The organism is Kitasatospora sp. NPDC101447 (genome assembly GCF_044767225.1).
Classification (GTDB): Bacteria; Actinomycetota; Actinomycetes; order Streptomycetales; family Streptomycetaceae; genus Kitasatospora.
Window position 1 is genome coordinate 11995 of sequence record NZ_JBIWNL010000033.1, and the last position, 89131, is coordinate 101125.

85 protein-coding genes and 2 pseudogenes are annotated in these 89131 nt (G+C 73.8%); 37 read left to right on the plus strand and 50 right to left on the minus strand.

The window, feature by feature from the left end; translation table 11 throughout:
- Positions 1 to 143: 143 nt before the first annotated feature.
- Entirely contained in the window at positions 144 to 1364 is a 1221-nt protein-coding gene (locus ACIRST_RS32585) for a trypsin-like serine peptidase (RefSeq protein ID WP_402806786.1), read from the minus strand.
- Between the two features lie 515 nt (positions 1365 to 1879).
- On the opposite strand from ACIRST_RS32585, the gene ACIRST_RS32590 reads away from it, so the two are divergent.
- Positions 1880 to 3487 (plus strand): ABC-F family ATP-binding cassette domain-containing protein, encoded by a 1608-nt coding sequence (locus ACIRST_RS32590; RefSeq protein WP_402806788.1) that lies wholly within the window; start codon positions 1880 to 1882, stop codon positions 3485 to 3487.
- A 302-nt stretch (positions 3488 to 3789) separates the two neighbouring features.
- Here ACIRST_RS32590 and ACIRST_RS32595 read toward each other — a convergent pair whose 3' ends face one another.
- From ACIRST_RS32595 to ACIRST_RS32615, 5 genes are all read right to left on the minus strand, one after another.
- Positions 3790 to 4440 carry a Pr6Pr family membrane protein gene (locus ACIRST_RS32595; protein WP_402806791.1) on the minus strand — a complete coding sequence of 217 codons (651 nt, stop codon included), beginning with the start codon at positions 4438 to 4440 and terminating at the stop codon, positions 3790 to 3792.
- Between the two features lie 145 nt (positions 4441 to 4585).
- Positions 4586 to 5299 carry a response regulator transcription factor gene (locus ACIRST_RS32600; protein WP_350524389.1) on the minus strand — a complete coding sequence of 238 codons (714 nt, stop codon included), beginning with the start codon at positions 5297 to 5299 and terminating at the stop codon, positions 4586 to 4588.
- A gap of 17 nt (positions 5300 to 5316) precedes the next feature.
- Entirely contained in the window at positions 5317 to 6585 is a 1269-nt protein-coding gene (locus tag ACIRST_RS32605; protein WP_350524356.1) for a histidine kinase, read from the minus strand.
- Entirely contained in the window at positions 6582 to 7562 is a 981-nt protein-coding gene (locus tag ACIRST_RS32610; RefSeq protein WP_350524355.1) for a hypothetical protein, read from the minus strand. Before ACIRST_RS32610 ends, ACIRST_RS32605 begins: the two co-directional genes overlap by 4 nt.
- Positions 7563 to 7685: 123 nt before the next feature.
- Positions 7686 to 8270, minus strand: a complete 585-nt coding sequence (locus tag ACIRST_RS32615; RefSeq protein WP_402806795.1) for a GNAT family N-acetyltransferase — start codon at positions 8268 to 8270, stop codon at positions 7686 to 7688.
- A 195-nt stretch (positions 8271 to 8465) separates the two neighbouring features.
- On the opposite strand from ACIRST_RS32615, the gene ACIRST_RS32620 reads away from it, so the two are divergent.
- The 4 genes from ACIRST_RS32620 to ACIRST_RS32635 are packed head-to-tail and all read left to right on the plus strand — an operon-like array spanning position 8466 to position 14308.
- Positions 8466 to 9650: a CaiB/BaiF CoA transferase family protein gene (locus ACIRST_RS32620; protein WP_402806930.1), complete on the plus strand. Its 1185-nt coding sequence runs from the start codon at positions 8466 to 8468 to the stop codon at positions 9648 to 9650.
- Positions 9651 to 9652: 2 nt separating this feature from the next.
- Positions 9653 to 10795, plus strand: a complete 1143-nt coding sequence (locus tag ACIRST_RS32625) for an acyl-CoA dehydrogenase family protein (protein ID WP_402806797.1) — start codon at positions 9653 to 9655, stop codon at positions 10793 to 10795.
- Positions 10796 to 10832: 37 nt separating this feature from the next.
- Positions 10833 to 12047 carry an acetyl-CoA C-acetyltransferase gene (locus ACIRST_RS32630; RefSeq protein ID WP_350524352.1) on the plus strand — a complete coding sequence of 405 codons (1215 nt, stop codon included), beginning with the start codon at positions 10833 to 10835 and terminating at the stop codon, positions 12045 to 12047.
- Between the two features lie 38 nt (positions 12048 to 12085).
- On the plus strand, positions 12086 to 14308 hold the full coding sequence (locus tag ACIRST_RS32635) for a 3-hydroxyacyl-CoA dehydrogenase NAD-binding domain-containing protein (protein WP_350524351.1): 2223 nt from the start codon (positions 12086 to 12088) through the stop codon (positions 14306 to 14308).
- A 96-nt stretch (positions 14309 to 14404) separates the two neighbouring features.
- Here the strand turns inward: ACIRST_RS32635 and ACIRST_RS32640 are convergent, their stop codons facing one another.
- From ACIRST_RS32640 to ACIRST_RS32655, 4 genes are all read right to left on the minus strand, one after another.
- A complete protein-coding gene (locus ACIRST_RS32640; protein WP_402806802.1) occupies positions 14405 to 15202 on the minus strand; it encodes a MerR family transcriptional regulator in 798 nt (265 codons plus the stop codon).
- A 457-nt stretch (positions 15203 to 15659) separates the two neighbouring features.
- Positions 15660 to 16703 (minus strand): 2-oxoglutarate and iron-dependent oxygenase domain-containing protein, encoded by a 1044-nt coding sequence (locus tag ACIRST_RS32645; RefSeq protein WP_350524349.1) that lies wholly within the window; start codon positions 16701 to 16703, stop codon positions 15660 to 15662.
- A 393-nt stretch (positions 16704 to 17096) separates the two neighbouring features.
- Positions 17097 to 17744 (minus strand): response regulator transcription factor, encoded by a 648-nt coding sequence (locus ACIRST_RS32650; protein WP_350524348.1) that lies wholly within the window; start codon positions 17742 to 17744, stop codon positions 17097 to 17099.
- On the minus strand, positions 17696 to 19147 hold the full coding sequence (locus ACIRST_RS32655; RefSeq protein ID WP_350524347.1) for a histidine kinase: 1452 nt from the start codon (positions 19145 to 19147) through the stop codon (positions 17696 to 17698). The genes ACIRST_RS32650 and ACIRST_RS32655 overlap by 49 nt, the downstream gene beginning before the upstream one ends.
- Before the next feature lie 286 nt (positions 19148 to 19433).
- On the opposite strand from ACIRST_RS32655, the gene ACIRST_RS32660 reads away from it, so the two are divergent.
- Complete coding sequence (locus ACIRST_RS32660; protein WP_402806807.1) at positions 19434 to 20159, plus strand: ABC transporter ATP-binding protein; 726 nt, start codon at positions 19434 to 19436, stop codon at positions 20157 to 20159.
- On the plus strand, positions 20156 to 22558 hold the full coding sequence (locus ACIRST_RS32665) for an FtsX-like permease family protein (protein WP_402806810.1): 2403 nt from the start codon (positions 20156 to 20158) through the stop codon (positions 22556 to 22558). The genes ACIRST_RS32660 and ACIRST_RS32665 overlap by 4 nt, the downstream gene beginning before the upstream one ends.
- Positions 22559 to 22690: 132 nt before the next feature.
- On the opposite strand, the gene ACIRST_RS32670 is transcribed toward ACIRST_RS32665, so the two are convergent.
- The 9 genes from ACIRST_RS32670 to ACIRST_RS32710 all read right to left on the minus strand — a co-directional run bounded on the left by ACIRST_RS32670 (position 22691) and on the right by ACIRST_RS32710 (position 30559).
- Complete coding sequence (locus ACIRST_RS32670) at positions 22691 to 23449, minus strand: MerR family transcriptional regulator (RefSeq protein WP_402806813.1); 759 nt, start codon at positions 23447 to 23449, stop codon at positions 22691 to 22693.
- Positions 23450 to 23691: 242 nt separating this feature from the next.
- Positions 23692 to 24699, minus strand: a complete 1008-nt coding sequence (locus ACIRST_RS32675) for a DUF2332 domain-containing protein (protein ID WP_402806816.1) — start codon at positions 24697 to 24699, stop codon at positions 23692 to 23694.
- Positions 24700 to 24782: 83 nt separating this feature from the next.
- Positions 24783 to 25904, minus strand: coding sequence for an SUKH-4 family immunity protein (locus ACIRST_RS32680; RefSeq protein ID WP_402806818.1), 1122 nt, complete (start codon positions 25902 to 25904; stop codon positions 24783 to 24785).
- A 161-nt stretch (positions 25905 to 26065) separates the two neighbouring features.
- On the minus strand, positions 26066 to 27007 hold the full coding sequence (locus tag ACIRST_RS32685; RefSeq protein WP_402806821.1) for a hypothetical protein: 942 nt from the start codon (positions 27005 to 27007) through the stop codon (positions 26066 to 26068).
- Positions 27008 to 27177: 170 nt separating this feature from the next.
- On the minus strand, positions 27178 to 27666 hold the full coding sequence (locus tag ACIRST_RS32690; RefSeq protein WP_402806823.1) for an Imm21 family immunity protein: 489 nt from the start codon (positions 27664 to 27666) through the stop codon (positions 27178 to 27180).
- Between the two features lie 34 nt (positions 27667 to 27700).
- Entirely contained in the window at positions 27701 to 28291 is a 591-nt protein-coding gene (locus ACIRST_RS32695; protein WP_402806825.1) for a DinB family protein, read from the minus strand.
- A 196-nt stretch (positions 28292 to 28487) separates the two neighbouring features.
- Entirely contained in the window at positions 28488 to 29060 is a 573-nt protein-coding gene (locus ACIRST_RS32700; RefSeq protein ID WP_350524339.1) for a dihydrofolate reductase family protein, read from the minus strand.
- A gap of 108 nt (positions 29061 to 29168) precedes the next feature.
- A complete protein-coding gene (locus ACIRST_RS32705; protein ID WP_350524338.1) occupies positions 29169 to 29906 on the minus strand; it encodes an SRPBCC domain-containing protein in 738 nt (245 codons plus the stop codon).
- Positions 29903 to 30559 carry a helix-turn-helix domain-containing protein gene (locus ACIRST_RS32710; RefSeq protein ID WP_350524337.1) on the minus strand — a complete coding sequence of 219 codons (657 nt, stop codon included), beginning with the start codon at positions 30557 to 30559 and terminating at the stop codon, positions 29903 to 29905. The genes ACIRST_RS32705 and ACIRST_RS32710 overlap by 4 nt, the downstream gene beginning before the upstream one ends.
- A gap of 221 nt (positions 30560 to 30780) precedes the next feature.
- Between ACIRST_RS32710 and ACIRST_RS32715 the strand changes: the two genes are divergently transcribed.
- Positions 30781 to 31905, plus strand: coding sequence for a hypothetical protein (locus ACIRST_RS32715; protein WP_402806829.1), 1125 nt, complete (start codon positions 30781 to 30783; stop codon positions 31903 to 31905).
- 106 nt (positions 31906 to 32011) lie between these two features.
- On the opposite strand, the gene ACIRST_RS32720 is transcribed toward ACIRST_RS32715, so the two are convergent.
- Entirely contained in the window at positions 32012 to 33265 is a 1254-nt protein-coding gene (locus ACIRST_RS32720; RefSeq protein WP_402806832.1) for a sensor histidine kinase, read from the minus strand.
- The gene (locus ACIRST_RS32725) at positions 33262 to 33936 is read right to left on the minus strand and encodes a winged helix-turn-helix domain-containing protein (RefSeq protein WP_402806835.1); all 675 of its coding nucleotides are present in this window, start codon (positions 33934 to 33936) and stop codon (positions 33262 to 33264) included. Before ACIRST_RS32725 ends, ACIRST_RS32720 begins: the two co-directional genes overlap by 4 nt.
- A 248-nt stretch (positions 33937 to 34184) precedes the next feature.
- On the opposite strand from ACIRST_RS32725, the gene ACIRST_RS32730 reads away from it, so the two are divergent.
- Positions 34185 to 36140, plus strand: coding sequence for a glycoside hydrolase family 9 protein (locus ACIRST_RS32730; protein WP_402806838.1), 1956 nt, complete (start codon positions 34185 to 34187; stop codon positions 36138 to 36140).
- Positions 36141 to 36623: 483 nt separating this feature from the next.
- On the opposite strand, the gene ACIRST_RS32735 is transcribed toward ACIRST_RS32730, so the two are convergent.
- Positions 36624 to 37046: a MerR family transcriptional regulator gene (locus ACIRST_RS32735; RefSeq protein WP_402806840.1), complete on the minus strand. Its 423-nt coding sequence runs from the start codon at positions 37044 to 37046 to the stop codon at positions 36624 to 36626.
- Between the two features lie 83 nt (positions 37047 to 37129).
- Between ACIRST_RS32735 and ACIRST_RS32740 the strand changes: the two genes are divergently transcribed.
- Positions 37130 to 37957, plus strand: coding sequence for an oxidoreductase (locus tag ACIRST_RS32740; protein WP_350524334.1), 828 nt, complete (start codon positions 37130 to 37132; stop codon positions 37955 to 37957).
- Positions 37958 to 38382: 425 nt separating this feature from the next.
- Here ACIRST_RS32740 and ACIRST_RS32745 read toward each other — a convergent pair whose 3' ends face one another.
- Positions 38383 to 39000, minus strand: a complete 618-nt coding sequence (locus ACIRST_RS32745; protein ID WP_350524333.1) for a HEAT repeat domain-containing protein — start codon at positions 38998 to 39000, stop codon at positions 38383 to 38385.
- A gap of 305 nt (positions 39001 to 39305) precedes the next feature.
- On the opposite strand from ACIRST_RS32745, the gene ACIRST_RS32750 reads away from it, so the two are divergent.
- From ACIRST_RS32750 to ACIRST_RS32760, 3 genes are all read left to right on the plus strand, one after another.
- Complete coding sequence (locus ACIRST_RS32750; protein ID WP_402806843.1) at positions 39306 to 40133, plus strand: hypothetical protein; 828 nt, start codon at positions 39306 to 39308, stop codon at positions 40131 to 40133.
- Position 40134: 1 nt separating this feature from the next.
- Positions 40135 to 41853, plus strand: a complete 1719-nt coding sequence (locus ACIRST_RS32755; RefSeq protein ID WP_402806845.1) for a DNA polymerase Y family protein — start codon at positions 40135 to 40137, stop codon at positions 41851 to 41853.
- Between the two features lie 155 nt (positions 41854 to 42008).
- Positions 42009 to 45257, plus strand: coding sequence for an error-prone DNA polymerase (locus ACIRST_RS32760; protein WP_402806847.1), 3249 nt, complete (start codon positions 42009 to 42011; stop codon positions 45255 to 45257).
- A gap of 36 nt (positions 45258 to 45293) precedes the next feature.
- Here ACIRST_RS32760 and ACIRST_RS32765 read toward each other — a convergent pair whose 3' ends face one another.
- From ACIRST_RS32765 to ACIRST_RS32775, 3 genes are all read right to left on the minus strand, one after another.
- The gene (locus tag ACIRST_RS32765; RefSeq protein ID WP_402806850.1) at positions 45294 to 45800 is read right to left on the minus strand and encodes a hypothetical protein; all 507 of its coding nucleotides are present in this window, start codon (positions 45798 to 45800) and stop codon (positions 45294 to 45296) included.
- Between the two features lie 106 nt (positions 45801 to 45906).
- Positions 45907 to 46521, minus strand: a complete 615-nt coding sequence (locus tag ACIRST_RS32770; protein WP_350524328.1) for a hypothetical protein — start codon at positions 46519 to 46521, stop codon at positions 45907 to 45909.
- Between the two features lie 111 nt (positions 46522 to 46632).
- Positions 46633 to 47463, minus strand: a complete 831-nt coding sequence (locus ACIRST_RS32775; protein ID WP_402806852.1) for a TIGR03084 family metal-binding protein — start codon at positions 47461 to 47463, stop codon at positions 46633 to 46635.
- A 293-nt stretch (positions 47464 to 47756) separates the two neighbouring features.
- Between ACIRST_RS32775 and ACIRST_RS32780 the strand changes: the two genes are divergently transcribed.
- Positions 47757 to 48530, plus strand: a complete 774-nt coding sequence (locus ACIRST_RS32780) for a LuxR C-terminal-related transcriptional regulator (protein ID WP_402806855.1) — start codon at positions 47757 to 47759, stop codon at positions 48528 to 48530.
- 82 nt (positions 48531 to 48612) lie between these two features.
- Here the strand turns inward: ACIRST_RS32780 and ACIRST_RS32785 are convergent, their stop codons facing one another.
- From ACIRST_RS32785 to ACIRST_RS32795, 3 genes are read right to left on the minus strand one after another with little or no spacing between them, the layout of a single operon-like run.
- Positions 48613 to 50148: an AMP-binding protein gene (locus ACIRST_RS32785; RefSeq protein ID WP_402806857.1), complete on the minus strand. Its 1536-nt coding sequence runs from the start codon at positions 50146 to 50148 to the stop codon at positions 48613 to 48615.
- A 51-nt stretch (positions 50149 to 50199) separates the two neighbouring features.
- Positions 50200 to 50694, minus strand: coding sequence for a MerR family transcriptional regulator (locus tag ACIRST_RS32790; RefSeq protein WP_402806860.1), 495 nt, complete (start codon positions 50692 to 50694; stop codon positions 50200 to 50202).
- 3 nt (positions 50695 to 50697) lie between these two features.
- Positions 50698 to 51462: an SDR family NAD(P)-dependent oxidoreductase gene (locus ACIRST_RS32795; protein WP_402806863.1), complete on the minus strand. Its 765-nt coding sequence runs from the start codon at positions 51460 to 51462 to the stop codon at positions 50698 to 50700.
- 215 nt (positions 51463 to 51677) lie between these two features.
- On the opposite strand from ACIRST_RS32795, the gene ACIRST_RS32800 reads away from it, so the two are divergent.
- Genes ACIRST_RS32800 through ACIRST_RS32810 form a run of 3 tightly spaced genes read left to right on the plus strand, consistent with a single transcriptional unit; the run spans position 51678 to position 53078 of the window.
- Positions 51678 to 52139 carry a group II truncated hemoglobin gene (locus tag ACIRST_RS32800; protein WP_402806865.1) on the plus strand — a complete coding sequence of 154 codons (462 nt, stop codon included), beginning with the start codon at positions 51678 to 51680 and terminating at the stop codon, positions 52137 to 52139.
- The gene (locus ACIRST_RS32805) at positions 52136 to 52687 is read left to right on the plus strand and encodes a GNAT family N-acetyltransferase (RefSeq protein ID WP_402806867.1); all 552 of its coding nucleotides are present in this window, start codon (positions 52136 to 52138) and stop codon (positions 52685 to 52687) included. Before ACIRST_RS32800 ends, ACIRST_RS32805 begins: the two co-directional genes overlap by 4 nt.
- A gap of 4 nt (positions 52688 to 52691) precedes the next feature.
- Positions 52692 to 53078, plus strand: coding sequence for a VOC family protein (locus ACIRST_RS32810; RefSeq protein WP_350524321.1), 387 nt, complete (start codon positions 52692 to 52694; stop codon positions 53076 to 53078).
- A gap of 66 nt (positions 53079 to 53144) precedes the next feature.
- Here ACIRST_RS32810 and ACIRST_RS32815 read toward each other — a convergent pair whose 3' ends face one another.
- Positions 53145 to 53927, minus strand: coding sequence for a class III extradiol ring-cleavage dioxygenase (locus ACIRST_RS32815; protein WP_350524320.1), 783 nt, complete (start codon positions 53925 to 53927; stop codon positions 53145 to 53147).
- Between the two features lie 117 nt (positions 53928 to 54044).
- Between ACIRST_RS32815 and ACIRST_RS32820 the strand changes: the two genes are divergently transcribed.
- Entirely contained in the window at positions 54045 to 54512 is a 468-nt protein-coding gene (locus ACIRST_RS32820) for a MarR family winged helix-turn-helix transcriptional regulator (protein WP_402806932.1), read from the plus strand.
- Between the two features lie 58 nt (positions 54513 to 54570).
- Here the strand turns inward: ACIRST_RS32820 and ACIRST_RS32825 are convergent, their stop codons facing one another.
- Positions 54571 to 55827 (minus strand): RNA polymerase sigma factor, encoded by a 1257-nt coding sequence (locus tag ACIRST_RS32825; protein WP_402806869.1) that lies wholly within the window; start codon positions 55825 to 55827, stop codon positions 54571 to 54573.
- Positions 55828 to 55894: 67 nt separating this feature from the next.
- Positions 55895 to 56260, minus strand: a complete 366-nt coding sequence (locus ACIRST_RS32830) for a YciI family protein (protein WP_350524318.1) — start codon at positions 56258 to 56260, stop codon at positions 55895 to 55897.
- A gap of 362 nt (positions 56261 to 56622) precedes the next feature.
- Between ACIRST_RS32830 and ACIRST_RS32835 the strand changes: the two genes are divergently transcribed.
- Positions 56623 to 57084, plus strand: a complete 462-nt coding sequence (locus ACIRST_RS32835; RefSeq protein ID WP_350524317.1) for a molybdopterin-dependent oxidoreductase — start codon at positions 56623 to 56625, stop codon at positions 57082 to 57084.
- A gap of 101 nt (positions 57085 to 57185) precedes the next feature.
- Here the strand turns inward: ACIRST_RS32835 and ACIRST_RS32840 are convergent, their stop codons facing one another.
- The gene (locus ACIRST_RS32840) at positions 57186 to 58298 is read right to left on the minus strand and encodes a hypothetical protein (RefSeq protein WP_402806872.1); all 1113 of its coding nucleotides are present in this window, start codon (positions 58296 to 58298) and stop codon (positions 57186 to 57188) included.
- Between the two features lie 88 nt (positions 58299 to 58386).
- Here ACIRST_RS32840 and ACIRST_RS32845 point away from each other — a divergent pair, with 88 nt between their 5' ends.
- Together ACIRST_RS32845 and ACIRST_RS32850 are read left to right on the plus strand one after the other, a co-directional pair.
- Complete coding sequence (locus tag ACIRST_RS32845) at positions 58387 to 58905, plus strand: GNAT family protein (protein ID WP_350524315.1); 519 nt, start codon at positions 58387 to 58389, stop codon at positions 58903 to 58905.
- Between the two features lie 235 nt (positions 58906 to 59140).
- Positions 59141 to 60178 (plus strand): sphingomyelin phosphodiesterase, encoded by a 1038-nt coding sequence (locus ACIRST_RS32850; RefSeq protein WP_350524314.1) that lies wholly within the window; start codon positions 59141 to 59143, stop codon positions 60176 to 60178.
- A 70-nt stretch (positions 60179 to 60248) separates the two neighbouring features.
- On the opposite strand, the gene ACIRST_RS32855 is transcribed toward ACIRST_RS32850, so the two are convergent.
- Positions 60249 to 61295, minus strand: a complete 1047-nt coding sequence (locus ACIRST_RS32855; RefSeq protein ID WP_402806876.1) for a LacI family DNA-binding transcriptional regulator — start codon at positions 61293 to 61295, stop codon at positions 60249 to 60251.
- Positions 61296 to 61450: 155 nt separating this feature from the next.
- Between ACIRST_RS32855 and ACIRST_RS32860 the strand changes: the two genes are divergently transcribed.
- Positions 61451 to 62401, plus strand: coding sequence for a DUF4436 family protein (locus ACIRST_RS32860; protein WP_402806878.1), 951 nt, complete (start codon positions 61451 to 61453; stop codon positions 62399 to 62401).
- A 109-nt stretch (positions 62402 to 62510) separates the two neighbouring features.
- Here the strand turns inward: ACIRST_RS32860 and ACIRST_RS32865 are convergent, their stop codons facing one another.
- From ACIRST_RS32865 to ACIRST_RS32890, 6 genes are all read right to left on the minus strand, one after another.
- Positions 62511 to 63266, minus strand: coding sequence for a GNAT family N-acetyltransferase (locus tag ACIRST_RS32865; protein WP_350524311.1), 756 nt, complete (start codon positions 63264 to 63266; stop codon positions 62511 to 62513).
- A 173-nt stretch (positions 63267 to 63439) separates the two neighbouring features.
- On the minus strand, positions 63440 to 64534 hold the full coding sequence (locus ACIRST_RS32870; RefSeq protein ID WP_402806880.1) for a WD40/YVTN/BNR-like repeat-containing protein: 1095 nt from the start codon (positions 64532 to 64534) through the stop codon (positions 63440 to 63442).
- Between the two features lie 179 nt (positions 64535 to 64713).
- Positions 64714 to 66156: an NAD(P)/FAD-dependent oxidoreductase gene (locus ACIRST_RS32875; RefSeq protein WP_350524309.1), complete on the minus strand. Its 1443-nt coding sequence runs from the start codon at positions 66154 to 66156 to the stop codon at positions 64714 to 64716.
- On the minus strand, positions 66153 to 66608 hold the full coding sequence (locus ACIRST_RS32880) for an OsmC family protein (RefSeq protein WP_402806883.1): 456 nt from the start codon (positions 66606 to 66608) through the stop codon (positions 66153 to 66155). Before ACIRST_RS32880 ends, ACIRST_RS32875 begins: the two co-directional genes overlap by 4 nt.
- Before the next feature lie 149 nt (positions 66609 to 66757).
- Entirely contained in the window at positions 66758 to 67492 is a 735-nt protein-coding gene (locus ACIRST_RS32885) for an alpha/beta fold hydrolase (protein WP_402806885.1), read from the minus strand.
- A gap of 184 nt (positions 67493 to 67676) precedes the next feature.
- On the minus strand, positions 67677 to 68066 hold the full coding sequence (locus ACIRST_RS32890; protein ID WP_350524306.1) for a thioredoxin domain-containing protein: 390 nt from the start codon (positions 68064 to 68066) through the stop codon (positions 67677 to 67679).
- A gap of 197 nt (positions 68067 to 68263) precedes the next feature.
- Here ACIRST_RS32890 and ACIRST_RS32895 point away from each other — a divergent pair, with 197 nt between their 5' ends.
- From ACIRST_RS32895 to ACIRST_RS32905, 3 genes are read left to right on the plus strand one after another with little or no spacing between them, the layout of a single operon-like run.
- Positions 68264 to 68824, plus strand: coding sequence for a hypothetical protein (locus ACIRST_RS32895; RefSeq protein ID WP_350524305.1), 561 nt, complete (start codon positions 68264 to 68266; stop codon positions 68822 to 68824).
- Between the two features lie 33 nt (positions 68825 to 68857).
- The gene (locus ACIRST_RS32900) at positions 68858 to 69430 is read left to right on the plus strand and encodes a sigma-70 family RNA polymerase sigma factor (RefSeq protein WP_402806890.1); all 573 of its coding nucleotides are present in this window, start codon (positions 68858 to 68860) and stop codon (positions 69428 to 69430) included.
- On the plus strand, positions 69427 to 70236 hold the full coding sequence (locus ACIRST_RS32905; protein ID WP_402806893.1) for an anti-sigma factor family protein: 810 nt from the start codon (positions 69427 to 69429) through the stop codon (positions 70234 to 70236). The genes ACIRST_RS32900 and ACIRST_RS32905 overlap by 4 nt, the downstream gene beginning before the upstream one ends.
- A gap of 1 nt (position 70237) precedes the next feature.
- On the opposite strand, the gene ACIRST_RS32910 is transcribed toward ACIRST_RS32905, so the two are convergent.
- The 4 genes from ACIRST_RS32910 to ACIRST_RS32925 form a co-directional block, all read right to left on the minus strand.
- Complete coding sequence (locus ACIRST_RS32910; protein WP_402806896.1) at positions 70238 to 70945, minus strand: hypothetical protein; 708 nt, start codon at positions 70943 to 70945, stop codon at positions 70238 to 70240.
- Positions 70942 to 71571: a hypothetical protein gene (locus ACIRST_RS32915; protein ID WP_402806898.1), complete on the minus strand. Its 630-nt coding sequence runs from the start codon at positions 71569 to 71571 to the stop codon at positions 70942 to 70944. Before ACIRST_RS32915 ends, ACIRST_RS32910 begins: the two co-directional genes overlap by 4 nt.
- 134 nt (positions 71572 to 71705) lie before the next feature.
- Positions 71706 to 72218 carry a DUF1990 family protein gene (locus tag ACIRST_RS32920; RefSeq protein ID WP_402806901.1) on the minus strand — a complete coding sequence of 171 codons (513 nt, stop codon included), beginning with the start codon at positions 72216 to 72218 and terminating at the stop codon, positions 71706 to 71708.
- Positions 72215 to 73057 carry a YndJ family protein gene (locus ACIRST_RS32925; protein ID WP_402806904.1) on the minus strand — a complete coding sequence of 281 codons (843 nt, stop codon included), beginning with the start codon at positions 73055 to 73057 and terminating at the stop codon, positions 72215 to 72217. The genes ACIRST_RS32920 and ACIRST_RS32925 overlap by 4 nt, the downstream gene beginning before the upstream one ends.
- A gap of 168 nt (positions 73058 to 73225) precedes the next feature.
- Here ACIRST_RS32925 and ACIRST_RS32930 point away from each other — a divergent pair, with 168 nt between their 5' ends.
- Both ACIRST_RS32930 and ACIRST_RS32935 read left to right on the plus strand, forming a co-directional pair.
- On the plus strand, positions 73226 to 73495 hold the full coding sequence (locus tag ACIRST_RS32930; RefSeq protein WP_350524300.1) for a DUF1876 domain-containing protein: 270 nt from the start codon (positions 73226 to 73228) through the stop codon (positions 73493 to 73495).
- Positions 73492 to 73695 (plus strand): hypothetical protein, encoded by a 204-nt coding sequence (locus ACIRST_RS32935; RefSeq protein WP_402806909.1) that lies wholly within the window; start codon positions 73492 to 73494, stop codon positions 73693 to 73695. The genes ACIRST_RS32930 and ACIRST_RS32935 overlap by 4 nt, the downstream gene beginning before the upstream one ends.
- Positions 73696 to 73787: 92 nt before the next feature.
- On the opposite strand, the gene ACIRST_RS32940 is transcribed toward ACIRST_RS32935, so the two are convergent.
- The 3 genes from ACIRST_RS32940 to ACIRST_RS32950 all read right to left on the minus strand — a co-directional run bounded on the left by ACIRST_RS32940 (position 73788) and on the right by ACIRST_RS32950 (position 76993).
- The gene (locus ACIRST_RS32940; protein WP_396551345.1) at positions 73788 to 74228 is read right to left on the minus strand and encodes a PPOX class F420-dependent oxidoreductase; all 441 of its coding nucleotides are present in this window, start codon (positions 74226 to 74228) and stop codon (positions 73788 to 73790) included.
- Positions 74229 to 74581: 353 nt separating this feature from the next.
- Positions 74582 to 76117: an MFS transporter gene (locus ACIRST_RS32945; protein ID WP_402806912.1), complete on the minus strand. Its 1536-nt coding sequence runs from the start codon at positions 76115 to 76117 to the stop codon at positions 74582 to 74584.
- Positions 76118 to 76312: 195 nt separating this feature from the next.
- Positions 76313 to 76993, minus strand: a complete 681-nt coding sequence (locus ACIRST_RS32950; RefSeq protein ID WP_350524296.1) for a TetR/AcrR family transcriptional regulator — start codon at positions 76991 to 76993, stop codon at positions 76313 to 76315.
- 137 nt (positions 76994 to 77130) lie between these two features.
- Between ACIRST_RS32950 and ACIRST_RS32955 the strand changes: the two are divergent.
- Both ACIRST_RS32955 and ACIRST_RS32960 read left to right on the plus strand, forming a co-directional pair.
- Positions 77131 to 77259, plus strand: a pseudogene (locus ACIRST_RS32955) (Uma2 family endonuclease); the annotation flags it as partial.
- Positions 77260 to 77380: 121 nt separating this feature from the next.
- Entirely contained in the window at positions 77381 to 78166 is a 786-nt protein-coding gene (locus tag ACIRST_RS32960; protein WP_350524295.1) for a VOC family protein, read from the plus strand.
- 55 nt (positions 78167 to 78221) lie between these two features.
- Here ACIRST_RS32960 and ACIRST_RS32965 read toward each other — a convergent pair whose 3' ends face one another.
- Together ACIRST_RS32965 and ACIRST_RS32970 are read right to left on the minus strand one after the other, a co-directional pair.
- The gene (locus ACIRST_RS32965) at positions 78222 to 78674 is read right to left on the minus strand and encodes a hemerythrin domain-containing protein (protein WP_350524294.1); all 453 of its coding nucleotides are present in this window, start codon (positions 78672 to 78674) and stop codon (positions 78222 to 78224) included.
- Between the two features lie 198 nt (positions 78675 to 78872).
- Positions 78873 to 79493: a TIGR03086 family metal-binding protein gene (locus ACIRST_RS32970; RefSeq protein ID WP_350524293.1), complete on the minus strand. Its 621-nt coding sequence runs from the start codon at positions 79491 to 79493 to the stop codon at positions 78873 to 78875.
- Between the two features lie 211 nt (positions 79494 to 79704).
- Between ACIRST_RS32970 and ACIRST_RS32975 the strand changes: the two genes are divergently transcribed.
- The gene (locus ACIRST_RS32975; RefSeq protein ID WP_402806916.1) at positions 79705 to 80277 is read left to right on the plus strand and encodes a DoxX family protein; all 573 of its coding nucleotides are present in this window, start codon (positions 79705 to 79707) and stop codon (positions 80275 to 80277) included.
- Between the two features lie 247 nt (positions 80278 to 80524).
- Complete coding sequence (locus tag ACIRST_RS32980; protein WP_402806918.1) at positions 80525 to 82819, plus strand: collagenase; 2295 nt, start codon at positions 80525 to 80527, stop codon at positions 82817 to 82819.
- Positions 82820 to 82973: 154 nt separating this feature from the next.
- On the opposite strand, the gene ACIRST_RS32985 is transcribed toward ACIRST_RS32980, so the two are convergent.
- Positions 82974 to 83735, minus strand: coding sequence for a protein phosphatase 2C domain-containing protein (locus tag ACIRST_RS32985; protein WP_350524290.1), 762 nt, complete (start codon positions 83733 to 83735; stop codon positions 82974 to 82976).
- Between the two features lie 133 nt (positions 83736 to 83868).
- On the opposite strand from ACIRST_RS32985, the gene ACIRST_RS32990 reads away from it, so the two are divergent.
- From ACIRST_RS32990 to ACIRST_RS33015, 6 genes and pseudogenes are all read left to right on the plus strand, one after another.
- Positions 83869 to 85029, plus strand: a complete 1161-nt coding sequence (locus ACIRST_RS32990) for an LLM class flavin-dependent oxidoreductase (RefSeq protein ID WP_402806920.1) — start codon at positions 83869 to 83871, stop codon at positions 85027 to 85029.
- On the plus strand, positions 85026 to 85649 hold the full coding sequence (locus ACIRST_RS32995) for an FMN reductase (protein WP_402806922.1): 624 nt from the start codon (positions 85026 to 85028) through the stop codon (positions 85647 to 85649). The genes ACIRST_RS32990 and ACIRST_RS32995 overlap by 4 nt, the downstream gene beginning before the upstream one ends.
- Before the next feature lie 220 nt (positions 85650 to 85869).
- Complete coding sequence (locus ACIRST_RS33000) at positions 85870 to 86931, plus strand: Dyp-type peroxidase (RefSeq protein ID WP_402806924.1); 1062 nt, start codon at positions 85870 to 85872, stop codon at positions 86929 to 86931.
- Positions 86928 to 87773 (plus strand): family 1 encapsulin nanocompartment shell protein, encoded by an 846-nt coding sequence (locus tag ACIRST_RS33005; RefSeq protein ID WP_350524286.1) that lies wholly within the window; start codon positions 86928 to 86930, stop codon positions 87771 to 87773. Before ACIRST_RS33000 ends, ACIRST_RS33005 begins: the two co-directional genes overlap by 4 nt.
- Positions 87774 to 87977: 204 nt before the next feature.
- The gene (locus ACIRST_RS33010) at positions 87978 to 88763 is read left to right on the plus strand and encodes an electron transfer flavoprotein subunit beta/FixA family protein (RefSeq protein ID WP_402806928.1); all 786 of its coding nucleotides are present in this window, start codon (positions 87978 to 87980) and stop codon (positions 88761 to 88763) included.
- 72 nt (positions 88764 to 88835) lie between these two features.
- Positions 88836 to 89131: pseudogene (locus ACIRST_RS33015) on the plus strand (electron transfer flavoprotein subunit alpha/FixB family protein); the annotation flags it as partial.

An 89131-nucleotide genomic window follows, 5' to 3' on the forward strand; every position in this document is an offset into this window, starting at 1 on the left:
GGGGGGTGTGGTCTTTAACTCGGGGTGGCGCGCTCTTGTGGGGGCGTTTTTTAAGCGGGGGGGGGCCCACCGGGAAAACCCCGGGGGGCCCGGGGGGGGGCCCCCCGCGCCCCCCGGGACCGGTGGGGATCATCCCCCGTGGATCACTTGGCCTTCTTCGAGAAGTACTCGAACATGTGCTGGGCCACGTCCTCCAGGTACGGACCGGCCTCGTAGGTGTTCGCGCCGTTGCCGATGGAGGTGTCGCTGACCAGAGCCGGCTTGCCGTCCTTGGTCGCGAACCAGCCGCCGCCGCTGCTGCCGCCGGTCATGTTGCAGCCGATCAGCAGCATCGCGGGACGGCTCGGGTCGCCGGTCTTCTTGGACGGCTTGCCGCCGTCGCAGTGCTCCAGCTCGACGCCGTCGAAGGGCTTGCCCTCCGGGAAGCCGTAGTTGGCGACGGAGGCGATCTGGTCGCGCGGGGCGTTGAACCACAGCGGCACCGAGCCGCCGACGGTCTCCTCCAGCGACTTGCCGTTCGGGTCGGGGTTGGCGACCTTGATGATGCCGAAGTCGTACTGGCTCCACGGGCCGCCGTGCTCCGGGTCGGCCTCGCCGGTCCACTGCGGGGAGACCATGCCGGCGGTCGCGCCCCACTCGCCGTACGGCTCGGCGTCGTCCAGCTTGGACTTCTGCTTGTTGCCGTTGCTCAGCACGCCGTTGCTGTTGAAGGCCGGGGCGAAGGTGATGTCGGTGTAGTACTTGTTGCCCTTGCCGCCGTGCAGGCAGTGGCTCGCGGTCCACACCAGGTTGCTCTTGCCCGGGTTGGCCGGGTCGGAGACGACGGTGCCGGAGCACACGTAGTCCTCGTTGCCGTCCTTGAAGAAGATCTTGCCGTTGACGTGCATGTTCTTCGGGAACGGGTGCGCGACGGGCTTCGCCGGGACCACGGCGGGCATCTGGTCCGGGCCGGTCGGCGGCTGCGCGGCGGTGGGCTGGGCCGGGGCGGCACTGGTGGGCTGCGCGGTCGGCTGGGCGGGCGCCTGCGTCGGGTCCTGGCCGGGGGCCTGCGGCAGCGGCTTCGGCTTGGCGTCCAGCAGCTTCTGCAGGGTCCAGTAGCCCTTGACCGCCGGGGTGATGACGTTCGCCTGGGCCCACTTGTCCCAGTCCTCAAGCTTCCAGGTCTTCAGCTCGTCGAGCGTCGGGAGCTTGATCGGCGCCGCGCCCGGCTTGCCGGAGGCGCTGGCCGCGACCGAGGGAGCCGTGGTCTGGGCTCCGGTCACCGGGTCGCTGTTGTCCGGTCCGCACGCGGTCGCGACCACCATGGTCAGCGCGGCGACGGAGGCACCCAGGACGGCACGGCTCGGCCGGGATATCGGTGACATGAGTTCAAATCCCCCTGTTGACTTCCGCCATACGGCCCTTCTCCTCGGGCGCGGCCCGGGGCCGCGTGTATGGCAGGTGAGGAGTCTGCCATGCGGATGAGGATCTCCTTACACCCACCCCCGACCGGGACGAAGCTGTCACCGGATCGCTACGGGATCGGCACGGAGCCTCCGTCGGGACCGGAAAACCGGTTGCACGCCTCCCGTGGCGTGCCTAGCGTGGTCCGGGTCGCCAACCAGACAAGGAGTAGGCCGTTGATCTACTGAGGCTCCGGGACACCGCCCCGCCGCGCAGGCACTGTTGCCGCGTGGTGCGCGAGTGTGCGACCTCAGTCACGGCCCGGTGGCGATCCGCGATCCCCCACGATCGATGCTCCGTGATCCTCTGTGATCCGCGGCGATCGTCGGTGTGACGCCACCCCTTCTCGTCCCCGCCGGCCGTACCGGTCCCCGCACCCGCGGTGTCTCCCCGTGTTGCTCATCACCCCTTCGGCAACCACCTTCGGGAGGCCTCCATGGCACAACCCACCACCGCCGTCCTCTGCACCGACCTCGCGTTCGACTGGCCCGACGGCAAGCCCGTCCTGAGCGGCTTCCACCTCGCCGTCGGCCCCGGCCGCACCGGCCTGATCGGGCTCAACGGCGCCGGCAAGTCCACCCTGCTGCGGCTGATCGCCGGCGACCTCACCCCGACCGGCGGCACCGTCCGGGTCGACGGCGAACTCGGCTACCTGCCCCAGGGCCTGACGCTCGACACCTCCCTGCGGGTGGACGAGGCGCTCGGCATCCGGGCCGCCCGCGAGGCCCTGCACGCCATCGAGTCCGGTGACACCGACCAGCGGCACTTCGACGCCGTCGGCGACGACTGGGACGTCGAGGAGCGCGCCCGCGCCACGCTCGACCGGCTCGGCCTGCGCCGCCTCGGCCTCGACCGCACCACCGGCGAACTCTCCGGCGGCGAGGCGGTGCTGCTGCGACTGGCCGCCCTGCTGATGGCCCGCCCCGACGTCCTGCTGCTGGACGAGCCCACCAACAACCTCGACCGGGCCGCCCGCGAGCGGCTCTACGAGACGGTGGCCGGCTGGCACGGCGTGATGCTGATCGTCAGCCACGACCGCGAGCTGCTGCAGCACGTCGACCAGATCGCCGACCTCCGGGGCGGCGAAGTCACCTGGTACGGCGGCAACTTCGACGCCTACGAGCGCACCCTCGCCGCCCAGCAGGAGACGGCGGAGCGGCTGCTGCGCAGCGCCGAGGCCGACGTCCAGCGTCAGAAGCGGGACCTGGTCGACGCCCGGTCCCGGCTGGACCGCAGCGTCGCGTACGGCAAGAAGCGCTCGGTCACCCGCAACGACCCGCACATCTTCCGGGGCATGCTCAAGCGCAAGGGCCAGGAGACGGCGGGCCGGCTCCAGGGCATGCACACCGAGCGGCTGGAGGAGGCCAAGGCGCGGCTCACCGAGGCCGAGGAGGCCGTCCGGGACGACGCCGAGATCCGGATCGACCTGCCGCGCACCGAAGTCCCGGCCGGGCGCACGGTGCTCACCCTGCAGAAGGTCCGGCTGCCGCACGGCATCACCGCCGAGCTCGACCTGCGCGGGCCGGAGCGGATCGCCCTGGTCGGCCGCAACGGGGCCGGCAAGTCCACCCTGCTGCGCACCATCGCGGGCGAACTCGCCCCGCTGGAAGGGCAGATCACCGCTCCGGTGTCGCTGCGGCACCTCCCGCAGCGGCTCGACCTGCTGGACGAGAAACTCAGCGTGGTGGAGAACGTCAAGCTGTTCGCCCCCGCCGCGGGGGACAACGCGATCCGCGCCCGGCTCGCCCGGTTCCTGTTCCGCGGAGCCAGGGCCGACCAGCCGGCCGCCACCCTCTCCGGTGGCGAGCGGTTCCGCGCGACCCTGGCCGCCCTGCTGCTGGCCGACCCGCCGCCGCAGCTGCTGCTGCTCGACGAGCCGACCAACAACCTGGACCTCGCCAGCGTCCGCCAGCTCACCCAGGCGCTGGCCGCCTACCGGGGCGCGCTGATCGTGGCCAGCCACGACCTGCCGTTCCTGCGCGGCCTGGGCGTGACCAGGTGGCTGGAGCTGGACGGCGACCTGCGGGCGGTGGATCCGATGTAGCGGGGACGGTTGCGGCCGCCAACGCTGCTGCTGGGCGTCCTGGTCGGCCCGGGCGTCCTGGGCGTCCTGGGCGTCCTGGTCGGCCCGGGCGTCCCCGGCGAGCACCCGGCGGGCTGTGCTCAGCGCGGAGCCCCGAGCGCGGCCGGCTCGTCGGGAGTGAACACCGGGGTGCGGAGCCGGCTCCGACGCCCCGCTCCCGGAGGACGCGCCCGCGGCGTGAGACGCGCGGGCGGTCGCTCCGGGTGCCGGTCCCGGCACCGCCCCCGGTGCCGGGACCCGGCGCTGCGGCTGCGGCTGCGGCGCTACGGCTGCGGCGCGGGGCGCAGTCTGCCCGCGACCAGTGTCCCGAGCCGGTCCAGCCCGACGACGAGGGCGGCGAGCACGACGAACTCGACGGTCAGCTGGGCGATCTGCCCCCAGACGTAGCCGTAGCCCTTGGTGGTCGGGTCGAAGAAGAAGTACGGGTAGGGCAGCGGGTAGTCGTCGAACAGCGCGTTGCGGGTGAGCACGATCGCCGCGTAGCCGAGCGGGAAGGCCAGCCAGAGCGGTATGTCCTTCCAGGCCGCCGCGTTGCGCGGCTTCAGGACCAGCCAGTCGACGATCACCATCACCGGCGTCACGTAGTGCAGGAAGAAGGACGACCAGTTCGCCAGCCGGTCCGGCCCGCTGACCAGGCCGGGCAGCGGGTTGGCGCCGTGCTGCAGCAGGACGTGCGAGACCAGCCCGGTGATCAGGATGTACAGCGTGGCTGCGCCGCGCAGCCGGGGCGCGGGCGCGTCCACGGTGCCGCGCCGGTCCATCCAGTACACCGCTCCGATGAAGTAGCCGAGCACGATCACGTTGCTCTGCACGGTGAAGTACACCAGCGGTGCCGTTCCGAGGGTCAGGCCGAGGCCTGCCGAGAGCACGATTCCCATGCGCCACCACAGCGCGGGTCGGGTCCGGACTGTCATGCGGCCACCAGTTCGTTTCAGGCGATACGGGAGGTATCGGACGGCTGAGGGGAAGGTCGCACTCTACTCGCCGGTACCGGCGGGGTGGAACCCGTGTGCGATGCCCGCGGACCTCCGGTGGGCTCCCGCGCCCGCCTGCGGGTGTTCAGCCCGGCAGCACGAACCCCGACTCGTACGCCGCGATGACCGCCTGGGTGCGGTCCCGCGCACCGAGCTTGGCGAGCACGCTGCCGACGTGCGTCTTCACCGTCTCCTGGCTCACCACCAGCCGGGCGGCGATCTCGCCGTTGTTGAGCCCGGTGGCCATCAGCCGCAGCACCTGCCCCTCCCGTTCGGTCAGCCGCCCGATCGGCCCCCGGTCGGCGCCGGCCTCCCGCCGGCGGTCGTTGCCGTGCCGCACCGCGAGTTCGCGGACGGCCGCCGGGAAGAGCAGCGAGTCCCCGCGTGCGACCAGCCGTACCGCCTGCACCATCTCCTCGGCCCGGGCCCGCTTCAGCAGGAACCCGGCCGCGCCCGCGCGCAGCGCGTCGTACACGTGGTCGTCGTGCTCGAAGGTGGTGACCACCAGGATCCTCGGCGGCTCGGCCATCCCGCCGACCAGCTGCTCGGTGGCCCGGATCCCGTTGATGCCGGGCATCCGGACGTCCATCAGCACGACGTCCGGCCGCAGCTCGCGCACCAGCGGGACGACCTCCGCGCCGTCGGCTGCCTCGCCGACCACGGTGAGGTCCGGCTCGGCGTCGATCACCACCCGCAGACCCATCCGGACCAGCCGTTCGTCGTCGGCGATCACCACCCGGATGCCGTCGGTGCCGCCGTTCGTCAGGCCGTCCGTGCCGCTCCCCATTCCGCTGCCCATGCCGTTCCCGTCGTTCGTCATGCGGTCCCTCCCACCGGCAGCCACACGGCCAGCCGCCACGTCGTGCCGTCCGCGCTCGGCCCCACCGTGCTGCCGCCCCGCAGGGCGGCTGCGCGCTCCCCGATTCCGCGCAGCCCGCGCCCGCCGCCGGGTCGGCTCGGACGGGCGGGGCCCAGCGGGTTGGTCAGTTCGATCTCCAGTCGGCCGGCGGCCAGCCCGACCCGCAGCCCGGCCGGGGCCGGTCCGGCGTGCCGCAGCACGTTGGTCAGGCCCTCCTGCACGATCCGGTAGGCCTCGCGGGAGACCGGGGCCGGCAGGGCGGCCAGGCCGGGGGCCAGGTCGGCGTCCACCGTCACCCCGGTGCGGGCGAGTTGGCGCAGCAGGTCGTCCAGCCCGGCGAGGGTGGGCCCGGCCGGTCCGGCGGCCTCCGGGTCCTCCTCGCGCAGCAGGCCGAGCACGGTGTCGAGTTCGCTGACGGCCGCCCGCGCGGTCTCCTCGATCGCCTGCAAGGCCTCGGCGGCGAAGTCGGGGTTGGTCCGCAGCACCCGGGCGGCCGCCGAGGCCTGGATGCCGACGGCGCTCAGCGCGTGCCCGACCGAGTCGTGCAACTCGCGGGCCAGCCGGTTTCGTTGGGCGAGCACGGTGGCCCGGCGCTCGACGGCGGCGAGCCGCTCCTCCGGGGTCGGGCCGAGCAGGGCGGGCGCCCAGCGGGCGAGCAGGGCTCCGCAGCCGGCGTTGGCGAGCAGCACCAGCAACAGGACGGCGAGGCCGAGGGTGGGGCCGGTGAACATCCAGCCCGGGAAGCGGTCCTCCCAGAAGCGGACGAGGTCCTCGGCCCCGCCGAAGGAGAACATCAGCACCACGGCGAACGGCACCCCGGCCAGCGTCATCCCGGCGACCACCCCGCCGAAGAACACGTGCAGCACGTACCAGACCGCGGTGCGCCACCGGGCCGGCCAGGTGCGGGCCGGGCCGGTGGCCAGCTCCTCGGACCGTTCGGCTGTGCACAGCGCCCGGGCGGCCGCGCCCTCCAGCCCCCGGACCGTGGGCACCAGCGCGGTGACGGCGGCCATCGGCAGCGAGGTGAACAGGGAGAGGAACTGCAGCAGCGCCTGCCGGGCGTTGCCCTGCTCGGGGTTGAGCGCCCCGAGCAGCACCACCGACAGCAGCCAGTACGGCATCAGCAGCGCGCCGCCCAGCACCAGGTGCACCCAGCGCAGCCGGGCCCGCCGCCCGACCACCGCCCCCGCCGCACGCCGCAACCGCGTGCCCGCCCCCGTGATCACCTGGGTGACTCTACGTCAGGGGTGCTCGCCCGGGCTCCCCGTTCGGTCAGCGCGACCGCCCCGACGGCCAGCATCAGCACCGCGGTCACCACCTGGCCGGCCTGCACCAGCGGCATCAGCCCGGGCACCGCCATCCGCAGCTCGGTCACCCGGGTCGTCGTCGCCCCGAAGGCCACCAGTTGCCAGCTGCCCCAGCCGAACAGCGAGCCGGCCGCCGTCCAGGCCACCAGCAGCGGACCGAGCAGCCGCCGCCGCGGCCGGACCCGGAAGACCACCACCAGCAGGGCCGCCGCGGCAGCCACCGCCATCACGGCGGTCACCCCGTCCATCACCGCCACGCCCCGGTTCCGCTCCTGCGCCATCGCGGCCGGCACCCCGGCGGTGCCGCCGAGCGACCAGTACGTCCGGGCCGTCGCGACACCGGTGGCGAGCAGCGCGGCGACGCAGGCGAGGGTGCGTTGCACGGCCAGCGTGGGGGAGCGCGGCAGGTCGCCGATCCGGTCCGCGAGCAGCCCGGCCCACCGCCGCCGGGCGTACAGGGCGAAGGCGGTGATCAGCGCGAGGCCCTGCACCGCGAACCCGCCGTACACGACGACGAAGACCCAGCTGCCGAGGCCCTTGTCGTCCGGCGCGGTGCCGTGCTCCGGGCCCAGCACCAGGGTGCTCAGCAGGGACAGCGGCAGCGCCACGAGGAGGGTGCCGAGCAGCCCGGTCGCCACCCACATCGGGAACGCCACCAGCCCGGCCGGGGCCCGCCGCCCCCACGGCCGTACGAAGGCCAGCGCCAGGGCGACGGCGATCGCGTCCATCCCGAAGGTGAGCAGGTTCAGCAGCCAGAGCCGGTCCATCCCGGCGGGGTCGTCCGACCCCACCGGATGGCCGGTCAGCCAGAGCAGCTTGAGCGTCAGGTACGGCCCCGTCGCCGCCACCGCCGTCCACGCGGCCCCGGCCCGTACGACGGTCTCGTTGATCCTCATGCCCCCACGGTCGCGCCGGGACCGGCTCCCCGTCCTCCGCCCGGGGCGTGATCCCGCTCCCCCCGGCGGGGGATGTCCGGCTCAGTCCGTCCGGCTCGGTCCGTCCGGCTCAGGCCATCCGGCTCAGGCCATCCGGTGGATCAGCCGGTCCTCGGCGTCGACCCGTCCGTCCGGGTCGGCCACCAGCCCGAGCCGTTCGGCGAGCCGCCGGGAGGGCAGGTTGTCGGCCCGGATCAGCGCGACGACCGGGATCCCCGGGAACCGCGGGCGCCCCTGCGCCATCGCCGCCCGTGCGGCCTCCGCCGCGTAGCCCTTGCCCCAGGCGGACGGCCGGAACCGGTAGTAGAGGTTGAACACCCGCTCCCCGTCCAGCGTGTGCAGGTACAGCCCGGCGAAGCCGATGATCACCTCCGGCTCGTCCCGCGTCGACACGGCGCAGTACCCGATGCCGTCCCGCACCCAGTCCGCCACGAAGCCGTCCAGCGCCTCCTGGGCCTGCGCGAGGTCCCGCTGCGGCCCGTGCGGGTTGTACCGGTTGGTCTCCGGGTCCCCGTGCACGGCGAACATGGCCTCGGCGTCGCCCTCCTGCGGCCGGGTGAGCACCAGCCGCTCGGAGACGGCGACGACCGTGCGGTCGGTGGCGGGCCGGTCGGTGGAGGTCCGATCGGTGACGGGCCGGTCGGTGGCGGGCCGGTCGGTGATGGTCATGGCGCTTCCCCCGTGGTTCTTCGTGTCCTTCGTAATGGATGCAACGCAGACTAGGCCATTACACCGACAGGCGCCCGGCCAATTTCCGCCGGTGGGCCCCGGGGTGGCGCGGACCGGCGCGGAGGTCTTGTTACCGGCGGGTCGCTTGCCTATCATCGCGAGTGTTACAGCTTTACTGTCAAACCCCGAAGGGTTCTGCGGCCAGTGCGTGACTCAAGCGGTGCACCGGGCTCGGGCGGCCCGTTGGCGGGCGTGCGGGTGGTGGAGCTCGCCGGGATCGGACCGGGGCCGTTCGCGGCGATGCTGCTGGGGGACCTCGGCGCGGACGTGGTGCGGGTGGACCGGCCGGAGCCGTCGCCGCTGGGGACGGACCCGGCCCACGACCTCAGCAACCGCAACAAGCGCTCGGTGCTGGTCGACCTGAAGTCGCCCGAGGGCCCCGGGCTGGTGCTGGACCTGGTGGAGCGGGCCGATCTGCTGATCGAGGGCTACCGGCCGGGCGTCGCGGAGCGGCTCGGGGTCGGGCCCCGGGACTGCCTCGCGCGAAATCCGGCGCTGGTGTACGGGCGGATGACCGGCTGGGGCCAGCACGGCCCCCGGGCCGCCACCGCCGGGCACGACCTCGGGTACGCGGCGGTCGCCGGGGTGCTGGGGATGGTGGCCGCGCCGGGCGGTGCCGAGGAGGCGCCGGGCATCCCGGCCAACCTGCTCGGCGACTACGCGGGCGGCTCGCTCTACCTGGTCGTCGGCCTGCTCGCCGCGCTGCACCACGCCCGGGCCACCGGCGCCGGCCAGGTGGTGGACGCGGCGATCGTCGACGGCGCGGCACACCTCGGCAGCATGCTGTGGGGCCTGCTCGCGGCCGGGCACTGGCAGGACCGCCGGGGTGTCAACCTGCTCGACGGCGGCGCCCCGTTCTACGCGGTCTACCGGACGGCGGACGGCGGACACCTGGCCGTCGGCGCGCTGGAGCCGCGCTTCTACGCCGAGTTCGCCCGACTGCTGGAGCTTGGCCCGGACGCGCCCGGCCAGCACGACCTCGCCCGCTGGCCCGAGCTGCGCGCCCTGATCGCCGCCCGCTTCGCCACCCGGACCAGGGCCGAGTGGGAGGCCGTCTTCGCCGGCTCCGACGCCTGCGTGGAACCCGTACTGACGATGCGTCAGGCGGCAGCCGACGCGCACCTGTCGGCCCGCGGGACGTACGTCGAGGCGGGCGGCGTCACCCAGCCGGCCCCCGCCCCCCGCTTCTCCGCCACCCCCGGCGCGCTGCGCCGCCCGCCGGCCCGACCGGGCGCGGACACCGCCGAGGTGGCCCGCGACTGGGGCGTGCCGTCACTCGGCCCGTCGGCCCCCGACTCCGTAGCAGAGCAAGGAGAGTAGCGTTGCAGCGCGAGATCTTCACCGAGCAGCACGACGACTTCCGGGCCACCGTCAAGGCGTTCCTCGCCAAGGAGGTGCTGCCGCACTACGACCGCTGGGAGAAGGCGGGCATCGTCGACCGGTCGGCCTGGCTCGCGGCCGGCCGGCAGGGCCTGCTCGGCATCGCCGTCCCCGAGGAGTTCGGCGGCGGTGGCACCCCGGACTTCCGCTACGCCGCCGTACTGGCCGAGGAGTTCGCCCGGGCCGGCGCCTCCGGACTGGCGATCGGCCTGCACAACGACATCATCGGCCCCTACCTGACCTCGCTCGCCACCGAGGAGCAGAAGCGCCGCTGGCTGCCCGGCTTCTGCTCCGGCGAGCTGATCACCGCGATCGCGATGACCGAGCCCGGCGCCGGCTCCGACCTGCAGGGCATCCGCACCCAGGCGGTCGACCGGGGTGACCACTTCCTGCTCAACGGCGCCAAGACCTTCATCTCCAACGGGATCCTCGCGGACCTGGTCGTCGTGGTGGCCCGCACCACCCCCGAGGGCGGCTCGCGCGGCCTGAGCCTGCTGGTCGTCGAACGCGGCATGCCCGGCTTCGAGCGCGGCCGCAACCTCGACAAGATCGGCCAGAAGGCCCAGGACACCGCCGAGTTGTTCTTCGAGGACGTCCGGGTGCCGAAGGAGAACCTGCTCGGCGAGCTCAACGGCGGCTTCGTCCACCTGATGCAGAACCTCGCCCAGGAACGGCTCACCATCGCGGCCTCGGCGATCGCCGGCGCCGAGTACCTGGTCGAGATCACCACGGACTACGTCAAGCAGCGCGAGGCCTTCGGCCGGCCGCTCGCCAAGCTGCAGCACGTCCGCTTCGAGATCGCCGAACTGGCCACCGAGTGCGCCGTCACCCGGACCTTCGTCGACCGCTGCATCACCGAGCACAACCGCTACGCGCTCACCCCGGCCGACGCCTCGATGGCCAAGTGGTGGGCCACCGAACTGCAGAAGCGCACCGCCGACCGGTGCCTCCAACTGCACGGCGGCTACGGGTACATGAGCGAGTTCCCGGTCGCCCGGGCGTTCACCGACGGCCGCATCCAGACCATCTACGGCGGCACCACCGAGATCATGAAGGAGATCGTGGGCCGCTCCATCCTCGGCTGACCTGCCAAGCCCCCCGCCCCGAAAGGCAAATCCCATCGTGACCACCGAAGCGTACGTCTACGACGCGATCCGCACCCCGCGCGGCCGGGGCAAGGCCAACGGCTCGCTGCACGGCACCAAGCCGATCGACCTCGTCGTCGGCCTGATCCACGAACTGCGCCGACGCTTCCCCGGGTTGGACCCGGCCGCGATCGACGACATCGTGCTCGGCGTGGTCAGCCCGATCGGCGACCAGGGCTCCGACATCGCCCGGATCGCCGCCGTCGCGGCCGGCCTGCCCGACACCGTCGCCGGCGTCCAGGAGAACCGCTTCTGCGCCTCCGGCCTGGAAGCCGTCAACCTGGCCGCCGCCAAGGTCCGTTCGGGCTGGGAGGACCTCATCCTGGCCGGCGGCGTGGAGTCGATGTCCCGGGTCAGGATGGCCTCCGACGGCGGCGCCTGGTTCGCCGACCCGATGACCGCCTACGAGACCAACTTCGTCCCGCAGGGCATCGGCGCCGACCTGATCGCCACCATCGAGGGCCTCTCCCGCACCGACGTGGACGCCTTCGCCGCCGAGTCCCAGGCCCGCGCCGCCAAGGCCCAGGCGGACGGCCTGTTCGACCGCTCGGTCGTCCCGGTGCGCGACCGCAACGGCCTGGTCGTGCTGGAACGCGACGAGTTCATCCGCCCCGGCACCACCGTCGAGACCCTGGCCGGCCTCAAGCCCTCCTTCGCCCAGATCGGCGAAGCCGGCGGCTTCGACGCCGTCGCCCTGCAGAAGTACCACTGGGTGGAGGCCATCGACCACGTCCACCACGCGGGCAACTCCTCCGGCATCGTGGACGGCGCCGCCCTCGTCGCCATCGGCAGCCGCGAGGTCGGCGAGCGGTACGGGCTGCGCCCGCGCGCCCGGATCGTCTCCGCCGCCGTCTCCGGCTCCGAGCCGACCATCATGCTCACCGGCCCCGCCCCGGCCACCCACAAGGCGCTCGCCAAGGCCGGGCTCACCGCCGCCGACATCGACCTGGTCGAGATCAACGAGGCCTTCGCCGCCGTCGCGCTCCGCTTCGTCCGCGAACTCGGCTTCCGCCACGACCAGGTGAACGTCAACGGCGGCGCGATCGCCCTCGGCCACCCGCTCGGCGCCACCGGCGCGATGCTGCTCGGCACCGTGATCGACGAGCTGGAGCGGCGCGACCTGCGCTACGGCCTGGTCACCCTCTGCGTGGGCGGCGGCATGGGCATCGCCACCATCGTCGAGCGCATCTGACCCCCCGTCCCTCGGATCCCCTCGGAGACCCTGAACTCATGAGCGACACCACCACCATCCGCTGGGAGCAGGACCAGGACGGCGTGGTCACCCTCGTCCTCGACGACCCCACCCAGTCCGTCAACACCATGAACGAGGCCTTCACGGCCGACTTCGAAGCCGTCGTCGCGCGCCTGGCCGGCCTCGGCGACGCGCTGCGCGGCGTGGTGATCACCTCCGGCAAGAAGACCTTCTTCGCCGGGGGAGATCTGCGGATGCTCTCCGCCGCCCGCGCCGAGGACGCCGAGGCCGTCTTCGAGAAGTCCATGCGGATCAAGCGCTCGCTGCGCACGCTGGAGACCCTCGGCAAGCCGGTCGTCGCCGCCGTCAACGGCAGCGCGCTCGGCGGCGGCCTGGAGATCGCCCTCGCCTGCCACCACCGGATCGCGCTGAACACCCCGGCCGCCCGGATCGGCCTGCCCGAGGTCACCCTCGGCCTGCTGCCCGGCGGCGGCGGAGTCGTCCGCACCGTGCGGCTGTTCGGCATCACCGACGCCCTGCTGAAGTTCCTGCTGCAGGGCCGCCAGTACCGCCCCGGGCAGGCGATGGAGCACGGACTGGTGCACGAACTGGTCGACACCCAGGAGGAGTTGACCACCCGGGCGCGCGCCTGGATCGACGCCAACCCGACCGCCGTCCAGCCCTGGGACGTCAAGGGGTACAAGATCCCCGGCGGCACCCCCGCGACCCCGGCCTTCGCCGCCAACCTGCCCGCCTTCCCGGCCAACCTGCGCAAGCAGCTGAACGGCGCGCCCTACCCGGCCCCGCGCAACGTCCTGGCCGCCGCGGTGGAGAGCGCCCAGGTGGACGTCGACACCGCGATGGTGATCGAGGCCCGCTACTTCACCGAACTCGCCTGCGGCCAGACCAGCAAGAACATGATCCAGGCGCTGTTCTTCGACATGCAGGCCGTCAACTCCGGTGCCGGGCGCCCCAAGGACGTCGAGAAGCGGCTGGTCCGCAAGGTCGCCGTGCTCGGCGCCGGCATGATGGGCGCGGGCATCGCCTACGCCTGCGCCAAGGCCGGCATCGAGGTCGTGCTCAAGGACGTCAGCACCGAGGCCGCCGAGCGCGGGAAGGCCTACTCCGAAGGCCTGTTGAACAAGGCCGTCGCCCGCGGCCGCTCCACCGAGGCCAAGCGCGACGAACTGCTCGCCCGGATCACCCCCACCGGCGACGCCGCCGACCTGGCCGGCTGCGACGCGGTGATCGAGGCCGTCTTCGAGAACACCGAGCTCAAGCACAAGGTGTTCCAGGAGATCGAGGGCGTCGTCGCCCCCGACGCGCTGCTCTGCTCCAACACCTCCACCCTGCCGATCGGCCTGCTCGCCGAAGGCGTGCGGCGCACCGACGACTTCATCGGCCTGCACTTCTTCTCGCCGGTCGACAAGATGCGGCTGGTGGAGATCATCCGCGGCCCGCAGACCGGCGACGAGGCCCTCGCCCGGGCCTTCGACCTGGTCCGCCAGATCGACAAGACCCCGATCGTGGTCAACGACTCGCGCGGCTTCTTCACGTCCCGGGTGATCGGCCAGTTCATCAACGAGGGCGTCGCCATGGTCGGCGAGGGCATCCACCCGGCCTCCGTCGAGCAGGCCGCCGCCCAGGCCGGCTACCCCGCCAAGGTGCTCTCCCTGATGGACGAGCTCACCCTCACCCTGCCGCGCAAGATCCGCGACGAGTACCGGCGTGCGGCCGAGGCCGGCGGCGGCACCTGGACCCCGCACCCGGCGGACGCGGTGGTCGACCGGATGGTCGACGAGTTCGGCCGCCCGGGACGCAGCGGCGGCGCCGGCTTCTACGAGTACGGCGAGGACGGCAGGCGCGGGCGGCTCTGGCCCGGGCTGCTGGAGCACTTCGGCGGCTCCGGCGGCGGTGCTGCTTCCGGCTCCGGTGCCGGCTCCGGTTCCGGAACTGACCCGGCCGAGGTGCCCTTCGAGGACCTCAAGGAGCGGATGCTGTTCAGCGAGGCCCTGGACTCGGTGCGCTGCCTGGAGGAGGGCGTGCTGACCTCGGTCGCCGACGCCAACGTGGGCTCGATCCTCGGCATCGGTTTCCCGGCCTGGACCGGCGGCGTGTTCCAGTACATCAACGGGTACGAGGGCGGCCCGGCCGGCTTCGCGGCCCGCGCCCGCGAACTCGCCGCCGCGTACGGCGAGCGGTTCGCACCCCCGGCGCTGCTGGAGCGGATTGCGGCGGAGGGCCGGACGTTCACCGACTGACCGGGGAGCCTGCCCGGGGCCGGGTGGGGCCGGGTGGGGCCGGGTGGGGCCGATGGGGCCAGTGGGGCCGCGCGCGTCGCGGCCCCACCCGGGCTCCTAGGCCTCGCCGGGTTCCTCGCCCGGGTACCCGCCCGGGGCCTGGGTCATTTCCTCGTTCGGGTCCTCGTTCAGTTCCTCGCCGAGCTCCTCCCGGAGCGAGCGCTGGAACGCCGTGACCAGGGCCTGCGCCACCATCGGCTGGATGTGGTCCGTCAGCGCCTTCATCCGGACCAGCTCCGCCGGCTCCGGCTCGCTCTCCCGGTACGGCTTCCACACCGTCTCCCGGAACAGCCGCTGCAACTCCCGCGCCGTCGCCCGGCTGTGCTCCAGCACCACCTCGCGGGCCGCCAGCAGCGTCTCCAGCGGGATCGGCACGTCCAGGATCCGCACGCCCAGCGGCAGCAGGCCCGGATCCACCCGGAACACCTCCGGGTCGTCGGTCCGCTCCAGCACGCCCATCGCCGCCAGCCGCTCGACCTGCGCCGGCGACAACCCCTGCCCGGCCCGCCGCTCCAGCTGTGCCCGGCCCAGCTCCTCGGCGGCCTCCGGCGTCCAGGACGCCACCAGCGCCCGGTGGATCGCCAGGTCCAGCGGCGTGCTGTCCTCGGGCAGCCGCGCCAGGTACCGCTCGATCGCCGCCAGTGTCAGCCCCTGCCGCTGCAGCTCCTCGATCAGCCCCAGCCGGTCCAGGTGCGCCGCGCCGTACAGGCCGACCCGCCGCGGCCCCAGCTCCGGCGGCGGCAGCAGCCCCTTCGTCCCGTAGAACCGCACGGTTCGCACGGTCACTCCGGCCCGCGCCGCCAACTCGTCCACCGTCAGCCGCACCTCGCCCGCCCCGGCACCGTGCTCCCCCATCTGCTGCCTCCCGCGCTGGCACACTCCTGCTGTGACAGCAGCAGTGTGACAGTGCGGCCGGAGCGGGTCCACCGGGATGGCGCGCGGTCGGGTCGGTGGTGGTGCTCGTCGTCGGCTGTCGGGGCCGGGCGGAGGGGTGGGGGAGGTCCGCGGCGGGTGGGCACGGCGATGTCCGCGCGGGTCCACCGGGATGGCGCGCGGTCGGGTCGGTGGTGGTGCTCGTCGTCGGTTGTCGGGGCCGGGCGGAGGGGTGGGGGAGGTCCGCGGCGGGTGGGCACGGCGATGCCCCCGCCCGTCTGCCGGGGGCAGCTTGGTGCAGGGGCGTTGCGTGCGGGTCCCGGTGGCCCGCCCGGGGCCGTCGTTCGGGGCGGTGGCGGGTGAGTGCGCCCGGGTGTGGCCCATCGGTTCGTCGGGGCCGAACCCGGGGCCACCGGGGCTTCCCGGTGGCCCCGGTCGGTCAGGCGAGGGCGGCGTGGTGGCGGCGGGTGACTTCGGGGTGGGCCCGGGTGTAGCCCTTCCACTCGTTGAGACCGAAGTCGGCGAAGAGGGGGTTGTCCGGGTCCTCGGTGGCGCCGGGGGCGTGGTGGGCGAGCGGGAAGTCCAGCGGCGCGATGTGGGCGTCGAGGCGTGGGTTGTAGAAGAACGGGACGGAGAAGCGCTCGCGGGCTCCGGGCGGGCTGACCACGCGGTGGCTGGTGGCCTTCAGGTAGCCGTCGGTGGCCACCTCCAGCAGCTCGCCGAGGTTGACGACGAAGGCGCCGGCGAGCGGCGGGACGTCCAGGAAGGTGCCGTCCTGGCGTTCGACCTGGAGGCCGCCCACGGTGTCCTGGAGCAGCAGGGTGATGAAGCCGTAGTCCTTGTGGGCGCCGACGCCCTGGCCGGCGCCGTCCGGGGCGGTGCCGGGGTAGCGGACAAGCTTGAGGCGCAGGTGGGGGTGGCCCGCGAAGGCCTCGTCGTAGAAGTCGGGGCGGGCGCCGATCGCGGTGAGGAGTTCGTGCAGCAGTCGCCGGGCGACCCCGCCGAGGTGGTCGATCCAGCCGAGCGCGGCGGTGCGCAGCGCGGGGAGCGCCTCGGGCCACTGGTTGGGGCCCTCCAGCCACCAGTACGGGGGCTCGCCGGCGCCGGGGACGTGCGGGGGCAGCTCGGCGCCGATGTCCAGCTGGTCGCGCCAGTCCTGGCTGCCGCCGGTGCGCTCGTCGCCGGTGCGGGTGTAGCCCCGGTAGTGCGGGGAGTTGAGGTTGCTCACGGCGAGCCGGTCGGCCTCGGGGAGGGCGAAGAAGGCGCGCATGGCCCGGGCGAGCGCGGCCGTCTCCTCGGGGGTGACGCCGTGGCCGACGAGCTGGAAGAAGCCGACGCCGGTGGCCGCGGCGCGGAGTTCGTCGTGCAGGCGGCGGCGTTCCTCCGGGCTGCCGTCGGCGAGCGAGAGGTCGATCACCGGGAGGGCGTCCGCGAGGTCGGAGCCGGAGCCGTTTTCGGGTACGGGCGTGTACTGCTGCGTCATGTGTGACATCCGCTGGGTCTCGTCCCGGCCTGGTCCGGTGGTCGACCGGGGGCGCCGGAGCCACGCCTGGTGCGGCGGGTGCTCCGGGAGCCGGGAGGCGGGGGCGGCCGGGTGGTGGGGCCGCCTGAGGGTGGGTGGAGCGAGGTTCAGCCGGAGCGTCGACAGGACATGCTGGTCACGCGGAGCAGGTCCACGTGGCGACGGCGAACAAGGATGAGCACTTCACCAGCTTAAATGACTGGTTCGGCGGCGGGCGACCCCCCTGCAGCGGAGGGCCGCCCACCACTTGTTGGTAAACGATCAAGTGCCGGTTCTCGGTCGAGGGCGCGGTGTCGCCGGCGGTCCCGTCAGACGCGGTGGACGGCTTCCCTCAGGCGTGGTCGGCGGCCCCCCTCAGGCGTTGTTGAGGTAGGCCAGGACGGCCAGCACCCGGCGGTTGTCGTCGTCGGACGGCTGGAGGTCGAGCCGGACGAAGATCGACGCGGTGTGCTTGGCGACCGCCCGCTCGGTGATCACCAGCTGCTGGGCGATGGCGGCGTTGGAGCGGCCCTCCGCCATCAGCGCCAGCACCTGCCGTTCGCGCGGGGAGAGGGTGGCGACCGGGCCGGCCGAGGAGTTGTGGGTGAGCAGCCGGGTGATCACCTCCGGGTCCATCGCGGTGCCGCCCTGGGAGACCCGTCGGACGGCGTCGATGAACTGGGCGCCGTCCATCACCCGGTCCTTGAGCAGGTAGCCGATCCCGCCGGTGCTGCCGGCCAGCAGCTCGCGCGCGTACAGCTGCTCCACGAACTGCGACAGCACCAGGACGGGCAGGCCGGGGTGGGCCTGACGGGCGGCCAGCGCGGCCCGCAGCCCCTCGTCGGTGAAGCTCGGCGGCAGCCGGACGTCGACCACGGCGATGTCGGGCCGGTCGGCGGCCACCGCGGCGAGCAGCTGGTCGCCGTTCTCGACCGCCGCGGTGACCTTCATCCCGCTGGCCTCCAGCAGCCGGGTCAGGCCGTCCCGGAGGAGGAAGAGGTCTTCGGCGATGACAACGCGCACGGGATCTCCAGGTTCACGATGGTGGGCCCGCCGGACGGGCTGCTGATCGCGAGCACTCCGTCGAAGGCGGCCAGTCGGCGTTCGGTTCCGCTGAGACCGGTGCCCCGGGACGGGTCGGCGCCGCCGCGCCCGTCGTCGGTGACCGATATCCGCAACAGCCCGTCACTGTGCCCTATCTCGATCCAGACGCGCGAGGCGCCCGCGTGCTTCACCACGTTGGCCAGGAGCTCGGTGACCGCGAAGTAGGCGGCCGACTCCACCGGTGCCGGTGCCCGGCCGGTCAGGGTGCCGGTGAAGGTGACCGGCAGGGGCAGGTCCAGCGCCGTCGCCTGCACCGCGTCGGCCAGTCCGCGGTCGGCGAGCACCGGGGGGTGGATGCCGCGGACCAGGTCCCTCAGCTCGCCCAGCGCCTTCACCGAGGACGTCCGGGCCTCGGCCAGCAGCGGGGCCAGGGCGTCCGGGTCGTCCTTCAGCTGCTCGGCCACGGTCAGCAGCATGCCGAGGGCCACCAGCCGGGCCTGCGCCCCGTCGTGCAGGTCCCGCTCGATCCGGCGCAGTTCGGCGGCCCCGGCGTCGATGGTGTCCGCCCTCGTCCGAGCCAGGTGGCTGACCTGGCTGGCGAGTTGGGCCCGCCGGGAGGGCCCGAGCAGGGCCCGGGCGGCCTGCTCGTGGATCCGCAGGACCGACGGGGCGGCCCACAGGGCGGCGGCCGGCGCGGCGTACAGGCCCATCACGTAGATCACGCCGAGCGGGAAGAACGGCCCGTTCCGGCCGAAGACCTCCAGGGCGACCGGGGTCAGCACGACGACCGCGGCGGTGAGCAGCACCGTGAAGCCGGTGAGCAGCGCCCAGAGCAGGTCACGCCAGGTCGCCGGGTCGGCCAGCCAGCCGCCGGCCCGCAGCCGCTGCCAGGGGCCGGTGACGCCGGGCACGCGGTGGTACGGCACCGGGACCGGCCGCCCGCTCCACTTCCCGACCACCCGCCTGCTCTCTCCCGCGATCCAGCGCGCGCCGAACAGCGCGAGCATCAGCAGCGCGGGCGACAGCCAGAGCGAGACGGACCGGCCGCCGGGCGCGGCGCCGCCGTAGAGGTGCGTCGCCATCACCGCGAGCGCGCCCGGGGCGAACAGGGCGGCGCCGACGGCCCGGCCGCCGCCTCCGGTGGCCCAGCAGAGCGCCCAGAGGGCGACCACTCCGAACGGGACCAGCAGGATGAACGGGCCGCCCGGCCCGAACCGCCCGGACTCCTCCGGGCCGAACAGCGCGGAGGCCAGCAGCAGCGGCCCGGCCAGCAGCGAGACCAGGCCCGTCACGGCCAGCGTCACCACGTACCAGGCGCGTACGCCGTCGACGCAGGCCCGGCCCACCCGGGCCGTCACGTCCGTCACCGCCTGCACACCCATGAAGCGCCCCCTCGCCGTCCCGGAGCCTCCGCCCGGGGCTTCGAAGCCCTCGGTCCCGGAGCCCCCGCGGGCCCTGCGGACCCGGTTCCGATCTTTACGGTGGCTCAGTCTGCCGGGCCGCGGCGGCCGGCGCTCTAGGCCTGGACACCCAGTTCGGGGTGTATCTGGATACACCCCCAAGACGCCGTCCAGACGGTTGGCCGGGCCCCCGGGCCGGTTCGTAGCGTCGTGTCCCGTCAGCCGGTCCGGGGCCGCCCGGGGCCGGACCGAGAACCGTGGAGGGCCAGTGAACGCGCCGATCATCCGGATCCGCGGCGTCAGCAGGACGTACGACCGATCCGACGCCGCCCGCCCCGCCCTGGCCGGGCTCGACCTGGAGGTGCGGGCGGGCGAGGCGCTGGCCGTGCTCGGCCGCTCGGGCAGCGGCAAGTCCACCCTGCTGAACCTCATCGCCGGCCTCGACCGCCCGAGCGAGGGCACGGTGGAGGTGGACGGGGTGGCCGTCCACGGGCTCGGCGAGGCCGCGCTGGCCGAGTTCCGGCGGCGGCGGATCGGCATGGTGTTCCAGTTCTTCAACCTGCTGGACGACCTGAACGTCGAGGACAACGTGCTGCTCCCGGCCCAGCTCGCCGGGATGCGGCGGGAGCCGGCCCGGGCCAGGGCCGACGAGCTGCTGGAGCGGCTGGGGGTGGCCCGGCACGCCAGGGCGTTCCCCGGCCGGCTCTCCGGAGGCGAACGCCAACGGGTCGCGGTGGCCAGGGCGTTGATGAACCGTCCGCCGGTGCTGCTGGCCGACGAACCCACCGGCGCGCTGGACACCACCTCGGCCGCCGACGTCCGCGACCTGCTGCGCGGGCTCAACGCGGAGGGGCAGACGATCGTTCTGGTCACCCATGACACCGGGCTCGCCGACTCCTGCGCGGACCGGACGATCGAACTGCTCGACGGCCGCCTGGTCCGGGACAGCGCGGCCGTACCGGCCCCCGGCGAGCGGAGCGGGGTGGACGCATGAGCGCCCTCGGCAAGGTGGTCCGGGCCGGGGTCGGCCGCAAGCGGGTGCAGACCCTGGTCATGGTGCTCACCACGATGATGTCCGTGACGGCGTGCATCCTCGCGGTCGGTCTGCTGGTCGCCGCCCGGGGCCCCTACCAGCGGTCCTTCACCGACCAGCACGGCGCGCACCTCAACGTGCTCTACGACCCGACCGCGGCGAGTCCCGACCGGCTCGCCGCGTCCGCCCACGCGCCCGGTGTCACGGCCTCGGCCGGCCCGTACCCGGCGGTCACCGTCCGGCCGCGCTCGGGGGAGGGCACCGAGCTGCCGCCGCCCGGCAGCCTGCTCCCGCCGATGACACTGGTCGGCCGGGCGCAGGACGGCCCGCTGGACGGTCTGCGGATCACCACGGGCCGCTGGGTCGCGGGCCCCGGCGAGGTGGTGCTGCCGGACGGCCGCTCGCCGCTGGCCGTCGGCGACGGCATGCAGTTCCCCGACCTGCCGGGGCACCCGACGCTCAAGGTGGTCGGCCTCGCCTCCTCCGTCTCCTGGAGCGCGGACGGCTGGATCGCCCCCGAGCAGGTCGCCGGGCTGACCGCGCCGGGCACCACGGCCGCCGCCCAGTACCTCTACCGCTTCGCCCGCGCCGGCACCGATGCCGAGGTGGAGGCCGACCACGCCGCGCTCGCCGCCGCGGTACCGGCCGGCGCGCTCGTCCGGGCGACCTCCTACCGGCCCGCCCAGCAGGAGGCCGACCGGACGGCCTCGACCTTCGTTCCGTTCGTCACAGCCTTCGGGGTGCTCGGCCTCGCCATGTCGGTGCTGATCATCGGCGTCGTGGTCAGCGGCGCCGTCACCGCCGCCACCCGGCGGATCGGCATCCTCAAGTCCCTGGGCTTCACCCCGGCCCAAGTGGCGCGCGCCTACGTCGGCCAGGCGCTGATCCCGGCCGGCACCGGCACGGCGCTCGGCGTGCTCGGCGGCAACGTGCTCTCCGTACCGGTCCTCGGCATCGCCCGCAAGGCACTGCGCGGCGGCCTGCTCGGCATCCCGTTCTGGGTGGACCTCGCCGTCCCGCTGGCGGCCCTGGCCGCCGTGACGGGCACCGCGCTGGTGCCGGCGCTGCGGGCCGGACGGCTGCGCACGGTGGAGGCGCTCGCTGTCGGCCGGACGGCGCCGGGCGCGAAACGGGCCGCCGCCCTGGCCGCCCGGGGCGGACCCGGCGACGCCGGAGCGCCGGGTCTGTCGGCGCGGGTCCGACATGGCATAGGTCGGCTGCCGGTGCCGCGCTCACTGAGCCTCGGGCTGGCGAGCCCGTTCAACCGGACGGGCCGCTCGGCGACCACGGGGGCCGCGGTGGTGCTCGGCACGGCCGGCGTCACCCTCTGCGTCGGCCTGACGCTCTCGCTCGGCCTGCTGCAGGAGGGCCTGGAGGCCGGGCGCGGCGGCAAGGTCGTGGTCCAGGCCCCGATCGAGGGCGGCACGAAGCCCGCCGAGCAGGTGGACGAGGCGGCCGTGGCCCGGGCGATCGATGCCCGCCGGGGGACCGGGGCCTGGTACAGCAGCGTCCCGGCGCAGGCCGCCGTGGCCGGGAACACCGGCCGCTCCGAGGTGGTCGCGTTCAGCGGTGACGTCTCGCGGGCCGGCTATCAACTGGTCTCCGGCCGCTGGTTCGGCGGCCCCGGCGAGGTCGTGGTCGGATCGGCCTTCCTCCGCGCCAACCAGGCGAAGGTCGGTGACACCGTGACGCTCACCGACCACGGGCGCACCACCCCAGCGAGGATCACCGGCGAGGTCCTGGCCACCGAGGACTTCGTGTACGTGGACCGCGCCACGCTGGCCCCGCTCGGCGGCGCCGTCGCCGCCGAGGCGATCGCCTTCCACATCGACCTCACCCCCGGCACCGACCCGAAGACGTACGCCGACGCGCTCGACGGCGCGGTCCGGCCGATGGGGCTGAGCGCCGAGCCCGGCGAGCAACACGTCAACATCGTGGTGCTGGCGATGAACACCCTGGCGGGGGTGCTCACCCTGCTGCTCTCCGCCGTCGCGGGGCTCGGGGTGCTCAACACGGTGCTCCTGGACACCCGGGAGCGGGTGCACGACCTCGGGGTGCTCAAGGCGCTCGGGATGTCGCCCCGGCAGACCGTCGGCATGGTGCTCACCTCGGTCTGCGGCAGCGGGCTGGTGGCCGGGCTGATAGGGGTGCCGCTCGGGGTCGCGGTGCACCACTGGGTGATGCCCGCGATGGCCCGCGCCGCCGGGATCGGCGTGCCCGACGCGGACCTCGGCGTGTTCGGTCCCTCGGTGGTGGGGCCGCTGGTCCTCGGCGGCGTGGCGCTGGCCCTGCTCGGCGCCGCCCTCCCCGCCACCTGGGCGGCCCGGACCCGGACGGTCACGGCCCTGCGGACGGAATGACGACGGGGGACGAACCCGGCCGGGCGCCCTTCCACCGGCTGACCGGTGGAAGGGCGCCCTGCAGGGGGCCGCTGACCCGGAGCGGTCGGCCCACTCCGGCGGGTTCGGCTCACCCGGCGTGGCCGGCCGCACTCAGGTCAGTCGCGCCGCCGCGTACGCCTCCATGGCGGCCCGCTGGTACGCGGCCAGGCCCGGGGCGATGGCCTCGTAAGCGGCGCTCCACCGGTCGTTCTCGGTGCAGGAACGGGCGATCGCCAGGTACTCCTCCACCGGGACCGGCCGGAGGGTGCCGAGCATCCGGTACTCCTCGTCGATCGTGCTCTGCACGGGCTCGGCGTCGGCCGGGTGGCCGGCCGCCAGCAGTTCGGCCAGGTGGATCATGCGTGCGGTCCGCTCGCGCTGGCCGGCCTCGATCTCCTCCGGGCTCATCGCGGCCGTCGCGCGCCGGGTGGCCTCGATGTGCTCGGGGAAGTCCCGCAGACTGGCGTCGACGTCGGCGGGCCGGATGCCCTCGAACAGGTTCTCGGGGCGATTGATGGTCATGGGCGTGCCGTCCTTCCGAAGGTGTTCCAGGTCGGCGATCGTGCGGGAGACGGTGGCGGCCAGGGCGTCCAGCCGGTCGCGTTCGGTGACCAGCCGCCGGTGGTGGCCCCGCAGGGCGTCCAGCTCGTCCACCTGGTCGCCCAGGATCCGGGCGATCTCGGGCAGCCCCACGCCCAGCGCCCGCAGCACGAGGATCTGCTGCAGCTGCAGCAACTGCCTTTCCTCGTAGTAGCGGTGGCCGTTGGAGCCGATCCGGGCCGGCGGCAGCAGGCCGATCTCGTCGTAGTGCCGCAGGGTCCGGGCGGTCACCCCGGACATCCGGGCCACTTCCGCGATCGGCCAGGCCATGGCCGCCTCCCCTCGCTCCCGGGTCCGTTCCCGGGTTCCACGTTCGTCGTACCGGGCCGGTTCTTCCGGCCGTGGTCACGACGGTAGAAGTTGCCGCTGCGACAGCTTCAAGTCCGGACTCGCCGGCGTCCGCCGGAGCCGAGCCGGCCACGCGCCCGAGCGGCCGCTTCCCGTCCGAGCCGAGCCGGCCACTGCCCGTCAGAGCCGGGCCTCGGCGGCCCGCCCCGCCCCGCCCGCGGCGCCTATGCGTCGCCGAACCAGTCCAGCGACTGCCCGTGCGGCCCGGTGAAGGCCACCGGCCGCTCGTCCAGGGCGAGCGCGAACAGCCCGGATCCGGGCGGGGCCGGGCGGGGCAGGCGCCGGGCGACGGCCGGCAGCACGGAGACCGCCTCGTTGGAGATCCAGTGCCCGGGCAGCTCGCGCACGGTCGTCGCGAACTCCTCCCGCGCTTCCGGCGACAGGTACGCGAGGACGGCGCTGTGGAACACCACCGGGGTGGCCCCCGTCGGCACCTGCGCCGCCAACTCCCGTATCGTCGCGTTGAGATCACCGCGCACCAGCAGCGGAGGCTCGGCGCGGGCGACCCGCACGGCGCCGCGCAGCCGGTCCAGCCGGTGGGTCTGCTCCGGCCAGACCAGCGACTCCAGCCAGCGCACGTCCTCCTCGGCCCGGACGTCCAGCGGGTCGAGGTCGATCCCGGCCCGCCACACCACCTCCGGCAGCCGCTCCTGCAGGGTCGCGGGGAGCGGCACCGGCCCGCTCACCGCGCAGTCCAGCGTCACCGGGCTCGCCGCGGCGCCGAACTCGGCCACCGGGGCGCCGCCCGCACCGTCGGCCGGCAGGTACCGGTAGCGGTACCGGTCCGGGTACAGGCAGAGCCCGGCCGAGGCGCCCACCTCGATCAGCGCGAGCGGCTGCGGCAGCGTCGCCAGCAGCGGCAGCAGGGTGGCGCAGCGGCCCGACTCGTTGGTCTGCGTCCGGCGCTCCAGTATGGTGGCCGACGCCTCGTCCCAGTGGGCCGTCACCCAGGCGCGGAAGGCCGGCCAGCCCTCCGTCACCGGGCCGCCCAGGTGGCGGACGGCGCCGAACAGCAGGTTCGGCTGCCGCTTGGCGGCCGGCAGTCCGTCCAGCAGCGCGCGCACCTGCCGGTCCTCGGCGACGCGTTCGGCCAGGTCCTGGTAGACCGCCGAGTTGCCGCGGGCCTCTTGCTCCGCGAAGCCGCGGTAGAGGTCCCCCGTATCGCTGTGCATTTTTGTTCGCCCTTCCGGATGATCAGAATCGGCCCGGCGTAGGCCCGGTCGCTGCGCAGTGGCCGACCGGGCGGGGAGCGGTGTCACCCCAGCATGCCGCCCATGTGCCCGTCCTCGGCGAGCAGCCGCCAGGAGCAGCCGGGCGAGGCGAAGGCCTCCGGGTCGACGGCCTCCACCAGCCGGTCCACCACCGTGCTCAGCAGCGACTGCGGGTCGAACACCGCCCAGGTGTCGTGGCCCCGGCCGTAGTCCCAGCGCTCCCACTCGACGCGCAGCCGTTCGTACGTCCAGAGGGCGTAGAGCAGGGCGGACAGGTCGCGGTTCAGGTACGCCTCGGGCTGGCCGTCGTCGTACCAGTCGGGCAGCTCCAGGCGGCCGGTGGCGCCGTCCAGGGCGATCGTGAGGTCCGTCGGCCAGTCCCCGAGGGCGATGAAGTCCCGCTGGTACGGGCGGTCCTCCTCGCCGTCGAAGTACTCCGGGTACGCCTCGCCCATGGTGACCAGCGGCTCGTCGCACACCCCGAACATCGCCCCGCCCAGCGGCAGCCCGACGTCGGTCAGCAGCCGCCGGGTCGGCTCGTGCACCAGGGCGGCGGGCAGGTGCTCGGGCCGGAAGCGGTGCACCCGGCCGGGGCCGTCGTCCTCGTCCGTCAGCGCCGCGAGCTCCGCCACCAGCTCCGGGCCGACCTCGTACGCGGGACCGCCCGGACCGCCCGGCAGCGCACCCCAGCCCAGCGCGTGCACCAGCAGCGCGGTGCCCCAGTGCGCGGGCGGAGTGGAGCCGTGCGCGAACAGGCCCGGATCGACCTCCCGCATCCGCTGCTCGGCCCGTGCCACGACCTCGGCGACCACGGCCGGGCCGCGCCGTCCGTCCAGCGCCTCTGGCCGCCGGGCCGCCTCGGCGACGGCCTCCACCTCCCGCACCAGGCCGGCCAGTGCCGTCAGGTCGGAGGCCAGCAGGTCCCGTCGCGGGCCGCCGTTGTCCAGGAACACCTCACCGGTCGCCCCGTCCAGCAGGACGAGGTTGCCGAGGGCGGCGAAGGGCGTGCAGTAGTCCGTCTCCCCGAGGACGAACAGCCGCTCCGCGTCCGCCGGGAACGGCCGCACTGCGCCGAACTCCAGGAACGCCCCCGCGGCCGGCAGCCCCTCCCGGGCCAGGAACTCCCGGCTCTCGGCGTGCACCACGCCGCCCGGCGAACCCGACACCTGCTCACACCCCACGTACCCCACCCCTCCCCGGCCCTGACCCCCAGACCCTAGCGGCCCGGCCCGACATCGCCGCGCGGGTTGTCGCCTCGGGCCGTTGCCGCGGGTCGTCGCCGCAGGTCGTCGCCGCGGGTTCCGGCACCCCGCCCGGGGCCGGTCGGCTACACCCCTGCCGCCGGGTCCACGTTCCACACCTCGGGCAGGTCCGCGTCGCAGCAGGCGCAGGCGTAGTGCTCCTCGCGGACGAGGTTGACCGTGGTGCACCCGGGGCAGCGGCGGAAGACCGCCCCGTACGTGAAGGCGCCCGGGTGCGGCAGGCCGATGCGGGTGAGGGCGGCGGTCACGGCGGGCCAGGAGGTGGTGTCGGGGCAGTAGCCGGTGGAGTGGTTGCTGACCGTCTCGACCTCCCAGCCTCCGCCTCCCTCCGACCGCCGGAACCCGATCTCCCCGGCGCTCAGCACCAACTCCCCACCCGCGCAGGCCACGTGCTCGCTGCGGCGCGGGGCGAGCAGCAACGCGCCGGACAGGTCGACCACGAAGGTGAACGGCTCCGCCGACTCCTGCGCGGTCCGGCCGCCCATCCAGGCGGTGAACTCGTCGGCCGTCCGGACCGGTCGACCGCCGGGCCCGCCGGCCTCCCGCAGCTCCGGCGGCCCCACGTACCGGTACGCCCGGCCGAAGCCGTTCGCGACCTCCGCCGCAATGCCCCGCTCGGCCAGCCGGGCCCGCCAGTACGCCATCTCGACGGCCGTCCCGGCGAGCTCGAAGTTCCTTAGTCGGTCGAGGAGTTCACGTGCCTGCGGCAGCGAGGCCGCCGAGCCCTCGCGGAGCGCGCGCAGCGCCGCGACCGGGTCGGCGAGCGGTCCGGTGAGCCGGAGCCGGGCCGGTCCGTGGGTGGTCAGCAGCGCTGCGCGGACGTCCTCCGGCAGGTCCTCCGGTCCCGAGTGCTCGCACAGGTGGGCGTTGCAGTGCGGGCAGGAGCGCTCGGCGTCCCACCACAGGTCCCGCCCGTGCATCAGGAACTGTCCGACGCTGCGGACGGCGGTGCCCCCGCAGTCCCAGCACTGGACGGCCATCCGCACGCCCTGTTCCGCCTCGGTCATGCCCGCACTCTACGGTGGCCGGGGGCGCGGCGGAGCGCGAGGCGTACCCGCCCACCTGCGGGAACCTGGGCGGCCGGGGACGGTGGCCGGAGCCGGAGCCGGAGCCGGAGCCGGAGCCGGGGCCGGGGCCGGTGAGGGACGGTGGCCGGGCCGGAGCCCGCCGCCTCCGGTCAGCCGCCGACCGGATCCAGCCGGACCAGCACGACCTGGGCCTGCTCGTCCGGTTCCACCCGGGCGGCGCGGACGCGCCGGCGCCCGGCGGGCAGGTCGAGGCGGAGCCGCCCCTCGGTGGCGGACTCCCCGCCCGTCCATCCGGCGTCGAACAGGTACACCGGCCCGTTCCCGACCTCCCAGGTCAACTCGGGCTCCCACTCGGCGAGTTGCAGCGCCCGCGGCAGGGCGGCGAGGATCGCCTCCTCCGACTCCGCCGCCATCCATCGCAGCAGCAGTCCCCGCTCCGGCAGGTGGGTCGTCGACAGCGGCCCGTCGCCGAGGACCAGCGCCTGTGCCCCGCCGACGTCCAGCAGCCCGACGTGACCGTCGACCCCGCAGGCCCGGTCGTAGTCCGCACCTTCGCTGCCGGTCCACGCGCCCAGCGCCGCCTCGGGGACGAGCACCAGCGGCCCGCCCTCGGAATCGATCCACTCCACCCGGTCCATCCGGGCACCGTACCGGGGGCGGACGACCCGCGGGTCAGGCGAGCCCGCCGGCCTTCCGGGCGGCCTGCTCCACGCGGTCGTGGTGGGCCCGCCACCAGTCCGCGTCGCCCTCGGCGGTGTTGATGCCGTCGGGGCGCTGGCCGACGGCGCCGTCCACGAGTTCGCGGACGAGGTCGGCGTGGCCGACGTGGCGGTGGCTCTCGGCGATCATGTGGACGAGCACCCGGTGCAGGGTCTGCTCGGGGCGGTCGCCGAACGGCAGTCGGCCGGTCGCGTCCAGCGGCAGGGCCTCGATGGTGGCGTCCGAGTGCGCCCAGACCCGCCGGTAGCGCCCGACGATCTCCTCGGTGCCCTCCTCCGCCCGCGCCCACAGGTCGCCGTTCGGCTCGGTGTCGCCGATGAACCACAGCGGGGTCGGCTCGGGGAAGGGGCGCCCGAAGGTGTCGCCGAAGTACATCGCCTCGGCCCCGGTGAGGTGCTTGACCAGACCGAGCAGGTTCGTCCCGGTGGGGGTGAGCGGGCGGCGCAGGTCGTACTCGGAGAGGCCGTCGAGCTTCCAGAGCAGCGCGTCGCGGGCGTCCTGGAGGTAGATCCGGAGGTCGGTCTTGTCGTCCGTCGCAGTCATGCGACCAGTCTGTCGACGAGCGGAGGTCTGTCCACCGGTTTCGGCCGCCTGCCGCCGTCGCCCGTAGCCCGTCGCCCGCTGCCCTCCGCCTGCCGCCGCCGCCCGCTACCGCACGCCCAGTGCAGGAGCATTGACGAATTGTCAGGCCCGATGCCCGTCCGACCGTGATCCGATCGTCGATCCCCCTGCGGGGCCGTCAGCGGACCACGTCGAAGACCTGCTTCTGCAGGCCGTTGTCGTAGGCCGCGTACTCGACCAGCTTCAGCTTCTGGGCGTCCTTGTCCGTGGCGCTGAACAGGCGCTTGCCCGCGCCGAGCAGTACGGGGAAGACGAGCAGGTGGTAGCGGTCGATCAGGCCGGCGTCCGAGAGGGCCCGGTTCAGGGCGGCGCTGCCGTGGACGATGATCGGGCCGCCCTCGGTCTCCTTCAGGGCGGCGACCTCGTCGAGCGAGCGCAGGATGGTGGTCTCGCCCCAGTTCGGCACCAGGTCGTCCTCGGTGAGGGTGGTGGAGACGACGTACTTGGGCAGGGTCTTGTAGCGGGCGAAGTCCGCCATGTCCGGCCACACCGGGCTGAACGCCTGGTAGCTGACCCGGCCCAGCAGCATCGCGCCGGCCTCCTCCTGCTCCCGCCCCTTGATCTCGAACGCCTCGGGGACGAACTCGATGTCCTTGAAGGTCCATCCGGCGTTCCGGTAGCCGGGCTCGCCGCCGGGGGAGTCGACGACGCCGTCGAGCGAGATGAAGGCGGTGCTGATCAGGGTGCGCATCGGTGGTTCCTCTGTTCTTCGTACGGGTGCGGATCGGGGGGCGTGCAGACGTGCAGACGTGCAGATGGGCGGGCGGTCCAGCGGTCCAGCGGGCGAGCGGTCAGACGGTCAGGCGAGGAGGCCGGTCAGCCATTGCTGCCAGGAGGCTTCGGCCCCCGCCGGTGCCGGGCCGAAGAGGTGGTGGAACATCAGGACCAGGCCCGAGCCGTGGTGGAAGGTGTGGAGCCCGTCGGCGGTGCGGACCGCCAGGCGCTCGTCGTCCGCCCAGACCACCTCGCCGTCCAGCGGCGGCAGGTCGGCCGGTCCGCCGTGGGCCCGTGCACCGACGGTGACCGGCAGGGGCAGTGACAGTGCGTCGGCGAGGACCGTGCGGACCTCCGGCTCCGGCCGCCCGGTGGACGGCGCCGCGGCGAAGACGGGGGTGGCAGTGCGCCCGGGGAAGTGGGCGAGGTACTCGCGGAGCGTGTGGAGGTGGAAGGGCCAGCCGCGGCGCAGCGCGTCGTACTCGTCCTGCCAGTCGTCGCCGAGCAGGCCGCTGTGGACGACGCGGAGCACGGTGGCGGCGCCGTCCCGGCCCTCGATCAGGTACTCGAAGGCCATGAAGCGGCCGTCCTCGGCGGTGGTCGTGCGGGTGGCCAGGCGCTTGCCGGGTTCGTAGGCGGTGATCACCGCCTCCTCGCGGTGGCCCCCGACCTCCATGGCGGCGGTGCCGCCCTCGCGCGGGTCCAGCTCGTTGCGGCCCATGAACCAGGAGTCGATCCCCGGTCCGGTGGCGATCGCCTCCCAGACCTGTTCGGGGCTCGCGGGCAGGGAGGTCTCCAGCTCGATCTCGAACGGGTGGGTCATCGCGGGTTCTCCTGGTTCGGCTCGTCCTCGGGCTGTTGCGCGTCGGTCCCGGCCGTCTCCGCCGCGGGCCGTGCTGCCGAGGGGATCTGGTGGAGTCCGACGACCACCCGGTGGCTGCGGCCCCCGGGGGCGGACTCGTCGTGGTAGCGGCTGACGAGGGCGGCCACGGCCTGGGCCAGTTCCTCGGCGAAGGCCGTCCGGTCGGCCGCGGAGGCGAACCGCACCTGGGCGTCGATGCCGAAGGTGGCGACCCGCCGCCGGGCGCGGGCGGCGCCGGTCAGCAGGGTCCCGACCTCCTGGACGAGCCGGGAGCCGAGGGCCAGCAGCCAGCGGGCGGAGAGCTGGTCGGGGGAGCGGTCGGGGTCCGGGCTGACGGCGGCGAGGACGCTGGGGGAGATCACGTAGGAGGCCGCGGTGGCGCGGTAGACCCGTTCGGTGACGTTGCCCTTGCGCCGCTCCTCGGCGAGTTCGACGAGCCCGTGCCGCTCCAGTTCCTTCAGGTGGTAGTTGACCTTCTGCCGGGGCAGGCCCAGGCGGCCGGCCAGCATGGCGGCCGAGCCGGGTTCGGCCAGGGCGGCGAGGATCCGGGCCCGGATCGGGTCCAGGGACGCCTCGGCCGCGGCGGGTTCTTCGATGACGGCGACATCCAGCACCCCTCCAGGGTTCATCCGACAAAAAAATTTGTCAAGGAAAAAACGCTTGTCGGTAGCCCGGTCGGCCGAGTGGTCCCGCCCGGTCGGCCGAGCGCCGCCGCCCGTCCACTGCGGGCCCGCCGCCCGTCCGGCGGTCGCCCGCCGCCCGCACGGCGACCGGCAGACCGCGGCCGGTTGGCAGCACTGGTGCCGCACACACTTGGCCAGCGGCCCGCCCGCTGGTGCCAGACTTCGCCCACTTCAATGCCATCGACGGTCACCTCGACCAGCAGATCGCTCGCATCGATGAACGAGCGCGGTTCGCCATCGGGCTCCCCCACGACGTGAGGACCTGCACCGCCCTGCTGCTGTTCGCCGACACGCTCACCCACGGCACCCACCCTGACGCCCTTCCCTCAGAACTCGTCCCGCCCCTGCCTGCGAAGTTCCGACAACGCGCAGCCCACCTCGTTCGATCCGCTTCCCCCGGACTGAGGTCCGCACTCTCGCGCCTCCGAGAACCTTTGGTCCGCACTCGCCAAGGCCGCGTCGGCGCATACGCCCAGGAGTCCAATCGCACCGGCGACTTCGAACCCCGCCACGCCCCCCAACGACTCCCTGACCACTGGCTCGCGGAACTGCATGACCTGGCAAACCCCCTCGGGCTCCACCTCCAGCGGGACGCTGCCATTCGTCTGATCCAGACGGTCCACGACACCTCACGCCTCCAAGCAGGCCAGTTCCTCGGCCTTCCAGCCAACAGCGCACTCGCCGCAGGAGTTCACGTCACCTCCTGGCTCAGAGACGGTGGCAAGGCAGCCCAATACGCCCAGGCGGTTTCCCGGATCGCAGACCGGCTCACGACAGAGCCCCTGATCGACTACCGCCACCGCCGCGAGGCCCTGCACGACTGGGCACTTCCGGAAGCCGACTGGAACCTCCTCGTCGCGGACATCATCCGCAACCGCAGTACCAGCTGGACGAGCGAGGAACACCTCACAGGAACGATCTACATCTGGGCACAGATCACCAGCAGCGAGCCCCGCCTCCACCCAGTCTGCCTGCAAGTCCCCAGCGGGCGCTCACGAGCTCTCGTGCACATCTGGAACGTGATCCAGAGACCCACCCCCCAGCTTCGCGAACTCAGGACCGCACTCGACCACTACAGCCATCACCTCGCCACGCAGCTTTTGAGGACCGGCACCGCACAACCGGGCAGCAGGGCGGGTCACCTGCGCAGCGACTGTCCTGTGCCACCGAACTTTGAGCACGCGCCATCGGAGCTTGATCGTTCGGCCACTGTGCCGGGACACGTTAGTTGCCACCTGGACACGCTTGTTGTCACCGCTGGTGTCCTGGCGCAATGAAGCTGACTGTGCCGAAGCACGACACCTGCCACATCGGCACGCAAACTGTCACCAAGATCGATCTGGGCAGCACACAACGCTCGATGATCGGGCCGGGCGGGGCGGCTCAGGTGTTGGTGTGCTGGGGCAGCAGCAGCTCGGCCAGTGCTCCGCCGCCGGGGGCCGGGGAGAGCTGGGCGGTGCCACCGTGGAGTTCGGCCACCCAGCGGACGATGGCGAGGCCGGTGCCGGTGCCGGTGCTCGCGGGCCCCGTGACGCGGCGTTCGAAGACTCGCTTCCGGTCCGTGGCCGGGACGCCGGGGCCGTGGTCCCGTACGGCGATGCGGCCCTGGGTGACGCTCACCTCGACCGGGGTTCCGCCGCCGTGCCGCAGCGCGTTCTCCACGAGGTTGCGGACGGTCTGGGCGAGCAGTTCGGGGTCGCCGTTGACGATGGCGGCCTCGGTGGTGAGCGTGACGCCGGTGTGGTCGGGGAGTTCGTCGACGGTCTGTTCGACGAGCTGGTCCAGCCGTAGTGGGGTCAGCTCGATGTCCTGGGTGCCGGCCTCGACACGGGCGCGCGCCAGCAGGCCGGTGACCAGGCGGCCCAGGCGGTCGACCAGCCGGACGGCCTCGTCCAGGGCCTCCGATGCCCGGATCGGCGTGGTGCTGCCGTTCTCGACCACCAGCCGCAGGGTGGCCAGCGGGGTGCGCAGTTCGTGGGCCGCCTCGGCGAGGAACTGCTCCTGCTGTTCGAGTCCCCGCAGGGCAGGTCGCATGGCCCGTCCGGACAGGAGATGACCGACGGCGGCTGCGGCCAGCACCAGAGCCGCGCAGCCCGCGGCCAGCCAGTGCAGCAGCCGGGTGTGGGCGGCCAGTCCCCGGGCGGGGTCGGCGCCCACCAGGACGGCGGCGCCGATCCTGTCGTCGTCCCAGATCGGGGCTGCGGCCCACTGGTATTCACGACCGTCGACCTCGGCGCTGACCAGGACGGTCTCCTGGTCGTGCTGGACCTGCTGCCAGATGTCGTCCAGCGTTTCCTGGCCCGGAAGAGCGGCCCGGGAGTCGCGTGCGTAGCGGATCTGCGGGCGGGCGTGCTCGGGTGCCTGGATGACGCCGAGCTTCTCGGCGCTGCGGGCCAGGTCGTCCTCCGACAGCGCGTCGAGGTGCAGGGCGCCGCCGTCGTAGTACAGCGTGCGGGCGAGTCCGTCCGCCCGGTGGCTGACGCCGTTGTCGAGCTCGTCCGTCCGGGACCGGCCGTCGGTGCGCACGGCGATGACGGCGAGCACCAGCAGGCAGGCGGCGGTGGTCGCGGCGAACAGCAGGGTCATCGCCCAGCGGGCGCGGTGCAGGCGCGCGACGGCAGGGGTGCGCGGCGTCACAGGCCGGTGGCCTGGTCGTCGATGCGGTAACCGACCCCGCGCACCGTGTGGATGAGCTCGGGCGGGCCCAGTTTGCGCCGCAGCTGGCCTATGAGGACGTCGACGACGTTGGAGAGCGGTTCGGCCTGCTCGTCCCAGCAGCGTTCGATCAGGTCGGTGCGGGTGACGACCTCGCCGGCCCGCAGCATCAGGACCTCCAGAACGGAGAACTCCTTCGCGGTGAGGGTCAGCAGCACGCCCGCCCGCCTCACTCGGCGGCGCGGCAGGTCGAGTTCCAGGTCGCCGACCCGCAGTTCGGGCAGCCGTGCGGGCTGGCCGCGGCGGCACAGGGTGCGGACCCGGGCGCTGAGTTCGGCGAAGGCGAACGGCTTGACGAGGTAGTCGTCGGCGCCGTGCTCGAAGCCGGCCACGCGGTCGGTGACCGCGTCGAGGGCGGTGAGCAGGAGGACGGGCAGGGTGGAGCCCTGCGTGCGCTGGGCGGCGAGCAGGGTGAGCGCGTCGCCGTCGGGCAGGGTGCGGTCCGCGATGAGGCAGTCGTAGGTGTTGACCGCGAGCTTGAAGTCGGCCTCCGCGAGATCACCGGCGAAGTCGACGGCGAAGCCCGCTTCGCGCAGGCCTCTGATGATCACGGGGCCGAGTTCGGGGTCGTCCTCAAGGACAAGTACACGCATGACGGGCGAGCCTACTGGGTCGAAAAGGGCACGAACGCCGCCGTAGCAGTGCTTAACCGTTATGTCCGGCCGGTGTCCCGGGCGCGAGCGCGTCACGCCGGTGCCGGCGGGACTTCCGCGTGCGGGGCGGGGGGGCGGGGGCGGGGGTGCCCGTCGGAGGACAGGGGAAGCGGGGGCGTCAGGGCCGCCGGGGCGGCTGCCCGGTCTTCCTCATGTTGGCCTCATTCGCCGGCTGAGAGCGTGCGGGCATGGCAAAAATTCGCACTCGTGTCATCGGTATCACCGCCGCAGGCGTGGCCGCTTCGGTCGTCGCGGTCTTCTGTATCCAGTCCGCTCAGGGGTCGGACGCCCTGGCGGGAGGTCCGCGCGCCGAGGTCCGTGTGGACCAGGTCGGTTACACGCCAGGAGAGACCAAGCATGCCTACCTGATGACCTCACTTCCTGCGGCGGCGACGGCGTCCTTCCGGGTACGTGACACAGCCGGGCACGAGGTGTTCAGCGGCAAGGTCGGCGCCTCCACCGGCCGGTGGAACGACACCTACCGGAACGTTCACATCCTTGACCTGTCCGGCCTGACCGAGCCCGGCGACTACCGGGTGGAGGTGGCAGGGCGCGTCAAGGCGGTCTCCCCGCAGTTCCACATCGCACCCGCCGGTGAGCTGTTCGGCAAGCTCATCCAGGACAACATCGGCTTCTTCCAGGCCCAGCGCGACGGGGCCGACGTCGTAACCGCCAGGCTGCGGCGCCAGCCCTCCCACCTCGCGGACCGCCAGGCCACCGTCTACGGCACCCCCGCCTACGACGAGGACGAGAGGGTCCTGACCGCGCCCCTCAAGCCGGTCGGCGGTCCGGTCGACGTCTCCGGCGGCTGGAACGACGCGGGTGACTTCCTCAAGTTCACGCACACCGCCTCCTACTCCACGGCCAGTCTCCTGCTCGCGCAGCGGACCACGCCGGTCGGCGGGAAGGAGCTGGCCGACGAGGCCCGTCACGGGCTCGACTGGCTCGACAAGATGTGGGACGACAAGTCCCGCACCCTCTACGTCCAGGTCGGCCTGGGCAAGGGCGACACGGACGACGGCTCGGGCAAGATCCGCTCCGACCACGACGACTGGCGCCTGCCCGAGTCCGACGACGCCCTGCAGGTCAAGCCCGGCGACCCGAACTACATGATCAAGCACCGCCCGGTCTTCCGCGCGGCACCCCCCGGCAAGCCCATCAGCCCCAACCTTGCCGGGCGCATGGCCGCGACCTTCGCCCTGGCCGCACAGCTGGACGCCGCCGACAACCCCGAGCTGGCACACGAGGAACTGGAGAAGGCCGCACACATCTACGCACTCGCCGACACCGCTCCCGGCGAGCACCTCGTCACCGCCTTCCCGCACAGCTTCTACCCCGAGGCGTCCTGGCAGGACGACATGGAATTCGGCGCCACCGAGCTGGCCCTCGCCGCGCGGGCCCTCGACGACGGCCGGGCGGCCGGCTGGACCAAGCAGGCCGGCCACTGGGCCAAGCAGTACACCGCCTCCGACACCCTCGGCACCCTCGGACTCGGCGACGTCAGCGCACTCGCGCACGCCGACCTCGCCAAGCTCCTTAACTCCGGCGCCCAGACCACCGAGGCCACCCGCGACGACCTCGTCGCAGACCTCAAGCGCCAACTCAACGACGGCAGCTCCCGCGCGGCCAAGGACCCCTTCCGCGCCGGCGCCGTCTACACCGACTTCGACTCCGTGCCCCACACCTTCGGCCTGGCCGCCACCGCCCAGCTGTACCAGCGCGTGACCGGCGACTCCCACTACGACGCGTTCGCCACCCAGCAGCGCAACTGGACGCTGGGCGCCAACGCCTGGGGCTCCTCCTTCGTCATCGGAGCCGGCAGCACCTTCCCGCACTGCCCCGAACACCAGCCCGCCAACCTCGCCGGCGACCTGAACGGCGAAGGCGACATCCTCCGGGGCGGCGTCGTCAACGGTCCCAACGCGGCCGAGAAGCTCAAGGACCTCAACTCCTTCCCCGGCATGCGCAAGTGCCCGACCAACGACGGCAACCCCTTCGCCGCGTTCGACGGCCGCGGCAGCGGCTTCATGGACCACGTAGGTGCCTGGCAGACCGTCGAATCCGCAGACGACTTCACCGCCACCGCCCTGCTCTCCTTCACCCTCTCCGCCGCACCGCAGGGCCCGGAGTCCGCCCTCACCTGACACCAAGCAACACGCCGCCACGCACCAGAGACAAGCTGATGTAACAGCCGGAGCGAGCCGACCCGCCCTGCATGCACGCGGATCAGTGAATGTCGCCGCGTCGAAGCCGCCGACGGCGGGTCCCGCGCACAACGGACGGCCTGCCCGCACACTCCGCAGGACGGGGCCCATCACCATCGCGTTCGGCCAAGAGTTCCGGAAGGTTGCCAACTGTCCGGACCGGCCCTCCCGCCGCCCCGCCGTCCCGCACCGGGAACCCGGCGGGGCGGTGCCGTCCGCAGACCCCTCGGGCACCACCTCGACCCCAACCCGAGGATCCGCGAGCAGGCCGCCCAACAACTGGTGACAGCCATTTCGAGTACCAGCCCTGGTGACAACTACCATGCGCAAACGGTGACAACCTCCATGCCTCACAGCGCAGCTTGCCCAGGACGTCGGGTCCCGCAGGTGACAGGTATCGCGCTTCGGCACACTGACGGATGCTCAGTCTGAGCATTGCTTGGTATCCGGGTGGGATGGGTTCCACAGGCGGTCGGCTTCGCCTCGGGCGAGATGGTCCTCGTAGATCCGCACCTTGTCCCGCATCACGTCCAGGGTCTCCTGCAACTCCCGGATCTGCGCCTCCACGTGGTCTTGGTGTCGGCGCAGCAGCGCAAGCCGCTCGGCTTCGTTGCCCGTGCCCTGGCAGGCCAGCTCGATGTACTGCCGGATCACCGGCAAGGACATGCCGGAGGAACGCAGCTTCGTACAGATCGCCAGCCACTCCAGATCTTCCTCGTGATAGATCCGGCGGCCGTTGGACAGGCGGCGTACGGGGTTGGCGAACAGGCCCTCCCGCTCGTAGAACCGCAGCGCGTGCACGCTCAGCCCACTGCGCTGCGCCACCTCTCCGATGCTCAGGTCCATGAGTGCCCCTCCCGCGTAGCTGTTGATCTAGACCCGACTCTAGGACCTAGCGTCGAGCCGTCCGCATCGGAAGAGGAGAGAACATGAGCGTTTGGTTTGTCACCGGGGCGTCGCGGGGGCTCGGCGCGGAGATCACCCGTGAAGCACTGGACCGAGGGCACAGCGTGATCGCCACGGCGAGGGACGTGTCGGCGGTGCTCAAGGCGTACCCGCAGAAGCCGGATGGACTGCTGGCGGTGAACGTGGACGTGACCGAACCGGGGCAGCTGACCGCTGCCGTGGAGGCCGGGCTGGCCAGGTTCGGCCGGATCGATGTCGTGGCCAACAATGCCGGTTACGGCCTGGTCGGCGCGATCGAGGAGACCTCGGACGAGGCCGCCCGGGCGCTGTTCGACGTCAACGTGTTCGGCGTGCTCAACACCTTGCGGGCGATCCTGCCGGCCTTGCGCGCCCAGCGATCCGGGCACGTCCTGAACATCGGCTCCGTGGGAGGTTTCGCCACCGTACCGGCGGCAGGCCTGTACGGCGCGTCGAAATTCGCGCTCGAAGGCATCTCCGAAGCACTGCACGGCGAACTGGCCCCGCTCGGAGTCCGCGTCACGATCATCGAGCCGGGCGGCTTTCGCACCGACTTCCTGAGCAGCTCCAGCTTCCACACCGAGCCGGCCACCATCGCCGACTACGCCACGGCCGCAGGACCGGTGCGCGAGGCGCTGGCCCACTACGACGGCCGCCAGCCGGGCGACCCGGTGAAGGCTGCCAAGGCCATCGTCGACGTCACCGAGACCGCCGAGCCGCCGCTGCGCCTGCAGTTGGGTGCGGACGCGGTCGAGCGCGTCGAGGCGAAGCTGGACCTGGTGCGGCGGGAACTCGACCAGTGGCGCCACGTAGCACTCTCCACCTCCATCTGACAGACGTCAGGCGCTTCGCCCGCGACCTCAGGGCCTCCACCTTCGCGGGCACTGGGTCCAGGCCGAAGCCGGCGGCCATCTCCTGGCATGTCAGGGGCCCTTGACCGGGCCGGTTCCGGTCGGCCAGGGCCCGCAGTCTGCGCTGCTGGCCCACCGACAGCGCCGCCCAGGACAGCTTCCGTCTCGTCCCGAGCCTGGAGGAACCGGTCGGCGATCGCGAGGACTGCTCCGGTCGTGAGGGTGTCGTCGGGCGGGGCGGTGAAAACCTGCGCCCGGCCGCGCGGGGCGTCCTTGAGATCCTGGAACCGCGACCATCGACAGGCCTCAAGACGGATGGCCAATCAGTGCCAACCAGCCTGTCCCAAACCGACCGAAGGCACAGGCCACAACCTACGATCAGTGACAACTGACGTGTCTCGGCACATCTACAACGGGCGGTAGGTCTGGTACTTGCCCTGGAGGGATGAGGCGGCCGCGTCGGCAACATCTGCCCGGGGGCCGGCCGCGCAGGCTTCGAGGAATTCCCTGACCCGGGGACCTGACCAGCCCGCCGCAGCAGCTGCCGCCCAGAAGCGCAGCCCGTCGTTAGGCTCCAGTGGGCCCAGGCAGTCGAGGAGGTGGTCGATTGTCTGGGCGTCGAGGTGAAGGCGCTGCATGGCGACGGCGCGCAGCGCGCCGTCGGCGAGACTCGGGGTGCCGCTGTTCAGGCACCACCGCAGGGCATCGTCCGTGTCCTCGGGTGTGCTCAACCGGACGATGGCGTCGCCGAGGGCGACGTACACCATGGTGGCGTCGAAGGACGCCCGGGCGAGTTCGCGCAGCGGCCCGAGCGCAGGCCGGTGATCGCACATCCCCAGGGCCATGACGATCTCGTACTGGGTCTCCCACGTGCGACGGTCTTGTACCTCGTGTTCCAGGGCCTCCAGCAGCGGCGGACCCGCGACCGGTTGCGCGAGCCGCCGCAGACGCCTCGCGGCTGAGCGTCGCTTGGCGGACTGCCTGTCGCCAAGCTGTTCCACAGATTGGTCCAACGTCAGTGCCATCTCGACTCCTGCCCACTCAGGTCCGGTTGCCGCGCACAGTAGGGCAGCACGCTGACAAACAACTGCCTGGGGCAAGTCGGCGCTGCCACACTCCGACGTGCTGAGCGTGTACGCCAGCCAGACCTCAGTGGTACGAACCTGCCGCTGATCAATCTTCAATGGCATGCGCTCAAGGTTCGCCGACACGGACAGTGACAGATCCCCTTCGCCCATGTGACAGCTATCGCGACCTGGCACGGAGAGTGACGGGTGGGGCTACCGGGTCGGACTTGAATCTTTGCGAACGAATGTTCGATCCTGGGGCTGTGCCCGTTTTCGAATCTGTTTTCGAATCCACCGCCGAGCAGCCCGCACGCCCCGCGCTCCGGCCGGTGGCGCTCCCGGCTGCCGTGCCGGGGGAGCCGGGCGACGGACGGACGGAGGCCCGGGGCCTGCTGCCGGTGCCGCCCGCGCTGCGGGAGGTGCTGCCGGACGGCGGCCTGCGACGCGGCACGGCGGTGTCGGTGGCGGGCGGGGACACCGGGCTGCTGCTGGCGCTCGCCGCCGGGGTGCGGGACACCGAGGGCGGCTGGGCGGCGGCGGTCGGGCTGCCGGACCTCGGGCTCGCCGCCGCCGAGGGGTACGGGCTTGACCTGCGCCGACTGCTGGTCGCGGACGACCCCGGGCCGCACTGGGCCGAGGTGGTGTCGGTGCTGGCCGGTGCGGTCGAACTGGTCATGCTGCGCCCGGACGGTCCGGTGCCGCCGAAGCTGGCCGCCCGGCTGGCGGCGGTGCTGCGGCGCAGCGGCTGCGTGCTGCTGGTGGCCGGGCCCTGGCCGGGCGCGGCACTGCGGCTGGGGGTGCGCTCCGGGCGCTGGTTCGGGCTGGGCGACGGCTACGGGCAGCTCGTCGGCCGACAGGTCGAGGTGGCGGCCGAGGGCCGCGGCTCGGCGGTGCGAGGCCGGACCGCCCGGCTCTGGCTGCCGGACGAGCACGGCGCGGTGCGCCCGCTGCAGGAGCGCCCGGTCCTGGACCGCCCGCTGCTGGACCGCCCGCTGCAGGAAGGCCCGTTCCAGGAGCGTCCGGTCCGGGAGCACCCGCAGCCGCAGCCCGTGGCGGAGCCGGCGGCACCACGCGTCGCGGCGGTGGTCTGAGATGCCCGGGAACGAGCGGTCCGGCAGCGAGCCGTCCGGGACCGCCGAGGACCGTACCCCCCGGGTGCTGGTGGTCTGGTGCCCGGACTGGCCGGTGGTGGCCGTCACCGGCGACGACCCGGTGGCGGTGACCGAGGGCGGGCGGATCCTCGCCTGCTCGGCGGGTGCCCGGGCGGCCGGGGTGCGGCAGGGGCAGCGGCTCAAGCTGGCCCAGCGGCTCTGCCCGGAGCTGGAGTTGCGCGACCGCGACCCGGAGACGGAGACCCGCCGCTTCGAGCCGGTGGTCGCGGCGGTGGAGGCGTTCACGCCCCGGGTGGAGGTGATCCGCCCCGGCCTGTGCGCGATCCCGGTGAAGGGCCCGGGCCGCTACTTCGGCGGCGAGGAGGCGCTGGCCGCCAAGGTCCGTACGGCGGTGGCGGACGCCCTCGGCCGCCCGCCCGTCCCGGACGCCGTCCCGGGCGCGGTGAACCCCGAAGCTCCCGAAACCCCCGAGACCCCTGAAACCCCCGAAACCCCCGAAACCCCCGAGGCCCCTGAAACCCCCAAGCCCCCCCAGCCCCCCGAGGCCCCCCGGCCCCCCGAAGCCCCGCACGCCCAGGTCGGCGTCGCCGACGGCCTGTTCGCCGCCGTGCTGGCCGCCCGCGCCGGGGTGCTGGTGCCGGCCGGCCGGACGGCGGAGTTCCTCGCCCCGTACCCGGTGAGCGCGCTGGGCGACGAGGCGCCGGCCGAGCTGCTCGACCGGCTCGGCCTGCCCACCGTCGGGGCGTTCGCCGCGCTGCCGCCGGAGGCGGTCGCGGACCGCTTCGGCCCGTCCGGGACGGTCGCGCACCGGCTGGCCCGCGGGCTGCAGCCGCGTCCGCTGGTGCCGCGCGACCAGGAGCCGGACCTCGCCGTCGAGCAGCGCTTCGACCCGCCGGAGCCGCTGGCCGAGCCGCTGGTGTTCGTCGCCCGCACGCTGGCCGAGGCGTTGCACCAGCGGCTGGCCGGGGCCGGGCTGACCTGCCGCCGGGTGGCCGTCGAGGTGGCCTGTGCGGACGGCCGGTCGGCCTCCCGGCTGTGGCGGCACGAGGGCCGGCTGTCGGCGACGGCGCTGGCCGAGCGGGTCCGCTGGCAGCTCCAGGCCTGGCAGGGCATGGGCACCTTCACCGACGGACAGGAGGGCTTCACCCTGCTCCGCCTGGCCCCCGACGGCCTCTCCCCGGACCAGGGCCGCCAGCTGGCGCTGTGGGGCCAGGCGGTCGCGGACGACCGGGTGGAGCGGGCGGTCGCCCGGGTGCAGGCGGTGCTCGGGCACGCCGGGCTGCGCCGGATCGAGCCGGCCGGCGGGCGCGGTCCGGGGGAGCAGGCGGTCAAGGTGCCGTGGGGCGAGCCGTACGAGGCGGCGGTGCCGGCCGACGCGCCCTGGCCGGGGCGGCTGCCGGAGGTGTGGCCGGCCGTGGTGCTGCGGGAGCCCACGCCGGTGCGGGTGCTGGACGAGGCCGGGCTGCCGGTCACGGTGGACGGCCGGGCGGGGGTGTCGGCCCGGCCGGCCCTGGTCGTGGTCCGGGGGCGGGAGGAGCCGGTGGACGGCTGGACCGGGCCCTGGCCGGCGGTCGAGTACTGGTGGGACCAGTCGCTCGCCCGCCGCCGGGCGCGGTTCCAGGTCGTGGTGGGCGACGGCCGGGCGCTGCTGCTCACCGTGGAGGGGGGTGCGTGGTACCTGGAGGCCGGCTACGACTAGCGGTCCCGGAACCGGAGGGACCCGCGAGGAGCCCGCAAGGGACCAGACCCGCGAGGGACCAGACCCGTAAGGGACCAGACCCGCAATGAGCCCGGGCCCGCAAGGGACCGAGGGGGGGGTGAGTGCAGGCACGAGAACGACGAAGGCAACCCCCGATGGGCTTCACCAGCCACCCGAACCTCCCCTGGAGCGAGCTGCACCGCCGGCTGACCGGCGCGGCGCCGGACCGTACGGTCGTCCCGCTGCGCCGCCCCGCCCCGGCGGGGCCTCCCCCCGCCCCGGAGGAGTCCGCCGAACCCTGGGCCGAGTTGCACGTCCACTCCGCCTTCAGTTTCCTGGACGGCGCCAGCGACCCGGAGGACCTGGTCGCCGAGGCGGCCAGGCTGGGCGTGGAGACCCTCGCGATCACCGACCACGACGGCCTGTACGGCGCCGTCCGGCTCGCCGAGGCGGCCCGGGGCACCGGTGTGGCCACCGTGTTCGGCGCGGAGCTGACCCTCCGCCACGCGGCGGACCGCCGCTCCCCGGAGGAGACCGAGCACCTGCTGGTCCTGGCCCGCGACCCGGTCGGTTACCGCCGGCTGTCCGCCGCGATCGCCGCCGCCCAGCTGGCCGGTGGTGCGAAGGGCCGCCCGGCGTACGACCTCGCGGCGCTGGCCGGGGCGCACGGCGGCCACTGGGCGGTGCTCACCGGCTGCCGCCTCGGCCGGGTCCCCGCCGCCCTCGCCGGGAGGCCCGGCCCCGACCGGGGCGGGGCCGGGGACCGGCTGCGCACCCTCACCGAGGCGTTCGGCCGCGAGAACGTGTACGTCGAGCTGATCGACCAGTGGCTGCCCGGCGACGACCGGCGCAACGACGCCCTCGCCGCCCTCGCCGCCGAGGCGGGACTGCCCGTCGTCGCCTCCACCAACGCCCACCATGCCGGCCCCGCCCAGGGCCGCCTCGCGCAGAGCCTCGCCGCGCTGCACGAGCGCCGCACCCTGCAGGACGCGGTCGGCTGGACCAGGGCGGCCGGCACCGCGCACCTGCGCTCGGGCCGCGAGATGGCCGGTCGGCTGGCCCGCTTCCCGGGTGTGCAGCGGGCCACCGTCGAGCTGGGCCGGGCCTGCGCCTTCGACTTCGCCAAACTGGACCCGGAGCTGCCGGGCTTCCCCGTTCCCGAGGGCGAGACCGAGATCAGCCACCTGCGCGCCCTGGTCGCGGCCGGCGGCCCGGCCCGCTTCGGTCCGGGCAACGCCGCCGCCCGCCGCCAGCTCGCCAAGGAGCTGGACGTGATCGAGGACCTCGACCTGGCCGGCTACTTCCTGATCGTGCACGACATCGTGGACTTCTGCCGGAGCCGGGAGATCTGGTGCCAGGGGCGCGGGTCGGCCGCCAACTCCGCGGTCTGCTACGCCCTCGGGATCACCGCCGTCGACCCGATCCACTACCGGCTGCTGTTCGAGCGATTCCTCTCCACCGCCCGGGACGGGCCGCCCGACATCGACCTGGACATCGAGAACCGCCGCCGCGAGGAGGTCATCCAGTACGTCTACGGCCGCTACGGGCGAGAGCACGCCGCGCAGGTCGCCAATGTGATCACCTACCGGCCCCGGCTGGCGATCCGCGACGCCGCCCGGGTGCTCGGCTACCCGCAGGGGCAGGTGGACGCGTTCAGCCGGCAGACCGACTTCCGTTCCGCTCCCGGCGCGGACGCCGTCATCCCCGCCGACGTGCTCGCCCTCGCCACCCAACTCCATGGTCTGCCAAGACACTTGGGCATCCACTCGGGTGGCATGGTGCTCACCCGGGAGCCGATCGGGGAGATCTGCCCGACCGAGTGGGCCCGGATGCCCGGGCGCTCCGTCCTGCAGTGGGACAAGGAGTCCACCGCCGGCGCCGGGCTGGTGAAGATCGACCTGCTCGGCCTCGGCATGCTCGCCGCCCTGCACGACGCCTGCGACCTGGTCGCGGAACACCACGGCCTGCGCTACGACCTGGCCACCATCCCGGACGACGACGGGGGCGTGTACGCGATGCTGCGCCGGGCCGACACCGTGGGCGTGTTCCAGGTCGAGTCCCGGGCGCAGATGGCGACCCTGCCCCGGCTCAAGCCGGACCACTTCTACGACCTGGTGGTCGAGGTCGCACTGATCCGCCCCGGCCCGATCCAGGGCGGCTCCGTCCACCCGTACCTGCGCCGCCGCGCCGGGGTCGAACCGGCCGGCTGCCCGCATCCGCTGATGGAGAACGCGCTCGGCAAGACCCTCGGGGTGCCGCTGTTCCAGGAGCAGATGATGCAACTCGCCATCGACTGCGCCGGGTTCAGCCCGGCCGAGGCGGATCAGCTGCGGCAGGCGATGGGCGCCAAGCGCTCGCACGAGCGGGTCGCCCGGCTGCGTGAGCGGCTGCTGGGCGGGATGGCCGAGCGCGGCATCCCGCCGGAGGTCGCCGAGGACGTCTACGGCAAGATCGAGGCCTTCTCCAACTACGGCTTCCCGGAGAGCCACGCGATCAGCTTCGCCTATCTGGTGTACGCCAGCGCCTGGCTCAAGTACCACTTCCCGGCGGCCTTCACCTGCGCCCTGCTGGCCAACCAGCCGATGGGCTTCTACTCGCCGCTCAGCCTGGTCGCGGACGTCCGGCGGCACGGCGTGCGGGTGCGCGGGGTGGACGTCAACGCCAGCGGGGCGCGGCCCACCCTGGAGCCGTACCGGGGGCCGACCCCGAAGCCGCCGCTGACCGCCGGGCGTCCGCAGCCGGCCATCCGGCTCGGCCTGGAGACCGTCCGCGGCATCGGCACCCCGCAGGCCGAGGCGGTCGTGGCCGGACAGCCGTACGCGGACCTGGAGGACTTCGCCCGTCGCACCGGCCTGCCCGCGCCCGTCCTGGAGGCGCTGGCGACGGCGGGCGCCTTCGACTGCTTCGGGCTGACGCGACGTCAGGCACTGTGGTCGGCAGGGGCGTTCGCCGGGATCTCGGCCGAGCTGATCCCCGGCACCACGCCCGGCACCGAGGCGCCGGAGCTGCCCGGGATGAGCCCGGTCGAGGAGACCATCGCGGACCTGTGGGCCACCGGCACCTCCGCCACCAGTCATCCGCTCCAGCACCTGCGCGACCGCCTGGACCGCGGCGGCGCGCTCCGTGCCGCCCAGCTCCCGGATGTGCCGCCGGGGACGGCGGTGGTGGTCGGTGGCCTGGTCACCCACCGGCAGCGGCCGCCGACGGCCGGCGGGGTGCTCTTCCTCAGCCTGGAGGACGAGACCGGCCTGATCAACGTGATCTGCAACCGCCCGGTCTGGGAGTCCCAGCGCCGTACCGCCCTGGACCGGGCCGGGCTGCTGGTCCACGGCCACATCGAGCGCGACCGGGGCGCCACCAACCTGATCGCCACCCGGCTCACCCCGCTCAGGATCGGACTCTGAGCGGGGTGGGCCGGCCGGGGGCTCGAAGACGGGCCCCTAGAAGGCGGGCTCGTCGCCCAGGTCGAGGATCCGCAGATCGGTGAGGCGGACGGCGTACCAGACGTCCCGGCCGCTCCCGTCGCCCCAGGACTCGGTCAGCCGGACGGAGGCGAAGCCCTTCTCCTGCCCGACCTCCTGGGCCGCCCAGTGCGCCGGGACGTCCTGCGCCCGGAACACCGGGTCGGCTTCGGGCTGCTGGGCCCGGGCGTCCAGCCGGTGGTTCAGGTGCGCGGAGAGGTAGTGGCCGCGGACCTGTCGCGGGGTCCGGTCGCTCTGCCCGAGCACGGCGGCGCGGTACGCCTCCAGGAAGGCGGCCACCCGGTCGGCGGCCGGAGTGCCGGCCCGCACCGGCGCTCCGATCACGGGGGTGGGCGCCACGACGGTGGCGGCATCCGCCGGGGCGGTCTGCGGGGGAGTGGCCCGGGCGGCGGCGGCCGGCCCGGCGAGGGCGAGCAGGGCGGTGGCGGCGGCCAGAGCGGCGCGAGTGGTGGGGGTGCGAATCATGCGGGCATTCCACCACTCGCCGAATGTGCGGGCCTATCGCCAGAATGAGTGGTTCTGTCGCTACCACCGCCTTCGTCAGGAAATGTGGCGATGTGTCAGCCTTTTGTCAGCCTGTGGGGAAGTCGATCTCCGCGAGGTCCTTCGCGAGCTCCTCCAGGTCGGTGTCCGGGTTGAGCGCCGCGACGACGGCCGGGGTGAGCGGGCGCAGCGCCAGGACGTGCTCGATCGCGGCGAGGTCCAGCGGCTGCTCGGGTTCGAAGTACTCCTCGGCCCAGTCCCGGTACGCCTCGGCCGACGGGTCCAGCAGCAGTCCGAACGGGCCGGCCTCGCACGCGTCGACGGCGTCCCCCCGCCAGGCCGCGTCCTGGTGCGTCCGCCAGAAGAAGGCGGTGGCGACCGGCTCCTCCTCGTCCCCGCTGCCCAGTTCCTCGACGAAGCCGCGGAACGCCTCGGGGACGGCGCCGAGCGGCTTCAGCGCCGTCGGCACCTCGTGGTCGAAGCTCCGCCCGTAGACGCCGACGGGGGAGAAGAGCACGAACCAGTCGTTGCCCTGGCCGTCGCGCATCGAACCGAGCGCGTTGTCCGCGGACCAGCGGGAATCGAAGGAGTAGTACCGGCCGCCCCAGTCGTCCGGGCTGAGGATCGCGTCGAGCGCGGCGAGGGCGCGGCAACGGTCGCGCAGCTCGGGGATGGCGGGCAGTCGGCCGATCAGGTCGTTCATGCCCGCCATTGAACCCCGGGGGTCCGACACGTCCCGGCGGCCGCGGCCTGCGGGCCGGCCACGCGGCGGCGGCCGCGACCCGCACGGCCGGACCGCCGGGGCCGTCCGACCCTACGATCCGGGCTGCCGCCCCTTGCCCGGCGCCCCGGCGAAGGCCTGGGCGATCGGGAGCCAGGCGGCGGCGACCGGGCCGGTCGCGGTGAGGGCGAGGTCGTCCCGGTGGCGGCGCTGGGTCACCAGGAGGCAGAAGTCCAGGGCCGGGCCGGTCACCACGTCCTGTGCGTCGGCCGGGCCGATGGCCCACGTCCCGCCGTCGGGGGCGGTCAGTTCGAGCCGGACCGGCCGCTCCGGCGCGGGCAGGCCGTGTGCGCCGAAGGCGAAGCCCAGGGTGCGCAGCCCCAGATGGGCGATGTGCCGCAGCCGGGCGGTGGGCTCGCGGGTGACGCCGAGCGCGTCCGCGACGTCCTGGCCGTGCGCCCAGGTCTCCATCAGCCGGGCGGTGGCCATCGAGGCGGGCTTCATCGGCGGGCCGAACCAGGGCAGCCGTACGTCGGCCGGTGCCGCGGACAGCGCCGCCAGCACCTCCTCCCGCCCGGCCCGCCAGCGGGCGAGCAGCACCGTCGGCTCGGTGGCCGCGCCGTCCCGCGCACCCTCCTCGACCGGGTCGGCGCCGGCCGCCGACAGCTTGCCGAAGCGGGCGTCGAGTGCGGCGGCGAAGCCCTCCGCGTCGCGCGCGGCCAGTGCCGTCCAGTCGTCGGTCCAGGCCAGGTGGGCGATCTGGTGCGCGATCGTCCAGCCCTCGGCGGGTGTCGACCGCGCCCAGCCCTCTGCCGGCAGGCCGGTCACCAGCCCGTCCAGCACCGCGCTCTCGGCCCGCAGGTCCTCCAGCAGCCCGCCGAGGACGCCGCTCGGCGGCGGAGTCGGGGTGTTCGGGTCGGTCATCGGTTTCCCCTCCGATCAAGGCGGTCACCACCCGCCGGTCGTCACGGCCGCACCCTACGCCCGCCCCGTCACCGGCGCCCGGCACTCCGCGGAACACGCATGTCAGGACTCTCGCCACCGGCCGCGGCGCGTGTGAGAATCGCGCGATGAAAAGCGCGGACACTCCCCAAGCTGCGCGAGCCGGTGACGCTGCCGCGCGATCCGGCGGGGTCGTGAGACCCGGTGCCGCCGTGCGGTCCGACGTTGCCGCGCGACCGGATGCCGTGCGATCGGATGCCGGGCGGCCGGATACTGTGCGATCGGATGCCGGGCGACCCGGCGAGGTCGAAGTCGCCCTCCGGGCCGCCGAGCTGGTGCGGGACGCCGTCCTCGGCGACCTCGCCCGGCGGGTGGTGGCGGAGTGCGGCGCGGACGTCGGGCTGGTCGGGGTGCCGGAGCCGCTGCCCGGGCTGCGGAAGGGCGACGACGGCATGGTGCTGCGCCACTGGGCCGGCACCCGGGCGGACCTGCTGCACGACGTGGCCGTCCCGGCCGGCCTCGGCCTCGGCGGCCGCGCGCTCGCCGAGCGCGCGCCCACCTGGGTGCCCGACTACCGTGCGGCGACGACCATTTCGCACCACTACGACGCGGCCGTGGCCGCCGAGGACCTGTACGCGATGCTCACCGTCCCGCTGATGGACGGCGGCACCGTGCACGGCGTGGTGTACGCCTCGGTGCGTGCCGTCGTGCCGTTCGGGGACGTCCGGATCTCCGCCGTCGGCGCGCTGGCCCGGGCCGCGGCCCGGGCCCTGGCCGGGGCGGCCGCCTGGAGCCGCGCGGCAGCCCGACCGGATCAGGGCCGACCGGAGCCGGGCCGACCGACCGCCCCCGTACGGCCGTTGACCCCGCGCGAGCACGAGGTGCTGCGCTGGGCGGCGACCGGCCGGACCAACCCGGAGATCGCCGCCCGACTGGGCCTGACGTGCAACACCGTGACCGGCTACCTCAAGTCCGCGATGCACAAGCTCGGCGTCCGCAATCGGACCGAACTCGCGCTGGCGGCACGGGAGTCCGGCCTGGTGGACTGAGCCCGCCCGAACCGTCCGCCCGAACCGCCCGGCCGAAGCGTCCGCCCGAACAGTCTGCCCGGACCGCCCGGCCGGACCGCGGTCAGTTGACCCGGCGCTCGCGCCCGGTCCAGTACGGCTCGCGCAGCCGGAACTTCTGCAGCTTCCCGGTGGCGGTGCGCGGCAGTGAGTCCCGGAACTCCACCGTGGTGGGCGACTTGTAGCCGGCCAGCCGCTGCTTGCAGTGCGCGATCAACTCGGCCTCGCCGACCGGCCCGTGGCCCTCGCGGAGGACGACCAGCGCCTTCACCGTCTCGCCCCACTTCTCGTCCGGCACCCCGATCACCGCCGCCTCGGCGACGGCCGGGTGGTCGTACAGGCAGTCCTCCACCTCGATCGAGGAGACGTTCTCCCCGCCGCTGATGATGACGTCCTTCTTCCGGTCCGAGATGGCCAGTTGGCCGTCCACGAGGGTGCCGCCGTCGCCGGTGTGGAACCACTCGTCCCGCAGCGCCTCGGCGGTCGCCTCCGGCTGCCGCCAGTAGCCGTCCAGCACGGTGTTGGAGCGCACCAGCACCTCGCCCTCGTCGTCGACCCGCAGCCGGGTGCCGAGCGCGGGTGCGCCGGCCTGCACCAGCTTCTCGGCCCGCTCGGCGGCCGGCAGCGCGTCCCACTCGGCCCGCGAGCGGTTCACCGTGACGATGGGCGCGGTCTCGGTCAGGCCGTAGAGCTGCATGAACTCCCAGCCCAGCTCCTCCTCGACCTGCTGCACCACCGAGGTCGGCGGCGGGGCGCCGGCCACGATCATCCGCACCCGGTCCCGGCCGGGCACCGGGCCGTCCCAGTCGGCGGCCGCGTCCAGCACCATCTGGACCACGGCGGGCGCGCCGGACAGGAAGGTCACTCCGTGCCGCTCGACCCGGCGCAGGATCTCCGCGCCGTCCACCTTGCGCAGCACGATGTGCCGGGCGCCGAGCCCGGTGAGGGAGAACGGCAGGCCCCAGCCGTTGGCGTGGAACATCGGCAGGGTGTGCAGGTAGACGTCGCGGTCGTTGGCGCCGTAGTGCAGGCCCATCAGGGTCGCGTTCAGCCAGACGTTGCGGTGGGTGAGCTGAACGCCCTTGGGGCGGGCGGTGGTTCCGCTGGTGTAGTTGATGGTGGCGGTGTCGTTCTCGGACATCGCGTAGCGCCGGGGGGAGTTGTCGAAGTCGTACAGCAGGGCGTCGCTGTCCGCGCCGAGCACGAACTTGTGATCGGCCACCACCCCGTCCAGCGCGTCGGCGAGTTCGGGGTCGACCAGCAGGACGGAGGCGCCGCTCTGCTCGACGATGTACGACACCTCCTCGGCCTTCAGCCGGAAGTTCACCGGCACCAGCACCCGGCCGTACCCGCTCACCCCGAAGAAGGAGGTGAGCAGTCGTGCCGAGTTGTGCGAGACGATCGCGACCCGCTCGCCCGGCCCGACGCCGAGCCGGTCCAGGCCGGCCGCCTGGGCGCGGGCGAGTTCGGCGACCCGGCGGTAGGTCAGCTCGCCCCAGGATTCGGCCGGCTGGACCGGTTCGTCGACGATGCCGACCCGGTCGCCGTAGACCAGCTCGGCCCGGTCGATGAAGTCCATCACGGAGAGTGGAATCTGCATGCGCTCACTGTCCTCTCCCGTGCGCCCCGTGCACACCCCCGATCGGGGGTGTCACCCTTCCGCAGCACTCCCGTCCGCCGCAGGAGCCGTCGGGAGCGCCATCGGGGGTGCCGTCGGGAGCGTTGTCGTGAGCGCCGCCGGAACCGCCTCGGGAGCGGCCGGAACCGCCGTGGGGAGCGCCGCGGCGAGGGCCGCCGCCAGTCGGTCCCGCGCCTCGGTCTGGGCGGCGATCCGGCGTTCCAGCACCGACAGCCGCTCCCGGGCGATCGCCAGCACCCGTTCGGACGGCCGGTTCGCCAGCACGTCCCCGTCCAGGCACCCCAGCAGCGGCCGGAGGTCCTCCAGGGTGAGCCCGGCGCCCACCAGCGCACGGATGTTGCGCACCCGGACGACCGCGGACTCCCCGTAGTCGCGGTAGCCGTTCGGCTCGCGCGCGGAGTCGATCAGCCCCGCCTGCTCGTAGTGCCGCAGCGCCCGGACGGTCGCCCCCGTCGCCCGCGCCAGCTCGCCGATCCGCACCCGTACGGCCCTCTCCGTCCGTCCCACTGGTCAGCCCACCAGGGCGCCCCCGTCGACGGACAACACTACGCCGGTCACGAACGAGGCCTGCGGCGAGGCGAGTTGCACGATCGCCCAGGCCACCTCGGCGGGCCGGCCGATCCGGCCCAGCGGGGTGTGCTCGATCTGCCACGTTCGGATGGCCGCCCGCCGCTCGGGGTCGTACCCCGAATGGTCGGCGATCGGGGTGTCGACGGCGCCGGGTGCCACGGCCGCCACCCGGATCCCGCGCGGCGCCAGCTCCACCGCCCAGCTGCGGGTGACGGTCTCCAGTGCGGCCTTGCTCGCCGCGTACACCGCGTTGGCGGGCCAGCCGCGCTGTCCGACGGCGGTGCTGACGTTGACGATCACGCCCCGGCTGTCGGCCAGGGCCGGCAGCGCGGCCTGCCCGAGCAGCACCGGGGCGACCAGGTTGGTGGCCAGCAGTTCCTCGATCCCCGGCCGGTCGTAGCCGCCGAGGCCCTGGCCGCTCCGGACGATCCCGGCGTTGTTGACCAGGACGTCCAGTCGGCCGAACCGCTCCAGCGCGGCCCCGACGATCGTCTCCGGCGCGTCCGGGCCGGTCAGGTCGGCGGCGAACGCCTCGATCAGCGACGGGTGCGCGGCCGCCGTCTCCGCCAGCGGCTCCGGCCGCCGCCCGACGGCGAGCACCCGCGCCCCCTCGGCCGCGAAGGCCCGCGCGGTCTCCCGTCCGATGCCCGTCCCGGCTCCGGTGACCACGACGACCCGGTCCTCTGCTGCGTTCACAGTGTCCATGCGGCAAGCCTGCGACCCTGCCGCAGGCGTCAGGGTCAAGCGGCGGCGGGCCGGGGTCGAGCGGCGGCGGGCCGGGGTCGAGCGGCGGGGGAGAGGAGCGCCGCCGTCCGCTTGCTGAGCCCGACGCGAACAACGCGCCCGCGGGCCCGGCGTCCGGGCCGCCGCCTGCTAGGAAGGTCGCAACGCACGGCCATCCACCCACGGGGAGCACATCCATGAGCGACCAACGGCCCGACACCCTCTACCAGGCCGTCGGCGGCATCGACGCGCTGCGCCGCCTCAGCCACACCTTCTACCGGGGCGTCCTCGCCGACCCGCTGCTCGCGCCGGTCTTCGCCGACTTCACCCCCACCCACATCGAGCACGTCGCGGTCTGGCTGGCCGAGATCTTCGGCGGCCCGACCGCCTTCAGCGACGAACTCGGCGGCCACCAGGCCCTGTTGCGCGCCCACCTGGGCCTGGCGATCACGGAGGAGCAGCGGCTGCGCTGGATGGAGCTGATGGCCGAGGCCGTCGACCGGGAGCTGCCGGCGGACGAACTGCTGCGCCGCCGGGTGCTGGAGTACTTCGACTGGGGCACGAAGATCGCCGAGGACGTCTCCGCCTCCCCGGCCGGCACCGACCTGGGCGATCCCGGCCCGACCCCGCGCTGGAGCTGGGAGGGGCTGGAGAAGTGACCGTCGCCGCGCACCCGACGGCCGACGGCCTGCTGCTGCGACCCTTCGAGGACACCGACGCGCCGGCCCTGGTCGAGGCCTACCGGGACGAAACCCTGCGCCGCTTCACCCGCACCCCGGTGGACGACGCCGGGCAGGCCGCGCACTGGATGGGTCTGCAACACGAGGGCCGGGCGGCTGGCACCCGGTACGCCTTCGCCGTCGTGGACGCCGGCGAGCTGGTCGGCACCGTCGTGCTCAAGCGCGGCACCCCGGGCGGGGAGACGGCCGAGGTGGGGTACTGGACGGCGGGCCCGGCGCGCGGCCGGGGGGTGGCCCCGCGCGCGGTGGAGGGCCTCACCGCCTGGGCGTTCGCAGCCTTCGCCGAGGACGGCCTGCGCCGGATCGACCTGCTGCACGAGGGCGACAACCACGCCTCCTGCCGGGTCGCGGAGAAGAGCGGCTACGCGTTCACGGAGATCGTCCCGGCGTTCCCGCCCTACCCGCTGGACGGCCACCGGCACTCCCGGAAACGGCTGGACGGATCCGAGCGGAGCGGGTCAGAGTAGGCGGATGGCTTCCCTGGTACGACATGTGACGATCGATTGCGCCGACCCGCACACCCTGGCCGGCTTCTGGGCCCAAGCGTTGGAGGGCACCCTCGGCGAGGACGACAACCCGGGCGACGAGGAGGCGGTGGTGGAGTCGGCCGGCGCCTCGCTGCTGTTCATCCGGGTGCCCGACGGCAAGTCGGTGAAGAACCGGGTCCACCTCGACCTGCAGCCGCAGGACCGCAGCCGGGACGAGGAGGCGGAGCGGCTGGTCGCCCTGGGCGCCACCGTGCTGGCCGACCACCGCAGGCCGGACGGCACCGGCTGGATCACCCTGGCGGACCCTGAGGGCAACGAGTTCTGCGTGGAGCGGAGCCGGACGGAGCGCGCCGCCACCGGCGACGCGTAAGCGCGGGAAGCAGCCGAGGCACGTGGCCGACCCGGCCACGTGCCTCGGCTGCTTCCGGTGCGGGGTTCAGCCCAGCTGGATCGAGCGCTTGGCCAGCCCCATCCAGAACCCGTCGATGACGCTGCGCTGACTGCCGAGGTCGGCCTCCCCGGCGCCGAGGGTGACGAACAGTGGGGCGAAGTGCTCGGTGCGCGGGTGGGCCAGGCGCCCGGCGGGGGCCTTGTGCTCGAAGTCGAGCAGCGCGTCCAGGTCGTGGGCCTCCAGGGCGCGGCGGCCCCAGTCGTCGAACTCGGCCATCACCGAGGTGACCCGGCCGTCGCTGCTGAGCGCCCGCAGGTTGTGGGTGAAGAAGCCGCTGCCGACGATCAGCACGCCCTCGTCGCGCAGCGGGGCGAGCTTGCGGCCGATCTCCAGCAGCCGCTGCGGGTCGAGGGTGGGCAGCGAGACCTGGAGCACCGGGACGTCGGCCTCGGGGTACATCTCCACCAGCGGGACGTACGCGCCGTGGTCGAGCCCGCGGTCGGGGATGTCCTGGACGGGCGTCCCGGGGGCGCGCAGCAGCTTGCGCACGCGCTCGGCGAGCTCCGGCGCGCCGGGGGCGGCGTACCGGACCCGGTAGTAGTGCTCGGGGAAGCCCCAGAAGTCGTAGACCAGCGGGAGGGTGGTGACGGCCCCGAGGGCGAGCGGCGCCTCCTCCCAGTGGGCGGAGACCATCAGGACGGCCTTGGGCCGCGGCAGGTCGGCGGACCAGGCGGCCAGTTCGCCCGGCCAGACCGGGTCGTCGGCCAGCGGCGGAGCGCCGTGCGACAGGTACAGGGCGGGCATGCGCTCGGCGGCCGCGGCGCTCATGGCGTCCTCCTCGGACTGTTCATCCACTGATAGTTCAAATTTGAACCTCTACTCCGACCGACGGTACACCTTCGTTCGAATTTGAACAACAGGAGTAGGCTTGGCCCCATGCCCCCACTGAACGAACCCCGCTGGCTGGACCCGGACGAGATGGCCGCCTGGCGGGGCTTCGTCACCGCGAGCAACCTGCTCAACCGCCGGCTGGAGCGCCAGCTCAAGGAGGACTCCGGCCTCTCGCACCAGCAGTACGAGATCCTGGTGCACCTGTCCGCCGCCCCCGGCGACTCGCTGCGGATGACCGAACTCGCCGACAAGCTCGTCACCTCCAAGAGCGGCCTGACCTACCAGGTCACCCAGCTGGAGCGGACGGGCCTGGTCGCCCGCCGCTCCTGCCCCAGCGACGTGCGCGGGGTCTTCGCCGAACTCACCGACCAGGGGCGGGAGATACTGCGCCAGGCCGCACCCGGGCACGTCGCCCTGGTCCGCGAGCTGCTGATCGACGTGCTCAGCCGCGAGCAGCTGGCCGTCCTCGCCGAGGGCCTCGGCGAGGTCAGCGCCCGGCTCCGCCTGGACGAGACCCCCTAGGGGCGCCCGGGCCCGCCCGCGCCCGAGCCGGCCGCTCCAGCCCACGCTCCGAGTCGGCTCAGGCCTGGCCCTCTTCGAGCGCGGCGGCCCGCTCCCGCAGCAGCTCCCGCTCCCGTTCGTTGCGGGTCAGCCCCGCCGCCCGCTCGAACTCCGCCCGGGCCTCCGCCGCCCTCCCCAGCCGGGCCAGCAGATCACCCCGGACGCTCGGCAGCAGGTGGTAGCCGCGCAGCGCCGGCTCCGCCGCCAACGCGTCCACCGCTTCCAGCGCGGCGGCCGGGCCCTCGGCCATCGACACCGCCACCGCCCGGTTCAGTGCCACCACCGGGGACGGCGACAGCGCCAGCAGCCGCTCGTAGAGGGCGGCGATCGTCGCCCAGTCGGTGTCCGCGTAGCGCCGCGCCTTCGCGTGGCACGCGGCGATCGCGGCCTGCACCGCGTACGGCCCGGTGCCCGCCCGCTGCAGGGCGTCGAAGCCACGCCGGATCAGCAGCCCGTCCCAGCGCGCCCGGTTCTGGTCCGCCAGCAGCACCGGCCGGCCGTCCGCCGCGGTCCGGGCGGCCGTGCGCGAGGCCTGGAACTCCAGCAGCGCGGCCAGCCCGTGCACCTCCGGCTCGGCCGGCATCAGCGCGGCCAGCACCCGGGCCAGCCGCAGCGCGTCCTCGCACAGCTGGGGGCGGAGCAGGTCGCCCCCCTCGGTCGCCGAGTACCCCTCGTTGAAGATCAGGTAGATGACCTCCAGCACCGACGACAGCCGCTGCGCCCGGTCCTCCCCGTACGGCACCTCGAACGGCACCGACGCCTTGGCCAGCGCCCGCTTCGCCCGGACGATCCGCTGCGCCACCGTCGGCTCGGGCACCAGGAAGGCGCGGGCGATCTCCGGGGTGGCCAGCCCGCCGAGCAACCGGAGCGTGAGCGCGATCCGTGCCTCCGCCGACAGCACCGGGTGGCAGGCGGTGAAGATCAGCCGCAGGAGGTCGTCGTCGATGCCGTCGGGTTCGGCCGGCTCCGGGGGCGGCACGTCCTCCAACGACCGCCCCACCTCGGCGAGCTTGCGGGCGTAGACCTCCCGGCGGCGGACCAGGTCGATCGCCCGGTGCTTGGCGGTGGCCGTCAGCCAGGCACCCGGATTGTCCGGGACACCCTCCTGTGGCCACCGCTCAAGCGCGGCCACCAGCGCGTCCTGCGCCAGCTCCTCGGCGATGCCCACGTCCCGGACGATCCGGGCGACCCCGGCGATGATCCGGGCGGACTCGATCCGGAACACCGTCTCGACGGCCGCCTCCGCCGTCCCGTTCGCTGCAGCCCTCTCCGTCACGGCCACCCATCAGAGCAGCCGGCGGGGCGGGAGGCAACCACGGGCACGGGCACGGTCGTTCCCGCCGCTACTGCGCCGGCTGGTCGGCGATCTGCCGGACCTCGGCCTCGACGTTCCACTTCACCGAGTGGGCCTGGAGGAAGCGCCGGGTCCACTCCAGGGCCTCGGCGTGGTCCTTGCACTGCAGGACGGCGTAGCCGCCGATGACCTCCTTGGTCTCGGTGAACGGCCCGTCGGTGTGGCCGACCTTCCCGCCGTGCCAGGTCACCCGGGTGCCCTCGGCGGTCGGGGTGAGCGTGGCGGTCTCCAGCATCACCCCGGCCTGGGTGATCTCCTGGAACAGGGCCCCCATCCGCTGGTCGAACTCCGGGTCCGACTCCCAGTCGGCGCGGTCCTGCTCGTTGATCCGGATCAGTGTCATGAAGCGCGGCACGGTGACTCCTCGGTGGGTCGGGCGGGGCCTCTCCCCGCCTCTCACCCCTGCGTCGAACGGGTCGCCGCCGGATCGACACCCGCCGCGAAGAAATCTCCGGCGCTCCGGAGGCGGTGGCGGGAGGCGGTGCCGGGAGGGCGAGCACCGGGTCCTGATCGGCTGCGCCCCGGGGGATGTGCGGTACGTCCGCCGGGCGCCGGGTCCGACCGGGCCTGAGTGCAGATGCGGGCCGTACGGGCGCCGAACCATCGCAGTTGCGACTGAATAGTGGCATTCAGCCCGGCATGTGCGAATGACAGGATCGCCGCTCGGGTAGCCCTTCTCCCGGGCCGCGGCGCAGCGGTCCGGGAGGAGGGAGCACCATGACCCCGGCGAGACCCACCGTCCGGCTGCACGGCCACCTCGACCGGCCCGCCGAGCTGACCGTCGACCAGCTGCGGGCGCTGCCCGCGCACCGGGTCGAGGTCAGCTTCGACTGCCGGACGGAGGGCGAGCAGCGGCACGGCTACGAGGGCCCGGCGCTGCTGGACGTGCTGCGCGGGGCCCGGCCCCGGATCGACTTCTCCGGCCGCAAGCAGCGGCTGCGCTTCCTGCTCTCCGTGGTCGGCGCCGACGGCCACCGGGCGGTGGTCTCCTGGGCCGAGATCGACCCGGACTTCGGCGGCCGGCGGATCCTGCTGGCCACCAGCATGGACGGCGCCCCGCTGGACGCCGTCGGCCCGCAGCTCGTCGTCCCGGACGACCACTGCGGCGCCCGCTACGTCAGTGCCGTCACCGCCGTCTGGCTCGGCCCCCTCGGCGACCCGGCGCACCCCACCGCGTAGCGCCGCCCCGCCCTCCTGCCGCGCGCCCTGCCGCTGCGCCCGCCGTGCCCGCCCTGCGCCCGGGCCGTCCTACGCCCGGGCCGTCCTACGCCCGAGCCGCCCTACTCCTGCGCCGCCTTGGGCCGCAGCTCCGGCGGCAGCGGCCGGGCGCCGGAGAGCCGGACGGCGGCGCCGCGGGCGAGGTGGAAGGCCAGCGCCGGGTCGTCGGTGTCGGTCCACGGCGGGCAGCCGCACCACGGTCCGATCGCCCGGAACTGCTCCAGCGCGATGCCGTGCAGCCCGGCCCTGCCCGCGTAGTACGCGAGCCGGTGCCGCAGCAGCGGGAGCCGGTCGTCGTCGGGGCGGACCTGCGCCAGCGCGGCCGCGACCTTCCGCACCGGTTGCTTGCCCAGCTCGCCGTCCAGCGTCGTGCCGAGGGTCCCGCGCAGCTCCAGCTCGTGCAGCGCGTGCAGGTAGAGGCCGGGCAGCGGGCTGCCGGCCGGGGCGTCCTTCATCGCTCGCTTGGCGAAGGCCAGCATCTTCTTGTCCGAGCCGAACCACTTGGCGCACCAGTACTGCAGGCCCTGCCAGTGGCCCGCGTAGTGGAAGGGTGCCCGCTCGACCAGTCCGCGCCACAGTTCCTCGAACTGCTCGGGCGTGTACCGCGCGCCGCGTGCGGCGCTCACCATGACCACCCAGGGGGCCGGGTTGGCCGGGTCCAGCAGGGCGGCCCGTCTCGCGGCCCCGACGGCCGCGGGCAGCATGGCCCGGAAGGCCCGCATGTCCTCCTCGGGCACCTCGTGCGCGTACCCGGAGCCGCGGATCGCCCAGGCCGCGTGCACCATCCGGAGGGCCTCCAGGGCGGCCGCGTCGCAGTTGCCCGGGTCGGCCGCGCGCCAGGCCTTCAGCCAGCCCTCGTCGCGGTCGGCGACGGAGTCCAGCAGTTCGAGCCGCGACCAGCGCTCGTCCCAGTCCTGTCCGGCGGCCTCGACGTGCGCGGCGGCCGGCTTCCAGTTCCCGGCCCAGGCGGCATCGGCCACCGCCTGGGACTCCCGGCGGCGGTGCGGGGGCGGCGGCGGACCGGCGCGGCGCGGGTCGAGCCGGTCGCGGGGGGTCAGGCCGTACGCGGGCGCGTCGAACCCGGTCAGCGCCCAGTTCCGGGCCTTCGTCTGCCGGACCCTGAGGACGGCGGCGTACCCGCCGACGATCAGCAGGCCGAGGATGAGGTATGTCACGGCGGAGCATCATCCCTGGTCGCGGTGGGTGCGGGCAATGCGGTAAAAGCGCTCGCCGGAGCCGGGTTTCCGTGCCAACATGCCCCATATGGGGACGATTCTGCACGGCGCCCTGGTCACGCTGCGACCGGCCACCACCGACGACATCCCGGCCCTGGCGGCCATCCGCGGCACGCCCGAGGTGTTCGCCCGCTGGCGGGGCGGTGACGACCTGCCGGCCGAGGTGGCCAACGACCTGGAATCGCCCGACACGGAGACCTTCGCGATCGACCTGGGCGGCCAGGTGGTCGGCGCCATCCAGTGGTACGCCAACAACGACGACGAGTACCGGCACGCCGGGATGGACCTCTACCTCGACCCGACGGTGCACGGCCTGGGCCTGGGGACGGACGCGGTGCGCACCATGGCCCGGTACCTGGTGCACGACCACCACTACCACCGGCTGGTGATCGACCCGGCCGCGGACAACCTGGCCGCGATCCGCTGCTACGCCAAGGTCGGCTTCCGCCCGGTCGGCACCATGCGCCAGTACGAGCGCGGTTCGGACGGCACCTGGCACGACAACCTGCTGATGGACCTGCTCGCGGACGAACTTCTCGACGGCTGAAGGTCGTTCGGGCGGGGCGGGCGGGCGGTTCCGCGGTGGTGCGAGGGTGTACAGACATCTTGTCGCCCACTCGCCCAGAGCTGTACAGACATCTCATGGCCACATGATCGGTCGGAACTGATCTCCTGGCGTTCTCCCCGACGTACCGGTCGGTAGCTAGCGTTCCTCCGCCATCCCCGATGCCGGTCACCCCGGCACCGGGCCCCGCAGGGTAGACGAACCCAGGAGAACGCCCATGCTCTCGCGTCGCACGGCCACCGCCCTCACCTCGGCGGCCGCCGCCGCACTGCTGCTCGGCGGCACCGCCCCGGTCGCCAACGCCGGTGCCCCGGCGAGCCCCACCACGCTGTCCGTCTTCGCCTTCAACGTGGACCTCGGCACCGCCGTCGTCGACAGCACCCAGAACGAGCAGGCCGCCCGCCGCACCCCGGTCATCGAGCAGATCGTCCGTCAGCACAACGCCGACGTGGTCATCCTGGACGAGCAGTTCAACAACAGCTCGACCGCCGACATCAACGCCAAGCTGGCCGACCTCTACCCGTACCGCACCCCGGTGGTCGGCGGCACCTGCTCCGGCGGCGGCTGGACGGGGATCAGCGGCAACTGCTCCAGCTCGTGGTTCGTCATCAACGGCGGCACGATGATCCTCTCCAAGTACCCGATCGCCGCCCAGTACGCCCACGTCTTCGCCAACTCGACGTACGGCACCTGGGACTACCACGCCGACAAGGGCGCGGCCCTGGTCAAGGTGACCAAGAACGGCAGCACCGCCTGGGTGGTCGGCACCCACCTGCAGGCCGACGAGTCGGACGTCTCCACCGACACCACCCAGGCCACCCGGCTCGGCCAGCTCGCCGAGATCCGCGCCTGGGTGGACGGGATCGTCGGCAGCAGCGCCCCGGTGCTGATCGGCGGCGACCTCAACGTCGAGTACGTCCACGGGCAGGGCCGCGGCGACTACGCCAACGCCCAGAACGCGGTGAACGGCGTGCTCGGCACCCCGGCCACCGACCCGGGCCAGAACCTGACCACCATGGACTGCTCGGTCTCCGCCTGGTGCCAGTACATGTCGGGCGTCGAGACGTTCCCCAAGGACTACCGGGACGACCTCGACTACATCGGCTACCTCAACGCCCCGGGCCGCCCGGTGCCGGCCGGGATGTCGACGGTGAAGGTCGACTTCGACCCGCAGGCGGGCTGGACGCCGGGGCAGCTCGACACCCTCGCGCCCAGCGACCACTACCCGGTCGAGGCCACGTTCCGGCTGAACTGACGCCCGGCTTCCGGCTGAACTGACGCCCGGCTTCCGGCTGAACCGACGCCCGGCCGGGGGCGGGACGGCGTCAGGCCGAGGCTCGGGCCGAGGCCGACCGGTCCGGCGCCGGGCAGCCGCACGAGCGCCGCACCACGAGCCGGGCCGGGAACGTCCGGGCGCCGGCGGCGCGGCTCTCGGGCCCGCCGAGGACGAGCTCCAGTGCGGCGCGGGCCATCTCGTCCTGCGCGGTGGTGACGGTGGTCAGCGCCGGCCCGGCGATCACCGCCTCGGCGATGTCGTCGAAGCCGGCCACCGAGAGGTCCTCCGGCACCCGGATCCCCAGGTCGTCGGCGGCCCGCAGCAGGCCGATCGCCTGGTCGTCCGTCGCGCAGAACACGGCGGACGGCCGGTCGGGGCGGGCCAGCAGGGCGAGCGCCTCGGCGTGCGCCCGGACGCGGTCGAACGGCGCCGGGGCGAGCCGCCCCTCGACGGGCAGCCCGGCCTCCTCCAGCGCGGCGGCCCAGCCGGCCGTCCGCGCGGTGACCGGGTCGTGCGGGCTGAGCGCCAGGGTGCCGCCGAAGCAGTGCACCTCGGCGTGCCCGTGCCCGAGCAGGTGGCGGACCACCTCGCGGGCGCCGCCCTCGTCGTCCGCGACCACGGCGACGCCGTTGGCGCTCTCCGCGCGGTGGTGCAGCAGCACGACCGGGGTGCCGTCGGCCACGTCGAAGCCGGTCAGTCCGGGGGTGGCCGGGTCCTGGGTGACCAGGATCAGGCCGTCCACCTGCATCCCGAGGAAGGCGCGGATGTAGTGCGCCTCGCGTTCGTCGGCGTAGTCGGAGTTGCCGATCAGCAGCAGCCGGCCGTGGTCGGCGGCGGCCTGTTCGACGGCGTGCGCGAGCCCGGCGAAGAACGGCTGACGGGCGTCCGGCACGACCATCCCGAGCAGGTCGGTCCGCCGCCGCGCCATCGCCTGGGCGACCCGGTTGGGCCGGTAGCCGAGCTCCTCGACCGCCGCGAGCACCCGTGCCCGGGTCGCCGGTGCCACCGGCCGCGGCCCGTCGTTGATCACATAACTCACCACGGCCGTGGACGTCCCCGCCGCCCGCGCCACATCGTCCCGTGTCACCCTCGCCATGACCGTTGAGCCTACACACCACCTCCGACCAGCCGGTTTCCCGCGTGTCCACCGGGCCCCGATCGGCCGTCCGGGCTTGCGGGGCGGGTGGTGCGGTGCCGAGGCTGGCGGGACGGGCGGCGTTCGGTGCCGCCGCCGACCGTGGGAGCAGGTCGATGAGCACGCCGCAGCGCCGGGCCACCCGGTCACCCCGTCCCGGCGCCCGGCCTCGCGTGCGCATCCGCACGCGGGAGCGGGCCGTCGGCGCCACCCGGCCGAAGGTCAGGCCCTGGAGCGCGTACGCGGTGGCGACGGCCATCGTGCTGCTCGTCGTCGCCGGGCTGCTGTTCTACCTCGACGAGCGGTCGAGCCGGGGCCGCACCCAGGTGGTGGGCACCGCCCCCGGACCTGACCACCTGGAGGTGCACGTGCTGCTCCAGCGGGTCGACGCGGCTGCGCAGACGCTCACCACGAAGGTCCTGGTCCGGCCGTACGGCGCCCTGGAGATGAACGGCAACCCGCTGGTCCCGGCGCAGGACGTGCTGCTGGAGACCACCTCGCTGGAGCAGACCGCGCTCAGGTACCCGGCCGGCCAGCAGATCGCCACCGGCACGGTGGCGTTCGACCTGTACGGCGGGCGGGTCACCGACTACCCGTTCGACCGTTACCACGCCCTGATCGGCTTCCGGGCCACCATCGGCGGGCAGCCCGCCCCGGTGGTGGTCGCGATCGAGGAGGCCGACCCGTTCTTCGCCTTCGCCCAGGAGTCCCGGCAGAGCGAGGGCGGCGCCGTCGCCGTGACCGAGCGGATCAGCCGTTCGCGCAGCACCTTCATCCTGGCCTGGTTCATGATGGCGGCGATGTGGGCGCTGGCGCTGTCCGTCCTGGTGGCGGCCTGGCTGATCGTGCGGCAGCGGCGCGGGATCGTCTGGCCCGCCCTCGGCTGGATGGCGGCCACGCTGTTCGCCCTGGTCGGCATGCGCAACGCCGCGCCCGGCAGCCCGCCGATCGGTTCGGTGCTGGACTACGCGGCCTTCTTCTGGGCGGAGCTGCTGGTCGCCGTCGGCCTGACCATGATCGTGGTGCGCGGCGCCCGGATCGAGGGCGGGCACCGGCCCGCCCCGTGACGTCGGTGCGCGCGGGCCGGGGTGACGCCCCGGCGGAGCCGTCGACATCGGAACCCGCCCGGCCGGGGCCGTGGCCGTAGCCGTTCCTTGGCCGGGCGGGTCCGGGGGCTCAGCCGGCGTCGGGCACGATCACCGTCAGCGTGGTGTCCTTCAGGCGGAAGCCCAGCGCCTCGTAGACGCGGCGGGCCGGGTTGCCCTCGGTCACCACCAGGTGCACGTCGGCGAGACCGCGGGCGGCGGCGTCCGCGACCGTCAGGCGCAGCAGGTCGGCGCCGAGGCCGCGGTAGCCGCGATGGGGGTGGCGGAAGACGTCGCCGACCCACGGCAGGCCGTCGCGGTCGGTCAGGACCAACCCGGCGACCACGCGGTCCTCCGCGTCCACGGCGAGCACGCTGGACGGCAGGACCGGGCCGATGGCGTTCCCGGCGAGCAGCAGGGCGAGCCGCTCGGAGAGCGCCTGCGCGTCGTCGCCCGGGAAGTGGTCGACGTGCCCGGGACCGAAGGCGGCCCGCCAGGCCTCGAACAGTTCCTCGGGCGCCCGGTCGCAGGGCGCCGCCCGCAGGCCCTCGCGCAGTGGCGCCCCGGCCCAGTCGGCGGGCGGGGGATCGGCGCGCAGGTCCCGCCGGAAGGTGTGGGCGTGCCGCAGCACCGTCGCACCGTCCGCGACCAGTCGCCGCCCGAGTTCGGGGCTGCCGGAGACCACCCACCCGGGCAGCTCGGCGCGGATGTACCCGGCCGCGTCCACCGACCCGTCCAGCACCTCCAGCAGGTCGGCCCAGGGCCGGCCCGCCCGCTCGCCCGGCTGGTAGCGCAGCACCGGAGTGCCCTCGCCGTCGTGCCTGACCACCCAGTCGGCCTCCGCCACGGCCCACCCCTTTCGCGTGTTCCCGCGGGATCGTTCGTCGGCGGCCCATGCTCGTCGGAACGCGGCGCCCGGGCAAGCGGTTTTCCGGCGGCCGGTGATCAGGTGGTCGGTGACCCGGCGGCAGGTGTGGCGGCGGGTCACGCGGCGGGTCACGCGGCAGGTCCGAGGACGGGTCAGGCCACCACCGCCGCGCGGACGCAGAGCACGTCCGGCAGGTGGGACTTCAGCAGCGACCAGCTCTCGCCCTCGTCCCGGCTGCCGTACACGTCGCCGGTCCGGTTGCCGAAGTAGATCCCGGCCGGGTCGGCGTCGTCGGTGCGCAGCGCGTCGCGCAGCACGATGCCGTAGTGGTCCTCGCCGGGCAGGCCCGCCGCGAGCTGCTGCCAGCTGTTGCCGCCGTCGGTGGTGCGGAAGACCCGGCAGCGGCGGCCGGGCGGGATGCGGTCGTCGGAGCCGCCGAGCGGGAAGAGGTACGCGGTGTCGCCGCGTCGCGGGTGGGCGGCCACGGCGAAGCCGAACTCGGCGGGCAGCCCGTCGACGATCGAGCGCCAGCTGCCGCCCCAGTCGTCGCTGCGGTAGACGCCGCCGTGGTTCTGCAGGTAGAGCCGGTCGTGGTGGACCGGGTCCGAGGCGATCTTGTGCACGCACTGGCCGAACTCGGGGTACTGGCGCTCCTGCGGGAAGAACTCCGCGCGCAGCCCGGTGTTGGAGGGCTCCCAGCTGTCGCCGCCGTCCTTGCTGCGGTAGACGCCGCCGCTGGAGACGGCGACCAGCAGCCGTTGCGGGTCGCGCGGGTCGGTGAGGACGGTGTGCAGGCCCTGGCCGCCGTAGCCGGCGCCCCACTGCGGCCGCTGGGGGTGCTCCCAGAGCGACTCGACCAGCGCGAAGGTCTCGCCGCCGTCGGTGGAGCGGAACAGCGCGGCGGGCTCGGTGCCGGCGTAGACGACACCGGGGGCCTCCGCTCCGGCGGGCTGCAGCTGCCAGACCCGGGTGAGCGAGGCGCCGGTGGACTCCGGGAAGCGGATGGCCGGCTGCGGCGGCTCGTACCAGTGCGCGCCGAGGTCGTCGGAGCGCCAGACGGACGGGCCCCAGTGGCTGCTGTCGGCGCCGACCAGGATCCTGGTGCGGCCCTCCCGGCGGTCGACGGAGACGGAGTAGATCGCGTTCATCGGGAAGTGCGGCCCGCTGAACTCCCACGTCAGCCGGTCGCGGCTGCGGCCGAGAAAGAGGCCCTTCTCGGTTCCGACGGCCAACAGCACCTCGGTCATGCCTCACACCACCTGGTCCACGAGCACGGCCCCCCGGGACGGTCCCCGACTGCCAGTGTCCCGCCGTCCACCGGTGGTCACACCTCGCCGCGCCGATCACCCGGAAGGCCGTCCGTTCGCCCGGCGGTCCGTTCACCTGTCCGTCTGTTCACCCGTCGTCCGTCGGTCCGTCCGGAGGGCTACCCCCGGCAGCCCTCCAGCAGCCGCAGCCAGACCTCACTGATCGTCGGGTACGCGGGCACCGCGTGCCAGAGCCGGTCGATCGGCACCTCGCCGACCACCGCGACGGTCGCCGAGTGCAGCAGCTCGGCCACCCCGGGGCCGACCAGGCAGGCGCCGACCAGCACCTGGCGGTCCAGGTCGAAGACCACCCGGGCCCGGCCGCGGTAGTCGTCGCCGTACAGCGAGGCCCCGGCGACGGCGCCGAGGTCGTGGTCGACGCTCTTGACCCGCAGCCCGGCCTCCTCGGCGGCGGCCAGCGTCAGGCCGACGGCGGCGACCTCCGGTTGGGTGAACACCACCTGCGGCGCGCCCGCGAGGTCGGCGGACGCAGCGTGCGCGCCCCAGCGCGCGGTGTCCAACGGGCGCCCCTGGGCGCGGGCGGCGATCGCCGCGCCCGCGATCCGGGCCTGGTACTTGCCCTGGTGGGTGAGCAGCGCCCGGTGGTTGACGTCCCCGGCGGCGTACAGCCACTCGCCGTCCACCCCGAGCACCGCGCAGCTGTCGTCCACCTCCAGCCAGCCGCCCGGCTTCAGCCCGACCTGCTCCATCCCGATGTCGGCGCTGCGCGGGGCCCGGCCGGTCGCGTACAGCACCTCGTCGACGGTCAGCTCCCCGCCGTCCTTGAGCGTCAGGGTCACCGGCCCGGAGCCGTCCGTCCGTTCCACCGCGGCGACCTCGACGCCGAAGCGGACGTCCACCCCGGCCCCGCGCAGGCCCTCGGCGACCAGCTCGCCCGCGAACGGCTCCATCCGCGGCAGCAGCCCCCCGCCGCGCACCAGCAGCACCACCTCGGAACCGAGCGCCCGCCAGGCGGTGGCCATCTCGACCCCGACCACGCCGCCACCGACCACTGCCAGCCGCCCGGGGACGGCCGACGAGCCGGTGGCCTCCCGGTTGGTCCACGGCGCGGCCTCGGCCAGCCCCGGCACGTGTCCGGGCAGCACCGGACGGCTGCCGGTGCACACCACGACGGCGTGCCGGGCGGTGAGCACCCGCTCGCTGCCGTCCTCGGCCTCCACCGTCACCGTCCGCTCCCCGGCCAGTCGGCCGTGGCCGCGGACCAGGTCGATGCCGGTGTCCCGCAGCCACTTCACCTGGCCGTCGTCCTTCCAGTGCGAGGTGAAGGAGTCCCGCCGGGCCAGCACCGCGGCCGGGTCCAGCCGGCCGTCGCCGACCGCCTCCCGGGAGCCGGCCACCGCGCGGGCGTCGGTCAGCGCCGCCACCGGGCGCAGCAGCGCCTTGCTCGGCATGCAGGCCCAGTAGGAGCACTCGCCGCCGACCAGCTCGGCCTCCACGATCACCGTGCGCAGACCGGCGGCGACGGTGCGGTCCGCCACGTTCTCGCCGGTCGGGCCGGCCCCCAGGACGATGACGTCGTACTCCTCGGCGGTGCTGGTCATGCCCGGTCCTCCGTCGTCTCGATGGCCACCCCGGCCCGCAGGGCGAGGGTGACCGGCGTGCGTTCGCAGATGTCGAGCAGCCGGGCGCGCTGGTCCCCGTCCAGGCCGCCGGTCAGGGCGACCCGGCGGGAGATCCGGCCCCGGCTGCCGTCGGTCTCGTACCCGAGCCTGACCCGGACCGTCTCCAGCGGCCACTTCTTGCGGTCGGCGTACATCCGCAGGGTGATCGCGGTGCAGGACCCGAGCGAGGCGAGCAGCAGCGCGAACGGCTCCGGCCCGCTGTCCGAGCCGCCGCGCCGCGCGGGCTCGTCGGAGGTCAGCGGGTGGGTGCCGGCCCTGACGTCCACGTGGTACGGCGCGTCGGCGGCGCTCCCGGTGACCAGGGCGGTGGTGACCCGCCGGAACTCGGGCCCGGCGGCGGGTGGTTCGGTACGGCCGGGCTGCTCGCTCATGGGGTCGCTCTCCACTCGGTACGGTGTGGGGCCCATCCTGCCGGGCCGGGCGCGCCCGCGCGACGGACGGACACGCCCAGGACGCGCACGGGACACATCCGTGCGCGCAGGGGACAGCACCGGGGCGCGCGGGGGACAGCCGGGCGGTCTCAGAGCGCGGCGAGCTCCGCGAGCACCGCCGCCGTGTCGGCCGGGCGGGAGAACATCGGCCAGTGCCCGGTGGGCAGTTCGCGCAGCTCCCAGTTCGGCCCGGCGAGCGCGGCGAAGCCCGGATCCCCGGAGTCGATCAGCGCGCGCACCGTGGCGAGCGGGAAGGAGCAGAACACCATCGCCTGCGGCAGCGCGTCCCCGGCGCCGGTCAGCCGCAGCCGGTCCCGGAACGCGCCCTCCGGGTGCGGGGTGGCCCGCGCCCGGATCCGGGCCAGCGCGGCCTCGTCCAGGCCGTCCAGGCCGGCCCCCTGGGAGGACAGGAAGTCCCAGGGCGGCATCGGCAGTCGGCCGTCCGTCACCGTGGCGTCGGCCTCCTCGCGGAACCCGGGCTGCCAGAGGTCGTAGACCGAGGAGCCGTCGGGCATCGGGCGGCTGTCCAGGTAGACCACCCGGCGGATCCGCTCCGGCATCCGGTCGGCCAGCCCGCCCACCGGGGCGGCGGCGCCGCTGTGGGCGACCAGCACGACCTCCCACAGGTCCTCGCGGACCAGCAGGTCGGCCAGGTCGGCGATGTGGTCCTCCAGCCCGAACCCACCGGACTCGACCGCGCGTTCGGCCACCCCGGGCAGGCTGACCGGGTGGACGCGGTGCCCGGCGGCGCGCAGCGGCGCGGCCACGTCGTCCCACGCCCAGGCGCCGAGCCAGAATCCGGGGACCAGTACGAACGTGCTCATGGCGATCACTCCTTCGTCGGTGGTACCTCCGCGGAGACCCCGGTGGGGGCCGCTGACACGACTCTAGGAGCGGATCGGGACGGGCGTGGCGGAGCGCGACGGGCGTCGCCGGATCGGGCGGGCCGCGGGTGCGGCGAGGGCCCGGGGGACACCGCTCCCCGGGCCCTCGCCGACCGGCCCGGCCTCAGGCCTGGCCGCCGGCCGCCTGCTCCTCGGCGACCTTGCGCTTCACCTCGACCATGTCCAGCCCGCGGGCCTGGCCGATCAGGTCCTCGAACACCGCCTCCGGCAGCGCACCGGCCTGCGAGAAGACGAGCACGCCCTCACGGATGATCGCCAGCGTCGGGATCGACTGGATACCGAACGCGGCGGCCAGCTCCTGCTGCGCCTCGGTGTCCACCTTGGCGAAGACCAGGTCCGAGTGGCGCTCGGCCGCCTTCTCGTACACCGGGGCGAACTGGCGGCAGGGACCGCACCAGCCGGCCCAGAAGTCGATGAAGACGAAGTCCTTGCCCTCCGGGCCGGGGACGATGTCGTCGAAGTTCTCCTTGGTCAGTTCGACCGTGCTGCTCATCTTGCGCTTCCTTCCCTTCCGGAGGCCGCGGTACAGACCGTGTGCCCGCCACAACGGCGCCACCCGACACGGTATTCCGTGGGCGGTTCCGCGGGCGTCCGGCCTTCCCCGGGCGTCCGGGCGCCGGCATTGAGCAGCCGGTCGGCACCGGACGTACAGAAGGGTGTCCAGTCCGTTTCCGACCGCGGGAGGCACCCATGTCCAGCAAACCCCGCACCCGCCGGGCCGCCGTGCTGGCCGCCTCCGGCATCGCGGTGGCCGCCCTGATCGCCGGTTGCGGGTCGTCCGGCGGGAGCAAGTCCGCCGCGCCGAGCACGTCGGGCAGCCAGAGCGCCCCGGCGAGTGCGACCCTGCAGACCGCCACCGACCCCAAGCTGGGCACCATCGTCACCGACAGTGCCGGCTTCACGCTGTACCGCTTCGACCAGGACGAGAACAACCCGCCGGAGTCGTACTGCAACGGCAGCTGCGCCGTGATCTGGCCGCCGGAGCACGTCAACGGCGACGTCACGGTCAAGGGCATCGACAGCAAGCTCGTCGGCACCGTCACCCGTTCCGACGGGACCAAGCAGGTCACCGTCAACGGCTGGCCGGTCTACCGCTACTCGCCGGACACCAAGCCCGGCGACACCAAGGGCCAGGGCGTCGGCGGCACCTGGTTCGCGGTGACCCCGAGCGGCGGCAAGGCGGGCACCGGCACCGGCTCCGCCCCGAGCCCGGCGACCCCCAGTCCGATGCCCAGCACTCCGGGTTACTGACCGGTGCCGACCGTCCTCGACCGGGAGGCCCGGGTGCGCAACGATGAAGTGGTGACCGAGGAGCACCCCGTCGGCGGCACCGCCGGCCATGTCACGGGGGCGTCGGACGAGGAGCTGATGCGCGCCCTGTACCACGAGCACGCCGGTCCGCTCTTCGGCTTCGTGCTCCACCTGGTCGCCGGCGACCGCCAGCGGGCCGAGGACGTCGTCCAGGAGACCCTGGTCCGCGCCTGGCGCAACATCGACCGCCTCGACCCGGCGGCGGGCTCGCTGCGGCCCTGGCTGGTCACCGTCGCCCGGCGAATCGTGATCGACGAGCACCGCAGCGCCCGGGCCAGGCCCCGCGAGGTGGACGCGGCCGCCCTGGAACTGCTGCCCGCCGAGGACGAGCTCGACCGGGCCCTGCGGATGATGACCGTCGCGGACGCGCTCGGCGACCTCTCGCCGGCGCACCGCGAGATCATCGTCGAGACCTACCTGAAGGGGCGCACGGCCAACGAGGCGGCCGCCGAACTCGGCATCCCGGCCGGGACCGTGCGGTCGCGGGTGTTCTACGCACTGCGCTCGCTCAGGCTCGCGCTGGAGGAACGGGGAGTGACATCGTGACCAAGCGCCCCGACCCGGTGCCCGGCAGCCCGGACGGCGTTCCCGGCGGCGGGGGCGGCACGCCCGGGGGCCCGGACCACGGGCCCGGCGGGACCGGCCGCGCCTTCGACGGCCCGGAGCACGTCGACGCCGGCGCCTACGTCCTCGGCCTGCTGGAACCCGCCGAGCGCGCCGCCTTCGAGCAGCACCTGGCCGACTGCCCGCAGTGCGCCGAGCAGGTCGCCGAACTCGGCTTCGTGGAACCGCTGCTGGCCGAGTACGCGGCCGCCGGGACGGCCGCCGGGCTGGACCCGGCCGCGCCCGCCCCGCAGCCGGACCCGCGGCTCCTGGACCGGCTGGTCGCCGAGGTCGGTACCGCCCGGCGGCGGGGCCGGGTGCGGCGGCTGGTCCTGGCCCTGGCCGCGACGGCGATGATCGCGGCGGGCCCCGCCGTCACGGCCGCGGTGCTCACCGCGGACAGCACCCCCGCCGTGGTCGCCGTGGCCGAGCAGTTCAGCGCCACCGACCCGACCACCGGCACGCACGCCACCGTCGGCGTCGACGGCACCACCTGGGGCAGCCAGGTCAGCATGCAACTCTCCGGCGTCCAGGGCCCGTTGACCTGCAGCCTGGTCGCGGTCTCGCACACCGGCGGACAGCAGACGGTCAACACCTGGCGCATCCCGGCGGGCGGCTACGGGGGCAACGGCGGCGTGCTGCGCACCACCGGCGGTACGGCCCTCCAGCCGGGCGACATCGACCACTTCGAGGTGCGCGTCCAGGGCAACGGCGCCGTCCTGCTCGCCGTCCCCGCCCACCGCGCCTGACTCAGGACGGCGGGTGCACGGGGTGCTGCGCGGCCGGCCGCACGGTCCCGGCCGCACCCCGGACGCCGGGCCACCGCGGGTCCGCCTCGCCGGAGTCGGTCATGTGCTCCCGCCGCCACGTCCGGCTCCAGCCGAACCGCACCGACGGCTCGAAGCCGTGCCACCGCCCGCACGGGCAGGGCGTCAGCACCCGGGCGCAGGACCGGCACAGCCCGGCCTCGCCGTGGCCGGTCGGGACCGGCACCGCCGGGCCCTCCTCCCCGCAGGCCGGGCAGCCGGGCAGCTCGGCGCCGTCCAGCAGGGCGTTCCGCCGCTGCACGTAGTCGGGCAGGCTCAACGGCGGGTGCAGGAACGGGTCGTGGTGCCACGCCGCCTCCAGTGGGCCCCACCGGTAGCGGTCCCACCACGGCGGCACCGGCCGGGTCCGTCGCCCGGACCGCTTCTGCGCCCGGCGCTGCGCCGCGTACTCCTCGGCCCCGGCCCGCCACAGCTCGCGCGCCTCGTGCAGCTCGTCCACCGCACGCAGCAGTGAGTCCGGGTCCGTCTCCAGGTGCCGCGGCATCCGGGCGCTGACGGTGAGGTGGTGGTAGGTCGCCCGCAGGCCGTACGGGGCGAAGCAGGTCAGGCAGGTCCGCAGCGCGCTGTGCCGCCGGTGGACCGGGAGCGAGGTGTCGTGCACCCGGGCCCGGTGGGTGTGGAAGCTGGTCATGCCGGGGCCTCCAGGGCGAGTGCGCGGGCGAGCGCGGTGGTGACGGCGGGCGCGCGGTCCGGCAGCTGCCGCTCGGCCCACCGCGCGGCGAGGGCGAGGAAGTCGCGCAGGTCCCGCTCGGCCCCGGCGAGCAGTCGGCGCAGCTCGTCCACCGGCAGCTCGATCACAGGGCTGTCCGCGTCCTCGTCGTCCTGGGTGAGCCGGACGACCCGGCCGATCCACTCGACCCGGGCGTCCGGGTCGTGGCCGAACCAGGCCGGGCCCGAGCCCTCGACCACGGCCGTCCACTCGCGCCAGTCCTCCAGGCCGGTGCAGCAGCCCGGGGTGAAGACGGTGCCGGTGGCGGGGTCGGTCACCCGGAACCCGCCGGGTGCGAAGAGGTCGGGCATCGTGAGCAGCCCGTGCAGGAAGGCGCCCAGCGGGTCCGCCGGGCGCGGACCGCGCTCGTCGTCCTCCTCGGGGTCGACGTCGTTGACGTCGGCCAGCCGCCACACCGCCGTGCCCACCTCGGCGGGCGTCGACTCCCCGTTCAGCACCAGGTATCCCCAGCCCTCGTGCTCGGCCGTGGGCCAGAGCGCGAAGCCGTCGGGGGAGCGGATCTCCAGTACCGGCTGCATCAGCATCATCGGGCGATGATGCCGGACGGCGGCACCGCCGGTCGCGGCATTTACGCCGCGCCGGCTGCCGTCGTGACGCTTGTCCCCGCGCCCGGCCCGCTGCCGCCACAGCGCTCACGCCGTGTCCGCGGCGTCCGTGTCCGCTACGCCGCGTCCGCCGCGATCCCCGCCAGCACCCGTCCGCAGTGCCGGGCGAAGGCGCGCTGGGCGAGCGGGAGCAGCGGTCCGGCCAGTCGGGCGTACCAGGCGACGGGGCGGCTGAAGGCGGTGACGGTGAACCAGACCGCCCCGTCCGGCCCCATCTCGACCAGGAAGGTCTCCTCGCCGGCGGCCAGGTGGCCGTGCCGCGTCCCGTAGGTGAACCCGTAGCGGTCCGGGCCGTCGACGGTGGCCAGCACCCGGTTCGGGGCCCCGGCGCGCAGCGGCCCGACCCCGATCCCGCAGTGGACGGCGACGCCCGGGGCCGCGCGCTGCGCCTCGGTATCGATCCGTACGCCTGCCAGCCGGTGCATCCGCCAGCCGAGCAGGGCGGCTCCGGCGACCTCCAGCGCGGCGCGGCCGTGGCCGATCCGCGCCCGGTGCCGCAGGTGGTTGTAGCCGTCGGGCAGTTCGCCGGCGGTGCTGGCGCCCTGTTCGGGGTAGCTGAGGTCGGTCATCGGTGGGCCTCCGGGGTGTCGAGCCGGCGCCAGGCGAGGAGTGCGCAGAGGGCGAAGCCGAGCGCGTTGCCGACGCCGTGGGTGGCGGCCATCCAGGCCAGGGTGGGGTGGGGGAGTCCGGCGGCCCGGCCGAGTGCCCACCAGAGGGCGAGCACCATGGTGAGCGCGAGGACGGCCGAGGAGACGGCGAACAGGCGGGCGGTGGCCGTGTCGTGGGCCCGGTGGCGCAGCTCGCGCCAGGTGATCAGGCCGACCAGCCACATCCCGGTGGTCAGGACGAGGGCGCCGGCGAACTGCCACCAGTTGCCGAGGAAGTAGCCGGCCAGGACCACCAGGGTGCCCGCCGGCACGCTGAGCGCCGCGCAGCGGGCGGCGGTGGAGGCCGGGTCGACGGCCCGGCAGACCAGCCCGGCGACCAGGGCGGCGGTGAACCCGGCGTAGTGGAAGTGCGGGACGGTCAGCGCCAGGATGTGCGGCTCGAAGCCGAACAGCGGGTAGCCGGAGCGTTCGGCGACGAGGGCGACCCCCGCCACCGAGGGCGCGGCGAGCGCGGTGAGCACCGCGATCTCGGCGGGCGCGAGCGAGCGGGTGCGGGCCAGCCGTAGGGGCGCGTGCAGCGCGATGACCAGGGTGCCCAGCGCGTAGACGACGGCGGGGCCGGTGGCGAGGGCGCCGCGCGGCAGCCAGAGCGAGAGCGCGCCGGGTACGGCGGCCAGCGGCCAGAGCCGGCGGATCCGGGCGAGCCCGGGTTCGCCGATCAGGGCGAGGCCGAGCGGGACGACGGCGCCCATGCCGAGCAGGACCAGGAGGTCCACCAGTTCGGTGGTGCCCTTTCCCATGGCGGACACACCCCCCTTGAACGTGTTCAAATGAGCTTCGCCGCCGACTCTACGCCGCTGACTTGAACGCGTTCAACTCGCCCCCTCGCCGGGCCCCGACCCGGCTTGCCTGGTGCTAACGGTGGGTGCGGCGCACTCTGGAGGAGTAACCGATGGAGGTGATCCGCCATGCAGACTCTGGTCGGTTGGCACATCGAGATGGAGTTCCGTGAGGACGGTCCGCGCACCAGCGCCGCCGCCCTGCTCCGGCTCGGCGACGGGAGTGAACTGCGCGCCCACGGCTTCAGCAGCCGCCACCCCTCCGACCCGGAACAGCTGCGGGTCGGCGAGGAGGTCGCGGGGGCCCGCGCCCTCAACGACCTCGCCTCCCAGCTGCTCACCAAGGCCCACGGCGAGATCCAGGAGGTCAGCCCGGTCCCGACCCACCCGCTGTCGTGACCGCCCCGCGTCCTGGCGGCGGCTCCGCCGCGCCCGAACCGGCCCGCCCGCGCATCCCGCTGATCTGCCCGCGCTGCGGGCACGAGCAGCAGGTCGTGCCCGGCGGCCCCGAGCGGGTGGTCAAGGTCGTCCACGTCGGGACCGGCCGGGAGGCCTGCGAGACCGAGGACCTGGCGCGGGCACCGGACGTCGGGAGCTGAGCGGCACGGGCCCGGGATCCCCGGGCCCGAGCCCCCGGACCCGGCCGGCTCGTCGGTGTCATTCGCAGGGCTCGGCACCCGCGTCGGCCGCCTCAGTTGACGCAGTACGAGTCCGGAGGCTGCCACTCCGGCCCGACCAGCCGCCGCTCCGGCTCGTTCGGGGTGATCCGGATCCCGACCGTTCCGTCCAGCCCGACCCGGAACCGGCTGCGGGCCAGCACGATGAGCGCCGTCAGGCCGTACTTGTTGATCAGTGAGGTGCGGTAGCCCGCGGTCGCGTCGGCGTCGCAGAGCCGGGCGCGGGCCGGGACGGGCCGGCCGGTCGGGCGCCCGTGGCTGTCGCAGGGGCCGACCAGCACCCGGGGGTGGCGGCGGATCCGTTCGGCCTCGCCCGAGTGGGCGGGGGTCCAGACCCCGAGCGCGGTGCCGTCCGGCACCACCCAGAGCTGGGACTCGATCGGGGTGCCGTCCTCGTCGAAGGTGGTCAGCAGGAGGTGTCTGCTGTCGGCGAGCCGGTCGGTTCGGTCGTGCACGATGTCCTCCCTCTGGCGTCGGGGCGGGTCGGTGCCCGTGGCCCTCGGTGATCCCGCGGTACTCCTCGGCGGTGGGCTCGGGGACGTGCGCGTACTCGCCGTGGAACCCGCGGGACGGCCTCGCTCGGGTGCGAGTGAGCGCTCCCGCCGGGTGGGCCACTTCATTCTCGTCCACCGGGGCGGGCAGTTCGAGGGGGCGGGGCTGTTCGTGTGCCGGACGCCGGACGCCGGACGCCGGACGCCGGACGCCGGATGTCGTATGCCGGATGTCGTATGCCGGAAACGGCGAGCGGCCCGCCCGGTGTCGTGGGACACCGGACGGGCCGCTTACGCACCCGAGCAACCCCTGGGCGTCAGTGCACCAGCACCGGCACCTCGTCGTTCTTCGCGAGATCCGCGCCGGCGCCCGCGCCCGACGCCGAGCCGGGACGGCCGGCGTTGATGAAGGTGAAGGCGACGGTGGCGGCGGCCACCAGGATCCCGAAGGACACCCAGATCGCGGTCGAGAAGCCGTGCACCATGCCGCCGAACTGCAGCGCCTTGGCGGCCTCCGGGGAGGCGGCGGCCGCGGCGGTGGCGTGCGAGGCCAGCCAGCTCGTGGTCGCGCTGGCCGCGATGGTGTTCAGCAGCGCGGTGCCGATGGCGCCGCCGACCTGCTGCGAGGTGTTGACCATCGCGGAGGCCACGCCGGCGTCGCGCGGCTGGACGCCGTGCGTGGCGAGGCTCATGGCCGGCATGAACGCGGTACCCATGCCGAGGCCCATCAGGACCAGGCCGGGCAGGATCAGCGCCGGGTAGGAGGTGTCCAGGCTGATGTGGGTCAGCAGGAACATGCCGATCGAGGCGACCAGGAAGCCGGGCGCCATCAGGTAGCGCGCCGGGACCCGGGTCATCAGCCGGGCGCCGATCTGGGTCGAGCCGGTGATCATGCCCGCCACCATCGGCAGGAAGGCCACGCCGGTCAGCACCGGGCTGTAGCCGAGCACGATCTGCAGGTAGTAGGTCAGGAAGAGGAACAGACCGAACATGCCGATCACGGCCATGCCCAGCGACAGGTAGACCCCGCCGCGGTTGCGGTCCAGCACCACGCGCAGCGGCAGCAGCGGGGCCTTGACCTTGAGCTCGACCATCACGAAGGCGAACAGCAGCACGGCGGCCGCGGCGAACAGGCCGAGGGTGCTGGCGGCCGTCCAGCCGGAGGACTCGGCCCGGGTGAAGCCGTAGACCAGGGAGACCAGGCCGGTGGTCACCAGCAGTACGCCGGGGACGTCCAGCTTGTTGCGGTTGCGGCCCTCGGCGGGCTCGCGGATCACCATCACGGCGCCGACGGCGGCCACGATGGCGAACGGGATGTTGACGAAGAAGGTCCAGCGCCAGTTCATGTACTCGGTCAGCAGGCCGCCGAGGATCAGACCGATGGCGCCACCGCCACCGGCGATCGCACCGTAGATGCCGAACGCCTTGGCGCGCTCCTTGGCCTCGGTGAAGGTCACCGCGAGCAGCGACAGCGCGGCGGGGGCGAGCAGCGCGCCGAACACGCCCTGCAGGGCGCGGGCGCCGAGCAGCATCGCGGTGTTGGCCGCGGCGCCGCCGAGCGCGGAGGCGAGGGCGAAGCCGGTGAGGCCGACGATGAACGTCCGCTTGCGGCCCCAGAGGTCCGCGATCCGGCCGCCGAACAGCAGCAGGCCGCCGAAGGCCAGCGCGTAGGCGGTGATCACCCACTGGCGGTTGCCGTCGGTGATGCCCAGGTCCCGCTGTGCGGACGGCAGGGCGATGTTCACGATGGTCGCGTCGAGGACGACCATCAGCTGGGCGAGGCCGATGAATATCAGCGCCTTCCAGCGCCGGGGATCGGGCAGCGTCGCCGGGCGGGCGTCGGTTTGGGACATGGGGGTACTCGCTTCACGGTGCGTGGTGTGTGCGTGCATGGTCGACTGCCGTACGGGAACGGCAGGTTGCCGTACGGTGAAAGGTGCTCTGCGGGCGTGCGGGGGCGTGCCGGGGCGGCGCCGCTCAGCAGTGCGGGTCGCCCGGTGCCACCGGACGGATCAGGTGTTCCGGTCGGATCAGGTCTGGTGCGTCGGTCAGTTGCGGGGCTGGAAGTCCTCGAAGGTCGCCGCCCGGCCGGGCAGCGTCGAACGGACCGGCGTGCGCAGGCCGTCCAGGAAGATCTGCAGGTGCCGGTGGACGAACTCGTCGTGCACCTGGCACGTGGTGTTCGGCAGGGGTCGGGTCAGCTGGCTCATCGCGATGAACAGGTCGCCGTGCTCGACGTCCGGCCGCAGCTCACCCGCGGCCCGGGCGCGCTTCATCAGCCCGCCCACGGCGGACTGCAGGCGCTCCCGGATCTCGGTCAACTCCGGGTCGAACGGGTCGACATGGCTGCTGAACAAGGTGCAGAGACCGCCGACCTTCTCCGCGACGGTCGCGTGCGCGAACCGCTGCAGAGCGTCGAACGGGCCGTCGCCGTCAGGCGAGTCCGCCTCCGCCGTCGCCGTCTCGGCGAGGGCCAGGATGCGGTTCTTGACGAGCACCGCCACCTCCTGGATCAGCGCCATCCGGTCCGGAAAGTTCCGGTAGAGAGTGGCGTTGCCGACCCCTGCCCGCTTCGCGATCTCGTCCAGCGGTGCATCCGCACCGTGCTCGACGAACGCGTCCCGGGCCGCCAGCACGATCCGTTCCCGGTTCCGGCTCGCATCCGCACGCAGCTTCGGCGTACGGGTGCTCCCGGCGGGACTGACCGACTCGGCGGCGGCGGTGGTCACGACGACTGCTCCTTGAGGATACCGGGGAAGTTCTCCCCGCTTTTGCCAACGTACTCGGAAACGGGGAATCTGTCCCCGGAATTTCCGCCCCCGATGTGACCTGCGTCACATCAGGCGCTTTGCCTGTCGGTCGACCCGTGCACAGTCAGCCCGACGGCGTCCGTTACGAGAGCGTTCGGATCGTTCCCTTCGGCAGGACCGTCGACCTGCCCAATCCGGTGGGCATCCCGCTGGACACCGAGCCGCTGAAGAACTGGGTGCGCTGACCCCGGCCATGCCTTCCCGGGGGTGGTGCGCCCCTCGTCCTAGGCTGTGGAGGTCCCGGGCGGCCGGTGGGCCGTGGGAGTCGGGAGCGGCCCGGCGGCCGGGTGGGCGAGGAGGTTCGCGATGGGCAGCGGTGAGACCGCCAAGGTGCGCTGTGTGGCGGCCGTTCCGTGCTGGGTGAGCCTGATGGCCCGGGACCTGGAGGCGGCCAAGGCGTTCTACGGGCCGTTGCTCGGGTGGGAGTTCGAGACCGGGCCGGACCACTTCGGGCCGTACGTGCACGCGGTGGTCGGCGGCGAGGCGGTGGCCGGGCTCGGCGTCGCGGGCGTCGGGGCGATCCCGCTCGCCTGGACCAGCTACTTCGGGACGGAGAGCGCCGACGCGGCCGCCGACGCGGTGCGGGAGCGCGGCGCGACCCTGGCGATCGGGCCGCTGGCCTTCGACGCCGGGCGGGTGGCCTTCGCGGCGGACCCGGCGGGCGCGGTGTTCGGCATCTGGGAGGGCCCGCTGGGCCGGGCCCGGAAGCTGGAACTGCCCGGCGCGCCGGTCTGGATCGAGCTGCGCACCCCGGATCCGTTCGCGGCGGCGCTGTTCTACGGTGAGGTGTTCCGCTGGGACGGCCGCGATCCGGAGCGCTTCGACGTGCGCTGGGAGCACGACCGGGTGGTGCTGCGCGCCGAGGGGAACAGCGTCGCGGCGCTGGCCAAGGAGCAGGCGGGCGGTCCGGCGGGGATGCCGCCGCACTGGGAGGTGTCCTTCGCCGTCCCGGACACCGACCGGGCGCTGGAGCGGGCGGTGGAGCTGGGCGGCGCGCCGCTCGGCCCGGCCTTCGACTCCCCGTACGGGCGGGTGGCCCGGCTGCAGGACCACGAGGGCGCGCGTTTCGCGGTGATCAGCCCGAAGAACTGATCGCCGAGCGGATCGAGGCCCGATCGAGGGGTCGGCCGGGGGCCGGCCGGAGGAGTCAGGAGCCGAGCGCCGCGCGCTCCGCGCGCAGCCGGTCGCCGAGGGCGGCGCGGGAGGCGGCGGGCAGGGCCTTGCGGGCGGCGGCGAAGAGCTGTTTCTCCTCGCCGTGCAGGTGGCGCCGCAGGGTGTCGGCGAGGCCGCGCAGCAGGGTGTCGAAGGTCGGGTCGGCGGGGCGGAGCGCCTGCAGGTCGGAGAGGTACTGCCCGATCGCCAGGTGGTCGTGGATGCTGCTGAACACCAGTGCCCCGCCGTCGGGCACGTCGTGCTGCACGATCGGGAAGAGGTGTTCCTCCTCGGCGGCGCAGTGGGCGAACAGCAGGTCGGTCAGTCGGGTCACCAGGTCGCCACGTTCGGTGCTGCCCGTCGGGGCGGCCTCGATCGCGTCGAGCAGTTCGGTGACGGCCCGGTGGTCGGCGGTGAACTCGCCGAGGATGTCCGGCCTGCGGCTCATGGCGCGCCCGCCTCTCGCACGGAAACTGGCCCCCGTTCCTTCCAGTATCCGGCGCCGGGCCGCGGGGCCGGGTGAGCCCCGGCCACGCTGGGTTCCCGTCACCCCGGTTCCCGTCACTCTCCGTTCCGGCCGCTTCCGCCCCGGTCACCGCCGTGCGCCCGGCTCGCGTGAGCCCGCCCCGCCGTGCGCTCGGCTCGCTCACCCCTGGTCGCCGGCGCCCGCCGCTCCGCCGTCCCGGCGCCCGGTGAGGGCGAGCAGCCGGGTCTGCGGGCTCGCGTCCTCGGGCACCGGGACCGGCGGGTCGAACACTCCGCTGCCGGAGAGGTCGCCGTAGCCGGTGATCTCGCCGAGCGCGAAGTCGACGAGTTCGGCGGGGAGCCGGGTGAGCCGCCCGGTGCCTTCGGCGAGGTCCCAGGTGTGGATGACCAGGTCGGTGGTGAGCTGGTTCAGGTAGTACCGGCCGGTGACGTCCCCGAAGGAGAGGTGGACGGTCAGCTCGGCGGCGCCGGGGACGTCGAAGGCCTGTCGGGCGGCCTCGGCGGCGTCCGTCCAGGCGGCGAGGGGGTCGTCGCCGAGCACGTCGCCGTCGAACCGGCCGCCGACCTCGCCGATGGTGGCGCCCATCAGCAGTTCGGGCACCCAGAGCTGCTCGCCGACGAGGTGGTTGACCAGGTCCCGGACGGACCAGTCGGTGCACGGGGTGGGGGAGTCCCACTGGCCGGGGGTGATCAGCCGGACGCGTTCGCCGAAGGCGGCCAGGGCCTCGGGGTACGGGGTGCCGGTGCCGTCGGCCCGCCGGTGCTGCCTGCGTTGAGCCATGTCTCCACCCTGCCCCGGTCCGGCCGGGGGCCGCGAGTCGCCCACGGACCGTCAGTTGTTCAAATTCGAACTCCAAGGTACGGTCGATGGAGTGGCGGTTCAAATTTGAACAATGGCCTGGGGGTGACGACTCCCGCCCGCCGCCTCACCGCATCCCGCTCACGCCGGCCCCCGGCCGGCGACGACCGACCTTCGACCGATGGAGACGCGCATGCCGAGCAGCAGCCCGAGCACGACCGCCGCCACCAAGCCCACCGTCAGTCAGGCCCCGGACACCTCCGGGTCCGCGACGACCTCCCCGCACGCCTATGACGCCGGACTCCTGCTCCTGCGCCTGGTCCTCGGCCTGACCATGGCCGCGCACGGCAGCCAGAAACTGTTCGGCTGGTTCGGCGGCGGCGGGATCGACGGCACCGGTCAGTTCTTCACCGCGAGCGGCTACCCGGCCGGTGACACCATGGCCGTGGTGGCCGGCCTCACCGAGACGCTGGGCGGACTCGCCCTCGCCGTGGGCCTGCTGACCCCGCTGGCGGGCGCCGCGATCGTCGGCACGATGGTCAACGCGATCGCCGTCACCTGGGGCGGCGGCTTCTTCGCCCCGAAGGGCAGCGAGTACGAACTGCTGCTGACGGCCGGGGCCGCCGCGCTGGCGCTGACCGGCCCGGGCCGCTACGCGGTGGACCGCTTCCTGCCGGTGGTGCGGGCGCACCGCCTGGCGTACGGCGCGGCCGCCGTGCTGGTCGGCCTCGCGACGGCGGGCGTGATCCTGCTGCTCCGCAAGTAGCTCCCCGACAACCGACCGGCCCGGAGACCGTGGTGACGAACCGTCACCACGGTCTCCGCGCGTTTCCCCCGCAAACTGCGCACAGCAACCAGGGTTCCCAAGGTTATGTGATGTGTGCCATGGTACATGTCACACTCCCCACCGGTTCCCGGCGGATCCGCCCCCACGCGGCGCCGTCGCCAACGGTCCTCGAATCCCCCACCGGCCGCGCCCCGATCGCGGCCGACGACGGCCGGGAGGCCCTCACGTGAGTCCCGCACGACTGCTGCGACTCCCGCAGTTGGCACGATTGTTGACGCTCGTCCTGTCGCTCTTCCTGGCGGTCGGCCTGTTCGCGCCGCAGAGCCAGGCAGCGCCCGTAGCGGTGCCCGCCCCCGGCGGCGCGCCCACCGCCCCCACCGGTGCGGCCCCGCAGCCCGCCACCGGAACGCCCGAACGCACCGACGGTGAGCGGCAGTTCGCCACCGCCGACCAGCGCGCCCCGCTGCCGCTGGACACCCGGCCGGCCGAGGTGAAGGCGGCCGCCACCCCGAACGCCAAGGCCCCCCGTCTCGGCGCGGCGGCCGAACAGGCCTGCAACACCGGTGACTTCACCGGCCGGACCGGAAGCGACCTGGTCCAGCACATCAAGGCCGCCGACATCCAGTGCATCAACAGCCTCTTCCAGCTCACCGGCGGCGACGCGCGCGGCGCGTTCCGCGAGGAGCAGATGACCACGGTGGCGTACGCGCTGCGCGACGCGGCGGGCAGCTACCCGGGCGACAACACCACCTCCGTCGAGCAGTTGGTGCTCTTCCTGCGTGCCGGCTACTTCGCGCAGTGGTACCACCCGGGTGACGTCGGCACGTACGGCACCGCCCTGCAGACGGCGATCCGCTCCGCGCTGGACGCGTTCTTCGGCAGCGCGCACTCGCGGGACGTCGCCGCCGGCAACGCGCCCATCCTGGGCGAGGCCGTCACCCTGATCGACAGCGCGCAGGAGAACGTCCGCTACCTCCCGGTGGTCAAGCGGCTGTTGACCGACTACACCAGCGCCACCTGGAACCCGGCCGGCATGGCCTGGTCGGTGAACCCGGTGTTCACCGTGCTGTTCCGCGGCCACCAGGTGGCCGGCTTCGACGCGGCCGTCGAGGCCGACCCGAGCGTCCTGGACACCCTCGCCGCCTTCGCCGGCCGCAACAACGACCTGCTCGGCGGCGACTTCGGCGTGCTGACCTACAACGCCACCAAGGAGCTGGGCCGCTTCCTGAAGGACCCGGCGCTCCAGGCCAAGGTCCGTCCGCTCGCCAAGGCGCTGGCGGACTCGTCGGCGCCGAACGGCCGCACCGTGTTCCAGTGGGCCGCGGTCGCCGAGGCGGTCGGCTACTACGACGCCGCCAACTGTTCGTACTACGGCACCTGCAACTCCGCCGACCAGCTCAAGGCCGGTGTGCTGAAGGTCGACTACACCTGCAGCCCGAGCATCAAGCTGATCGCCCAGGCACTGGACGCCACCCAGCTGGGCACCGCCTGCACCAGCCTGACCGGTCAGGACGCCTACTTCCACTCGGTGGTCAAGGACAACGGCCCGGTCAAGGACGACGGGAACACCACGATCGAGGTCGTGGTCTTCCACTCCTCGCTCGACTACCAGGTGCTGGCCGCCGCGATCTACGGCATCGACACCAACAACGGCGGCATGTACCTGGAGGGCGACCCGGCGAAGGCGGGCAACCAGCCGCGCTTCCTCTGCTACGAGGCCGAGTGGGCCCGCCCGTCCTTCGAGATCTGGAACCTCAACCACGAGTACACCCACTACCTCGACGGCCGCTTCGACATGTACGGCGACTTCAACGCCGGCATGACCACCCCGACCGTCTGGTGGGTCGAGGGCTTCGCCGAGTACGTCTCCTACTCGTACCGGAAGGTGAGCAACGACGCCGCGATCGCGGCGGCCGCGCGCCACACCTACCGGCTGAGCGACCTCTTCGACACCGCCTACGGCGACCAGGACCGGGTCTACCGCTGGGGGTACCTGGCCGTGCGCTACATGCTGGAGCAGCACCGCTCCGACATGGACGCGGTCCTCGCCAAGTACCGGGTGGGGGACTGGGCCGGCGCCCGCACCCTGCTGAAGACCACCATCGGCACCCGGTACGACGCCGACTTCGACAGCTGGCTGACCGCATGCGCGAACGGCGCCTGCGCGACGAACCCGACCGTCCCGCAGCTGCCGGAGTGCGCCGCGGCCGACACCCGGGCGCTGGACACGAACTGCGCCCGCAGCAACGTCGCCGCCACCACGGGCAACTACGCGCACTTCTACCTCCTGGTGCCGGCCGGCACCAAGCAGGTGAAGATCACCACCAGTGGCGGCACCGGCAACGGCGACCTCTACTACAACCCGGCGAGCTGGGCGTACACGGGCTCGTACGCCACGCGGTCGGCGGGCCCGGACAACTCCGAGACGCTGACCGTGACGAACCCGCCGACCGGCTACGTCTACTTCAGCCTCTACGCCCAGCAGGGCTTCAGCGGGGTGACCGTCACGAGCGAATTCTGAGCCGAGCACGGCGAACGGACAGGTGACCGCCCCGGCGGAGCGCTTCGGCGCCCCGCCGGGGCGGGTCCGCTCCGCGAGGCCCGTCGCGCACGTTCCGCGAGGCCCGTCGCGCACGTTCCGCGGGGGCCGTCGCGTGCGTTCCGCCGGGGTGCGGCTACCCGCCGACCCGCACCAGGGCCAGGGTGATGTTGTCCGGCCCGCCGGCCTCGATCGCCGCCTTCCAGAGCTCGAACGCGGCCTTGCCGTCGGACCGTTCGGCCCCTTCGTAGGAGCGGGCCAGCAGGTCGGCCAGCTCCTCCTCGGGCACCGGGTCGGTCAGCCCGTCGCTGCACACCAGGTAGCGGTCGCCGGATGCCAGCGGGGCGACCCGGACGTGCGGTTCGACGAAGGTGAGCCCGAGCGAGCCGCCCAGGGTCTGGGTGACCATCGAGGTGGTGCGGCGTCCGGGCGGCAGCGGCGGGCTGTCGTCGACGCTCACCCGGCTCAGCCCGTCCCCGTCGATCCGGTAGACCCGGCTGTCGCCGACGTTGAAGACCACCGCCCGCTCGGGCAGCAGCACCACCCCCGCGATCGTGGTGCCCATCGCGGCGAGCTCCGGCTCCCCGGCGGCGGCCGCGTAGACGGCCCGGTTGCACTCCTGCAGTTCCTCCCGGACGGCCTCCTCGCCGTCCAGGCCGTCCCCGTGGGCGGCGAGCCGACGGGCGACCAGGGCGCTGGCCACCTCGCCGCCGGGATGGCCGCCGAGGCCGTCGGCCACCGCGACCACGCAGGGCGGGCCCAGCGGGAAGAGCAGCGTCTGCGGGTTGCTGGTCACGGTGGCGCAGAGCGTCCACGGGCCGATCGCGAGGCTGTCCTCGTTGTGCTCCCGCACCAGGCCCTCGTGGCTCAGTGCGCTCACCGCGATGTACGGCGCCATCGTCCGCCGCCCTTTCCGGAACCCCGCCGCTCGTGCCCCGCCTTCCTTCCATTGTGGGCGGGAATAGCCGGGGCCACCTGCGTGCTAAGGTGGTTGAAAGTTGAACGACCTCCTCCGGAGAGCGGTGAGCAGCATGCAGTTCGGAATCTTCTCCGTCGGCGACGTGACGACCGACCCCACCACCGGCCGCACCCCGAGCGAGCACGAGCGGATCAAGGCGATGGTGGCGATCGCGCGCAAGGCCGAGGAGGTCGGCCTGGACGTCTTCGCGACCGGCGAGCACCACAACCCGCCGTTCGTCCCGTCCTCCCCGACGACCATGCTCGGCTACATCGCCGCGCAGACCGACCGCATCATCCTCTCCACCTCGACGACCCTGATCACCACCAACGACCCGGTGAAGATCGCGGAGGACTTCGCGATGCTCCAGCACCTGGCCGAGGGCCGGGTGGACGTCATGATGGGCCGCGGCAACACCGGCCCGGTCTACCCGTGGTTCGGCAAGGACATCCGCCAGGGCATCCCGCTCGCGATAGAGAACTACGCGCTGCTGCACGAGCTGTGGCGCGAGGAGGTCGTGGACTGGAGCGGCCGCTTCCGCACCCCGCTGCAGGGCTTCACCTCCACCCCGCGCCCGCTGGACGACGTCCCGCCGTTCGTCTGGCACGGCTCGATCCGCAGCCCCGAGATCGCCGAGCAGGCCGCCTACTACGGGGACGGCTTCTTCGCGAACAACATCTTCTGGCCCAAGGAGCACTTCCAGAAGCTGATCGACCTCTACCGCGAGCGCTATGCCCACTACGGCCACGGCACGCCCGAGCAGGCGATCGTCGGCCTCGGCGGGCAGGTGTTCATGCGGAAGAACTCCCAGGACGCGGTGCGCGAGTTCCGTCCGTACTTCGACAACGCGCCGGTGTACGGGCACGGGCCCTCACTGGAGGAGTTCACCGAGCAGACGCCGCTGACCGTCGGCAGCCCGCAGGAGGTCATCGAGAAGACGCTGACCTTCCGCGAGACCTTCGGCGACTACCAGCGCCAGCTGTTCCTGATGGACCACGCCGGCCTGCCGCTGAAGACCGTGCTGGAGCAGCTGGACCTGCTCGGCGAGGAGGTCGTGCCGGTGCTGCGCGAGGAGTTCGCCAAGGGCCGCCCGGTCGAGGTGCCGGACGGGCCGACCCACGCCGCGCTGGTCGCGGACCGCGACCGGAAGGCCGCCGAGCAGGCCGCCGGGACGACCGGCGGGACCAGCGACGAGACGACTGACGAGAACGAGAAGGCCGAGGTGTCCAAGTGACCGCGTACAAGCTGGTGGTGGTGAGCGCCGGGCTGAGCAAGCCGTCCTCGACCCGCCTGCTGGCGGACCGGCTCGCCGACTCGACCGCGCGGCAGCTCGGCGCGGACGGCCGGCCGGTGGACGTCACCGTCGTCGAACTGCGGGACCTGGCCGTGGAGATCGCGAACAACTTCGTGACCGGCTTCCCCGGCGCCGCGCTGCGGGAGGCGATCGAGGCGGTCACGGAGGCGGACGGGCTGATCGCGGTGACGCCGATCTTCACGGCGTCCTACAGCGGGCTGTTCAAGTCCTTCTTCGACGTGATCGACCACGACGCGCTCACTGGCAAGCCGGTGCTGATCGCCGCGACCGGTGGCACGCCCCGGCACTCGCTCGCCCTGGAGCACGCCGTCCGGCCGCTGTTCGCCTACCTGCGCGCGGTGGTGCTGCCGACCTCCGTCTACGCGGCGACCGACGACTGGGGCGGGACCGGGGACGGGCTCACCGACGGGCTGCCGCGCCGGATCGACCGTGCGGCGGGTGAGCTGGCGGCCCTGCTGTCCGGCCGCGGCCCGGCGGCGCCGGCGGTGCCCGAGCAGGTGGTGCCGTTCGAGCAGCAGCTGGCGGCGCTGCGGGTCTGAACCGCTGCCGAGGGCGGGAGGGGCGGGTGCGCGACGAGGCGCACCCGCCCCTCGCCGCGTGTCGGCACCCCGCCCGCCCGGCGGGGTCCTTCGGATGCGTGCCGGCCGCGCCGAATTGTCCGCTATGCGATGTAATCATTCCCATGATCAGATCAGTGCCGGTCCGTTCGGTCTGCTCCTGCCCCTCCTGCCCGCACCCGGTGTCCTGAGGGGCGACGTCATGCAGCCCGAACCGCAGGCCGTGCTCTCCCCGCTGACCGGCGCGGCGATCTTCCTGGTGCTCACCGTCGAACCCGGGGGCGAGCACGCCGTGCGCGAGCTGCTGCCCGACCTCGCCGGGCTGCGCCGCGCGGTCGGCTTCCGGGCCCCCGAGGGCGGCCTCACCTGTGTCACCGGCATCGGCTCCGAACTCTGGGACCGCCTCTTCGACGGTCCCCGGCCGGCGGCCCTGCACCCCTTCCGGGAGGTGGCCGGCGCCCGCCACCGCGCCCCGGCCACACCGGGCGACCTGCTGCTCCACCTGCGGGCCGAGCGGATGGACCTCTGCTTCGAACTGGCCGGGCAGCTCACCGGCCGGCTCGCCGGGGCGGCCACCGTGGTCGACTCCGTCCAGGGCTTCCGGTACTTCGACGACCGGGACCTGCTCGGCTTCGTGGACGGCACCGAGAACCCCGAGGGCCGGGCCGCCGTGGACGCCGCGCTGGTCGGCGCGGAGGACCCGGACTTCGCCGGCGGCAGCTACGTCGTCGTCCAGAAGTACCTGCACCGGCTGGACGCCTGGAACGCGCTGAGCGTCGAGGAGCAGGAGGGCGCGGTCGGCCGCACCAAGCTGACCGACGTCGAGCTCGCCGACGACGTGAAGCCCGCGGACTCGCACGTCGCGCTCACCGTGATCACCGGCCCGGACGGCGAGGAGCGGAAGATCGTCCGCTTCAACATGCCCTTCGGCTCCTTCGCGCACGGCGGCGAGTCCGGCACCTACTTCATCGGCTACGCCCGTGACCCCGGGGTGACCGAGGAGATGCTGCGCAACATGTTCGTCGGCAACCCGCCCGGCACCACCGACCGGCTGCTCGACTTCTCGACGGCCGTCACCGGCGCGCTGTTCTTCGTCCCGACCGCCGACCTGCTCGACTCCCCGCCGCCGGCACCGGGCGCGGTGGCCGGGTCCGCCGCCGGATCGCCGGCCGGGTCCGCCGCCGGATCGACGGCGGGCGGAAGCCCCGGCTCGCTGGGCATCGGCAGCCTCAAACAGACCCCCCGAACAGGACCCCGCGCATGAACAACCTCCACCGGGACCTCGCCCCCGTCTCCGCCTCCGCCTGGGAGGAGATCGAGGACGAGGCCCGCCAGACCTTCAAGCTGCACATCGCCGGGCGCCGGGTGGTCGACCTCAGCGGCCCTGCGGGCGTCGACCTCTCCGCCGTCGGCACCGGCCACCTGACCGGCATCGAACCGCCGATGGACGGCGTCCAGGCGCACGCCCGCGCCGCCCAGCCGGTGGTCGAGCTGCGCGTCCCCTTCACCGTCCGCCGCGATGCCGTGGACGACGTCGAGCGCGGCTCCCGCGACTCCGACTGGCAGCCCGTCAAGGACGCCGCCCGCACCCTCGCCCTGGCCGAGGACCGCACCGTCTTCGAGGGCTACCGCGCCGCCGCCGTCGACGGCATCCGCGCCGCCTCCACCAACCCGCCGGTCCCCCTTCCCGAGGACGTCCGCGAGTACCCCGAGGCGGTCAGCCGGGCGCTCACGGCGCTGCGGCTGGCCGGCGTCGGCGGCCCCTACTCCCTGCTCCTCGGCGCCGACGCCTTCACCGCCGTCAACGAGACCAGCGACCACGGCTACCCCGTCCACAACCACCTCGCCCGCCTCCTCGACGGCGACATCATCTGGGCCCCCGCCATCGAGGGCGCCTTCCTCCTCTCCACCCGCGGCGGCGACTTCGAGCTCTTCCTCGGCCAGGACGTCTCCGTCGGCTACCTCTCCCACGACGCCGAAACGGTCCGGCTCTACCTCCAGGAGTCGCTCACCTTCCGCGTCCACACCGGCGAGGCCGCCGTCGCCCTGGGCGGTGCCGCGCGGGCGGACGGCTCGCGGCCCCCCGGGCACCGGGAAGGGTACTGAGTTCCTTTACGAGGGGTACTGAGTGCCGTATTCTCTCCCTGGAGCCTCTGACGCCAGTCGAAGAGAGCCGACACGGTATGCCGGTCCAGGTGGCGCTCGCGGCGCGCGGGTCGCGACCGGGCCGGACTTGGCACTCAGTACCCTCGGCATGACCTGAGGCCATGGATCCAGTGCATCCGTGCACCCGTGACAGGAGAACCGCTCATGAGCTTGAGGATCGTCGTCTGTGTGAAGTACGTGCCGGACGCGACGGGTGACCGTCGTTTCGCGGACGACCACACCACCGACCGGGAGGGCGTGGACGGCCTCCTGTCGGAGCTGGACGAGTACGGCGTGGAGCAGGCGCTGCGGATCGCGGAGGCGAACGAGGGCGCCGAGGTGACGGTGCTGACGGTCGGGCCGGACGACGCGAAGGACGCGCTGCGCAAGGCGCTGTCGATGGGTGCGGACAAGGCCGTGCACGTGAACGACGACGACATCCACGGTTCGGACGTGATCGGGACGTCGGCGGTGCTGGCGAAGGCGCTGGAGAAGACCGGGTTCGACCTGGTGATCGGTGGCATGGCGTCGACGGACGGCACGATGGGTGTGCTGCCGGCGCTGCTGGCGGAGCGTCTGGGTGTGCCGCAGGTGACGCTGCTGTCGGAGGTGTCGGTCGAGGGCGGTGTGGTCAAGGGCCGTCGTGACGGTGACGCGGCGACCGAGCTGGTCGAGGCGGCGCTGCCGGCGGTGGTCTCGGTGACGGACCAGTCGGGTGAGGCCCGTTACCCGTCGTTCAAGGGGATCATGGCGGCGAAGAAGAAGCCGGTTCAGTCGCTGGACCTGGACGACCTGGGCATCGAGGCGGACGAGGTCGGTCTGGCGGGTTCGTGGACGGCGGTGGAGTCGGTGGCTGCGCGTCCGGCGCGTACCGCGGGCACGGTCGTCAAGGACGAGGGCGAGGGTGGCAAGGCGCTCGCCGGCTTCCTCGCCGACCAGAAGTTCATCTAGTCGGCGGTCTCGCCGACCGGAAGTCCGTCCAGTCCCACCCCTCGAACCTGCGAAACACGGAGACATTGAGCAATGGCTGAGATTCTCGTCCTGGTGGACCACGCCGACGGTGCGGTCCGCAAGCCGGCCCTGGAGCTGCTGACCCTGGCCCGCCGCATCGGCGAGCCGTCCGCCGTCGTCCTCGGCGCCGGTGCCGCGGCCGCCGACATCGCCGCGAAGGCCGCCGAGTTCGGCGCGGCGAAGGTGTACGTCGCCGACGGCGCCGAGTTCGCGGACCAGCTGGTCGTCCCCAAGGTGGACGCCCTGGCCCAGATCGCCAAGGCCGGCGACGTCGCCGCCGTGCTGGTCACCTCCTCCGGCGAGGGCAA

Excerpts from the sequence above, each read along its gene's own strand:
- ACIRST_RS32725 (WP_402806835.1), bottom strand. The coding sequence starts at position 33,936 with ATGCGTGTACTTGTCCTTGAGGACGACCCCGAACTCGGCCCCGTGATC.
- ACIRST_RS32990 (WP_402806920.1), top strand. The coding sequence starts at position 83,869 with ATGCAGTTCGGAATCTTCTCCGTCGGCGACGTGACGACCGACCCCACC.
- ACIRST_RS32785 (WP_402806857.1), bottom strand. The coding sequence starts at position 50,148 with ATGCAGATTCCACTCTCCGTGATGGACTTCATCGACCGGGCCGAGCTG.
- ACIRST_RS32670 (WP_402806813.1), bottom strand. The coding sequence starts at position 23,449 with ATGGCCTGGCCGATCGCGGAAGTGGCCCGGATGTCCGGGGTGACCGCC.
- ACIRST_RS32655 (WP_350524347.1), bottom strand. The coding sequence starts at position 19,147 with ATGGGTGTGCAGGCGGTGACGGACGTGACGGCCCGGGTGGGCCGGGCC.
- ACIRST_RS32860 (WP_402806878.1), top strand. The coding sequence starts at position 61,451 with ATGAGCACGCCGCAGCGCCGGGCCACCCGGTCACCCCGTCCCGGCGCC.
- ACIRST_RS32985 (WP_350524290.1), bottom strand. The coding sequence starts at position 83,735 with ATGGCGCCGTACATCGCGGTGAGCGCACTGAGCCACGAGGGCCTGGTG.
- ACIRST_RS32735 (WP_402806840.1), bottom strand. The coding sequence starts at position 37,046 with ATGGACCTGAGCATCGGAGAGGTGGCGCAGCGCAGTGGGCTGAGCGTG.
- ACIRST_RS32910 (WP_402806896.1), bottom strand. The coding sequence starts at position 70,945 with ATGACCAGCTTCCACACCCACCGGGCCCGGGTGCACGACACCTCGCTC.
- ACIRST_RS32640 (WP_402806802.1), bottom strand. The coding sequence starts at position 15,202 with ATGGGGGAGCACGGTGCCGGGGCGGGCGAGGTGCGGCTGACGGTGGAC.
- ACIRST_RS32975 (WP_402806916.1), top strand. The coding sequence starts at position 79,705 with ATGCCGAGCAGCAGCCCGAGCACGACCGCCGCCACCAAGCCCACCGTC.
- ACIRST_RS32610 (WP_350524355.1), bottom strand. The coding sequence starts at position 7,562 with ATGAGGATCAACGAGACCGTCGTACGGGCCGGGGCCGCGTGGACGGCG.
- ACIRST_RS32890 (WP_350524306.1), bottom strand. The coding sequence starts at position 68,066 with ATGAGCAGCACGGTCGAACTGACCAAGGAGAACTTCGACGACATCGTC.
- ACIRST_RS32675 (WP_402806816.1), bottom strand. The coding sequence starts at position 24,699 with ATGCACAGCGATACGGGGGACCTCTACCGCGGCTTCGCGGAGCAAGAG.
- ACIRST_RS32635 (WP_350524351.1), top strand. The coding sequence starts at position 12,086 with ATGAGCGACACCACCACCATCCGCTGGGAGCAGGACCAGGACGGCGTG.
- ACIRST_RS32690 (WP_402806823.1), bottom strand. The coding sequence starts at position 27,666 with ATGGACCGGGTGGAGTGGATCGATTCCGAGGGCGGGCCGCTGGTGCTC.
- ACIRST_RS32920 (WP_402806901.1), bottom strand. The coding sequence starts at position 72,218 with ATGACCGACCTCAGCTACCCCGAACAGGGCGCCAGCACCGCCGGCGAA.
- ACIRST_RS33000 (WP_402806924.1), top strand. The coding sequence starts at position 85,870 with ATGCAGCCCGAACCGCAGGCCGTGCTCTCCCCGCTGACCGGCGCGGCG.
- ACIRST_RS32970 (WP_350524293.1), bottom strand. The coding sequence starts at position 79,493 with ATGGCTCAACGCAGGCAGCACCGGCGGGCCGACGGCACCGGCACCCCG.
- ACIRST_RS32930 (WP_350524300.1), top strand. The coding sequence starts at position 73,226 with ATGCAGACTCTGGTCGGTTGGCACATCGAGATGGAGTTCCGTGAGGAC.
- ACIRST_RS32795 (WP_402806863.1), bottom strand. The coding sequence starts at position 51,462 with ATGGACACTGTGAACGCAGCAGAGGACCGGGTCGTCGTGGTCACCGGA.
- ACIRST_RS32815 (WP_350524320.1), bottom strand. The coding sequence starts at position 53,927 with ATGAGCGCCGCGGCCGCCGAGCGCATGCCCGCCCTGTACCTGTCGCAC.
- ACIRST_RS32915 (WP_402806898.1), bottom strand. The coding sequence starts at position 71,571 with ATGATGCTGATGCAGCCGGTACTGGAGATCCGCTCCCCCGACGGCTTC.
- ACIRST_RS32875 (WP_350524309.1), bottom strand. The coding sequence starts at position 66,156 with ATGACCAGCACCGCCGAGGAGTACGACGTCATCGTCCTGGGGGCCGGC.
- ACIRST_RS32870 (WP_402806880.1), bottom strand. The coding sequence starts at position 64,534 with ATGACCGAGGTGCTGTTGGCCGTCGGAACCGAGAAGGGCCTCTTTCTC.
- ACIRST_RS32760 (WP_402806847.1), top strand. The coding sequence starts at position 42,009 with ATGGGCTTCACCAGCCACCCGAACCTCCCCTGGAGCGAGCTGCACCGC.
- ACIRST_RS32960 (WP_350524295.1), top strand. The coding sequence starts at position 77,381 with ATGGGCAGCGGTGAGACCGCCAAGGTGCGCTGTGTGGCGGCCGTTCCG.
- ACIRST_RS32755 (WP_402806845.1), top strand. The coding sequence starts at position 40,135 with ATGCCCGGGAACGAGCGGTCCGGCAGCGAGCCGTCCGGGACCGCCGAG.
- ACIRST_RS32855 (WP_402806876.1), bottom strand. The coding sequence starts at position 61,295 with ATGGCGAGGGTGACACGGGACGATGTGGCGCGGGCGGCGGGGACGTCC.
- ACIRST_RS32585 (WP_402806786.1), bottom strand. The coding sequence starts at position 1,364 with ATGTCACCGATATCCCGGCCGAGCCGTGCCGTCCTGGGTGCCTCCGTC.
- ACIRST_RS32800 (WP_402806865.1), top strand. The coding sequence starts at position 51,678 with ATGAGCGACCAACGGCCCGACACCCTCTACCAGGCCGTCGGCGGCATC.
- ACIRST_RS32850 (WP_350524314.1), top strand. The coding sequence starts at position 59,141 with ATGCTCTCGCGTCGCACGGCCACCGCCCTCACCTCGGCGGCCGCCGCC.
- ACIRST_RS32775 (WP_402806852.1), bottom strand. The coding sequence starts at position 47,463 with ATGACCGACCCGAACACCCCGACTCCGCCGCCGAGCGGCGTCCTCGGC.
- ACIRST_RS32600 (WP_350524389.1), bottom strand. The coding sequence starts at position 5,299 with ATGGGCAGCGGAATGGGGAGCGGCACGGACGGCCTGACGAACGGCGGC.
- ACIRST_RS33010 (WP_402806928.1), top strand. The coding sequence starts at position 87,978 with ATGAGCTTGAGGATCGTCGTCTGTGTGAAGTACGTGCCGGACGCGACG.
- ACIRST_RS32770 (WP_350524328.1), bottom strand. The coding sequence starts at position 46,521 with ATGAACGACCTGATCGGCCGACTGCCCGCCATCCCCGAGCTGCGCGAC.
- ACIRST_RS32845 (WP_350524315.1), top strand. The coding sequence starts at position 58,387 with ATGGGGACGATTCTGCACGGCGCCCTGGTCACGCTGCGACCGGCCACC.
- ACIRST_RS32880 (WP_402806883.1), bottom strand. The coding sequence starts at position 66,608 with ATGAGCGAGCAGCCCGGCCGTACCGAACCACCCGCCGCCGGGCCCGAG.
- ACIRST_RS32595 (WP_402806791.1), bottom strand. The coding sequence starts at position 4,440 with ATGACAGTCCGGACCCGACCCGCGCTGTGGTGGCGCATGGGAATCGTG.
- ACIRST_RS32745 (WP_350524333.1), bottom strand. The coding sequence starts at position 39,000 with ATGGCACTGACGTTGGACCAATCTGTGGAACAGCTTGGCGACAGGCAG.
- ACIRST_RS32895 (WP_350524305.1), top strand. The coding sequence starts at position 68,264 with ATGTCCAGCAAACCCCGCACCCGCCGGGCCGCCGTGCTGGCCGCCTCC.
- ACIRST_RS32925 (WP_402806904.1), bottom strand. The coding sequence starts at position 73,057 with ATGGGAAAGGGCACCACCGAACTGGTGGACCTCCTGGTCCTGCTCGGC.
- ACIRST_RS32695 (WP_402806825.1), bottom strand. The coding sequence starts at position 28,291 with ATGACTGCGACGGACGACAAGACCGACCTCCGGATCTACCTCCAGGAC.
- ACIRST_RS32740 (WP_350524334.1), top strand. The coding sequence starts at position 37,130 with ATGAGCGTTTGGTTTGTCACCGGGGCGTCGCGGGGGCTCGGCGCGGAG.
- ACIRST_RS32730 (WP_402806838.1), top strand. The coding sequence starts at position 34,185 with ATGGCAAAAATTCGCACTCGTGTCATCGGTATCACCGCCGCAGGCGTG.
- ACIRST_RS32685 (WP_402806821.1), bottom strand. The coding sequence starts at position 27,007 with ATGACCGAGGCGGAACAGGGCGTGCGGATGGCCGTCCAGTGCTGGGAC.
- ACIRST_RS32835 (WP_350524317.1), top strand. The coding sequence starts at position 56,623 with ATGACCCCGGCGAGACCCACCGTCCGGCTGCACGGCCACCTCGACCGG.
- ACIRST_RS32615 (WP_402806795.1), bottom strand. The coding sequence starts at position 8,270 with ATGACCATCACCGACCGGCCCGCCACCGACCGGCCCGTCACCGATCGG.
- ACIRST_RS33005 (WP_350524286.1), top strand. The coding sequence starts at position 86,928 with ATGAACAACCTCCACCGGGACCTCGCCCCCGTCTCCGCCTCCGCCTGG.
- ACIRST_RS32665 (WP_402806810.1), top strand. The coding sequence starts at position 20,156 with ATGAGCGCCCTCGGCAAGGTGGTCCGGGCCGGGGTCGGCCGCAAGCGG.
- ACIRST_RS32645 (WP_350524349.1), bottom strand. The coding sequence starts at position 16,703 with ATGACGCAGCAGTACACGCCCGTACCCGAAAACGGCTCCGGCTCCGAC.
- ACIRST_RS32885 (WP_402806885.1), bottom strand. The coding sequence starts at position 67,492 with ATGAGCACGTTCGTACTGGTCCCCGGATTCTGGCTCGGCGCCTGGGCG.
- ACIRST_RS32945 (WP_402806912.1), bottom strand. The coding sequence starts at position 76,117 with ATGTCCCAAACCGACGCCCGCCCGGCGACGCTGCCCGATCCCCGGCGC.
- ACIRST_RS32705 (WP_350524338.1), bottom strand. The coding sequence starts at position 29,906 with ATGACCCACCCGTTCGAGATCGAGCTGGAGACCTCCCTGCCCGCGAGC.
- ACIRST_RS32765 (WP_402806850.1), bottom strand. The coding sequence starts at position 45,800 with ATGATTCGCACCCCCACCACTCGCGCCGCTCTGGCCGCCGCCACCGCC.
- ACIRST_RS32700 (WP_350524339.1), bottom strand. The coding sequence starts at position 29,060 with ATGCGCACCCTGATCAGCACCGCCTTCATCTCGCTCGACGGCGTCGTC.
- ACIRST_RS32965 (WP_350524294.1), bottom strand. The coding sequence starts at position 78,674 with ATGAGCCGCAGGCCGGACATCCTCGGCGAGTTCACCGCCGACCACCGG.
- ACIRST_RS32810 (WP_350524321.1), top strand. The coding sequence starts at position 52,692 with ATGGCTTCCCTGGTACGACATGTGACGATCGATTGCGCCGACCCGCAC.
- ACIRST_RS32590 (WP_402806788.1), top strand. The coding sequence starts at position 1,880 with ATGGCACAACCCACCACCGCCGTCCTCTGCACCGACCTCGCGTTCGAC.